Source organism: Arenimonas sp. (assembly GCF_035721105.1).
In the GTDB taxonomy this organism is placed as follows: domain Bacteria; phylum Pseudomonadota; class Gammaproteobacteria; order Xanthomonadales; family Xanthomonadaceae; genus Arenimonas.
Genome location: NZ_DASTNG010000039.1, coordinates 1 through 82531 on the forward strand (window position 1 = coordinate 1; position 82531 = coordinate 82531).

An 82531-nucleotide genomic window follows, 5' to 3' on the forward strand; every position below is an offset into this window, starting at 1 on the left:
GTGCCCACGCCGGCCCCGCCGGCCGCGCGCCCCGCCGCGCCCGTGGTCGCTGCGCCCACCGCCGCAGAACCGAAGCTGATCAGCGCCCCGCCGCCGCGCTACCCGCTCACCGCGATGCGCCGCAAGCTCGAAGGCCAGGTCACGCTGGAGTTCACCGTGCAGGCCGACGGCAGCGTGTCCGGCGCGCGCGTGATCAGCGCCGATCCCCCGGGCGTGTTCGACGAAGCCGCGCTGGTGGCGGTATCGCGCTGGCGCTTCGAGCCGCTGCCGCGCGCGGTGACCACGCGCCGGCAGCTGCAGTTCAAGCCCTGAGTCCTGGCGGCGCCGGCCGCCGCGGGCGCAACGGCGGACTCAGCCGTCGGACTGCGCCGAGCGCTTGAGCTCGAGCTTGGCGATCGTGGCGTTGTGCACCTCGTCCGGCCCGTCGGCCAGCCGCAGCGAGCGCGCCGCCACGTAGAACTGCGCCAACGGGAAATCGTCGCTGACGCCGGCACCGCCGTGGGCCTGGATCGCCCAGTCGACGATCTGCTGCGCCATCTTCGGCGCGACGACCTTGATCATCGCGATCTCGCGGCGGGCGACCTTGTTGCCGACGGTGTCCATCGCCTGCGCGGCCTTCAGCGTCAGCAGTCGCGCCTGCTCGATCAGGCAGCGCGATTCGGCGATGCGCTCGTGCCAGACCGAGTATTCGCCGATCGGCCGGCCGAACGCCACGCGCGTACGCACGCGCCGGCACATCAGTTCCAGCGCGCGCTCGGCCAAGCCGATCAGGCGCATGCAGTGGTGGATGCGGCCCGGCCCCAGCCGGCCTTGGGCGATCTCGAAGCCGCGGCCCTCGCCCAGCAGCAGGTTCGTCGCCGGCACCCGCACGCCCTCGAGCGCGATGTCCATGTGGCCGTGCGGCGCCTCGTCGTAGCCGAACACGGTGAGCGGCCGGATCACGCGGATGCCCGGCGCGTTCGCCGGCACCAGGATCATCGACTGCTGGTGGTGCACGTCGGCCGCGGGGTCGGTCTTGCCCATCACGATGAACAGCTCGCAGCGCGGATCACCGGCGCCGGACGACCACCACTTGTGGCCGTCGATCACGTAGTCGTCGCCGTCGCGGCGGATCGAACACTGGATGTTGGTGGCGTCGGACGAAGCCACGTCCGGCTCGGTCATCAGGAAGGCGGAGCGGATGCGTCCGTCGAGCAGCGGATCGAGCCAGCGCGCCTTCTGCGCCTCGGTGCCGTAGCGCTCCAGCGTTTCCATGTTGCCGGTGTCGGGCGCCGAGCAGTTGAACACCTCAGGCGCCCAGGGCACGCGGCCCATCACCTCGCACAGCGGCGCGTACTCGAGGTTCGACAGCCCTTCGGGCGCGCGCTCGGAGCGGGGCAGGAACAGGTTCCAGAAGCCGGCCTGGCGCGCCAGCGGCTTGAGCTCCTCGATCACCGGGTTCGGCGTCCACGGGTTGCCGGCGGCGCGCGCGCGCTCGGCCTCGGCGCGGTAGCGGGCCTCGTTGGGATAAATGTGGGCGTCGAAGAACTGGCCCAGGTCGCGCAGCATCGCCTGCACGCGCGGGGAATAATTGAAGTCCATGGCCATCCTGGAATGAGGGGATTCGCCTGCCCCGGCAAGGGCTTGCGGCGACTGTGGCCAGCCTAGGCCGCGCCGGACCGGGCTGGCAAGGGCGGCCGCGCTTGACATGCAAATGCGAACTATTATCATCCAAGCCGAACCCGCTTCCGGAGCCCGCCATGAACCTGCCGCCCCTGCCCGCGCCGACCGCCGCGCCCAGCGCCGAGCCCGTGGCCCACGACCTGCCGCTCGCCTTCGACAGCCGCGAACTGCTGCGCGGCGTGCGCGAAGTGCTGATCCGCCACGCCGGCCAGGTCTACCGGCTGCGCCACACCCGCAACGACAAACTCATCCTGGTCAAATAACCCCTGCGGCGACGGGGCTGGCAGAATGGCCCTTGGTCGAAACGAGGGGCCCGCGTGATCGAGATCCAAGGACTGTCTTTCGGCTACCGGAGGACCACGCTCTACCAGGCCTTCGACCTGGACGTCACGCGCCCCGGCGTCTACGGCCTGTTCGGCCGCAACGGCAGCGGCAAGTCCACCCTCCTCAAGCTGCTGTCCGGCCTGCTGTTCCCCGATGGCGGACGCATCACCCTCGGCGGCCGCGAGCCGCGCCGGCGCCAGGCCGAGTTCCTGGCCCAGGTCTACCTGGTGCCGGAAGAATTCCACCTGCCCGACCTGAGCCCCGACGACCTGCTGCGCACGCACGCCGGCTTCTACCCCCGGTTTTCGGCGGCCGCCTTCCGCGACTACCTGGCCGAGTTCGAGCTGCCGCATGACCGTCGCTTCGGCGAGATGAGCCTGGGCCAGAAGAAGAAGGCGGTGATGGCCTTCGCGCTGGCGACCTTCACCCCGGTGCTGCTGCTCGACGAGCCCACCAACGGCATGGACATCGTCGGTCGCGACCAGTTCAAGGCGATCGTCGCGCGCCCCGAGCAGCGCGAACGGATCATCGTCATCAGCACGCACCAGGCCCATGACCTGGAGCGGATCATGGACCACATGCTGTTCATCGACGCCGCCACGCTGGCGCTGTCGGCGACCCGCGAGGAACTGGCGCGCGCCCTGGTCATGGGCGTGGCCGCCGACGACGCGGCGCTGGCCGCCATCCCCGGCCTGATCCACCACGAAGCGCTCGGTGCGCAGCACGCCTATGTGGCGCGCAATACCGGCGACGCCGCCGGCGCGGTGCACCTCGAGCTGCTCTACAAGGCACTGAGCCTGAAGAAGGACGGCGTGCTGGCGGCCCTGAGCGCTTCAAAGCAGGAGGCAAGCCATGTTTGACCTCGCCCGCTTCCTTCGCCTGGCGCGCGCCCAGTGGTCGGAACAGCGCCGGACCTGGCTGTGGTTCCTGGGCGTCACGCTCATCCTGCACTTCGTGCTGCTGCTGATCGACGTCCTGCTGTCCGACGAGATCGGCCGGGACCACAGCTTCACCCACGCCGGGCAGATGGGCATCTACTTCCTGGGCCTGGTCGTGACGGCGCCGGTGTTCGCGGGGCGCTACTTCCTGGCCATGGCGCGGCCGGAGTCCGCCGGCGTGCTGCTGATGCGCCCGGCCTCGCTGTTCGAGAAATGGCTGCTGGCGGCGGTGGTGGTGCTGGTGGCCTACCCGTTGGCCTATTCGCTGCTGTTCAACGTGCTGAACGTGCCCATGGCGCTCTACGCGCAGGCTGCCCACGAAGCGCTTGCCGCCAGCCAGCCCGTGGACTCGCGAAATGCGGAGATACTCGGCGGGATGGACTACCGCGTGTTCCTGCCGTGGCAGGCCTTCGAAGAAGACGGCGCCTTCGCAACGATCTTCCTGATGCTGGCTTCCGCCCAGGGTTTCGCCGTGCTGGGCAGCCTGTACTTCCGGGCGATGCCCTTCATCAAGACGGTGCTGGCGGCTTTCCTGCTGCTGCTGGCAATCATCCTGTCCAACAGCCTGGTCGGTAGCCATGGCCGGCCCTTCCTCGAATTCTGGGGCAGCGAGCCGCTGCAGGATTGGCGCCACGCCTTCCTGGCCCTGGCGTGGTTTGGCGTCCCGGGCCTGCTGTGGCTGGCCAGCTTGTTCGCCCTGCAAGAACGGGAGGTGGCGTGATGAAGCGAACGCTCGCGACCTTCTTCGCCGCGTTGGCGCTGTTCCTCACGGCGCTTTGGGTGCCCGGGGATCCGCGCGACGACACCCTGTTCCTGCCGCTGGACCTGACGGGCGTAGAGATCATCGAGATCCAATCGGTGCGCGAGGTGACCGTCGAGCTGGACGCGCTGCTGGCGCCCGGCGTCAGTTATCCGATCGAGACAGGCAGGGGCATTTCGGCACGCCGCGACGGCGAGCGCCTGGTGCTCGCGTCGACGATCCAGGGGTATGCGCCCGTAACCGTGAACCTGCCGCCGACCGTGCATCGCCTGGTCGTGGAAAATGCCGAGATCCATGCGCGGCAACCCGTGGACAGCATGATGCTGGAGGTCCGCGGGCGCCTGTACTGGATCGGCGATGCGCGGCAGCTGGACGTGGACCATCGGGGCAAGGCGCCGTCGCGCCCCTCCCGAGGCAACGAACGGTTCGCTGCGTACGCCTTCTGCGACACGCAATGCGACGGCTGGATGACCATCGGCCCGGGCCGCATCGGCCGCCTGGTCGCCAGTAGTGCGCGTGGCCATATGCTGCTGGAGCATAGCGACGACATCGATTCGGCGTTCCTGCACCTGGGCGCGGACGCGACGTTCTCGATCGGAAATGCCACGCGCCTGCCCAACCTGGTCCTGGAACCCCTGGATTCCCCGGCCGCCCCTCCGGCCGACAGCGAGACCCCCACGCCATGATCCTGCTCGAAACCGTAGAACACCAGACCGGCCCCGAGCCGCGCTGGTCCATCCTCTGGCTGCACGGCCTCGGCGCCGACGGCCACGACTTCGCGCCGATCGTGCCCGAGCTGCTGCGCGCCGGCTGGCCCGAGCTGCGCTTCGTGTTCCCGCATGCGCCGGTGCGTCCGGTCACGATCAACAACGGCGCCCGCATGCGCGCCTGGTACGACATCCGTAACCTCGAGATCGACCAGCGCGCCGACGAACAGGGCGTGCGCGAGTCGATCGCCCAGGTCGAGGCGCTGATCGCCCGCGAGGTCGAACGCGGCGTGCCGCCCGAGCGCATCCTGCTGGCCGGGTTCTCGCAGGGCGGCGCCATCGCGCTGGCGGCGGGCGTGCGCCGCGAAGCCGCGCTGGGCGGCCTGGTCGCGCTGTCCACCTACCTGCCGATGGCGTCCACCACGGCTGGCGAGGCGACGAAGGCCGGGCTGGGCACGCCGGTTTTCATGGCCCACGGCCAGCTCGACCCGGTGGTGCCCGAGTCGCTGGGCCAGCGCAGCCGCGCCGCGCTCGAGGCGCTGGGCATGGCCATCGACTGGCACGTGTACGCGATGCCGCACAGCGTCTGCGCCGACGAGATCCGCGACCTGGGCGACTGGATGCACCAGCGCTTCCTCGCCGGCTGAACCCGGCGCCGGCCTCGGGCATACTTCCGGCATGAAGCTCCTGCTCGTCGACGACGAACCGCTGGCCCGCCAGCGCCTGGCCGCGCTGCTGCGCGAGCTCGGCGGCCAGGACGTGGTGGGCGAGGCCGGCAACGGCCGCGAAGCGGTCGAGCAGGCCGAGGCCCTGGGCGTCGACTGCGTGCTGCTCGACATCGCCATGCCGGTGATGGACGGCCTCGAGGCCGCGCGCCACCTGGCCGACCTGGCCCAGCCGCCCGCGATCATCTTCTGCACCGCCTTCGACCAGCACGCGCTGGCCGCCTTCGAGGCCGCCGCGGTCGACTACCTGGTCAAGCCGGTGCGCCGCGAACGCCTGGCCGAGGCGCTCGAGCGCGCCCGTCGCCAGCTCGCCGCCCGCGTGCCGACGCCGCGCCTGCCGGGCGACGCCGAGCGCCGCCGGAGCCACCTCAGCGCGCGCCTGCGCGGCAGCCTCCGCCTGATCCCGGTCGAGGACATCCACTACCTGCAGGCCGAGGAAAAGTACGTCGTCGTGCACCACGCCCGCGGCGAGGACCTGATCGAGGAGTCGCTCAAGTCGCTCGAGGCCGAGTTCGCCGACCGCTTCCTGCGCATCCACCGCAACTGCCTGGTCGCCAACGACGAGTTCGCCGAGCTGCGCCGGGCGCCCGACGGGCAGGTGCACGCCATCCTTCGCAATTCCAAGACCCCGCTCGAAGTCAGCCGGCGCTGCCTGCCGCTGCTGCGCGAGCGGCTCAAGCATCTCTGAGGGGAGAGACCCGATGCCGACCATCCGCCTGGCCACCCGCGAAAGCGCGCTGGCGCTGTGGCAGACCCACCACGTCGCCGAGCGCCTGCGCACCGCGCATCCCGGCCTCGAGGTCGAACTGGTGCCGATGACCACCCGCGGCGACCAGGCCATTGACCAGCCGCTGGTGGAGATCGGCGGCAAGGGCCTGTTCCTGAAGGAGCTGGAGGTGGCGATGCTGGAGGGCCGCGCCGACGCCGCCGTGCATTCGCTCAAGGACGTGCCGATGGAACTCGACGGTCCGTTCGAGCTGCCGGCCATCCTCGAGCGCGCCGATCCCTTCGACGCCTTCGTGTCGGGCAAGTACGAGGCCTTCGAGGAGCTGCCGTTCGGCGCCCGCGTCGGCACCTCGTCGCTGCGCCGGCAGGCGCTGCTGCGCGCACACCGACCCGACCTGGTGCTGGTGGACCTGCGCGGCAACGTCAACACGCGCCTGGCCAAGCTCGACGCCGGCGACTACGACGCCATCGTGCTGGCCTGCGCCGGCCTCGAGCGCCTGGGCATGGGTGACCGCATCCGCGAGCGCCTGTCCGCGCCGCGCTTCATCCCGGCGGCCGCGCAGGGCGCCGTGGTGGTGGAGTGCCGCCAGGGCGACGCCGCCATCCGCGACCTCGTGGCCGTGCTCGACCATCCCGAAACCCGCGCCTGCGTCAGCGCCGAACGCGCCATGACCCGCGCGCTGGGCGGCAGCTGCCATGTGCCCATCGCCGCCTTCGCCACCCTCAACAAGGACCGGCTTTCGCTCGAAGGCCTGGTCGGCGACGCCAAGACCGGCAAGACCGTGCGCGGCTATGCCAGCGGCCCGATGTCCGAGCCCGAAAAGCTGGGCACCCAGGTCGCCGACATGCTGGTGTCCCGCGGCGCCGACGCCCTGCTCCCCTGACCTCGTTGCACCCCTGCTTCCTGTAGGAGCGCCTTCAGGCGCGAAGCTTTACGCCGAAAAGCTTCGCGCCGGAAGGCGCTCCTACAGGTTGGCGGCTAGTAGTAGAGGGTGACGATATGCCGCGCTTCGGCGAAGAACAGCCAGCGCTCCACCATCGCGCCCACCAGCGCACTCAGCGCGGCCAGGCCCAGCAGGGCCATCGCCAGGCCCGGGAAGACCAGGGTCATGGCGCAGGCGGCCGTCGGCACCACGGCGAACAGCGCGACCGCGAGCTTGCGCAGGCGACGCGAATGCTTCCGCGCCAGCACGTAACCCATCTCGGTGGTCAGGTAATTCGCTTCGGTATGCGGCCGTTCGAAAACCGTGGCGCTGCGATCCGCCGGCAGTCCCAGGGCGGAGGCCCGCGTCGCGGGCAGGGCGCCACGGTCGATGTCGCGCCAGTAGCGCCGCTTGCCGACCGCCAGCAGGAGGGCCAGCATCAGCAGCGCCAAGACCCGCAAGTCGCCCGGTGACTCCACGCTGGCCATCGCGGCCGTGCACGACAGGCCGCCGGTGAGCAGGGCGAACCCCAGGTAGACCGGCAGGACTGCGCGATGCGTCCAGGCCGGAATCGGGGTCAACGAGGCGTAGATCATCGCGGTGCAGCCCACCGTCGCCAGCGAGCCGACGGCCAGCAGCATCAGCAGCCAGGGTTCGAACGCGGCAGGCAGGTGCAGGCCGGGCACGACGCCGCTCGCCAGCCCCAGCCAGGGCAGGAAGCAGGCGAGCGCCAGGACGCCTTCGCGCGACAGCCAGCTGCTGCGCCACTGGCTGAGCGCGCGCCACGATCGCAGCGGCTTGCCCAGGTGCAAGGTGGAGCTGAGCAGGCCGACCACTACCGGCACCACCGCCGCCACCAGCAGGACCAGGTGCGCCGATGCGCTGTCCGTGCCGCGGTTGGACAGCAGGGTCAGCGCGGTCCAGATCCACAGCCCGTAGCCCAGGCCCGACAGCGTGGTGAAGAAGATGACGGAGAAGGCCGGATGCATGTCAGCGGCTCAGCGCGCGGTCGAGCCAGCGCAGCAGGGGGTTGAGTTTCGAGGTGTCCAGCGCCTCCTCCGGCGCGGCCGCGGCTTCATCCGGCGGGCCGGCGCGGCGCTCGCGCTGCGGCAGGTAGCGGTTCACCGGGGCGTAGCCGAGCTCGGGCATCAGCGCCACGCCGCCGCGCTCGACCACCAGTTTCGACACCGCCGAGTCCGGGTCGCCGAGGTCGCCGAAGTGCCGCGCCTTGGTCGGGCAGGCCTGCACGCAGGCCGGCTGGCGCGAGGCCTCGGGAATGGTTTCGTTGTAGATGCGGTCCACGCACAGCGTGCATTTCTTCATCACGCCCTCGACCGCGCTGTACTCGCGGGCGCCGTAGGGGCAGGCCCAGCTGCAGAGCTTGCAGCCGATGCACTTGTCCTCGTCCACCAGCACGATGCCGTCCTCGGCGCGCTTGTAGCTGGCGCCCGTGGGGCAGACCGTGACGCAGGCCGGCGTGTCGCAGTGCAGGCAGCTGCGCGGGAAGTGCAGGGTGGTGGCGGGCTGCGCGGGCGTGGCGGCGACTTCGTACGAGTGCACGCGGTTGAACCACACGCCGCTCGGGTCCTTGCCGTAGGGCTGCTCGTCGGTCAGTGGACCGGCGATGCCGCCGGCGTTCCACTCCTTGCACGACACCGCGCAGGCGTGGCACCCGACGCAGGTGTCGAGGTCGATGACCAGGCCGAGCTTCTTCTTACCGGGAGGGGCGAGCGTGGTCATCAGAACGGGAAGAACCTCGGGATGAAGTAGATCGACATGCCCCAGAACAGCAGGTTCAGCGGGATGCCCATCTTCATGAAGTCGACGAAGCGGTAGTTGCCGGCGTTGTAGACCATGGTGTTGGTCTGGTAGCCCACCGGCGTGGCGAAGCTGGTGGACGCCGCGAACAGCACCGCGACCAGGAAGGGCGTCGGGCTGACGTCCATCGACACCGCGGTGGAGTAGGCGATGGGCGTGATCAGCACCGCCGCGGCGTTGTTGCTCATCAGCTCGGTCAGCAGGGCAGTAATGAGGTAGACCGCCGCCAGCACCGCCAGCGGTCCGAACCCGCCGACCCAGTTCACCGAGAAGTCGGCGACGCCCTGCGCCAGCCCGGACTTCTGCATGGCGATGCCCAGCGGCAGCACGCCGGCCAGCAGCACGATCACGCGCCAGTCCACGGCCTGGTAGGCCTGGTCGTTGCCGATGCAGCGGGTCGCCACCAGGGCGATGCCGCCCAGGATCGACGACGCCACGATCGGCAGCCAGCCCAGCGCGGCGGCGCCGATGGCGGCGGCCATGATGCCGATCGCCAGCAGCGCCTTGCTCCTGGGCGGATTGGCTTCGCCCCGCTCGTTGAGCACCACCAGGTTCTGGTTGGCGCGGATCGCGGCCAGCTCGGCGTGCGGGCACAGCAACAGCAGCACGTCGCCCACGTTGAGGTTGACGTCCTTGATCTTCTCGCGCAGCACTTCGCCGCGGCGATGCACCGCCAGCACGGTGGCGTTGTAATTCCACTGGAAGTCGAGCTCGCGCAGCGTCTGGCCGATCAGGCGGGCGCCGGGCGCCACCATGGCCTCCACCAGCACCTGGGCGGCGTCGCCGTCTTCGCCGGTGAACTGGCTGTCCTGCAGGGTGAACTCGGGCTCGAGCTCGAGCTTGGCGCTGTCCTTGAGCGCCTTGAGCTTCTCCCAGTCGCCGCGCACCAGCAGCACGTCGCCCTCGCGCAGGAGCTCGGCGCGCGGCGCCCAGTGCTTGTCCTCGCCGCGCAGCAGCTCGAGCACGTACACCGAATGCTTCTCGGCCAGCTGCGAGGTGGCCACGGAGCGTCCGATCAGCGGCGACTCCGGCATCACCCGCAGCTCGGTGATGTACTTGCCCAGCTCGTAGGTTTCGGTGATGCCCGACGGCGGATGGTGCGGCAGCAGCCAGCGGCGGAACACCATCAGGTAGGTGAAGCCCGCGGCCATGGTCACCAGGCCCAGCGGCGCGAAGTCGAACAGGCCGAAGCCTTCGTGGCCCAGGTCCTTGGCCAGCGAGTTCACCAGCAGGTTGGTCGAGGTGCCGATCAGGGTGCACACGCCGCCCATCTGCGCCGCGTACGACAGCGGGATCAGCACCTGCGAGGGCGAGCTGCGGTTGGCCGCGGTCGCCGCCAGCACCAGCGGCAGGAAGACCGCGACCGCCGCCGTGTTGTTGACGAAGGCCGAGATCGGCCCGACCACGAACATGATCAGCAGCATGAACAGCCAGGGCCGCTTCACCCGCCCGAACAGGCGGCCCACCGACAGCAGCGCGCCGGTGTGCGCCAGCCCGGCGCTGAGCACGAACATCGCCGCCACCGTGATCGTCGCCTCGCTGCTGAAGCCCGACAGCGCCTCGGCCGGCGTCACCAGGCCCAGCACCAGCAGGCTGGCCAGCACCAGCATCGCCACCACGTCCACCGGTAGTTTCTCGGTGACGAACAGCGCCACCGCGCCCACCAGCACCAGCAGCGTCAGCAGGGCATCCATTTCCATGCTCAGGAGGTCCTGAAGTCGGCGCCGTAGCGCAGGGGGCGGTCGTCGCCGGGGCCGTCGCCCAGCGACGGGAACTGCGGCAGGCTGGCGTCGTGTGCGGCGGCCTTGTGCAGGCGCACGCGCAGGTCGAACCAGGCCGCCTGGCCGGTGACCGGGTCGGCGTTGGCGTAGCCGCCGCCGGGCAGCTGGTCCGAGATCAGGTGGTTGAGCAGGAAGCCCTTGCGCGCCTCGGGCGCGTCCGGCGCCAGCTTCCAGGCGCCCCGGCGCTTGCCGATGGCGTTCCAGGTCCACACGGTGTCGGGCTGCACGTTGCCGACGATCCGGCACTGCACGGTGATGCGGCCGTGGTGCGAGTCCACGTGCACCCAGTCGTCGTCGGCCAGGTCGTGGCGGGCGGCGGTGCCCGGATGCAGGTACAGGAAGTTGCGGGCGGTGATCTGCCGCAGCCAGGCGTTCTGCGAGCCCCAGGCGTGGTACATGAACGGCGGTCGCTGGGTCACGGCGCTGAGCGGGTACTGCTGTAGATCCAGGCGCGCGCCCTCGAAGGGCTCGTACCAGGTCGGCAGCGGGTCGAAATAGGTGGCCACGCGTTCGCGCTCGGCCTCGGGCGGCTGCACCGGGCCGTGGCCCTGCGCCGCCAGCCGGAACTTCTGCAGCGTCTCGGAATACAGCTGCAGCACCACCGGCTCGGCCTTGGCGATGAAGCCCATCTGCTGCGACCACTGCAGGTAGTCGCGGTTGGCCATCTTGAAGTAGCGGCCCGCGGCCGGCACCGGCGCTTCCCAGAAGCCGCCGTGCTCGCGGTAGCGTTCAAGCTGCCCAGGATTCGGCGGGCCCTTGCCGTGCTGCGTGCCGTCGCCGCGCCAGCCGGCCAGCAGGCCGACGCCGGGCGCGCGTTCGTGGTTGAGGATGTAGTCGGCGTAGTCGGCGTAGCGCGGGCTGCCGTCGTCCTTCACCAGCGCCGGCAGGCCGATGCGCGCGCCGAGGTCCAGCAGCACCGACTGGAAGCCGCGCACGTCGCGGCCTTCGCGCTGCGTCGCCGGGTCGAGCACCGGGTGGCGGATGGCGTCGGCGGCGTGGTCGGCGTCCGAGATCGGGCGGTCGAGCAGCGAGATCGCGTCGAAGCGCTCGAGGTAGGTGGTGTCGGGCAGCACCAGGTCGGCGTAGGCGACCATCTCGCTCGAGTACGCGTCCGAATAGATGATCTTCGGGATGCGGTATTCGCCGTCGGCGCCCTTGTCGGTCAGCCAGTGCATGGTCTCGGCGGTGTTCATGGCCGAGTTCCAGCTCATGTTGGCCATGAACAGGAACAGCACGTCCACCGGCTTCGGGTCGGCGGCCCAGGCATTGCGGATCACCGTGTGCAGCATGCCGTGCACGGCCAGCGGGTAGCGCCAGGAATAGGCGTGGTCGAGCCGGCGCGGCTGGCCGTCGGCGTCCACCAGCAGGTCTTCCGGCCCGTGGATGAAGCCCAGCGGCGGCGCATCGAGCGCGCCGTTGGGCTGGCGCGCCTTGCCGGGCCGGTTCGCCGGCGGGATCGGCCGCGGGAACGGCGGCTGGTAGCGGAAGCTGCCCGGCGTATCGACCGCGCCCAGCAGCAGCTGCAGCAGGTGCAGTGCGCGGCAGGTGTGGAAGCCGTTGCTGTGCGCGCTGATGCCGCGCATGGCGTGGAAGGAGACCGGCCGCCCGACCATGGTTTCATGGCGCACGCCGTGGCTGTCGGTCCAGGGCTGGTCGATCACCACCGGCGCATCGAAGGCGGCCGCGGCCAGCTCCCTGGCGATGCGGCGGATGGTGGCGGCGGGGATGCCGCAGCGCTCGGCCACGGCCTCGGGCGCGTATTGCGGGTCGAGGTAGCGCTCGGCGACGAGCTGGAAGGCGGGCACGGCGCGGCGGCCGTCGGGAAGGGTGACGTCGCCGACGATGGCCGGGGAGATGCCGGTGGCGTCGGCGGGGGCGGGCGCGCCGGGACGCTTCCCCTCTCCCCAACCCCTCTCCCCCGAGGGGAGAGGGGCTTCAGACGCCCTCTCCCCTTGGGGGAGAGGGCTGGGGAGAGGGGAGCCCTTCGCCGTATCCCAACAAAGCGCCCGCCCCTCCGGATCCCGCGCGAACAACCCGTCATCCGCCCCGCCCGGATTGCGAACCACCAGCCAATGCGCATTCGTGTAGCGCACCAGGTAATCCAGGTCGACCTTGTCGGCCTTGAGCAGCTCATGGATCAGCGCAAACGCAAACAGCCCGTCCGTGCCCGGCCGGATCCCGATCCACTCGTCGGCGATGGCGCCGTAGCCGGTGCGCACCGGATTGACCGCCACCACCTTGGCGCCGCGGCCCTTTAGCTTGCCCAGCCCCAGCTTGATCGGGTTGGAGTCGTGGTCCTCGGCCACGCCCCAGAGCATCAGGTACTTCGAATGCTCCCAGTCCGGCTCGCCGAACTCCCAGAAGCTGCCGCCCAGCGTGTACAGCCCGCCCGCGGCCATGTTCACCGAGCAGAAGCCACCGTGCGCGGCGTAGTTGATGGTGCCGTACTGCTGCGCCCACCAGCCGGTCAGTGCCTGCGACTGGTCGCGGCCGGTGAAGAAGGCCAGGCGGTCGGGGTCGCGCTCGCGGGTCTCGCGCAGCCAGCCGGCGGCCAGGGCGAGGGCCTCGTCCCATTCGATCTCGCGGAACTTGCCTTCGCCGCGCTCACCGACCCGCAGCAGCGGCTTGTCCAGCCGCGCCGGCGAGTAGTGCTGCATGATGCCGGCCGAGCCCTTGGCGCAGAGCACGCCGCGGTTCACCGGATGCGCGGGATTGCCTTCGATGTAGCGCACCCGGCCTTGGCGCAGGTGCACGTTGATGCCGCAGCGGCAGGCGCACATGTAGCACGTGGTCTGCTTGACCACGTCGCCCACGGGTTCGTGCAGTTCGAGCACCGGATCAGCCATGGGCGCCATTGTGCCGGTCGCGGCCGTCCGCGGCGAGGGCCGCGGCGGCCGGGTTCAGCCCGGCGGCTGGATCTTGATCGCGGCGCTGTTGAAATCGCGGTAGCGGATCCGCGAGCGGGTGGCCTGCCCGCCCTCGCCGCTGCTGACATCCAGCTGCAGCACCAGCCCGGACTTGGCCGACACCCAAGCCACCGTGGTGGCCTGGCCGTTGCCGCCGCGTGCCGCCGTCGGCGCGCCGGGCATGGCCGACGGCGGCGCGACGTCCTGCACGTAGCGGAACTTGCGCACCGGCTCGCCGTCCAGGCTGTCTTCGCCCAGGTCCTCGACCGCCATGCCTTCCTGCAGCTTGCGCAGGAAGGCTTCGTCCCGGTACTGCGAGGTCATGCTGTCCATGGCCATCGGCAGCTGCATGGTCCGGCCGCCGATCTGCATGTAGCCCTGGTCGCCGATCACGACCGTGGTGGGGCCGTTGGGGATGCTGACGCGGTAGCGGTCCGGGGCCTGGAACTCGAGCCGGGTGACGGACTGGTGGGGTTCGAGCAGTTCGATCTCGGCGCGGAAGCTCTTGAGGGCCAGGAAGGCCTGCCAGGCCTTGAACAGGTCTTCCTTGGCGTCGGCCCGGGCCGGGACGGGCGCCAGGGCGAGCAGCAGGGGCAGGAGCGCGAGTGAAGCCAGGAGTCGGCGGGGCATGGGGGGACTGTCCTTCGCTTGGAGGCAGGATGCGCCGGTGCCATTCTAGGCACACCCGCGAACGACTGGAAATCATCGATGGACCGCTACGAGCGCATCCTGGCCCTGCACCGCAGCCTCAAGACCGCACGCTACCCGGTGCCGATCAAGGGACTGATGGAGGAGCTGGCCTGTTCGCGCGCCACGCTCTACCGCGACATCGCCTTCCTGCGCGACGCCCTGGGCGCGCCGATCGAAAGCGAGGGCGAAGGCAGCATCCGCTACGACCAGAAGGAAGCCGAGCGCTTCGAGCTGCCGGGGCTGTGGCTCAACTCCGACGAGCTGCACGCGCTGCTGGCCGCGCACCAGCTGCTCGACCGCACCGGGCAGGGCGTGCTTTCCAGCGCGCTGGCACCGCTCAAGGGGCGCATCGAATCGCTGCTGGCCCAGCAGGCCGGTGGCCAGCGCTGGCCGGTCGAGCGCGTGCGCGTGATCGCCAGCGGCGTGCGCCGGCGCGACGAGCTGGCGTTCCGGCTGGTGGCCACCGCGGTGCTCGAGCGCCGGCCGCTGGCCTTCGACTACCTGGCGCGCTCGACCAACGAGCGCACCCATCGCAAGGTGTCGCCGCAGCGGCTGACCCACTACAAGGACAACTGGTACCTCGACGCCTGGGACGAAGACCGCGAGGGCCTGCGCAGCTTCTCGGTCGACCGCATCCAGCACGCCAAGCTGCTCGACGGCACCGCCCGCGACCTGCCCGACGCCGAGCTCAACCAGCACCTGGCCTCGAGCTACGGCATCTTCTCGGGTACGCCCAAGGGCATCGCCACCATCGTGTTCTCGGCCAAGGCGGCGCGCTGGGTCGCGGACGAGCACTGGCATTCGAAGCAGGAGGGTCGCTTCCTGCCCGACGGCCGCTACGAGCTGCGCCTGCCCTACAGCAACGCCAAGGAGCTGCTGATGGACGTGCTGCGCTACGGCGCCGACGCCGAGGTGACGGCGCCCGAGTCGCTGCGCCAGCAGGCGCGCACCTTGCTGCAGCTGGCGCTGTCGTCCTATGAGCGTTGAGGTCGTCGCGGGGCGCGCGGCGGCGCCGGGCAAGCGGGTCGCGCTGGTGCTGGGCGCCGGCGGCGCCCGCGGCATCGCCCACGTCGGCGTGATCCAGGCGCTCGAGGCCCGCGGCTATTCGATCGCCGGCATCGCGGGCTCGTCGATGGGCTCGCTGGTGGGCGGCATCTACGCGGCCGGCCGCCTGGACGAATACAGCGAATGGGCGCGCGGCCTGCAGCGCGGCGACGTGCTGCGGCTGCTCGACTTCGCCTTCGGCTACCCGGGCCTGATCCGCGGCGACCGGGTGATCGGCGCGCTGCGCGAGCTGGTCGGCGAGCACCTGATCGAAGCGCTGCCGATTCCCTATGTCGCGGTCGCCACCGACCTGGTACGGCAGCGCGAGGTGTGGCTGACGCGCGGCAAGCTGTTCGACGCCATCCGGGCCTCCATCGCGATCCCGATGGTGTTCACCCCGCACGTGTTCGACGGCCGCGAGCTGGTGGACGGCGGCCTGCTGTCGCCGGTGCCGATCGCCGCCACCCGCGCCATGCATGCCGACCGCGTGATCGCGGTGGACGTGAACGGCCCGGTGAGCTGGGCCAACCCCGGCCTCGAGCCGCGGCACGAGGAGCTCGAGGCCGGCCACGGCGACGAGGACGAGGGCGCCGAGCCCGATCCCGACGGCCCGGCGACGCTGCGCGAGCGCATGGCCTCGATCTGGGAAGGCCTGGCCCGGTCGGGCAACGGCAATGGCAACGGCGACGCCAAGCCCGAGAAGAGCCGCGGCGTCATGGACCTGATGTCGCGCTCGCTCGACACCATGCAGGCACACATGTCGCGGGTGCAGCTGGCCCAGGACCCGCCCGACCTGTTGATCCAGATCTCCCGCGAAACCGCCACCTTCTACGAATTCTGGCGCGCCACCGAACTCGTCGAAAAAGGCCGCGAAGCCGCCGACCGAGCCCTCGACGCCGCCGGCCTCTAACCCACACCCGACACCGCTGGTTCAAATCAAATGAACCAGGTTCATTTGATTTACTGGAACCCGGGCTGGCCTAGCTGGTCGGGGAACTGGGGCACGCGCTGCAGCTGGGTGGGGTCGTAGCCGTAGGCGCTGAACTTCGCGCGAAGCTGCTGGTATTGGGCGTCATCCATCGCCTGGTCGCGGGCGAAGATCCAGGCCATGTTGCGCTTGGGGTGGCCGATGAGCGCCCAGGAGTAGTCCGGCGCCACCTCCAGGATCAGGTAGTCCGCCTTCACCAGCCCGCCGAAGAAGGCGATCTCCCACTGCGCGTTGTTGCTGCCGGGCACCACGGTGGCGACGCCGTTCATGGTCTTCTCGGGTTTGTCGAAGGCATTGCGGTAGGCGTAGACGTTGCCGATGCGGCCGTCGGGGCGCAGGTCGTAGATGTCGGCGGTCGCCACTTTCCCCTTCTCGGCGAAGTAGGGGATGTTGGCGATCACCCACCAGCGGCCCATGTAGCGGTCCAGGTCGACGGTGGCGGTGGTGGTCAGCGGGGGCATGGCGGTTCCTCCGGTACTGGCGCAGGCGGCCAGCAACAGCAGGCCGGGCAGGAGCAGGATCAGGGCGGCGCGGCGCATGGCGGGGCTCCGGTGGGATGTACCTCCACCCTGCGCCCCGCCGCCTGAAGCCCGCGTCAATCCGGCGGGCCGATCGTTGGCGCCTGTCCGTCGCCCGCCGGCGCCGACCGGCGGGCGCGCCCGTTCTCGCCCCATGAGACACCCCTGCGCCAGGCTGCTCCCACGCCCACCGGAGACCGCTCCCATGCCCCGACTGCCGTCCCAGACCCCTCGCCCCGACCCCGTGCCGCCGGTCCTGGCCCGCCTGCTGTGGCAGTGGCTGGTGCTGGGCGTGCTGGCGGTCCTCGTGCTGGCGCTGGTGCGCGGCCCCGGCCAGCTGCCGGCCGCGCTCTCGTTCTGGCTGCTCGCGGCGCCCGTCGCCTCCCTGGTCACGCTCCATCGCCGTTGGCTGGCGACGGCGTGGCGTGCGCGCCTCGTCCGCGCCACGCCACGCCGCCGCCCGCGTTTTGGCGCGATGCCGAAACGCAGCCCGAAGCGCGGGCAAACGCAGTTTTCGCGCCGTCTGGCGCGGCCGGGCACGCCCGCCGCGCGCGGCTGAGCGCCGGCTAGTCGCGCACGCCCAGCCGCTTGCGCTCCAGGCGGCGCAGGAACTCGGCCATGATCCGCCGGTACAGGTCCTCGCCCAGGTAGGCGTCTTCGACCCCGGCGTCGATGCTCGGGTTGTCGTTGACCTCGATCACCACCGTGCGGTCCTTCACCACCTTCAGGTCGACGCCGTAGAGCCCGTTGCCGATGGCATTGCTGGCGCGCGTGGCCAGCCGCACCACCTCCGACGGCGCCTCGCGGATCGGCAAGGTCCTGAAGCCGCCCGAGCGCACCGTGCCCTTGGCCGCGCCGGGCTTGGGCGCGTGGTCGTAGATCTGCCAGTGACCGCGCGACATGAAGTACTGGCAGGCGTACAGCGGCTCGCCGTCCAGCACGCCGATGCGCCAGTCGTACTCGGTGTACACGTACTCCTGCGCCAGCAGCAGCGCCGTCTGCTGGAACAGCTGGTCGGCGACCGTGCGCAGCTGCTCCACCGTTTCCACCCGGTGGATGCCCCGGGAGAACGAGCCATCCGGGATCTTGAGCACGATCGGCAGCCCCAGCAGGTCGGGCAGCGCCGACAGTTTTCGGGCGTCGTCGCGGAACACGATCTCGGTGCGGGGCGTGGGCAGCTTCTTGCTGCGCAACCGGTCATGCAGGTAGATCTTGTTGGTGCAACGCAGGATCGACACCGGGTCGTCCATCACCACCATGTCCTCGCGGTCGGCGCGGTGCGCGAAGCGATAGGTGTGGTTGTCGATGGCCGTGGTTTCACGGATGAACAGCGCGTCGTACTCCGCCAGCCGCGCGAAGTCGCGCTTGCCGATGGGGTCGACCTCGATGTCGAGCTCCTTGCCCGCCTCGATGAACTGCTTGAGCGCCTTCTTGTTCGACGGCGGCATCACCTCGGCCGGGTCCTGCAGCATCGCCAGGTCGTAGCGGTACTTGCGGCGCGCCCGCGGCTTGCGCCACAGCTTGCGGCTGAAGGCGTCGAGCGCGTTGGCGAACGCGTCCTCCTGGTCGTCCGACAGCGTGTGCAGCCCCGCCGGCTTGATCGAAGCGATCTGCCACACCCGCTGGCGCTCGAACTCGATCCGCAGCACGGGGCAGGGGAAGGTTTCGAACACCTGCTGGGCCAGGTCCTCCAGCGGTGCGTAGTTGGTGCGCCCGAAATACACCAGCAGCCCGAAGTCGCTGGCGTCGCGCGAGCCCTCGGGCAGGAACTTGCCCAGCTGCGTGTTCAGGTCCTCGATGTCGATGCCGTACAGCGAACGCCGCCGCAGGTCGTTGATCGTACGCACGCTGGGGATCACCTTGTGCCCGCGCGCCTCGGCCAGCAGCGACACGTAGTAGCCGGTGCCCATGTACTTGTGGCTGCGGCACAGGTTGATCACCTGCGTGCGCTCGCCCTCGGCGCCGACATCGCCGCGCAGGTAGTCGGCGGCGGCCACCACGTTGTCGGAAGGGTAGTAAGAGCCCCAGTCGGAGGGCTTTTCGACGACGATGACGAGGCGGCTCATGGCAGGGGCGTGGCGGGGGGTGGCGCGAGTGTGAGCCTTCCCGCGAACCTTGGATAGACTGCGCCGATGCCGCCCGCCCTTCGCCTCAGACCCGCCCGCGCGACCGACCTGCCGGCCCTGCTGGCGCTGGAAGCCATGTTCCCCGGCGACCGCCTGTCGGCGCGCCAGTTCCGGCACCACCTGGCCAGCCCGCGGGCGCGCTGGCAGGTCGCGGAGGAAGACGGGCGCGTGCTCGGCTACGGCCTGGTGTTGCTGCGCCGCGGCAGCGCCCGGGGTCGGCTCTACTCCCTGGTCGTCGATCCCGCCGCCCGCGGCCGCGGGCTCGGCCGCCGGCTGCTGCAGGCCGCCGAGCGCGACGCCGCCGCCGCCGGCTGCACCGGCCTCACCCTCGAAGTCCGCCAGGACAACGCCGCCGCCAACGCCCTGTACCGGCGTGCCGGCTATGACCCCGTCGCCCGCCTGCCGGACTACTACGAGGACGGCGCCGACGGCTGGCGCTACACCAAGCCGCTAGGGCTTGGGGCCTGACGCGGCCGACCGCCCGCCGGTGGATTGGCGCCGGCAGGACCATGACTTTGTGCCTACGGCGGGTTAACGAGGGGGCGTGGTAGCGTCCGGGGCTTGCACCACATCCGGGGAACCACCCAATGCGCCTGACCACTCTCGCCTGGCTCACCGCCGGCGCGCTCTCCCTTTCGCTGCCGGCCTTGGGCCAGGGCCCGACCATGCAGACCACGCCCGACGATCCCTACCTCTGGCTTGAAGACGTCGAAGGCCAGCAGGCGCTGGACTGGGTCCGCGCCCGCAACGCCGTGTCCGAGAAGCAGCTGGCCGGCGACCCCGGCTTCGAGGCGCTGCGCGCCAGCCTGCTGGAGATCCTGGACTCCGACGCCCGCATTCCGTACGTGGGCAAGATGGGCGAGTACTACTACAACTTCTGGCGCGACAAGAACAATCCGCAGGGCGTGTGGCGCCGCACCACCCTGGCCGAGTACCGCAAGGACGCCCCGAAGTGGGAAGTCCTGCTCGACATCGACGCGCTCGGCAAGGCCGAGGGCGTGAACTGGGTCTGGGGCGGCGCCAGCTGCCTGCGCCCCGAGTACGACCGCTGCCTGGTCTCGCTGTCCCGCGGCGGTGCCGACGCCGACGTGACCCGTGAGTTCGACGTCTCCGACAAGGCCTTCGTCGAGGGCGGCTTCTCGCGCCCCGAGGCCAAGGGCCAGATGGGCTGGATCGACATCGACACGGTCTACGTCGGCACCGACTTCGGCCCCGGCTCGATGACCAGCTCGGGCTACCCGCGCATCGCCAAGGAGTGGAAGCGTGGCACGCCGATGGCCGACGCCAAGGTGGTGTTCGAAGGCCAGGACAGCGACATCTCGGTCGGCGCCTACCGCGACGACACGCCCGGCTTCGAGCGCGACTTCGTCTACCGCGGCCTGACCTTCTACACCAACGAGCTCTACCTGCGCGGCAAGGACGGCGGCCTCACCAAGCTCGACCTGCCCGATGGCGCCCAGAAGAGTGCGTTCCGCGAGTGGCTGTCGGTCGAACTGCGCCAGCCCTGGACCGTCGGCGGCGAGTCGCATCCCGCCGGCGCGCTGCTGGCGATCCGCCTCGACGACTTCCTCAAGGGCGACCGCGACTTCGACGTGCTGTTCGCGCCCACCGACAACACCTCGCTGGCCAGCAGCACCGTCACCAAGGACCACGTGGTCCTGAACGTGCTCGAGGACGTCAAGAACCGCATCTACGTGCTGACTCCGGGCAAGGACGGCTGGACCCGCGAGCCGCTGGCGGGTGCGCCGGCCTTCGGCACCGTGGGCATCAGCGCGGTCGATTCGGAAGCGTCCAACGACTACTTCATGACCGTCACCGACTACCTGACCCCGACCTCGCTGCTGATGGGCACGATCGGCCAGGCGCCGGAAACCCTGAAGCAGCTGCCGGCCTTCTTCGACGCCAGCCAGCATGAGATCAAGCAGCACTTCGCCACCAGCAAGGACGGCACCAAGGTTCCGTACTTCATGGTCTCGCGCAAGGACCTGGTGCTCGACGGCGACAACCCGACCCTGCTCTACGGCTACGGCGGCTTCGAGGTCTCGCTGACCCCGGGCTACTCCGCCAACGTCGGCCGCGCCTGGCTGGCCGATGGCGGCGTGTACGTGGTCGCCAACATCCGCGGCGGCGGCGAGTACGGCCCGCGCTGGCACCAGGCCGCGCTCAAGGCCAACCGCAACAAGGCCTACGAGGACTTCGCCGCGGTCGCCGAGGACCTGATCGCCCGCAAGGTGACCCAGCCCTCGCGCCTGGGCATCCAGGGCGGCAGCAACGGCGGCCTGCTGATGGGCAACATGACCGTGATGTACCCGCAGCTGTTCGGCGCCGTGGTCTGCCAGGTGCCGCTGCTGGACATGCAGCGCTACCACAAGCTGCTGGCCGGTGCGTCCTGGATGGCCGAATACGGCGACCCGGACAAGCCGGAGGAGTGGGCCTTCCTGCGCAAGTACTCGCCGTACCAGAACGTCGGCAAGGACGTCGACTACCCGCCGGTGCTGTTCACCACGTCCACCCGCGACGACCGCGTCCATCCGGGCCACGCCCGCAAGATGATGGCGCGCATGGAAGCGCAGGGCCACGACGTGACTTACTACGAGAACATCGAGGGTGGCCACGGTGGCGCCGCCAACAACGCCCAGTCGGCCTACATGGGCGCGCTGGCCTACACCTTCCTCAAGCAGAAGCTGTTCAAGGACAACTGACATGACGACCCGCCTGCTGCCTTTCGCCGCGAGCCTTCTCGCCGTCGCCCTGGCCGGCTGCTATTCGCCGCCGGCCGAGCCCGACGCTGCCGCCACCGCCGCGACCACGTCCGCCGCCGCGCGCTCCCCCAGCGCCCTGGCCGCGCTGCCGGCCGCGCCCGTCGCCGCCACCAAGCCCTACGAAGTGAAGGCGCCGCACGGTGCCGCCCGCAACGACGAGTACTACTGGCTCCGCGACGACACCCGCGAGAACCCGGAGATGCTGGCCTACCTCAACGCCGAGAACGCCTACACCGACACGGTGCTGCAGCCGCTCGAGGCGCTCGAGGAAACGCTCTACAACGAGCTGGTCGGTCGCGTGAAGCAGGACGACTCTTCGGTGCCTTATTTCGAGGACGGCTACTGGTACTACACGCGCTTCGAGACCGGCAAGGAATACCCGGTGTACGCCCGTCGCAAGGGCAGCATGGACGCCGAGGAGCAGGTGCTGTTCGAGGTCAACGAGCTGGCCGCCGGCAAGTCCTACTACCAGGTCGGCACCTATGAAATCAGCCCGGACGACCGCCTGGTCGCCTACGCCGAGGACACCAACGGCCGCCGCCAGTACACCGTGCGCATCAAGGACCTGGCCACCGGCGAGCTGCTGCCGGACGTCATCACCGGCGTCTCGGCCAACCTGATGTGGGGCGACGACAGCCGCACCCTGTACTACGTCGAGAACGACCCGACCACCCTGCTCACCAAGCGCGTCAAGGCACACGTGCTGGGCCAGGACCCGGCCAAGGCGGCGCTGGTCTACGAGGAAGCCGACGACACCTTCTACATGGGCATCGGCCGCACGCGCTCGGACGACTACCTGTGCATCAGCGTCAGCAGCACCGTGTCCTCCGAGATGCGCTGCACCGAGGCCGATTCGCCGGGTGAGTTCGAGGTGCTGGCCCCGCGCCAGCGTGACTTCGAATACAACGCCGACCACCTCAACGGCCGCTGGGTGATCCACACCAACTGGGACGCCACCAACTTCCGCATCATGACCCTGGCCGATGGCCAGCCCTGGGGCGATCGCGGGCAGTGGCAGGAGCTGGTGCCGCATTCCCCGGACGTGCTGATCTCCGGCGTCACCCTGTTCAAGGACTTCATGGCAATCAGCGAGCGCTCGGGTGGCCTGCAGCGTGTGCGCATCCGCCACGACGACGGCAAGCAGGAGTTCGTGCAGGCCGAGGAAAGCGCCTATTCGATGGGCGTGTCGGTCAATGCCGAGCCCGAGACCGACTGGCTGCGCTACACCTACACCTCGCTGACCACCCCGGCCAGCACCTACGAGGTGAACGTGCGCACCGGCGAGCGCAAGCTGCTCAAGGAGCAGCCCGTGCTGGGCGGCTTCGACAAGGCCAACTACGTCACCGAGCGCCTGTGGGCGACGGCGCGTGACGGTACGCAGGTGCCGGTGTCGGTGCTCTACCGCAAGGGCTTCGAGAAGAACGGCCAGGCCGCGCTGTACCAGTACTCCTACGGCTCCTACGGCAGCAGCTCGGACCCGGGCTTCAACCCGAACGTGCTGAGCCTGGTGGACCGCGGCGCGGTGTACGCGGTGGCGCACATCCGCGGTGGCCAGGAAATGGGCCGCCAGTGGTACGAGGACGGCAAGCTGCTGAACAAGATCAACACCTTCACCGACTTCATCGACGTCACCGATTTCCTGGTCAAGGAAGGCTATGCCGCGCCGGACCGCGTGGCGGCGATGGGCGGCAGCGCCGGCGGCCTGCTGATGGGTGCGGTGGCCAACCTGGCGCCGGACAAGTACAAGGTGATGGTCGCGCACGTGCCGTTCGTGGACGTGGTGACGACCATGCTGGACGAGTCGATCCCGCTGACCACCAACGAGTTCGACGAGTGGGGCAATCCGAAGGACCCGGTGTACTACGACTACATGCTGTCGTACTCGCCCTACGACCAGGTCGAGGCCAAGGACTACCCGGCGATGCTGGTCACCACCGGCCTGTGGGACTCGCAGGTGCAGTACTTCGAGCCCGCCAAGTGGGTCGCCCGCCTGCGCGCGAAGAAGACCGACGGCAACCCGCTGCTGTTCCGCACCAACATGGAAGCCGGCCACGGCGGCAAGTCCGGCCGCTTCCAGCGCTACCGCGAACGTGCCGAGGAATATGCGTTCGTGCTGGACCAGCTTGGCCTTGTCCAGCAATAAGTATTTGAACGCGGATCAGAGCGGAAACCACGGATAAGAGCGGATAAAGCGATTTGAATTGGAGGGGCTTCCCGGTAGCGGGGAGCCCCTTTTCTTTGACGTGGCCCCAGTGGGGAAGAGCGTTTTTGCCACGGATGAACACGGATGAACACGGATATAGCAAAGAAGCTCTCAATCGGTGTTCAAAAAAGGGGTCAGAGTGAATATTCGTTTGAAACAAATATTCACTCTGACCCCTTTTCTAGTCCGTGGCCAAGAGCGCTTCTCCATTCCAATCGCTTTATCCGCTCTTATCCGTGGTTTCCGCTCTGATCCGCGTAACCGCGTTTGCGTTAGCCCTCCCTACCACCCCGCCTGATCCAGCAGAGCCTCGGTAGCGGCATCAGCAGGCTTGGCAACCAGGCCGCCGCGGGGACTGATGTAGACCTGGTACGTCGCGCCATCAAGCATGGGCAGGTAGGCAGCGCTGCCCCAGCGGGCGTCGGCGAGGGGAAGGGTGGCCAGCCAGCGCTGGCGGAATTCCCAGAAGTCCCAGTCGCCGCGCAGGTCGTGGACGCTGCGGGCGGCCGCCAGTTCCTGCTTCGGGTCGCCGTAGCGGCCCGACAGGCGCTCGAAGCGGTAGACCGGCCGCAGGCCGGCCAGCTGGCCGGGCAGGGTCCAGCGGATCACGCGGGCGTCGAGCTGCCATTCGTCGCCCAGCAGTTCGAAGGTCCGGGGCGGCTGGTCGCCCAGGGCCAGCGTGGCCTCGAAGCGCTGGGGCGCCAGCTGGCGCAGGCTGATGCTTGCCGCCGGCACGTCTTCGAACAGCCAGGCGTACTGGCGCAGCAAGCCACCGAGGCCGGCCAGGCCCAGCGCGACCAGCACCAGCACGGTGCCGACGCCGCGCAGCAGCCAGCGCGTGCCGCCGCGCGCCTCGCGGCGCCACGCCAGCAGACCCGCCACCAACAGCACCGCCGCCACCAGCCAAAGCCAGACCGAAATCGACATCGTCCACCCCACGCGCCAGGACCTGCCCCGGACTATACTCGCGCCATGAAGACGCCTCGCCTCGCCCTGCTGCTGTTGAGCCTCGTCCTGGTCGCCGCCTGTGGCACCAAGGGCGACCTGGTCCGGCCCTCGGACGCCACGCCGCCCGCCAAGGCCGACGCGCCCGCGGCATGAACGCGTCCCGCCCGCTGCACTTCTCGAAGATGCATGGCGCCGGCAACGATTTCGTCGTCATCGACCTGCGCGGCGGCCAGCCCGCGCCGCCCGTCGCGCTGGTGCGCACCCTGGGCGACCGCCATCTCGGCATCGGCTTCGACCAGCTGCTGACCATCGAGGACAGCCACGCCCACGACTGCGTCGCCCGCTACCGCATCTGGAACGGCGACGGCTCGGCCGCCGGGCAGTGCGGCAACGGGGCGCGCTGTGTCGCCGCCTGGCTGATGCGCGACGGCGCCGCCACCGGGCCGCGCTTTCGCGTCGACAGCCCCGCCGGCGTCATCGACGTGGAATGCCTGCCCGACGGCGTTTACTCGCTGGGCATGGGCCGGCCGGTGTTCGCGCCGGCGCGGGTGCCGTTCCACGCCCCGGCCGATCTGCCGGTGCACACGCTGCTCGTCGAAGGCCAGCCGCTGCGCTTCGGCGTTGCCTCGATGGGCAACCCGCATGCCGTGCTCGAGGTCGAGGACGTCGACGCGGCGCCGGTGCACCGGCTTGGCCCGGCGCTGCAGGCGCGGCCCGAGTTCCCCGAGGGCGTGAACGTCGGCTTCGCCCAGGTGCTGTCGCGCGATCGCATCCGCCTGCGGGTGTTCGAGCGCGGCGCCGGCGAAACCCTGGCCTGCGGCAGCGGCGCCTGCGCGGCGGTCGCGGTGCTGGTGCGCCAGGGCCGCGTCGATCGCGCGGTGCAGGTGGTGCTGCCGGGCGGCACGCTGGCGATCACCTGGCCGGCCGACGATGCGCCGATCACCCTGGCCGGACCCGCCACCTTCGTGTTCGAGGGCGAATTCGCCGTCGCCACGCCATAATGCCGGCATTGCCCGGAACGACCCGCCGCACGAGAGGCCCCCGATGATCGAAGAGAAGAACGAGCGCCTGAGCGCCCACGAAGTGGCGACCTTCCTGCGCCGGCATCCGAAGTTCCTGGGCCAGTTCCCGGACCTGGCGCTGTCGCTGGTGGTGCCCAAGGACGAAGGTTCGGCCGCGTCGCTGGCCAGCTACCAGCTCGACGTGCTGCGCGACAAGAACCGCGAGCTCACCCGTCGCCTGAACGAGCTCTACGCCAACGCCCAGGAAAACGAGCGCCTGACCGTGCGCACCCACCAGCTGAGCCTGGCGCTGATGCGCGCCGGCTCCGCGGCCGACACGCTCAAGGCGATGGTGGCGGTGCTGGGCGAGGATTTCCAGGGCGAGATCGTGCGCGTGGTGCTGTTCAAGCCGGTCGCCGGCCTGTCGGCCGACTGGCTGCAGGTGGTGGCCGACGCCGACCCGGCGCTGGCGCCGTTCCGCGACTTCATGGCCGGCAACGAACCGATCTGCGGCCGGCTCAACCAGGACAAGCTGGCGCTGCTCTACGGCGACGACCAGGCGCGCGCCGCGTCGGCCGTGCTGCTGCCGCTTCCGGGCGTGGGCATGCTCAGCGTCGGCAGCTCCGATGCGAACCGCTTCTTCCCGGGCATGGGCACGCTGTTCCTGCGCCTGATGTCGGAAGCGCTGGTCACCGCGCTGGGTCGCTACGACGCCGGCTGATGCCGTGAGCGCCGACGCGCCGCTGCAGCCGGGCATCGAGGCCTTCCTGGGCTACCTCGCGGTGGAGCGACGGCTGTCGGCGAATACGCTCGACGCCTACCGCCGCGACCTGGGCGACCTGGCCACGTGGATGGCGGGGCAGGGCCTGACCGACTGGCGCCGGCTGCGCCAGGAGGCGCTTCGCAGCTATGTCGCCGGCGCGCATCGGCGCGGGCTGTCGGGCAAGAGCCTGCAGCGGCGGCTGTCGGCGGTGCGCAGCTTCTACCGGCACCTCAACCGCAGCGAGACCTCCGAACTCAACCCGGCGCTGGGCCTGCGCGCGCCGAAGGCACCGCGCAAGCTGCCGCAGGTGCTCGACGCCGATGAGATGACGCGCCTGGTGGAAGTGCCCGCCGACGGGCCCGACGGCCTGCGCGACCGGGCGATGCTGGAGCTGTTCTATTCCTCGGGCCTGCGCCTGTCGGAACTTTGCGGGCTGCGCTGGAACGCGCTGGACCTGGCCGACGGCCTGGTGACGGTGCTGGGCAAAGGCAGCAAGCGCCGCGTGGTGCCGGTCGGCAGCCATGCCCGCGACGCCCTGCAGGCCTGGCGCGAGGCCTCGGCCCCGGCGCTGGACGCGCCGGTGTTCCCGGGCCGCACCGGCGGGCCGGTGAGTCCGCGCACGGTGCAGCAGCGGCTGCGGCGGCTGGCCCTGCAGCAGGGCCTGTTCAAACGGGTGCATCCGCATCTGCTGCGGCACAGCTTCGCCAGCCACGTGCTCGAGTCCAGCGGCGACCTGCGCGGCGTGCAGGAGCTGCTGGGCCATGCGGACATCGCCACGACCCAGATCTACACCCACCTCGACTTCCAGCACCTGGCCAAGGTCTACGACGCCGCCCACCCCCGCGCCCGCCGCAAGACCTGAACAAGCCGAACCCGGTTCCTTTTCTTCTTCGATGAGACTCCCCTGTAGGAGCGCCTTCAGGCGCGAAGCTTTTTGGCGAAAAGATTCGCGCCTGAAGGCGCTCCTACAAAGTCAGCGGGACAGGGCGGCGGCTTCCAGCGCGGCCAGGTAGGCCGCCCAGCGTACGTCATGCTCGCGGCCCAGCTGGTGCAGCAGGCTCCAGCTGAAGATGCCGGTGTCGTGGCCGTCGTCGAAGCGCAGCAGCACGCCGTAGTTCCCCATCGGCTCGATGGCCTTGACGTTGACGTCGCGCTTGCCGGCCACCAGCACCTTCTGCCCGGGGCCGTGGCCCTGGACCTCGGCGCTGGGCGATTCCACCCGCAGGTACTCGCAGGGCAGGCGGAAGCGGCTGCCGTCGTCGAAGGCGACTTCCAGCGCGTGCGAGGCGCGGTGCAGGACCAGGTCGGTGGCGCGGGGGGTGCTCATGGCGCCATGTTACGGCGCGCGCAGCTGTTCGCGCAGGCCGGACAGGCGCTGGCACCGGGCCCGGGCCTGCCGGCAGCGCAGCAAGCCGTACAGGCCCATGACCGGCATGACCACCAGATTGGCCAGGACGCCGCCGAGCAGGCCGGCGACCTGGTCTTCCGGCCACAGCGACCGCATGCCCAGCCACAGCACGCCGTACACGCCAAGCCAAAGCACCAGTGCGCCCCACATGCCCACCCGCCAGTAGTGCAGGGTGGTCTGGCAGCGGCGCGTTTCCACGTCCAGCAGGGCTTCCACGTCCAGCCCCGCCTCGGTCCATTCGCGGCGCCGCAGCCAGACCATGTAGGCCTGGTAAGGCACCAGCAGCGCGGCCAGGGTGCCGAACAGCCAGGTTTCCATTGGCGTGGCCGTCGGCTGGAACGCGATCCAGCCGATCGCCACCACCACCAGCGCCGCGAACGAGGTCTCGAGCACCAGCGTGCGGCGCAGCCGCCGACCCTGCTGCGCGGCCTCGGCCCGCAGCGCCTCGACGTCGATGGTGGGCACGGCCTGGCCGCGCCAGTCCGAGGCCATGGCGTCCCAGTCTTTCATTGGCGCGCTCATGCGGCCTCTCCCAGCCAGTCGTTGAGTTGGCGGCGCGCGCGGCTGAGCCGCTGCGTCACGGTGTTTTCCTCGAGCTTCAGGGCTTCGCCGATCTCGCGCTGCGAGAAGCCCTCCAGCGCCAGCACCACCACCTGGCGCTGGCCCAGCGGCAGTGCGCGCACCGCCGCCAGCAGGTCCTTGCGGCGCTGGTGCGCCTGGGCGTGCTGGAAGGGGTTGGCGTCGGGGTCGGCGTGTTCGTCGTGCAGTTCATCGCCGCGGGCGCGCTTCTCGCGGGTCAGGTGGTCGATGGCGCGGTTGTGGGCGACCCGGGCCAGGAAGGTGCGCAGCGAGGCGTCGCCGCGCCAGCTGGCCAGCGCGCGCCAGACCGCCAGGCTGATCTCCTGGAGCAGGTCGTCGCGGCGGGCGGGTTCGGATTCGTAGCTGCCGGCGATGCGGGCCAGCATCGGCCCATGTTCCTGCAGCACGGTTTCGATGGCGGGCGTCGCAAGCGGCATCGTCGGCTCCGGGCGGGTCGTGGCCCGCGGGGGGCTGGGGGCAAGGGTAGCGGTGGGCATCTCGGTTTCCATCCGGTCTCGAAACCCTTAGTCCCGCCCCGCCCCGAAAACCTGACAAAGAATGAACAAGCCGAACCGGGTTCCTTTTCTTTTTCCATGAGACTGCCCCGACGAGCCGGGCAGTCTCATGGAAAAAGAAAAGGAACCCGGTTCGGCTTGTTCAGGTGGGTGGGTTAGAGGATGTAGCGGCTGAGATCGGGGTCCTGGACAGCGTCGCCTAGCTGGGCATCGACCATGGCGCGGTCCACCCGCAGCGACAGGCCGCCCTTGTCGGGGGCTTCGAAGCTGAGCTTCTCGAGCAGTTTCTCCAGCACCGTGTGCAGGCGCCGGGCGCCGATGTTCTCCAGCCGGGCATTGACCAGGAAGGCGATCTCCGCGAGCCGGTCGATGGCCTCGTCGTCGAAGGCGATATTGACGCCCTCGGTGGCCATCAGGGCCATGTACTGCCGCACCAGCGCGTTGCGGGGCTCGGTGAGGATGCGCCGGAAGTCGCCCTGGCTCAGCGCGCCCAGCTCGACCCGGATCGGGAAGCGGCCCTGCAGCTCCGGGATCAGGTCCGAAGGCTTGGCCAGGTGGAAGGCGCCCGAGGCGATGAACAGGATGTGGTCGGTGCGCACCACGCCGTACTTGGTGCTCACCGTGCTGCCCTCCACCAGCGGCAGCAGGTCGCGCTGCACGCCCTCGCGGCTGACGTCGCCGCCGCCGATGGCGTCCTTGCGCTTGGCCACCTTGTCGATCTCGTCGATGAAGACGATGCCGTTCTGTTCGCAGGCCTCGATCGCCTGCACCCGGATGTCGTCCTCGTTGACCAGCTTGCCGGCTTCTTCCTCGACCAGCAGCGGCCGCGCCGCCTTCACCGCCAGGCTGCGCTTCTGCGCCTTGCCGCCGCCCAGGTTCTGGAACATGGCGCGCAGCTGCTGGCCCATTTCCTCCATGCCCGGCGGCGTCATGATGTCCATGCCGCCCGGCGCCTGGCTGAGCTCGAGCTCGATCTCGCGATCGTCCAGTTCGCCGGCGCGCAGCTGGCGGCGCAGCTTGTTGCGGGTCTCGTTCTCGCCGTCGGCGCTGACCTCGATGGCGAAGCCGGGGCCTTTTCGCTTGGGCAGCAGCGCGTCGAGGATGCGGTCCTCGGCGCGCTCCTCGGCCTGGGTGCGCACGCGCAGCTTGGCCTGCTCGCGGAACATCTTCACCGCGCCGTCGGCGAGGTCGCGGATGGTCTGCTCGACGTCCTTGCCGACGTAGCCGACCTCGGTGAAGCGCGTCGCTTCCACCTTCACGAAAGGCGCGTTCGCCAGCGCCGCCAGGCGGCGTGCGATCTCGGTCTTGCCGACGCCGGTGGGGCCGATCATCAGGATGTTCTTGGGCATCACCTCGTCGCGCATCGACGGGTCGAGCTGCATCCGGCGCCAGCGGTTGCGCAGGGCGATGGCGACGGCGCGCTTGGCGTCGTTCTGGCCGATGATGTAACGGTCGAGCTCGCCGACGATCTCGCGGGGGGTCAGTTCGGACATCACAGTTCCTCGATCACGAGATTGCGGTTGGTGTAGATGCAGATGTCGCCGGCCACGTTCAGCGAGGCCTCGGCGATGGCGCGGGCGTCCAGGTCGGTGTTCTGCAGCAGGGCGCGCGCGGCGGCGAGGGCGTAAGGGCCGCCGGAGCCGATCGCCACCAGCCCGTCCTCGGGCTCGATGACGTCGCCGTTGCCGCTGATGATCAGCGAGCTGTCCTTGTCGGCCACCGCCAGCAGCGCCTCGAGCTTGCCGAGCCGGCGATCGGTGCGCCATTCCTTGGCCATCTCGACCGCCGCGCGCAGCAGCTGGCCGTTGTGCTGGCCCAGCTTGGCCTCGAACACCTCGAAAAGGGTGAAGGCGTCGGCCGCCGCGCCGGCGAAGCCCGCCAGCACCTTGCCCTCGCCAAGCCGGCGGACCTTGCGGGCGTTGGACTTCATCACCGTGTGGCCGAGGGTGACCTGGCCATCGCCGGCCACCACGACGCGATCGCCGCGGCGGACGGAGAGGATGGTGGTGGCGTGGAAAACATTCGGGTCCATGCGGGCTCCTGGCAGTGAACCCCTTTTCTGGGGCCGGCCCCGCCCCCGATCAAGCGCACCCCTCGGTAGGAGCGCCTTCAGGCGCGAATCTTCTCGCCGAAAAGCTTCGCGCCTGAAGGCGCTCCTACAGGTCCGCCGGCGCACGGCCATCCCGGGCCGGAGCGCAGCAGCCAGGGCCGCCGCAGGCCAGGGCGGCTCAGAGCAGGGCCAGCAGGGCCTCGGTGGGTCGGCCGATGACGGCGCGGGTGGCGGATTCCAGCACCGGGCGCTCGATCAGGCGCGGGTGCGCGGCCAGCAGGGTGGCCCAGGCTTCGGCCGGCCGTTCATCATCCGCCGACAGGCCCAGGGCCGCGGCCTCGTCTTCCTTGAACCGCACCAGCCGGCGCGGATCCCCGCCCAGCTTGGCCAGCAGGGCCTGCACCGCGGCGGGCGAGGGCGGCGTGTCCAGGTAGGCCACCAGGGCGGGCGTGACGCCCCGGGACGCCAGCAGCGCCAGCCCCTCGCGGGACTTGCTGCAGCGCGGGTTGTGCCAATAGCGAAGCGTTTGCATGCCGTGAATGATGGCACGACGCCGACGGTGCGATAATCCCGCCCATGGAAAAGACCCCCGAGAGCGGCACCACCCACTTCGGCTTCCGCGACGTGCCGGTGGCCGAGAAGAAGAAGCTGGTCGGCCAGGTGTTCAGCTCGGTCGCGCAGCAGTACGACCTGATGAACGACCTGATGTCGCTGGGCATCCACCGCCTGTGGAAGCGCTACTTCGTCGGCACCTCGGGCGTGAAGCGCGGCGACCGCGTGCTCGACCTCGCCGGCGGCACCGGCGACATCGCCGCCCTGCTGCACGAGCGCGTCGGCGACACCGGCTCGGTGGTGCTGGGCGACATCAACGCCGCGATGCTGGGCGTCGGCCGCGACCGCCTCACCGACCGCGGCCTGGTGCGCGGCCTGGAGTACGTGCAGCTCAACGCCGAGGCGCTGCCGTTCCCGGACGCCAGCTTCGACCTGGTCACGATCGCCTTCGGCCTGCGCAACGTCACCGAGAAAGCCAACGCGCTCAAGGAAATGCACCGCGTCCTGAAGGTCGGCGGCCGCGCCCTGGTGCTCGAGTTCTCGCAGGTCAAGCCGGAATGGTTCCGCCCGGTCTACGACTTCCATTCCTTCAAGGTGCTGCCGCGCCTGGGCAAGCTGTTCGCCAACGACGCCGACAGCTACCAGTACCTGGCCGAGTCGATCCGCAAGCACCCGCCGCAGGACGAGCTCAAGGCCATGATGGCCGCCGCCGGCTTCGAGCGCACCGACTACCGCAACCTCAGCGCCGGCATCGTCGCCATCCACTCCGGCTACAAACTCTGAACAAGCGGTACCGGGTTCATTTTCTTTCTCGGTGAGACTCAGTCTCACCGAGAAAGAAAATGAACCCGGTACCGCTTGTTCAGGTTAGTCGGCGCGGACGCGCCAGGCTTCGGACAGGGAGATCAGGCCGTCGCGGGCCAGCTGCACGGCGGCTTGGGTGATGGGCACCATGCCTTCCTCGATCGCGGTGCGGTGGATGGTGTCGGCCTCGGCGCCGGGCACGATCAGCGACTGGATGCGCGGCGTGACCACCATGAACTCGTACACCGCGCGCCGCTTGAACACGCCCAGGCCGTCGCAGTGCGAACAGCCCCGGCCGACGTGGAAGACCTCGTCCTCGCCCACGCCCAGGACGCCGCGGATGTGCCAGTCCACCTTCTCCACCTCGCGGCAGTGCGCGCAGGTCAGCCGCACCAGCCGCTGCGACATCACCGCCAGCAGCGAAGCGCGCAGCAGGTAGGCCTCCACGCCCAGGTCCAGCAGGCGCGTCACCGTGGTCGCGGCGGTATTGGTGTGCAGCGTGGACAGCAGCAGGTGGCCGGTGAGCGCGCTTTCCACCGCGATGCCGGCGGTTTCCTCGTCGCGGATCTCGCCGACCATGATCACGTCGGGATCGTGGCGCAGGAAATTGCGCATCGCGCTGGCGAAGGTGAAGCCCGCTGCGCGGTTCACCTGCATCTGCTGGATCTCGTCGATGTAGAACTCGACCGGGTCCTCGATGGTGAGGATGTTGATGCGCTGCTTGCGCAGCTCCAGCAGCATCGCGTAGAGCGTGGTGGACTTGCCGCAGCCGGTCGGCCCCGTGGTGAGGAACATGCCGTGGCTGCGACCCATCACGTCCTCGATGCGCTGGCGGTCGGCCGCGCTCAGGCCCAGCTGCTCCAGGTCCCACAGGCTTTCGTTGGTGTCGAGCAGGCGGATCACCACCGATTCGCCGTACACCGCCGGCAGCACCGAGATGCGCAGGTCGACCTCGCGGCCGTCGTCGAGAGTGAAGGTGGTGCGGCCGTCCTGCGGCTTGCGGTGCTCGGCCAGGTTCATCGCACCGAGCACCTTCACGCGACTGGTCACGGCCGGATGCAGGCTGCGCAGCAGGCGCCGCACCGGCACCATCTCGTCGTCGATGCGGTAGAGCACCTCGGTGCCGTGCTCGCCCGGGCGCAGGTGGATGTCGGAGGCCCGGCGCGCGACCGCTTCGCCGATCAGGCCCTGGACGATGCGCACCACCGGCTTCTCGCGCGAAAGCCGCTCGGCTTCCTGGATCGAGGTCTCGTGGCCGGCCGCCCCCGGGTCGAGGCCCAGCTGGTGGGCGACGTCACGGTCCTCGACCTTGTCGTAATGCTCGGCGATGCCCTCGCGGATCTCGCGCGCCGTCGCCACCAGCGGCAGCACCCGCTGCCGGCACAGGAAGTCGAGCGTGGCCAGCGAATCCGGGCTGCCCGGGTCCTCCATCGCGATCGCCACCATGCCCTCGAACAGCCGCAGCGGCACCGCGCGCAGGCGGCGCACCACCTCCGGGCGGAGCAGGGCGGTGGCGTCCGCGGCCGGCGGCAGGTCGGCCAGCCGCACCAGGGGCAGGCCCAGCCGGCTGGCCAACTGGTAGGCGGCCTCGGTGCAGTCGTCGCCCAGGGCCAGCCAGGCCGCCAGGCCGAGCTGCCCGTTCGGGGCCTGCCAGGAGTGGCCGCCGGCGGCCACGTCCTTCACGTAGGCCGCCAGGGTGGCGGCGTCGGCGATCAGGTGCGGCGCCCGGGGCGCGTGGTTGTTGGGTTCCATGCCAGGCTGCCGGAAAGGATTTCCCAAAGTATCCCCGGATTACCCGACCGGGAACTTGAGGCAAGTCAGGTCCGGCCCCCCGACCGGGCCGGGTCCGGGGCCCGACCCCCGGATCCGGGCGGCCGGCCCCGCCTGCGCTAGAATCCGGGGGTCCTGTCAGTGGAAATGACCATGTCCCGCCTAGGCTTCCTGCTCGCCCTCCTGATCGCATCCGCCCCGGCCTTCGGCCAGGACCGCCGGACCGACGAGCATTCCTACGCCCAGCCCGACAAGGTCCGCATCCGCGACCTGGCGCTGGATCTGTCGATCGACTTCGACAAGCGCCAGCTCGCCGGCACCGCGACCCTGGGCCTGGACTGGATCGAAAAGGACCAGCGCGACCTGGTGCTCGACACCCGCGACCTGGCCATCGCCTCGGTCGAGGCGCGCAACGGCAAGCGCAAGTTCCGCGAAGTGCCCTTCGTCCTGGCCGAGCGCGACGAGCGATTCGGCAGCAAGCTCACCATCACCCTGCAGCGCCAGTACGAGCAGGTGCGCATCCGCTACGCCACCTCGCCCGAAGCCTCGGGCCTGCAGTGGCTGAGCCCGGCGATGACCGCCGGCGGCAAGCTCCCCTTCATGTTCAGCCAGTCCCAGGCCATCCACGCCCGCAGCTGGGTGCCGCTGCAGGACACGCCCTCGGTGCGCTTCACCTACACCGCGCGCATCCGCACCCCGGCCGACGTGATGGCGCTGATGAGCGCCGACAACGACCCGCAGGCCGCGCGCGACGGTGACTACAGCTTCTCGATGCCGCAGCCCATCCCGTCCTACCTGATGGCGATCGCCGCCGGTGACCTGGTGTTCAAGCCGATTTCGGCGCGCGCCGGCGTCTGGGCCGAGCCGCAGACGGTGGACAAGGCGGTGAAGGAGTTCGAAGACACCGAGCAGATGATCCAGGTCACCGAGTCGCTGTACGGTCCCTACCGCTGGGAGCGCTACGACCTGCTGATCCTGCCGCCCTCGTTCCCGTTCGGCGGCATGGAGAACCCGCGCCTGAGCTTCATCACGCCCACGGTCATCGTCGGCGACAAGTCGCTGGTGTCGCTGATCGCGCACGAGCTGGCGCATTCGTGGTCGGGCAACCTGGTCACCAACGCCAGCTGGAAGGACATGTGGCTCAACGAGGGCTTCACCAGCTACGTCGAGAACCGCATCGTCGAGGCGCTGTACGGCAAGCCGCGCGCCGACATGGAGTTCGTGATCAGCCGCAACGGCCTGCGCGAGCAGCTCAAGGACCTGCCGCCCGAGCGCCAGGCGCTGATGCTGCCGCTGCGCGGCGGCAGCGACCCCGAGGACGCGCTGGGCGCGGTGGCCTACGACAAGGGCGCGTGGTTCCTGCAGTTCCTCGAGCAGCGTTACGGCCGCGAGGACTTCGACGCTTTCCTGCGCGCCTGGTTCGACGCGCACGCCTTCCAGAGCGCCGACAGCGACCAGTTCCTGGCCTTCCTCAAGGCCGAGCTGATGGCCAAGCGCCCGGGCGTGGTGTCCGAGGCCGAGGTGATGGAGTGGCTGGTCCAGCCCGGCGTGCCGGCGTTCGCGCCGCAGACCGCCTCGCCGCGCTTCGATGCGGTGGACGCGGCCCGCACCGCCTGGCTCGAGCAGCGCAAGACCGCCCGCGAGCTCGACACCGCGGCCTGGACCACGCAGGAGTGGGTGCACTTCCTCGAGGGCCTGCCGGCCACGGTTGATCCCGAGCGCATGGTCGAGCTTGACCAGGCCTTCCGCTTCACCGGCACCGGCAACGGCGAGATCGCGCAGCGCTGGTACCCGCTGAGCGTGCGCAGCGGCTACTTCGAGGCGCGGCCGGCGATGTCGCTTTTCCTGCGCAAGATCGGCCGCCGCAAGCTGGTGATGCCGACCTACGACGCGCTGGCCAAGTCGGCCGAAGGCCTGGCCTTCGCGACCCAGATCTTCGCGATGGCGCGGCCGGGCTACCACCCGATCACCAGCGCGTCGGTCGAGGCGCTGCTGGCCCGGGCGCGCGCCGAACAAGCCACCGCCGACTGACGTGCCGACCCCGCGGCCCCGCGCCGGCACCCGCAAGCTCGTCATCGCCACCTCGCTCGGCCTCGCGCTGGGCGCGGTGGGGTTCGCCGCCACCGCGCCCGAGCGCGTGCTGGAGGCGGAGTTCGCGCGCCAGCGCTGGCTGGCCAAGGCCGGCGTGACCGAGGTCGAGGTCGCCGGCCATCGCTGGGCGGTGCTCGAGTCCGGCCGCGATAGCCGCAAGCCGCTGCTGGTGTTCGTGCACGGCTTCACCGGCAGCAAGGAAAACTGGCTGCCGCTGATGCGCGAGCTGGCCAAGGACCACCGCATCATCGCGCCCGACCTGCCGGGCTGGGGCGACAGCGAACGCCTGCACGACGCCGACTACGGTCCGGTGGCGCAGGCCGAACGACTGGCGCAGTTCATCCGCGCGCTGCCCGAGCGGCCGGCGCTGGTGGTGGGGCATTCGATGGGCGGGCAGATCGTCGGCCTGATGAGTGCGCGCCATCCCGACCTGGCGGACCGCATCAGCCTGATGTCCTCGGCCGGCGTGCGTTACGAAGAAAACGCCTTCGCCAACGCGGTGCTGGCCGGCGAGAACCCGTTCCAGGTCACCACCCGCGCCGAGCTCAAGCGCTACCTCGGCATCGTCTTCGCCGATCCGCCGTTCGTGCCGTGGCCGGCGAACGAGGCCATGGTGCGGCGCCGCCGCGCCGACGCGGGCTTCGAGCAGCGGGTGCTGGACGGCATCGGCCGCGGGCCGGATGCCTTCGCGCTCGAGGCCGAGCTGGCCAACATCCGGGCCCACACGCTGCTGCTGTGGTGCCGGGACGATCGCGTGATCGACGTCAGCGCGGCCGAGGTGTTCCATCGCGGCCTGTCCAGCAGCCGCACCGTCATCCTGGCCGGCTGCGGCCACATGCCCATGATGGCGCAGCCGCGCCAGGTGGCCGATGCGATCGGCCGGTTCATGGACGGGCCGGGCTGAGACCGATGCGCCGCCGTTTCGCCAGCGGGATCCATCCGGGCTGGCGGGTGCTGCGCTTCGTGCTGGTGGCCTGGCTGGCGGTCACGGCGCTGGTCGTGCTGGGCAGCGCCTTCAGCGCGCGCGCCTTGCCCGATCTCTCGCCCTGGCATCGCTGGACCTTCCCCAGCGAACCCGACGCCGGCCAATTGCGCGACATGGACTGGGCCGCCTACCAGCGCGCCGAGCAGGCGGTGTTCGCCGAGCTGCGCGCGCACCAGGCGGCCGAGCCGCGGCCGGGCCGCTATCGCTACGAGGCGCAAAGCCCCTTGGGCCCGCGCCCCGGCGCCGTGGACTGGAACCGCAGCCAGGTCCTCCTGCCAGACGGCCCGGTGCGCGGCGGGGCGCTGATGCTGCACGGCATGACCGATTCCCCGTACAGCCTGCGCCACCTGGCCGAGGTCTACCGGGCGCGCGGCTTCGTGGTGCTGATCCCGCGCCTGCCGGGCCACGGCACCGCGCCCTCGGGCCTGCGCAGCGCGCAGTGGACCGACTGGCTGGCCACGGTCGAACTGGCGGCTCGCGAGCTGCGGGCCCGCGCCGGCGACGACGTGCCCTTCCACCTGGTGGGTTACTCCAACGGCGCGGCGCTGGGCCTGAAGTACGCGATGGACCGGGCGGAGGAGGGCGACGCGGCCGGGCTGCCGGTGCCCGACCGCCTGGTGATGGTGTCGCCGATGATCGGCATTGGCCGGCTGGCGGCGTTCTCGCGGCTGATGCCGCTGCTGGGCGGCATTCCGTATTTCGAGAAGTCGCGCTGGCTGGACGTGCAGCCCGAGTTCAATCCGTTCAAGTACAACTCCTTCCCGGTCAACGGCGTGCGCCAGTCCTGGCTGCTGGTCGGCGCGGTGCAGACCCAGCTGCTGCAGCTCAAGGCCACCGGGCGCAGTGATCGCCTGCCGCCGATCCTGGCCTTCCAGTCGGTGCTCGACGGCACGGTGAGCACCCACGCAGTGGTGCGCAACCTGTTCGACCTGTTGCCGGCCAACGGCAGCGAGCTGGTGCTGTTCGACATCAACCGGCAGGGCGTGCTGGCGCCGATGCTGCGGCGCTCGGCCGGGGCGATGCTCGACGACCTGCAGCCCGGCGATGCCTTCCAGTACCGGCTGACCGTGGTGGGCAACGTGGATGCCGATACCGCCAACGTGGCCGAGCGCCGGCGCGAGCCCGGCCAGCGCGAGGCGGTGCTGCGGCCCCTGGCCTACCGGTATCCGTCGAACGTGTACTCGCTGTCGCACGTGGCGCTGCCGTTCCCGGTGGACGATCCGCTGTACGGCCTGGAGCCGCGCACGGACGAGGACTACGGCATCCGCCTGGGTACCCTGGCCCTGCACGGCGAGCGCGGCGCGCTGTCGGTCGCCACCGACCAGCTGCTGCGCCTGGGCAGCAACCCCTTCTATGGCTACCTGGCGACCCGCGTCGACGAAACCATCACCGCCGACCTCCCCCCCTGAACAAGCGGTACCGGGTTCATTTTCTTTTTCGCTGAGACGGACGGACGCCGGGCACGGGTGGCTTCGGCGGGACTGACCGTTTCCAATCCGCCGCCTGACCGGGGCGCCGACCGCGCGTAGGATGGCGGCTCCCTCCCGCCTTCGAGCCGCCCATGACTGTTTCCCTTTACGCCGCCTCGGTGCCCGTGTTCCAGCAGATGCTGGGCAGCCTGTCCGACGTGCTCTCCAAGGCCGCGGCGCACGCCGCCGAGCGCAAGATCGACCCGGACGCCTACCTGCAGTCGCGCCTGTACCCGGACATGTTCCCGCTGCTGCGCCAGGTGCAGATCGCCTGCGACTTCGCCAAGTCGGTGTCGGCGCGGCTGGCGCAGGCCGAGGTGCCCGCCTGGGAAGACAACGAAGCCAGCTTCGACGACCTGCAGGCGCGCATCGCCCGCACCCGGGTGTTCATCGCCGGCCTCGACGCCGCCGGCTTCGAGGGCGCCGAGTCGCGCGAGATCGTGCTGCGCCCGGGCACCCCGAAGGAAAAGCGCCTGACCGGCCAGGCCTACGTGCTGGCCTACGGCCTGCCGCAGTTCTTCTTCCACGTCACCACCAGTTACGCCCTGCTGCGCCACGCCGGCATCGAGATCGGCAAGCGCGACTTCATGGGCCACTACTGACCGGACCGGCGGAACCGGGGCCTTCTTCAGCCGGCCGCGCCCACCAGGCGCGCCACGGTGAAGCGGTCGAGCAGCAGGCGGTAGTCATAGACCTCGTCCTGCAGCACGCCGGTCCTCTGTTGTCCCGGATTCACGGGCGCCGCGCGGCAATAGCGGTCGAAGCAGGCCCAGAACGCACCGCTGAACGCGTAGATGTCGACCGACCAGGGCTGCTTGTCGCGCAACCAGTGGCCCATCGGCACCTGCATCTGCGGCGGCGCGTAGACGGGGCGCTCCCGCTGCGCGTGCACATTGCCGGTGAGCACCAGCAAGCGCCCGCGGGGCAGGGCATCGAAGGACGCCCGCACGCGCGCCGCCATGATCCGGTCGCGGGCATTGGCGTCGATCCGCGGGCCGGGCTCGGCGTCGTAGGCGAGCAGGCTGACGTCGCGGCCCTGCGCGCGCAGCAGGCGCACGTGTTCGACCAGGTCCAGCACGTCGTGGCTGCGGCGGCCGTCGTGCTGGTCGCCCTGCACGTTCCAGTAGGGCGTCGCCAGCAGCGCGGCGCGATCCGCGTCGGCGCCCGGGGAATCAAGGTAGCGGCGAAGATCGGCCTGGCCCGAGCCCGGGATCTCCAGGCCCAGCAGCACCGGCCCTTCAGCGGCATAGATCGTGACCAGGTGCGCCACCAGCCGCGGGATCTCGCGGGTGCCGTGCATCTCGCCCAGCAGGATCAATCGCGCATCGCCGGCGGCGGCGACCAAGGTCTTCGCCGCCGCCTCGGGCGGCTCGCCCTCGAAGGTCGCGGGCTGTGCCGCCGCGCAGGTGGCCATGGCCAGCCAGGCGGCCAGCAGGAATCGTTTCATGGGTTGCTCCGTGGAAGCCTTCCCAACCAGTGGCACCGCAATCGGTGCATTTCAACCGCTGCCTGCAGGAGGGCCTTCAGGGTCGAAGCTACCTGGCGAAAGGCTTCGGGCCTGAAGGCCCTCCTACAGGGGGCAAAAAAAAAGCCGCCCCGGAGGGCGGCTTTTCGTTTCGCGATGGCGAACGGTCAGTTCGCGGCTTCGGCGCGCGACGCGTCGCGGGCGGCCTTGAACGCATTGCCCTCGACGTAGTTCGGCCAGGCCTCGCTGCCGGCCAGCTCGCGGCCGACGCCGTACAGCGCCATCAGGTCCTGCACCACGCCGCGCAGGTCCCAGTTCGGATCGAACTCGTCGGCGGGCTTGTGGTACGCCACGTTCTGGTACTGCGCCTGGATCTCGCGGCCGTAGTCCTTGCCTTTCTCGACGTGGTCGATGCCGCCCTTGGCGTACAGCGCGGGCACGCCGAACTTGGCGAAGCTGAAGTGGTCGGAGCGGAAGAAGAAGCCCTTCTCGACGCCGTCCTCTTCGACCAGGGTGCGGCCCTGCGCGGTCGCGATCGGCTCGAGCACCTTGTCGAGCTCGGAATTGCCCAGGCCGATGACCACGAAGTCCTTGGTCGGGCCGACGACGCTCATCGCGTCCAGGTTCACCACCGCCACCGTGTCCTTGAGCGGGATGACCGGGTTGGCCGCGTAGTACTTCGAGCCCAGCAGGCCCGACTCCTCCAGCGTCACCAGCAGGAACACCACCGAACGCGCCGGCTTCGGGTCCTGCACGGTGAAGGCCTCGGCGATCTCCAGCACGCCGGCGACGCCGGTCGCGTTGTCGATGGCGCCGTTGTAGACGTGGTCCTCGGCCTCGGTCGCCGCCGCGGCCTTGTCACCGCCGTGGGTGGCGCCGTGGTCGCCCAGGTGGTCCCAGTGCGCGGTGTAGACGATGGCCTCGTCCGGCCGCTCGCTGCCGGGCAGCTTGGCGAGGATGTTGCGCGAGCGGCTTTCCTTGATCGACGAGTTGAGCGTGGCCGAGAAGGTGGCGTCGCCCAGGTCCACGGCCTTGAAGCCCGGCACGTTGGCGGCGGCACGCATCGCTTCCAGGTCCAGGCCGGCGTCGGCGAACAGCTGGGTGGCGACTTCGCCGGTGATCCAGCCCTGCATCGGCAGGCGCGGCTCCGGGTCGGCGCTGGCGGGCAAGTCGTACTGCGCGCCCGACCAGCTGTTCTTCACCACGTCCCAGCCGTAACCGGCGCCGCTGTCGTCATGGATGATCAGCGCGGCGGCGGCGCCCTGGCGGGCGGCCTCTTCGTACTTGTAGGTCCAGCGGCCGTAGTAGGTCATCTTCTTGCCGCTGAAGAGTTCCTCGCTGCCGACGTGGTAGCCCGGGTCGTTGACCAGCATGACGACCGTCTTGCCCTTGACGTCCAGGCCTTCGTAGTCGTTCCAGCCGGCTTCGGGCGCGTTGACGCCGTAGCCGACGAACACCATCTCGCTGGCGTCGACCTTCACTTCCGGCTGCGCGGTGCGGGTGCCCAGCGCCATCTGCGTGCCGAAGGCGAGCGGGCGGCTTTCGCCGCCGAGCGAAATCGCCGCGGTGGACGTGGCCTCGTCGGCCGTGGTCTCGACCATCGGCACGTCCTGGAACCAGCTGTCGCCGTTGCCCGGCTGCAGGCCCAGGCGCTGGAACTGCGCGACCAGGTAGTCGGCGGTCTTCTGCTCGCCGTCGGTGCCCGGGGCGCGGCCACCGAACTCATCGGAGGACAGCACCTTCACGTGCTGGGCGAAGTCTTCGGCGGAAATCTCGGGGCCGAAGCCGTGCTCAACCGGCGGTGCGGCGGCGGCCGGGGTGGCCTCGGGCGCCGGCGCCGGGCTGCAGGCCGACAGGGCCAGCGCCGCGGCGGCGAAAATCAGGGTGCGTTTCATCATCAGGGGTTCTCCGCTAGGGGAACCCCGATTCTAGCCCCAAGCGGTACCGGGTTCATTTTCTTTCTCAATGAGACTCGCAGCGGGCCAGGCGCCCGAAGCGAGTCTCATTGAGAAAGAAAATGAACCCGGTACCGCTTCTCCCGGTCAGTCGCGGGCGGGCAGGGTGTCGGTGAAGGCGCGGGGGGTCGCGCCGGTCACCGGGCCGATCTTCGCGGTCGGGTGCACGAACAGTTCCACCTCGTGCTCGAACACCAGCGAACCGCCGACTACCGAGTCGGCGCCGATCACGATCCGCGGCACGCGCTTGTCGCCCGAGTTGAACCAGCTGCTGGACGGCTTCTCGACCAGGATGCCGCCATCGATGCGGGCGCCGTCGGACAGCACGATGTCGCCGTTCGTGGTGGTCACGTCGCCGCCGACCCGGGCGCCGGCCAGGGTGATCGCGCCGTTGACGTTCCCGACGTCGCCGCCGACCTCGGCCTGCGCCGCGACCTTGATGCCGCCGTTCACGGCTTCGATGTCGCGCTCGACCCGCGCGCCGCGCGCCAGCTGGATGCCGCCGTTGACCGCCTCGACCGAGCCGGCCGTGGCCTGCTCGCCCAGGCTGATGCCGCCGTTCACGGTTTCCGCGCTGCCCACGCGGGCCTTGTCGTCGATGCTGATGCCGCCGTTCACGGTTTCGGCGCTCTCCACCTCCGCGCCCTCGCGGATGGTGATGCCGCCGTTGACGGTATCGAGCGAGCCGTACTTCTGGCCGGCCTGGGCGGTGATGCCGCCGAACACCTTGTCGACGTTCTGCTGGGCCATCGCCGGACCGGTGGCCAGGGCCAGGGACAGCGAAATCAGGGGGGCGAGGGTGCGAACGCGCATGGTGTGGCTCCTTTGGGATTCCCCGGTGGGATGCGCCGGCCGGGGCGGGGGTTTAAAGGCGATTCCGGCCGGGACGGACCCAGCCTGCGCCACGGGGCTACAATTTCCCCGTGCCTAACGTCCCGGAGTCGCCCGTGCCCGCCGCCCAGAACCGTCCCAAGCCCCTGCTGCTGCTGATCCTCGACGGCTGGGGCCATCGTGACGACCCGGCCGACAATGCCCTGGCCCAGGCCCGGCTGCCGCACTGGCGCCGCCTGCTGGCCGACTGCCCGCACACCCTGGTCCACACCGAAGGCAAGCACGTCGGCCTGCCGGATGGCCAGATGGGCAATTCCGAGGTCGGCCACATGAACATCGGCGCCGGCCGCATCGTCTACCAGGACCTCACCCGGGTCGACGCGGCCATCGAGGACGGCAGCTTCTTCGCCAACCCCGAGCTGGTCGCCGCCTGCCGCGCCGCCAGGGCCGCCGGCGGCGCCCTGCACGTGATGGGCCTGCTGTCGCCCGGCGGCGTGCACAGCCACGAAGACCATCTGTTCGCAATGATCGAACTGGCCCGCCGCGAAGGCGTGGCCGACATCGCCGTGCACGCCTTCCTCGACGGCCGCGACACCCCGCCGCGCTCGGCCGAGCCCAGTCTCGCGCGCCTGCTGGCCGTCTGCGCCGCCGGCGACGGCGACGCCCATGTCGCCACGATCAGCGGCCGCTACTACGCCATGGACCGCGACCAGCGCTGGGACCGCGTCGAGCGCGCCTACCGCGCCATCGCCGAAGCCGATGCCGACGACACCGCGTCGGATGCCATCACCGCCCTGCACGCCGCCTACGGCCGCGGCGAGAACGATGAATTCGTGCTGCCCACCGTGATCAGCGGCGGCCGCGCCATGCGCGACGGCGACGCCGTGGTGTTCATGAACTTCCGCGCCGATCGCGCCCGCCAGCTGGCCAGCGTGTTCGTGTCGCCGCAGTTCAACGGTTTCGCGAAGCCGCGCCCGATCGCGCTGTCGCGCTTCACCTGCCTCACCGAGTACGACGCCACGCTGCCTGCCCCGGTCGCCTACGCCCCCGAGGACCTGCGCAACACCCTGGGCGAAGTGCTGGCCGCCCACGGCCTGAGCCAGCTGCGCATCGCCGAGACCGAGAAGTACGCCCACGTCACCTTCTTCATGAGCGGCGGCCGCGAAGCCCAGGTGCCGGGCGAAGACCGCGTGCTGATCCCGTCGCCCAAGGTCGCCACCTACGACCTGCAGCCGGAAATGAACCTGCCCCAGCTCACCGCCCGCCTCACCGACGACATCCGGGCCAGGCGGCACGACGTGATCATCTGCAACATCGCCAACCCCGACATGGTCGGCCACAGCGGCATCCTGGCGGCCGCCATCCAGGCGGCCGAGGCCGTGGACGATGCGCTGGGCGCCATCCGCGCCGCACTGCGCGAGGTGGGCGGCGAGATGCTGGTCACCGCCGACCACGGCAACCTCGAGATGATGCGCGATCCCGCGACCGGCGAGCCGCACACTTCGCACACCGTCGGCCCGGTGCCGCTGGTCTACGTCGGGCGTCCGGCCACGCTGCGTGCCGGCGGGGCGCTGCGCGACCTCGCGCCTACCTTGCTGCAGCTGCTGGGCATCGACCCGCCGCCGGAAATGACCGGCCGCTCGCTGGTGACGCTGGCTTGATCCGCGCCGGCCTGCTGCTGCTGGCCGCGCTCTGGGTCGCGGCGCCGGCGGCGTTCGCCCAGGGTGCGCCGGAGCGCGCGCGCAAGGAAGCCGAGGCGCAGCAGCGGCTCGAGACCCTGCGCGCCCAGATCAAGAAGATCACCGCCGAACAGCGCGCGGTGGACGCCGAGCGCGGCGAAGCCACCCGCGAACTGCGCGCCGCCGACGCCACCGTGTCCGAAGCCGTCCGCGCCCTGCGCCGCACCGAGGCCGGCATCGCCACCCAGGAACTCGAGCTGCAGCAGCTCGAAGCCCGCCAGGCCACGCTCGAAGTCGGCCTGGCCGACCAGCGCGAGGCGCTCGCCGCGCTCGTGCGCTCGGCCTACGCGCTGGGCCGCCACGAGCAGCTCAAGCTGCTGCTGGCCCAGGACCGCATGAGCGACCTGGCCCGCGTGCTGGCCTACCACCGCTACTTCCAGGCCGACCGCCAGCAGCGCATCACCGGCCTGATGGCCGAGCTGCGCGAACTGGCGGCAGTGGCCCAGCAGATCACCGACCAGCGCCAGATCCTCGAGGCCGCCCGCCAGCAGCAGCAGACCGAACTGGCGGCGCTGGAACTGCAGCGCGGAGAGCGCGCGGGCGTGCTGGCCGCGCTGGAGTCGCAGTTCAAGGACCGCGCCGCGCGCCTGGCCACCCTGGGCCGCGACGAGAAGTCCGTGCTCAAGCTGCTCGAGCAGCTGCGCGACGCCGTCGCCGACATCCCGCGCCAGGTCGACGACAACCGCCCCTTCGCCAGCCGCCGCGGCCAGCTCGGCCGCCCGCTGGCGGGCAACGTGCTGGCGGCCTTCGGCGGCAAGCTGCCCGACGGCCGCGCCAGCGACGGCCTGCTGATCGCCGGCACCGCCGGCGCCGAGGTCCGCGCCGCGGCGCCGGGCCGCGTGGCGTACTCGGACTGGCTCAAGGGCTACGGCCTGCTGGTCATCCTGGACCACGGCGACGGCTGGATGAGCCTGTATGCCTTCAACGACGCCCTGCTCAAGGACGTCGGCGACTGGGTCCGCGGCGGTGAACCCCTGGCCACCGTCGGCAGCTCCGGCGGCCAGGGCCGCCCCGGCCTCTATTTCGAACTCCGCCGCAACGGCCAGCCCCAGGACCCCAAACCCTGGCTCCGCCCCTGACCCGCCCTTGATCCGTCCCTGATCCATCCCTGATCCATCCCTGTAGGAGCGCCTTCAGGCGCGAAGCTCTTCGCGAAGGGCTTCGCGCCTGAAGGCGCTCCTACAGGGAATCGGCGCATAATCGGCCCATGCGCACCCTCGTCCTGCTGATGGCTCTCCTGGCCCCCGCGGCCGCCCTGGCCGAAGAGGCCACGCCCGCCGTGGCGCCCGAAGCGATGCCGCTCGAGGAGATCCAGCGCTACGTCGCCGTCTACCGCGCCATCAAGGAAGCCTACGTCGAGCCCCTCGACGACCAGACCCTGATGAAGGCCGCCCTGCGCGGCCTGCTGGCCGACCTCGACCCGCACAGCGCCTACCTCGAGAAGGAAGACGCCGACGACCTGACGGAGCAGACCGAAGGCGCCTACTCCGGCGTCGGCGTCGAGATCGAGCAGCGCCCCGACCGCAGCCTGCTGGTGGTCGCCCCGATCGACGGCACCCCGGCCCAGCGCGCCGGCCTGCGCGCCGGCGACGTCATCATCGCCATCGACGGCCAGGCCCTGGCCGCCGAGGGCGCCGATGTCGCCAGCCGCGAGCTGCGCGGTCCCGCCGGCAGCCAGGTCACCGTGACCTTCCTGCGCATGGGCGAGACCGCACCGCGCGACCTGGTCATGACCCGCGAAACCATCCGCGTCACCAGCGTCAGCAGCCGCCTGCTTGAGCCCGGCTACGGCTACCTGCGCATCGCCAACTTCCAGTCCGACACCGGTCCCCAGGTGCTGCGCCAGCTGCGCGCGCTCAACGCCCAGTCCGAGGGCGGCCGGCTGACGGGCCTGGTGCTCGACCTGCGCAGCAACCCGGGCGGCCTGCTCAACGCCGCGGTCGAGGCCGCCGACGCCTTCCTCGACGACGGCCTGATCGTGCGGACCAAGGGCCGGCTCACGTATTCCAACGCCAGCTTCCACGCCAAACCCGGCGACCTGCTCCAGGGCGCGCCGATGGTCGTGCTGGTAGACGCCGGCACCGCCAGCGCCGCCGAAGTGCTGGCCGGCGCCCTGCGCGACCACCGTCGCGCGCTGCTGATGGGCAGCCGCACCTTCGGCAAGGGCTCGGTGCAGACCGTGGTGCCGCTGGAGAACGGCGATTCGATCAAGCTCACCACCGCGCGCTATTTCACGCCCAGCGGCCGCTCGATCCAGGCCCGCGGCATTCGTCCGGACGAGAAGCTCCGCGGCGAGACCAGCCGCGACCTGCGCGAGCAGGACCTGCCGGGCCACCTGCGCGGCGACCAGGAGGTCGGCGACGGCTATGCCCTGGGCGAGGTGATCGAGGGCGACGAGGCCATCGCCAAGGCGCTGGCGCGACTCAAGCTGCCGATGCGCTGGAGCGCGGCCCGGGACAGCGGCCTGCGCTGATCAGGCGCGCGGCAGGCACACCATCAGCAGCGACAGCGGCCGGCCGGTGTCGGGGTGGCTGGGTTCGCGCAGCGTTTCCACCGTGTAGCCCGCGTCCGCCAGCGCCGCGTGCCATGACGCCAGCGTGCGGAAGTACCAAGGCATCGCCTCGGGAAAGACCTGCGCCCCGAAACCTTCGAAGGTCTCGAGCCGCCAGCTGTCGCGATACGGTTCGTCGCCGCAGGCGCCCCAGGGGTGCACGGTCTGGATCACCAGCCGGCCGCCGGGCGCGAGCAGGCCGCGCACGGCGCGCAGCAGCGGCGCCAGGTCTTCGTCCAGCAGCGCGAAGTTGCAGGCCACCGCATCGAAGCGGCCCAGTGATGTCGCCGCATCCGCCAGGTCTTCGTAGGCCATGGCCTCGAAGCGGCCGCCGCCGGCGGCGCGCGCCGCCTCCACCAGCGGCCGCGACACGTCGATGCCCACGGCCTCGATGCCGCACGCCGTGAGCTTGCGGCACAGCCAGCCTTCGCCGCAGCCGACATCGAGCACGCGCGCCGGTGCGGCCGCCATCAGCGCCGTCACCACCGCGTCGTCGGTGGCCAGCTGCCTGCTCTCGATCAGCCCGTCGCGGACCGCGCGGGTCCAGGCCTCGGCGTTCTGGAACCAGCTGCGGACCAGGCGCTCGCGCGGCACCTCAGTCGGCCTGGCGGGATTGCGCGGCGGCGTTGTCGCGCAGGGCGGCGTCCTTGCCGATCGAGTAGCCCATGAACACCACGGCGGCCAGCACCGCGAACCCCAGGCCGACCCAGCCGATCGGGCGCTGGCCGGGCAGGCGGATCATCGGCGCCGAGACCGCCACCAGCATCAGGATCAGGAACGCGGGGTGGACGAAGATCGCGAGCAGCAGGAAAACGGCGCCGGCGGTTCCGCCGGCCATCAGGTGGCGGCGCGGGGCGGTGGGAGCGGAGTTGGACATGTTGTTCCTCAGGAGTGACCGGGCTGGAACTTGCCTTCCACCTCGGACGTGGGCGCGGCGAACTCGTGGTCGAAGGCGCGGCGGATGCCGGCCAGGGTGTCGGCCGGGGCGACGCCGTACTGCTGCTGCATGGCGTTGGCGATGTGGCGGGCGACGTCGGCCAGCAGGATGCCCCAGCCGGCGGATTCATCGCGGCCGCTTTCGTGCCAGCGACCGACGTTGAGCGAGCAGTGCAGGCCGCGCTCGGCAGCCCAGGCGCTGAGCAGTTGGACGGATTTCTCGTCGCGCTGGGCGGCGGGCGGAATGACCAAAGGATTCATCGGGGGGTGGCTCCGGAAAAGGGGATGGCAAGGGTACTACCGCGGCGGCGGTCGCGTTATCCGGCCGCCCCGGCCGGGCGCAGCTCGCGCCGCAGCCGCACGTCGACCAGCAGGAAGCCGAACGGCAGCACCGAGCACAGCAGCGCCAGCAGCCAGGCCCAGACCGACCAGCGCTGCAGGTGGCTGACCGCCAGCGACATCAGCACGTAGGCCAGCCACAGGACGCCGTGCGCCATGCCCACGGGCCAGACGAAATCGTGCCCGAACTGGTACTTGGCCGGCATGGCGATGAACAGCAGCGTGATCAGCGACAGGCCCTCGATCAGGCTGAGCAGGCGGAAAGGCTTGAGCATGGGGCGTGGATCCGGAAAGCGGGTTGTCGCGCACCCTACCAAAGCGGCGGCCCGCCGCGTAGCCCGGGGCATGCCGGGCGCCAGCGGTCATCAACCGCGGGCCAACAGTCGCGGCTCACGGCGGCTATCGCAGGGTCGATGGCCGGGGCTCAGGAGGCCCGCGGCTTCCGATAGCGCAGGACGAGCCATGTACCCGCCACCAGGACCGTCGGGCAAACCCAGCCAAAGCGGGCGGCGATCCCGAGGGACTCGTTCGCCGCCCAAGCCCAGGCAAGGTTCAGCGCCCAGCCGAGGGCGATGGCGGCGGCCGCGGCAAGCTTGCGCGACCGCCGGAGGCGCCTATCAAGCTGAAGGAAGAGGATGACCGGCAGGAGGATCGCGGCGAGCAAGAGAGCGATGGCCATGGGGTACTCCGCGGGTGGGATTGTGTTGGCAGCATCGCACCTAAGGCTTCGGCTTGGATGAGTGGCCAAGCCAAAGGACCTACGCCTTTGACGACAGTGCCGCGAGCTTCTCGGTTGCGAATGCCCTGGTCAGCATGAAGGCCGGGAGGGCACAAAAGACAAAAGCGATCTCGAGGTAGCGAGGCAATTCGAAATACCCGGATGAGAAAAGGAACCAATAGACGAAGGCCATTGTGCCAATGCTGGCGCCGAAGGCAATGATCGTCGTCGGCGTGTCGATGGCGCAAGGCTTCTTGCAGCCGAGGCAGAAGACGTCGGCTTGGCCCCGCGTGTCGAGGAACACGAAGTCAGCCCATGAGAACTGGACGGGATGCTTGCAGTAGGGGCACGGAAGCGATCGCATTGGGTGCAGGAAGGCCTTGGATATGCCGCGCCGTCGGCGTCGGCAGGGACGAGCTTCGATAGGCAGGGCCGGCCGACTATGGCTGGCAGAGAGTGAACGGATCGGAGACGTAGGTCTGGTCTTGCAGGTCCTCCACCACGATGCGGTAGGTCGCCGCCGTGTCCATCCTGGACGTGCCGTAGATCTTCGCGACCACCCGGGTTCCATCGTTTGGGCCAATGGCGACCTCGTTCTGGGGCAGGGGGCCGTGGCCGCCGGCGCCGTGCTCCCAAAGGATCTCCATGCCGGAGGGAGACGCCATCGCCACCGAATAGGAAAGCCAGCTGAGCTTGTATGGACGACCGGGTACCGTACTCAAGTACGTCCGGAAGGTTCCGCTCCCTCGATTGGCGATGAACAGTTCGAGGCTGAGGGTGTCGGGTAGCGACGCGCAGGGCTGCGCCGAGTGAGTGGGCGAAATCTCGACGTCGCCAGCATCGCTGGGTGATGCCGGCAGCGACGAGCAGCCAGACAACAGGGCGGTGCCGACCAATATGAGGCCAGCGCTTCTCAGGGGTTCCATTCCGTCCACTCCAAAAGTTGCGTCATCCGATCAGTGGCCAATTGCCCGGGGTTGATCTGCGCCGAAGGCAGGCGATTGAATGATTGGCGCGGCGGCTGCGCGATGAGCGACGGGCTAGTCCATTTGGCGCGATCGCCGGTACACAACAATGACGCGAAGCACCTATGTCACGGCGAGTATCCTGGGTGCAGTGCCAGGCTGCAATCGGATGAAGCCGATACTGGCGGCAACTGGTTTCATCTGCCATGGCTGCATCGGGCGAGATGCAGCCTGACCTGAGACGGATCGTCTACCAACGGCCGCTGGATTCAAACCGTTTAGCCATGGCGATCGTTTCCCTTATTTCGCCGGATAGGGTCGATTCATCCTGGTCGTCAATGGAGAACCGGATGTCGTCAACCAGCCACCTTCCCGAGTGCAGTTTCATAGTGAGTGCATACCTTCCAGACAAGCCCGGATAGTTTGTGCGCTTCCCCCAGCCGCAGAACACGAAGACCAAGTAGTCGTCCTTGTACGCTTTGCTGCCTGTCACTTCGCACGCGGTTGGTGAGTCCCACGCGTTAAGAAATGTCGAGTTCCTTGGTTCGTGTGGATCCGGACCCATCTCCACCATCCCGGAACGCCTTGCCGACTGAACCCGAGTCCTGGCGTCGTCCAGCATTTCTCGCAGCCCAGGCGCTAGCCATGACTCCTGGGCGGAACGATTGGCGCCAATGTCGGTTCGGGGCGTCAGGAGGAAATCGAACAGTGCCTGGGCATTACGCTCAGCCTCGAGGCTCCGGGCAGTGGGCTCAGCGATACAAAGCACGGGGACGATAGCGCTGAATGCTACGGCCATTGATAGGCGCATCACGGGCATTCGTGCCTAACGCCCGGGTTAAGCCGCGTTTCGAAGCGAAGTCGGCTTGAATGAATAGTCAGGCGGCTGCCCCATGGGTCGGCGGACTCATGACTCGGCGCTCCCACTTGCGCACAAGGATGATGCGCGCCGTCTCCGTCGCGGCAAGCAGCAAGAATGTGATCCAAGGGTCCATGTTGAGGCGTCCGAGAGCGATGAATAGCGGGAAAAGCGTGGGTAGTGCGAACAACACACGCAGCGGAAATAGTACGTAATTCAGCCAAACCAACGCGGTGCGGCGAAGCAGCAATGAAAAGCCACAAGCAAGGATTGCGAGATAGACCGCCAACAGCGCCGCGGCTTGCAGCCAAGGGAGGGGCAATCCAAATGAGCTGATGCCCTGCCAGATGGAGCTAAAGCCCGCGCCAAGAAGAGTGCCGGCTACGACCCAAGCCACATGAGCCAGGTCCAAGGCTCCAATGGCCGTAACTGCTCGGTCGAGGTTTCGCACGATTTCTCCAAAGTCGCCTAAGGCCTTGAGTCAAGCCGCGCCGAAGGCGTTGACTTGACTGATGGGTTAGGCGGCGCTCTCAGGGCTGACATGCAACCTCTATCGAGTCCACCTTGTTGCCGTTGACCGGAATTCTGAGCCAGCAGTCCATGTCGTGGCCATAGTACTCATAGAAGCGATCAGTCTCACGTACTGCCTCGAGCGGCTCTCCGTACAGGGATCGCATCCTGTCCAGGCTATCACCGGGGCATAAGTGCTTTGGGGTGCAGGCACTAGCGCTATCTGTGAAGAGACCAGAAACAACGCCCTCACTAAATGAGACAGTCATATTCTGATACTTGTAGTGCAGGTCCAGATAGCCTGAGGCGTGGACCTTGCTGCTCGGTTCTCCAAGCTTCTTCATGACCTGGAGCGGAGATTCTCCGACAGCAATCCCGCCTAGGGATATCTCACTCGCAGGAATGTCTCCCGGTGCGGACAAGGCTGATGACAACATGAGCCAAATTAGTTGAAAGTGTGGCATGTCGCCCTACACCAGAGTTAAGTCGCGCCGAAGGCGTCGGCTTGAATGAATTGTTAGCGGTCAACGCGAATCCCGCAATCTGTTCTGGGAAGCTCGATCATGGTGGTCGGCGGTGTTGTCCCGGAACAATTTGCAGAAATTGCTTTAACGGCCCGTCTCATGTGTGGAGCAAACTGCTCAAGCTCGGCACATGTATTCGGCGTACCTACCTTTGATATGTAGATGTCGTATCCGTCTTCCCGGGCGTGAAGCCCCATATAGCTGGCTCCCGCATGTACTACGACATCAGAGCCCTCACGGCCCTCGGCATCCTTGATCATCAAGCCATTTTCCCGCAGCGCATCTACAGCACAGTCCATTCCCATTGCGGTCGGACTGTCAATCGATACCTGGGTGTTGGAGATTGAGTCGCAACTGGCGCAGCCGGTCGCAAACAGAAACGCCAGAAGGGATTTCGTAACTCTCATTGACGGCTGGCACCTGCGTCAAGCCGGGTCGCGGAGCGACGTCGGATTGAATGATTGGCTAGGCTCTGCTGTTGGGCCAGAACGTGCGCTTGATTACCACCACGCCAAATGGCAGCCAAACCACGAACACCGACAGGCTGAGAATTGCATGACCTGAAACGGACAGTAATATGTAAGTGCCGAGGAGGATCGACCAAATCGCAATCAGCGTCTGGTTATCCCGAGTCGGGGTAAGCCTGCGCCCCGTTGTCATCCATCTCATGAAGGGGGTAGCGAGCATCCTGGGAGCGAACCAGGCCGCGAGTAGCAAAAAAACACCCAATAGAATACCCAGGCAGGCTAATGCCATCGCAATTGGTTTTAGCACTTCCATAGCGCGCCCCTTGTCGGTCTAACGCCTTGATTTAAGCCGCACCGAAGGCGTCGGCTTGAATGATTGGTTAGCCACCAGTTGCCGATCGGACGACCAGCTCATACGCAACAAACTCTGGCAGATCTCCTCCAGCCACGCCCCTGCAAAGCATTGTGAACGGATGCTCATCGCCAGGAAGGAGCCAGGCGTCCAAATTGAGTGAGCAACTATTCATCTTGACGCCTCCCGCAAGAACGGTGAGTTCAATTGTTGGCGCGTACCAAGTTCCGGTGCCACGATTGACCAGGGTCCCGCGAACGAGGAAGTCCGGAGATTCGATAATCCGAGCATGGTCCTTTATCATCAAGTCGGGTGGATAATTCTTGTAGCTACTTTCCATCATCGCTGGGCTGGGTTTGCTCGACGGCCAGGGAATGTAATGGAGGACTGCGAATCCTAGGCCTAGGCCAGTAACAAAGAGGAGGCCAGTGACTAGTGAAACAAGGCCGCTTCGCAGCAAAGGATTCATGATGGTTAACGCCCTAGTTAAGCCGCGCCGAAGGCGTCGCCTTGAATGATTAGTTAGGCCCGATGGTAAGGCGAAGCGAGAGCCTCTGCCACGTTTGCGGACAAGTCCGGCCGTTGGGCAATACATTCTCGAACATAGCCGCCCATCCCTTCGTCCGGGTCTAGCCAGGACAACCGAGCGAGCGTGACGAGCTGAGCAGCGGTCGGCTCCCCTTTGAGCCACCACTGAAAGGCACCTTGTCTATCATGCTCCGACGCGTTCTCCATTCCCGGTTCATACGTCTCGACCATCTGCCGAATGGACTCAAAAGGCAGCATTTCCCATTCGGTCCATTCCGCCGGAAAAGTCATCAGCTCGATGTAGGTGTCTCGATCCACCGATTAGGGCCTAACACCTTGGTTCAGCCGCGCCGAAGGCGTCGGCTTGAATGGCTGGTTAGGCCTGCCGCCGACCTGCAACATGCAATAGACCGGAACCGTCATGCCAATGAGGAAGAACGAAAGCATCCAGATCGCTTTTGCGGATATGGAGGCATGTGGATCGGTGGCCACCAGACAGGTTGCAGACAGGGTGCTGACACCGATCATGGCAATCGCGATAAACCACCACCATGCAGAAAAGAACCGGCCGACGCTTACCAAGGAGTCGCCGGAACTTGGGTCGCGCGCTCCACTCAACGCATGGACCGCCGTGTAGATGCCATCCCCTATGCCCCTGGCATCGAACCAAGCGGCATACACGGCTAGCACGGCTGGGACGACGAACAGTCCAAAGTTGACAAGTGCTATCCAGCCGCGTGCATTCATGCGTTGTGGCCTAACACCTTGAGTTAAGCCGCGTGCCGGAGGCACGTCGGCTTGAATGATGGGTTAGGCGGCTCAGCCCCAAACTGCCACACTGCCGCCGCCTTGACCTACGGCAACTGTGCCCTGTGGGCCCTCGACTTGCCAAGCCTCATATCCAGCTGACGTTGAGACTACGTGCAACTCCCGGTTTCCGAAGCCAAGTATCAAATCTGCAGTTCCCGGGGCCACTTCGACGGACGCCAGTCTGCACCCGATCAGGTGCTCGGACAGCTCAGACATGGCATTGACGGGATCTCTGTGTCCAAAGACTTGTCCTTCGTCTTCTCTGGTCCGCGTCAAGGCCCCATCTACCAGGAGGCGCCACAGGCCTTCAATCTGAACTGAGTAGCCGCCAGATAGCTTGACCACGCAGGGAAGTGCTTCCCAGCGATCAACTGACTCCACTGAGCGATTGAGAAGCTGATCGGTCCAAGAACTCTCCATGAGCCGCCTAACACCTATTAGACCCCTCGCAAGGGGCGGTTTTCCGTATGGTTGTTCGCTTGCGTGGCCTGGGTCAAGCGGAATCCTACGTCCGATCAGTGGTTTGTCCGATGGGTGTGTCTCTGTTGGTGCGGCAGTATCCGGCGTTATGGAGCGGAAACGACGGATAGCAGGTTATCGGAGCGGCGGCGCGGGTGTTGATGGCGCGGCTCCGGCGGCTGGCGAGGGTGGCAGGGTCGCGGCCAGTGGGCGCGCTCCGCGGCTGTTGGACGAAGTTCGGCGCTGTATCCGGGTTCGCCATTACAGCCTTCGTACCGAGAAGGCTTACGTCGACTGGATCAAGCGGTTCATCCTGGCCAACCATCGCCGCCATCCGCGCGAGCTGGGTGGGCGGGAGGTCGAGGCCTTCCTCTCGATGCTGGCGCTCCGCGGTGGGGTTTCGCCCAGTACCCAGAACCAGGCGCTGGCGGCGCTGCTGTTCCTGTATCGGGAGGTGTTGGGCAGCGACCTTCCCTGGATGGAGAAGGTGGTGCGTGCCAAGCGTCCGGTCAGGGTGCCAACGGTGCTTTCGGTGGATGAGGTGCGTTCGCTGTTGGCGGCGATGGAGGGCCGGGCCTGGCTGATGGCCAGCCTGGTCTACGGCAGCGGCATGCGGCTGATGGAGTGTTTGCGGCTGCGGGTCAAGGACGTAGATTTTGGCTGCGGCGAGCTGACCATTCGCGAAGGCAAGGGTGCGCGTGATCGCCGCACGGTGCTGCCGGCCTCGCTGGTGCAGCCGCTGCAGCGCGAGATCGGGCGGGTGCAGGCGCTGCACGCAGCCGACCTGCGCGAAGGCTTCGGTCGGGTATGGCTGCCGCACGCGCTGGCACGCAAGTACCCGAACGCCGCCTCCGAACCGGGCTGGCAGTACCTTTTCCCGTCCGAGCGCCGGTCGCGGGATCCACGCGATGGCGTCGAGCGCCGGCATCATCTTGACGACCAGGTGCTCTCGCGCGGCATGAAGCAGGCGGCACGCCGTATCGGTCTCGCCAAGCCGGTCAGCGCGCATACCTTGCGACACAGTTTTGCCACGCACCTGCTGGAGGCCGGCTACGACATCCGCACCATCCAGGAGTTGCTGGGGCACAAGGATGTCGCCACCACCCAGATCTACACCCACGTCCTCAATCGCGGCGGCAGCGGCGTGCTCAGTCCGTTGGATCGATCGCGGTGACGCCGACGGGCGTCAGGTGCGCCAGAATAGGGCGGCGTAGAGCAGGCCGGCCCCCATCAGCGCGGCAGAAATCCCGATCAGCGGCAGGGCGCGGAGCGCCACGGGCACGGTGCGGCTCGCGAAGCGCTGGTGCCAACGCCAAGGAACCAGGGCCAGCACCCCCGTCGTGAGCACCAGCAGCCAGCCGGCCCTGGCGAACACCGGGGGCCAGGGCAGGCTTGGCGCCCGCGCCAACAGCGCCACGCCGACCAGCAGGCGCAGGGCCAGCTCAAGGCCGTGCAGGAACGGCGTGGAGGCATGCGCCAGCAAGAAGGTCCGGACCCTGGCTGGCAAGATCAGCGCAAGGGTGCCCAGCGCCAGCAGGTAGGTCGCGGCCAGCACGATCACGCCCAGGGCCGCGACTTCGATCATCCCGCCGTGATCCCGGTTGGCCCGGGCAGGCAGCCTGCGGATGCGAACGCCCTCAATCGATTGCCGGACACGCAGCGCTCCATCAGCGCCTCGCTCCCGCCGCCGGCACCACCGGCCCCGCGATCGCGGCGGCCAAACAAGGCAGTTTCATACGGAACGCTCCTGGGGGAAACTCGCGCCTCAGCGCGGCTTGGCCGGCATCGGGAAGGGGGTGACCACTTTCTCGCCGGTGCCGGCGTCGCGGATGCTGAGCTGGCCCTTGCGGTCCACTTCCTCCACCCGCACCACGCTCTGCATCGGCAGGTGCAGCACGCGGGTGTGGGCGAATTCGTCGCGCAGGCGCTCCTCGGTGGGGTCCACCACGAGGCCTTCGTTGACGTCGAACACCAGGTCGGCGACCTCGGTGAAGCCCCACAGCGAACTGGCGGCCACGCGGCGCGCGTACAGCTCGTAGATCTTGCCGGCGTTGAGGAAGGTGATCTTGTAGAGGATGCGGGTCGTCATGGGCCGGATTCTATGCCAAGCCGGTGATGCCGGGATCAGCCGCCGCGTGAGCGCCGGGCCAGCATCGGCTTGAGCACCAGCGCATACAGGAAGCCGACCACGAAGCCCGCCAGGTGCGCCCACCACGCCACGGCGCCGAAGCTGGGGCCGACGAAGGTGAAGACCAGCTGCAGTGCCGCCCACAGGCCGATCAGCAGCGCCGCCGGCACCTTGATGAATTCCAGCCACACGCCCAGCGGCACCACCACGCCCAGGCGGGCGCTGGGGAACAGGGCCAGGTAGGCACCGATCACCGCCGACACGCCGCCGCTGGCGCCGATGATCGCGCGCGCCGGCGTGCCCATCAGCAGGGCCGCTGCCAGGTTCGCGAGCGCGCCGCCGGCCAGGAACAACAGCAGGAAACGCCAGGGCCCCAGGCTGCGCTCGGCCGGGAAGCCGAAGGTGAACAGGAACAGCAGGTTGCCCACCAGGTGCACCGGCCCGAGGTGGATGAACAGCGCGCTGATCAGGGTCAGCAGGCGCTCGTCGCGCAGCGCGGCGCCCCATTCGGTGACGCTGCCCGACAGCGTGCCCCAGCGCAGCAGCGTGTTGCGCCACGCGGCGTCGTCGGGCAGCAGGGCGATCCAGATGAAGGCCGCCACCATCAGCGCGGCCAGCAGCGGGGTGGCCCAGCGCCACTGCGGCTTGCGTCGTTTCGGGAGGTGTACGAAGACCATGGTGTCCTAGGGTCGCGCCAGCAGCAGGCGCTGGCCGTTCACCGAGAGTACCAAGCCATCGCGACGGATTTCCTCCAGCACGATGCCGGCGGCGGGGCTGGCGCCTTCGCCCAGGCGTTGGCCATCGAGGATGACGAAGCGCTGCGCGGGCACGTCGGCGTACACGTGCATGCTGAGTTTCAGCGGTGGCAGGCTGGCGCGGGTGCCGGCGTCGAGGCTGGCCAGGGTCGGCAGCGATTCTTCGCGGGGCGCGGGCGGCGCGGGCGAGGGCACCGACGTGGACACCGCAGTCGAGGGCGCCAACGTCGGCATCGCGGCATCGGCCCGGGGCGGCGTCGCGCCGCCCGTGCCGGGGGCGGTCATCGTGAACGGGGTCGTGGGCTTCGGCGATTCCGCGGCCGGGCCGGGCGGCATCGCGGCGATGGCTGCGGTCTCGGCATTCGTGGCGCGCGCGGACGCAGGCGCGTCCGGCGCGACAGTCGCCGGCGAGCCGCCGGGCGGCGGACGCGAACCGGGCGCGACGTCGGGCAAGGCGCCGGAAACCGCGCCAGCCGAGGCGTCCGGCTCCGCCGTCCCGCCGGACGAGGCCATCGCGTCGCGTGATGCGGCGTCCCGTCCATCCACTGACGCGCCCGCGGCATCGACGCTGCCATCGTCCGCCGCGCCCAGCCGCGACCACTCGCGCCAGCCGAACACCAGCGCCAGCACCACGAACCCCACGCCCAGCCCCCACGCCCAGCCCGGCGCCTTCGGGCGCGCCGACGGGCGCGTCGCGACCTGCTCGACGAACAGCCCGGGCGCCCGCCCGCGCTGCCGCTCGGCCTCCGACTTGCGCAGGGCTTCGAGGATCAGCGACATCAGTCCAGCGCCCGCCGCAGCCGCGGCCCGTCGCCATCGCCCGACCCCAGCGCCAGCAGGGTCTCGGGCCCGACCACGCCATCCGCGGCCAGGCCGTGCGCGGTCTGCAGCCGGCGCACCGCGGCCACGCTGGCGGCATCGAACACCGCGGGACCAGCATCGGCATCCGCCAGGCCGGCGCGGTCGCGCAGGCGGTCGTGGATCCAGTCCACCGCCGGGCCGCTGTCGCCGGGGCCGGGCGGTGGCGACAGGAAGCCGGGGCCGCGCCACACCGACACGTAGTCGCCGCGCCAATGCCGCTCCAGCGCCAGGCGATCGGTGTCGAACCGGCCGCCGCCCAGCCACAGCCGCACGCGCAGGCCGTCGGCACCCAGCAGCAGCGCCCAGGCCTCGCCGTCGGGACCGTCCAGGCGCAGCAGCGCGGGCCGGCCCAGGGCGGCCAGTTTGTCCAGGCTGGCGCGGCCGCGCAGGCAGTAGATCCCGGGCGCGATCACCGGCGGGCAGCGGCTGGCGTCGGCCACCGCGGCTTCCTGCGCGCGCACGGTCCACAGGCCCAGCAGCTGGCGCCAGGCGGGCTGGGCGCCGTCGCCGGCCAGCGCGATGCGTTGGCCCAGCGCGTCCCCGGGCAGGTAGGGCACCACGTCCTCGACCACCGCCACGGCCGGTGCGGCCGCCGGCGCGGCGATCGGCGCCGGCGCCGGACGCTCGGGCCAGAGCCAGAAGGCCAGCGCCGCCAGCACGATCGCCGCGCCCACCACGTGCGCCGCGTCCGGTCGCGGCAGCCGGGACAGCCGCGGCGCCAGGGCCTCGCGCGCGGCGCGGTCGACCCAGCGTTCGCCGATCTGCGCTTCATCGTGCGCGTAGCCGGCCAGCAGCGCCCGCTCGGCGATGATGTTCGCCAGCCGCGGCACGCCGCCCGAATGCTGGTGGATGCGCTTCACCGCCAGCTTGGTGAACGGAAAGCGCTGGCCGCCCGCCACCGCGAATCGGTGGCGCAGGTAGTGGTCGATCTCGCCGGCGTCCAGCGGCGTCAGGTGGAAGCGGGCGGTGATGCGCTGGGCCAGCTGGCGCAGGTCCTCGCGCGCCAGCAGTTCGCGCAGCTCGGGCTGGCCCAGCAGTACGATCTGCAGCAGTTTCTGGGTGTCGGTTTCGAGGTTGGTCAGCAGGCGCACCTGCTCGAGCGCCTCGACGCTCAGGTTCTGCGCTTCGTCGATGATCAGCACCACGCGCAGGCCGTCGGCGTAGGCCTGCAGCAGGTAGGCGTTGAGCGCATCCACCAGCGCCTTGAGGCTGCCGCGGCGGCCGTCGAGCGGGATGCGCAGTTCCTCGCAGATGGTTTCCAGCAGTTCGACCGGGCTCAGGCGCGGGTTCAGCACCAGCGCGACGCGGGTGTTCTCGGGCAGCTGCTCCAGCAGCAGGCGGCAGAGCGTCGTCTTGCCGGTGCCGACTTCGCCGGTCAGCTGCACGAAGCCGCCGCCGCCGCCCTGGCCGATGCCGAACAGCAGGTGCGCCAGCGCGTCCCGGTGGCGCTCGCTCAGGTACACGAAGCGCGGATCCGGGGTGATCGAGAACGGCGGCTCGGCCAGGCCGTAGTGCTCGAGGTACATGGCGCCTCGCCGGGGGAAGGAACGCCTAGCCTGCCACAACCCTCCCCGTGTAGGAGCGCCTTCAGGCGCGAAGCTTTTCGGCGAGAAGCTTCGCGCCTGAAGGCGCTCCTACAGGGGGGCTATTCGTCGAGGGTGAGGAGGGAGGCGTTGCCGCCGGCCGCGGTGGTGTTCACCGTCAGGGTGCGCTCGGAGGCGAAGCGCAGCAGGTAGTGCGGGCCGCCGGCCTTGGGGCCGGTGCCGCTCAGGCCTTCGCCGCCGAAGGGCTGCACGCCGACCACCGCGCCGATCTGGTTGCGGTTCACGTAGCAGTTGCCCACCTTCACCGTGCGCGAGATCTTCTCGATGGTCGAGTCGATGCGCGAGTGGATGCCCAGGGTCAGGCCGTAGCCGGTGGCGTTGATCGCCGCCAGCACCGCGTCCAGTTCGCTCGCTTCGTAGCGGATCACGTGCAGCACCGGGCCGAACACTTCGCGGGTGAGCTGCGACAGCGACTTGAGTTCGTAGGCCCGCGGCGCGAAGAAGCTGCCGTGCGCGGTGGCCTCGGGCAGCGCGACCGCCTTGATCAACTTCGCCTCGCGGTCCATGCGCTCGGCGTGGTCGGCCAGGATCTTGCGGGCGTCCTCGTCGATCACCGGGCCCACGTCGGTGCTCAGCAGCGCCGGGTCGCCGACCACCAGTTCGTCCATGGCGCCCGACAGCATGTGGATGACCTTGTCGGCGATGTCGGCCTGCACGAACAGCACGCGCGCCGCCGAGCAGCGCTGGCCGGCGGAGTCGAAGGCCGAGGCCATCGCGTCCTTCACCAGCTGCTCGGGCAGGGCCGAGGAGTCGGCGATCAGCGCGTTCTGGCCGCCGGTCTCGGCGATCAAGGCGGCGATCGAGGCGTTGCGCGCCGCCAGCGCGCGGTTGATCGCCCAGGCGGTCTCGGTCGAACCGGTGAAGCAGACGCCCGCCACGCGCGCGTCCCGGGTCAGGGCGGCGCCGACGGTGGCGCCGTCGCCCGGCACGAACTGCAGCACGTCCTTGGGCACGCCGGCCTCGTGCATCAGCTGGGTCGCGACGAAGGCGGTGAGCGTGGTCTGCTCGGCCGGCTTGGCGATCACGCTGTTGCCTGCGGCCAGCGCCGCGGCGACCTGGCCGACGTAGATCGCCAGCGGGAAGTTCCAGGGGCTGATGCAGACGAACACGCCGCGGCCGTGCAGCCACAGCTCGTTGGATTCACCGGTCGGACCCGGCAGCGTTTCCGGCGCGCCGAACAGCTTGCGCGCCTGCAGCGCGTAGTAGCGCAGGAAGTCCACCGCCTCGCGCACTTCCGCCACCGAGGCCGACATCGACTTGCCGGCTTCCTTGACGCACAGCGCCAGGAACTCGGGCATGCGCTGCTCCATCAGGTCGGCGGCGTGCTCGAGGATGGTGGCGCGGCTGGCGGCCGGCAGGCGGTCCCAGCCGTCCTGGGCGGCGACGGCATTGGCCAGGGCCTTTTCGACCGTGGCGGCATCGGCGCCGGTCCACTGGCCGATCTTCTCGCGGCGGTCGGCCGGGTTGGTCACCGCGTTGGCGGCGCCCGCGGCGCTGGCGCCCGGCACCAGCGGCGTCGCCGACCAGGGCTTCACCGCGGCGTTGATCTGGCTGGCCAGCGCGGCCAGGGTGTCGTCGTTGGCGAGATTGGCGCCCATGGAATTGTTCCTGTCTTCGCCCTGCGAGCGGTAGAGATCGATCGGCGCGGGAATGCGCGGGTGCGGCTTGCTGGCGAGCGCGTCCACCTGGGCCACCGGGTCGGCGACCAGGTCCTCGGGCGGCAGCGACTCGTCGGCGATGCGGTTGACGAAGCTGGAGTTGGCGCCGTTCTCGAGCAGGCGCCGCACCAGGTAGGGCAGCAGGTCCTCGTGCGAGCCCACCGGCGCGTACACGCGGCAGGGCACGCCCAGCTTGTCCGCCGGGATCACCTCGGCATACAGGTCGTCCCCCATCCCATGCAGCTTCTGGAACTCAAACCGCACCGCGCCCTGAGCCCCTCTCCCCTCGGGGGAGAGGGGTTGGGGAGAGGGCACGCTATTAGCGTAATGATGGATAGCCGCAATCGTCTGCGCGTTATGCGTCGCAAACATCGGATAAATCGCATCCGACGCCGCCAGCATCCGCCGCGCGCACGCCAGGTAACTCACGTCGGTATTCGCCTTGCGCGTGAACACCGGATACCCGGCATAGCCTTCCGCCTGTGCCTTCTTGACCTCGCTGTCCCAGTACGCGCCCTTGACCAGGCGCATCGGCATGCGGCGGCCGGTCCGGCGGGCCAGGTCGGCCAGGTAGTCGATCACGAACGGCGCGCGCTTCTGGTAGGCCTGCACGGCCAAGCCGTAGCCCTCCCAGCCGTCCAGCGAGGCGTCGGCGAAGGCGCCGCCGATCACGTCCAGGCTCAGCTCCAGCCGCTCGGACTCCTCGGCGTCGATGGTGAAGCCGATGCCGTGGGCCTTGGCCAGCCGGGCCAGCTCCAGCACCCGGGGCGTCAGTTCGGCCTGCACGCGGGCGCGCTTGGCCAGCTCGTAGCGCGGGTGCAGGGCCGAGAGCTTCACCGAAATGGACGGCGCCGCGAACACGTCGGGGTAGGGGCCGCCGGCGCCGATGGCGCCGATGGCGTCGCGGTAGGCCTTGAAATAGCGGTCGGCATCGGCCTGCGTGAACGCGGCCTCGCCCAACATATCGAACGAATACAGGTACTTGGCCTGTTCACCCTTGCGGCTGCGCTCCAGCGCCTCGGCAATCGTGCGGCCCATGACGAACTGGTGGCCCATGATCCGCATCGCCTGGCGCACGGCCAGGCGGATGGCCGGCTCGCCGGCCCGGCCCACCAGGCGGCGGAAGGCGCCGATGGCGTTACGGCGGGTCTCGTCGGCCAGGTTGACCATGCGGCCGGTCAGCATCAGGCCCCAGGTCGAGGCATTCACCAGCACCGAGCTGGACTGGCCCACGTGGCGGTCCCAGTCGGCGTCGCCCAGCTTGTCGCGGATCAGCTTGTCGGCGGTGGCGCGGTCGGGTATGCGCAGCAGGGCCTCGGCCACGCACATCAGCAGCACGCCCTCCTCGCTGGACAGGTCGTACTGGCGCATGAAGGCCTCGACCATGCCCGGATCGGCGGCCCGCACGCGGGTGCGCTGCACCAGGGCCACGGCCGTGGCCTGCACCCGGGCCTGTTCGGCGGCCGGCAGCCGGGCCTCGTCGAGCAGCCCGGCCAGGTGGCCGGCCTCGTCCCGGTGGAAGGCGGCGGTGATCCGGGCGCGCAGTTCCGACGGCGTGCCGGGCAGTTCAGGGCTCAGGATCGGGGTCACGGGGGTCCGGGGTGGGGCAGCGCGGGTCTGCGCGAGAACGCGGATTCTAGTGCCCCGGCGGGGGGTGCGGAAGCGGGCAGCCTTCACGAAGCTGGCGGCCCCGGGGCCGAATTGGCTTGCCGGGCCTGCGCGCGGGCCGGTAAAATTCGCGAGTTTTCCCGAGGCTGGTCGCAGGCAACCCGCGTGATCGAGCTCGTCGCAGCGCTGCCGTCAGGTCCCGGAGCCCGTTTGGTGCTCCGCCCGAGGCGCGCGCTGAGTGCGGGCCAGTTCGCCGGGCTGTTCGTGGCCTTGTCCCTGGCCACGTTCCTGGTGGCGGGCTATGCCTTCGTCCAGGGCAACGTGTTCGCCCCGGCGTTCGCGCTGCTGGACGCGGCCTTCATCGCGGCGGTGTTGCGATGGGTGTGGCGCCAGGGCGATCGGTTCGAGGAAATCGCGCTCGACGAGCGCACCCTCGAGGTCCGTCGCTCGGCGCAGGCCGCGCCGGCCTTCCAGGCGCATCCGTACTGGGTGCGGCTGTCGGTCGATGGCGACACCGGCCGGGAACGGGTTTTGCTGGGCTCGCAGGGCCGGCAGGTGGAGGTCGGGGCTTTCCTCTCGCACGAGGAGCGCCGCGATCTCGCCAGGCAGTTGGAAGATTTACTGGCGTCGGCCTCGGGCCGCCGCCGGAACGAAAATCATACGTTGGGGTAAGTTCGGATGAATGCAGCGATGAAAGCAGCGCGCGCCACCCGGTCCGGGGTCACCCGGATCCTCGTCGGCCTCGCGGCCGGCCTGGCCAGCTCCGTGGCCTGGGCCAGCCTCGAGCCCGCCAGGTGGCAGCTCAACATGACCCCGGGCGTGACCCGTACGGCCGAGAACGCCTACGAGATGCACATGCTGATGCTGTACATCTGCATCGGCATCGGCCTGATCGTGTTCGGCGCGATGGGCTACGCGATGTTCAAGTTCCGCAAGTCCAAGGGTGCGGTGCCCGACACCGGCTTCACCCACTCGACCAAGCTCGAGCTGATCTGGACCATCGTCCCGGTCGTGATCCTGGTGTTCATGGCCGTGCCCGCCACCGTCAAGGTGATGGAGCAGTACGAGACCAAGGGCCACGAGATGACCGTCAAGGTCACCGGCTACCAGTGGATGTGGCGCTACGAGATCGTCGGCGAGGACGTGAACTTCATCTCGCGCCTCGACCGCGAGTCCGACCGCATCCGCCAGAGCGGCGAGCGTCCGACCGCCGAGACCGCGCCGCACTACCTGCGCGAGGTCGACCGCGTGCTGGTGCTGCCGACCGACACCAAGATCCGCTTCGTGGTCACCGCCGACGACGTCATCCACGCCTGGTGGGTGCCGGCCCTGGGCTGGAAGCAGGACGCGATCCCGGGAATCATCAACGAGGCCTGGACCAACATCCGCGAGCCGGGCACCTATCGCGGCGTCTGCGCGGAGCTGTGCGGCAAGGACCACGGCTTCATGCCGATCGTGGTCAAGGCCGTCCCGCGCCCCGAGTACGAGGCCTGGCTGGCCGCCCAGAAGGCCGGCGACCTCGCCGAAGCCGCCCGCATCGCCGCCACCGCCCCCGCTGACGCGGGCGGCGAGGGCTGAGCAGAACCCGAGAGAGGCAAAAGACCATGGCACACACTGACGCTGCCCACGCCGACCACCACGGCGAGCACAAGCAGAGCTTCTTCCAGCGCTGGTTCTACTCCACCAACCACAAGGACATCGGTACCCTGTACCTGGTGTTCTCGCTGGTGATGTTCTTCATCGGCGGTTCGATGGCGCTCGTCATCCGCGCCGAACTCTTCCAGCCCGGCCTGCAGCTGGTCGAGCCGGAGTTCTTCAACCAGATGACCACCATGCACGCGCTGGTGATGATCTTCGGTGCCGTCATGCCCGCTTTCGTGGGCCTGGCCAACTGGATGATCCCGCTGATGATCGGCGCGCCCGACATGGCCCTGCCGCGCATGAACAACTGGTCCTTCTGGATCATGCCGTTCGCCTTCACCCTGCTGCTGATGCCGCTGTTCCTGTACTTCCTGGGCATCGGCGGCGGCGCCCCGGCCGGCGGCTGGACCCTGTACCCGCCGCTGTCGCTGCAGGGCGGCTCCAGCACGGCGTTCACCATCTTCGCCATCCACCTGATGGGCATCAGCTCGATCATGGGTGCGATCAACATCATCGCCACCATCCTCAACATGCGCGCCCCGGGCGTGGACCTGCTGAAGATGCCGGTGTTCGTGTGGACCTGGCTGATCACCGCCTTCCTGCTGATCGCCGTGATGCCGGTCCTGGCCGGCGCGGTCACGATGCTGCTGACCGACAAGTTCTTCGACACCAGCTTCTTCAACGCCGCCGGCGGCGGTGACCCGGTGATGTACCAGCACATCTTCTGGTTCTTCGGCCACCCCGAGGTCTACATCATGATCCTGCCGGCCTTCGGCATCGTGTCGGAGATCATCCCGACCTTCGCCCGCAAGCCGCTGTTCGGTTACCAGGCCATGGTGTACGCCACCGCGTCCATCGCCTTCCTGTCGTTCATCGTCTGGGCCCACCACATGTTCACCGTGGGCATGCCGCTCGGCGGCGAGCTGTACTTCATGTACGCCACGATGCTGATCGCCATCCCGACCGGCGTGAAGGTGTTCAACTGGGCCACCACCATGTGGCGCGGCTCGATGACCTTCGAGACGCCGATGCTGTTCGCGCTCGGCTTCGTCATCATGTTCACCATCGGCGGCTTCTCGGGCCTGATGCTGGCCATCGTCCCGGCCGACTTCCAGTACCACGACACCTACTTCGTGGTGGCCCACTTCCACTACGTGCTGGTGACCGGCGCCGTGTTCGGCATCATGGCCGGCGTGTACTACTGGCTGCCGAAGTGGACCGGCCACATGTACAACGAGACCCTGGGCAAGTGGCACTTCTGGCTGTCCACGTTCTTCGTGAACCTGCTGTTCTTCCCGCAGCACTTCCTGGGCCTGGCCGGCATGCAGCGCCGCGTCCCGGACTACAACGTGGCCTTCGCCGACTTCAACCAGTGGTCGAGCATCGGTGGCTTCGGCTTCGGCCTGAGCCAGCTGCTGTTCGCCTACATCGTCTGGAAGGCCGCCCGCGGTGGCGTCAAGGCCGAGGCGCGTTCGTGGGAAGGCGCCAAGGGCCTGGAGTGGACGGTCGCCTCGCCGGCGCCGCACCACACCTTCACCGTGCCGCCGGTCATCAAGGACGGCGACCTGGCCCACGGCGACATCACCCACTGACGTCGCCTGCCTGAGATCCCGACCGCCATGACCCAGCCCACCGAGAAGTCCGCCCAGGAAAAGCGCCGCCGCGGCGTGCGCCTGACCGCGTGGGCGATCGGCCTGGTCGCGGTCGGGATCTACGCCGCCTTCCTGCTGTCGGTGATGCTGCCATGAGCGAACACGAGACCGCGTCCCGACCCTCGATCCAGTCCAGCCTGCGCACCATCGCGCTGGTCTCGGCGCTGTCCTTCGTCGGCGCGTTCTCGATGGTGCCGCTGTACCAGATCGCCTGCGAGAAGGTCTTCGGCATCAAGCTCGAGCAGGGTCCGGCCGGCGAACAGCACGTGGCCGGCCTGGCGGTGGACGAGTCGCGCACGATCACGGTCGAGTTCGACGGCACGGTCAACTCCAAGCTGCCCTGGGCCTTCAAGCCGCAGGTGCTGAGCATGCAGGTGCACCCGGGCCGCTCGTACGAGGCCAACTACATCGCCCGCAACACCTCCGACCACGCCATCGTCGGCAACGCCGCGCCGTCGGTGGCGCCGTCCACCGCGTCCACGTATTTCAACAAGACCGAGTGCTTCTGCTTCACCGAGCAGATGCTCCAGGCCGGCGAGGAGCGCCTGATGCCGGTGCGCTTCGTGGTCGACCCCGACCTGCCGGCGCACGTCAGCACCATCACCTTGTCCTACACTTTCTTCAGCAACGAGCCGGCCACGGCGCGCCTGGCGGCGGAGGGCGGCAGCGCGCCGTCCACCGCCCGCAGCGCGCCCTGATCGAACGCCTTACAGGAATACCGGGGAATCCCATGGCACAGACCCACGACGATCCGAACATCTACTACGTTCCGCACCACAGCCCGTGGCCCTTCGTCGGCTCGATCACGCTGTTCACCACCATGATCGGCGTCGCCAACTGGCTCAACGGCCAGGCCTGGGGCGAGCCGGTGTTCTTCATCGGCCTGGTGTCCACGCTGGCGGTGCTGTTCGGCTGGTTCGGCAACGTCATCAGCGAGTCGCTGGCGGGCAAGTACAACGAGAAGGTCGACGCCTCGTTCCGCATGGGCATGATGTGGTTCATCTTCTCGGAAGTGATGTTCTTCGCGGCCTTCTTCGGCGCCCTGTTCTACGCCCGCCAGTTCGCGCTGCCGTGGCTGTCGGGCGAGGGTGACGGCGCGCTGACCAACCAGTTCCTGTGGGAAGGCTTCGTCGCCGGCTGGCCGTCCTCGGGCCCGGCCGAGCTGGGTGGCAGCTTCCAGACCATCCCGGCCTGGGGCCTGCCGCTGATCAACACCCTGATCCTGCTCGCGTCCGGCGTCACCATCACCATCGCGCACCACGCGCTCAAGGCCGGCCAGCGCACGTCGCTGCTGGTGTGGCTGGGCGCCACCGTGCTGCTGGGTTCGCTGTTCCTGTTCTACCAGGCCGAGGAATACATCCACGCCTACCACGAGCTGAACCTGACGATGGGCTCGGGCATCTACGGCTCGACCTTCTTCATGCTCACCGGCTTCCACGGCATGCACGTGTTCCTGGGCACGCTGATGCTGGCGATCATGTGGCTGCGCTGCCTCAAGGGCCACTTCAGCAAGGACCACCACTTCGCCTTCGAGGCCGTGGCCTGGTACTGGCACTTCGTGGACGTGGTCTGGCTGGGCCTGTTCCTCTTCGTCTACGTCCTCTGACGGCTCGATGTAGGAACGCCTTCAGGCGCGAAGCCCTTCGCCAAAAGCTTCGCGCCTGAAGGCGCTCCTACAGAAAAGGTCGGACGGACAGAAAACACACGACGGGCCGGCCATCGCCGGCCCTTCTTTTTCCGCCTCAGCCGCCGATGCCGTGCGGCTTGATGAAGCCGGACAGGATGCCGGCCACCACCAGCAGGATCAGCGTCACCGACAGGCCGATGCGCCAGCTGAGCGACTTCACCGTGCGGTCGGTCTTGCCCTTGTCGACCATCATGTAATACAGGCCTGCGCCCAGGTTCCAGAGGATCACGATCAGGAAAGCGATGATGAGGAGTTTCTGCACGACGACCGCCCGGTGTCTTGGAAAGTCCGCATTATCCGCCCGCGGGGCCGACAAGACGTGAACCGGCGCCTGGTCCTGAGCGTTCTTGGCGTATGCCTTGCCATCGGCTTCGTGCAGTTGGGCCGCTGGCAGCTGTCCCGCGAGGCCGGCAAGCGCGAGCAGCTGGCCGCCGCCGACGCCGCGCTGGCGGCGCCGCCGCAGGACCTGGCGGCGCGACTGGCCGGTCCGGCCACGGCCATCGACAAGGTCGCCGGCACCGCCCGCTTCACGGCAACGCCGCGCCTGTGGCTCGATAATCAGCGCCGTGGCCAACAGGTGGGCATGCGGCTTTACTGCGCGGCCCTGCCGGTGGGCGCCGACACCCCGCTGCTGGTCGACCTGGGCTGGTTGCCGGTGGCGCCGGACCGTCGGCTGCCGGCGGTGGACTGCCCAATAGGCGAACACGCACTGGCGGGCCTGCTGGTGGCGCCGCCCTCGGTCGGGCTGCGGCTGGGCCCGGGCCTGGTCGAGCAGGACGGCGCCTGGCTGGCGACCCGGCTCGATCCGGCCGAGGTCAGCGCCGCCTGGTCGTCCGCGCCGGCACTGGCGGACCGGGTGCTGCGGCTGGATCCTGCGGTACCGCTTGGCCACGAACGCGACCTGGTGCTGCTGGGCAACACCCTGCCGCCCGAGAAACACCGCGGCTACGCCCTCCAGTGGTTCGGGCTGGCCGCGGCCACCCTCGTCATCCTGATCCTCCTCAACCTGCGCCGACGCCCATGACCGTTTCCCACCAAACCCGATCGCGGATCTCGCTGCTGCTGGTCGCCGCCATGTTCCTGGGCAGCTTCGGCGTCGCCGCCGCGCTGTTCTTCAGCGGCTGGAAGCCTGGCGTGACCCGCAACATCGGCGAGATGCTGTCGCCGTACCCGGACCTGCGCGACCTGTCCCTGGTCCGCGCCGACGGCCAGGCCTGGGATTGGCAGCCGGCCGAGCGCCACTGGCACATCGTGGTGGCGCCGCCCGCCGACTGCGGCGAGCCCTGCGCGCAGATGATCAATGCCCTGCACCGGGTCTGGTACTCGGAGGGCCGTCACGCCGACAAGCTCAAGGTGCTGTGGTTCGGCGACCTGCCCGCCGATGAGCCGGAGTTCAGCGGGCTGGTGGCCATGCAGCCCAGCGCCGACCTGCAGGCGCGCCTTCCCGACCAGGCCCGCGCCGACGCGCTGCCGGTCTACCTGGCCGACCCCAATGGCTATCTCGTCCTTCGCTACGCCCCGGGCTTCAACCCGTCGGGCCTGCGCAAGGATCTCGGACGTGTGTTGAAGTAGGACCCCCATGAACAGCCCCCATCGCCACTACCATCGCCTCGCCTGGGCCGCCGTGCTGCTGGCCCTGTGCGTCATCGTGTTCGGCGGCTTCGTCCGCCTGTCCAACGCCGGCCTGAGCTGCCCCGACTGGCCGACCTGCTACGGCAAGGCCACCTGGCCGACGCAGGACCACGAGATCGCCAGCGCCAACGAAAGCTTCGAGCGCATGGTCGAGGTCAGCAAGGCCTGGCGCGAGCAGTTCCATCGCCATATCGCTGCCTTGCTGGGCATCCTGGTCTTCGCGCTGGCCCTGCTGGCGGCCCGCCGGCACCGGCTGGGCATCGCCAGCGTGCTGGCGGCCGCGTCCCTGGTGGCCTTGTCGATCCCGATCTACACCGGCATCGAGGGCCAGTTCGCCTCGAACCACGTGCTGTCGGTGGCGCTGTTCATCGTCGCCGAGCTGATCCTGCTGGCGCACGCGCTGCGCGGCTCGAACACCGACGCCGCGCGCTTCTCCAGCCTGCTGCTGGGCGTCATCATTTTCCAGGCCGTGCTGGGCATGTGGACCGTGATCTGGCTGGTGAAGCCGGTGATCGTGATGGCGCACCTGCTCGGTGGCCTGCTGACGATGTCGATGCTGACCTGGCTGGCCTTCAAGACCACGCCCGGCAGCGCGCTGGTGCTGGCGGAAGCGCCGCGCCTGCGCCGCCTGCTGTGGATCGGCCTGGGCCTGCTGGTCGTGCAGATCGCGCTCGGTGGCTGGACCAGCGCCAACTACGCGGCGCTCGCCTGCGGCACCGATTTCCCGACCTGCCTGGGCCAGTGGTGGCCGCAGCAGGACTACGCCGAGGCCTTCGTGCTCTGGCGCGGCATCGGCGTGGACTATGAAGGCGGCGTGCTGGACGGCGCCGCGCGCGTGGCCATCCAGATGAGCCATCGCATGATGGCGCTGCTGGTCGTCGGCCACCTGCTGGTGGTCGGCCTCCGGATGGTGCGCACGCCGGGCCTGGTGTTCTGGGGCGCGGTGCTGCTGGTGCTGCTGTCGGCGCAGGTCGCGCTGGGCATCAGCAACGTGATGCTGGGCCTGCCGCTGTGGGTCGCCACCGCGCACAACGCCGGCGCCGCCCTGCTGCTGTTCACCGTGGTGGGCCTGCTGGCCAGGCTGCGGGCGCCGGAGTGAGCACGCCTTTCGCCGCCTACTGGGAGCTGACCAAGCCGCGCGTGGTGGCCCTGATCGTGTTCACCGCGATCATCGGCATGTTCCTGGCGATCGAGCCGGGCGAGGCCTGGCCCTGGGCGCGGATCGTGCTCGGCGCGATCGGCATCTGGCTGGCGGCGGCCTCGGCGGCGGCCATCAACCACCTGCTCGACCAGCGCATCGACGTGCTGATGGCGCGCACCCAGCATCGCCCGCTCGCCACGGGCTCGCTGCGGCCGATGCAGGTGCTGGCCTTTGCCATCGTGCTGGGCGCGCTGTCGATGGGCCTGCTGGCCTGGTGGGTGAATGCCTTCACGGCGGTCCTGACCTTCGCCTCGCTGATTGGTTACGCCATCGTCTACACCGGCTGGCTCAAGCGCGCCACGCCGCAGAACATCGTCATCGGTGGCCTCGCCGGGGCGGCGCCGCCGCTGCTGGGCTGGGCGGCCGTCAAGGGCTGGCCCGCGGGCACGACCTTCCTGGGCCTGGCCGGCGCGCCGCTGCACTACGACCACGCGCTGCTGCTGGTCCTGATCATCTACGTCTGGACCCCGCCGCATTTCTGGGCGCTGGCGATCTTCCGCCGCGACGACTACGCCAAGGCCCTGATCCCGATGCTGCCGGTGGTGTACGGCGTCACCTACACGCGCTGGCAGATCCTGTTCTACACGGTGCTGCTGCTGGTGGTGACGGTGCTGCCCTGGGCCACGAAGATGGCCGGCGTGTTCTACCTGGGCGGTGCGCTGGTGCTGGGCGGCGTGTTCCTGTTCTACGCCATCCGCCTGCTCAACCCGCCGGGCGAGCTCTACGCGATGAAGGTCTTCAACTACTCCATCGTCTACCTGATGGCCCTCTTCGCCTTCCTCCTCGCCGACCACTGGCTCCTGCCCCCGGCCCTCGCCACCCCCGCCCTCGAGTTCGTGCCCGCGGCGGGGTGAGGGTGCTGGAAGCCTTGGACACGGATCAAATCTGATGAACACGGATAAGAGCCGATAAAGCCAAGAAGAACATGGAAAAAAAAGGGGTCAGAGTGCATATCCGTTTAAAACAGATATGCACTCTGACCCCTTTTTAATCGGATTGTCGCGGGATGGGCGGACTGACCAAAGCCAAATTCCAGCTTCGCTCTATCCGCTCTTATCCGTGTTCATCAGATCTTATCCGCGTTAAGACGCTCTTTCTCCCACCAAGCCCAAGGCGCGCGCCCTCCGACGCGCGCCCCAAGACTCAATCGGCATTGATGAGGTGCTGCTGCCAGAAGAGGACAGTAGCGGCACCAAAGTAGTCGGCGTTCGACTTCTTGCGGAAGCCATGGCCCTCGTCCTTGTAGAGCAGGTACCAGACATCGCCGCCGTTGCCGCGGACGGCCTTCACGATCTGCTCGGCTTCGGTCCACGGCACCCGCGGGTCGTTCAGGCCCTGGGCCACGAACAGCGGACGGGTGATCTTGTGGGCGTTGTTGAGCGGCGCGATGCGGTCGTGGAAGGCCTTCATCTCCGGGATCCGCTCGTCGCCGTACTCGGCCCGGCGCAGGTCCCGGCGATAGCTCTCGGTGTTCGTGAGGAAGGTGCCGAAGTCGGAGATGCCGACCACGTCGACGCCGGCGCGGATGCGCTCGTTGTAGTGGGTCATGCTGGCCAGGACCATGTAGCCGCCGTAGCTGCCGCCGGAAACGCCGACGCGATTGGCGTCGAGCTCGGGCTGTTGGGCGATCCAGTCGAGCAGGGCGCCGATGTCCTTGACCGAGTCCTCGCGCAGCATGCCGTTGTCGAGCTGCAGGTAGTCCTTGCCGTAGCCGGCCGAGCCGCGCACGTTCGGCACCAGCACCGCCACCTTCAGCTCCTGGAGCATGAACTGGATGGTCGGGTTGAAGCTCGGCACCGACTGCGACTCCGGGCCGCCGTGGATGTTGATCACCACCGGGAACGGACCGTCGCCGGCCGGGCGGTAGTAGAAGGCGGGGATGGTGCGCGGCTGGCCGTCGACCGTGTCGAAGGTTTCGTAGCGCACCAGGGTCGGGGCGCGGAAGCGCGCCACGTCCAGGCCGCCGACTTCGCTGGCCGTCCACTGCACCAGGCGCTGGTCGGCCAGTTCGATCACGTGCACGTCGCTGGGCGAGGTGGCCGTGTTGAGCGTCACCGCCAGGCGCTGGCCGTCGGGCGAGAACCCGAAGCTGCCGATCACGCCGACCGGCAGCGCCGGGAGCGCCACGGGCGCGTGGCCGGGCAGGGTGATGACGTGCAGCTTGCCGATGCCGTCCTCGTTGGTGGAGAAGGCCAGGTGCTGGCCGTCCGGGCTGATGTCGAAGTCCTCGACGTCCCAGGGGATGTCGCCGCTGAGCAGCTCGGTGCGGCCGCTGTCGGGGTCGTGGAAGCGCAGGGTGCGGAACGGGCGCTCTTCGTCGGAGATGAAGTACACGCCCTTGCCGTCCGGCGCGTACTGGAAGCCACCGAACGCCGCGCGCCCGCCGTCGACCGGGAACATCTCGAGCTGGCCGGTGGCCAGGTCCAGTTCGCCCGGATAGGACTCGTTGATCGAGACGTAGCGCGTCACCAGCAGCTTGCCGCCGTCCGGCGAGAAGCCGGTGGCGCTCCACAGGCCGCCTTCGCTGAGCACCATGCGCGCTTCGCCGGTGGCCATGTCGCGGATCCAGAGGTCGTAGTCGGTGCCGTTGCGCGCGGTGCTGGACCAGGCCAGCTGCTTGCCGTCGTCCGACCACAGCGGGCTGGAGTTCTGGCTGCGCTTGCCGTCGGTGAGCAGGGTCACCGCGCGGGTGTCGAGGTCGAACCAGTGCAGCTGCCAGAACTCGGAGCCGCCGATGTCCTTGCCGAACACGAAGCCGTTGGCGCCGGGCGCCGGGCTGACCGCATTGATCGGCTCCGGGTAGAAGGTGAGCTGCTCGCGCGCGCCCATCGGCATGCGCACGCGGTGGGCCTGGCTGGTTTCGCCGAAGCGCGTGCTGATCACCAGGCTGCCGTCGGGCAGCCAGCCGCTGAAGCTGGCGCCGCGCGTGTTCTGGTAGCGGTTCAGGCGCTCGACCAGCTCGGCCGGCACCGCCGGCACGTTCTCGCTGACGCGGTTGCCGACTTCTTCGCGCACCACCGCCGGCGGCGTCGCGGCGAACGCCGGCGCGACCAGCGCCAGCGACAGGATCCAAGGTGAAAGACGCATCGCAAAAGCCCCCCCGGGCAGGAATGAACCCCGAGGATATCCCAGCCATCCCCCCTGTAGGAGCGCCTTCAGGCGCGAATCTCTTCGCCGAAAAGCTTCGCGCCTGAAGGCGCTCCTACAGGGGGTCAGCGGGCGGCGTGAAGGTCGCGGAGCTCGGCCTTCTCGGCCTCGGACAGACCGGACATGCCCACCTCGTTGATGCGCGCCTGCAGCTCGCCCTGGCGCTGCTGGCGGGTCTGCTTGTCCAGCTGGGCCAGCGCGTCCAGGAACTCCTGGCGCAGGGTGGCCAGCTCGCCGGGGAAGGACTGCATGGCCAGTTTCTGCAGCGCGGCGCCTTCTTCACGCTCGCTGAAATGTTCGAGCACGGCGCCGGTGGTGATGCCCGGCCGTGCCCGCGCCAGGTCAATCAGCTCCATCAGCAGCGGGATGCCGGGCTGGCGCAGCACGCCGAAGCGCCAGGGCGGCTCGATCGCCTCGGCCAGCGCGGGCTGCTGCACCAGCAGCGCGATGGCGGCGCGCACCAGGCTGATCTTGGGCGCCGGCGCACCGCCGCGGCCGCGCATCGACGGCGTCGCCTGCGGCGTGGGCGCCGCGGCCGCGCGCTGGCCGACGCCGGTGAGCTCGGTCAGGCGCTGCTGCATCAGGTCGCGGAAGGCGCCGTCCGGGATGCCGGCCAGCAGCGGCTTGGCGCGCTCGGCCAGGCGCGCCTTGCCCTCCATGCCGGCCAGGTTCACGTCCTTGGACAGCTCGGCGTAGAAGAAGCTCGACAGCGGCGTGGCCTGGGCCAGCCGCGCCTCGAAGCCGCTGGCGCCTTCCTTGCGCACGATCGAATCCGGGTCCTCGCCGTCGGGCAGGAACAGGAAGAAGGCCTGGCGCCCGTCGCGCATGCGCGGCAGCACCGACTCCAGCGCCTTCCACGCGGCGCCGCGCCCGGCGCGGTCGCCGTCGAAGCAGAAGTAGACGTCGGCGGCGTTGCGGAACAGCAGCTCGGCGTGGTCGGGCGTGGTCGCGGTGCCCAGGGTGGCGACGGCGGTGTTCACGCCGTACTGGAACAGCGCCACCACGTCCATGTAGCCCTCGACCACCACCAGCTGCGGGATCTTCGAATGCGCCTGCCGCACCTGCCACAGGCCGTAGAGTTCGCGGCCCTTGTGGAAGAGCGCGGTCTCGGGCGAGTTGAGGTATTTCGGGCCGTCTTCCTTGTCCAGCACGCGGCCGCCGAAGGCGATGACGCGGCCACGGCGGTCGTGGATGGGGAACATCACGCGGTCGCGGAACTTGTCGTAGACCCGGCCGCTGTCGCTGCGCGAGAGCATGCCGGTCTTGTCGAGCAGGGCCAGCCGGCGCTCGTCGGTGCCCAAGGCATCCTTGAGGCCATTGAAGCCGTCGGGCGCGTAGCCGATGCCGAAGCGGGCCTGGTTCTCGGCGTCGACGCCGCGCCTGGCCAGGTAGTCGCGCGCCTTGGCGCTGCCGGCCAGCTGCTGCACGAAGAACTTCGCCGCCGCCTCCAGCGCCAGGTACAGGTCGCGCGACTCGCCGGCCTGGTGCGCCTGGCGGGTGTCGCGCGGCACCTCGATGCCGGCGCGCTTGGCCAGTTCCTCCACCGCGTCGAGGAACTCGAGGCGGTCGTAGTTCATCAGGAAGCTGATCGCGGTGCCGTGCGCGCCGCAGCCGAAGCAGTGGTAGAACTGCTTGGTCGGCGACACCGTGAACGAGGGCGAGCGCTCGTCGTGGAAGGGGCAGCGCGCCGAATATTCGCGGCCCTGGCGCTTGAGCGGCACCCGCGAGCCCACGACCTCGACGATGTCGGTGCGGGCCAGCAGGTCGTCGATGAATGCGTCGGGCAGGCGGGCCATGGCGGGGCTCAGGCCTTGCGCGCGAGGCAGGCGTAGATGAAGCCGGTGTCGCGGTGGCGCCACTGCAGCCACGCGATCCGCAGGCGCTCGACCAGGCCGGGCTGCTCGCTGTGGTTGTAGATCTCCCAGCCGCGCCGCTGCAGCACCGGCGCGAAGCCGGCGCGGGCGATGGCGACCTGCAGGCGGGCCAGCGGCAGCGGCGCCTCGTCCGGATCTTCCTCGGCGGTGGCGTGGCTGCGGCGGGCGGCCAGCGAAGCCTGGTTCCAGCGCGTGATCGCCGCCGGTTCGGCCATGCCGTCCTCGATCGCCGGCTCGGCCAGCAGCACCCAGCCGCCGGGGCGCAGGCTGCGGTGGATCGCGGCCAGCACGCGCTCCAGGTCGGCTTCGTCCAGGTGGTGCAGCACGCCGACCGCGGTGACCAGGTCGGCGTGGTCGGGGCGGGCGGCCAGGTAGGTCGCCAGGTCGCCGTGCTCGAAGCGGACGTGCGCCAGCCCGTGCGCGGCCGCCATGCGCTGCGCCGAGGCGAGCATGCCGGCGCTGTGGTCGACCCCGGTGACGCGCGCGGCCAGCGGCGCCGCGCGGCGGATCATGTGGCCGGTGCCGCAGCCCAGGTCCAGCATCTGTTCGAAGGGGGCGTGCGCCGCCAGCCGCCGCAGCAGCGGCGCGAACAGGCGCGCCGTCGCCGCCTCGCGCGGGGCCAGCACGACGGCGTCGTACTCGTCCGCGATGGCGTCGTGGAAGCGGATGTCCTTGCTGAAATCCATGCGCCCAGAATACCCGCCGACCGCCCCCGTAGGAGGGCCTTCAGGCCCGAAGCTCTTCGCGAATGGCTTCGGGCCTGAAGGCCCTCCTACGGGGGCGGCGGGCGGGCCTCAGCCCGCGAGGGCTTTCTTGACCAGCTGCGACACCAGGCCCATGTCGGCCTGGCCGGCCAGCTTGGGCTTGAGCACGCCCATCAGCTTGCCGATATCGGCCGGGCCGGCGGCGCCGGTCTCGGCCTTGGCGGCGTCGATGGCGGCCTGGATCGCGGCCTCGTCCATCTTCGCGGGCAGGTAGGCCTCGAGCACGCCCAGCTCGTAGCGCTCGATCGCGGACAGGTCCTCGCGGCCGGCGGCGTCGTACTGGCTGATCGAGTCCTTGCGCTGCTTGACCATCTTTTCCAGCACGGCCAGCACCAGCGCGTCGGTCATCTCGACCCGCTCGTCGACTTCCTTCTGCTTGATGGCGGCGTTGATCAGGCGGATGACGCCCAGGCGATCCTTCTCGCCCGACTTCATCGCGGCCTTCATGTCTTCAACCAGCTGGGCTTTCATGCTCATGGTTTTCTCCGGGGATCAGAAACACAAAAAGCCGGCAACGCTTGCGCGCGCCGGCTTCTTGGAGGGCACAGCGGCTCAGTACAGGCGCTGGCGCTTGGTGACGTCGCGCGAGCTGCGACGCAGCTGGCGCTTCACCGCGGCGGCGGCCTTGCGCTTGCGCTCCTGGGTCGGCTTCTCGTAGAACTCGCGCTTGCGGGTCTCGGCGAGGACGCCGGCCTTCTCGCAGGTGCGCTTGAAGCGACGCAGCGCAAACTCAAACGGCTCGTTTTCGCGGACTTTGACAGACGGCATGTGGAATTCCTGGATACGTGGATTTCGCCCGGCACGGCCGGCGAGCCGCGTATGATACGCGGGCCCCGGGGCTGCAGGCAAGCCTGAATCCCGAGGAATCCTTGAATCCCGCGGTTTACCCCCAAGAAACAGGCACATGCGCGTCCTCGGCATCGAAACCAGCTGCGATGAAACCGGCGTGGCGGTGTACGACACTGACCGCGGCCTGCTCGCGCACGCCCTCTACAGCCAGATCGCCCTGCACGCCGAATACGGCGGGGTGGTGCCCGAACTGGCCAGCCGCGACCACGTCCGCAAGCTGCTGCCCCTGGTCCGCCAGACCCTGGCCGAGGCCGGTCTGGGCACCGCCGACCTGGACGGGGTGGCCTACACGGCCGGCCCGGGCCTGGTGGGCGCCCTGATGGTGGGCGCCGCGGCCGGTCGGGCCCTGGCCTGGGCCCTGGACCTGCCGGCCGTGGGCGTGCACCACATGGAAGGCCACCTGCTGGCCCCGCTGCTGGAAGACCCCACCCTGAAGCCGCCTTTCGTGGCCCTGCTGGTCTCGGGCGGCCACACCCAGCTGGTGGAAGTGGCCGCGATCGGCCAGTACCGCCTGCTGGGCGAAACCCTGGACGACGCTGCCGGCGAGGCCTTCGACAAGACCGCCAAGCTCATGGGCCTGCCGTACCCGGGCGGCCCGGAGCTGGCCCGCCTGGCCGAATCCGGCCGGCCCGGCCGGTTCACCTTTTCCCGGCCGATGACCGACCGGCCCGGCCTGGACTTCAGCTTCTCCGGCCTCAAGACCCAGGTGCTGCTGGCCTGGCAGGCCTCGGACCGCAAGCCGGAAACCCGCGCCGACATCGCCCGCGGCTTCGAGGACGCGGTGGTCGAGACCCTGGCCATCAAGTGCAAGCGCGCGCTGGACCAGACCGGCATCCGCACCCTGGTGGTGGCCGGCGGCGTGGGCGCGAACCTCCGCCTGCGCGAACGCCTCCATGCCCTGGTAGGAGCGCCTTCAGGCGCGAATCTTTTGCCTTTGCCTTCGGCAAAGAAGGGATTCGCGCCTGAAGGCGCTCCTACCGGGGAGGGGCGGGTCTGTTTCCCGCGGCCGGCGTTCTGCACCGACAACGGCGCCATGATCGCCTTCGCCGGTGCCCTGCGCCTGCAGGCCGGCCAGCGCGAGACCCCGGCCGTCACCGTGACGCCACGCTGGGACATGGCAAGCTTGCCACCCCTGTAACCCGCACCCTGTAGGAGGGCCTTCAGGCCCGAAGCGCTTCGCCAAAAGCTTCGGGCCTGAAGGCCCTCCTACAGGAACGCGCCGGATTGGAAGGATCTAGGAATGGACAAGGTTTTCATCGAAGCGCTCGAGATCGAGTGCGTGATCGGCATCTACGACTGGGAGCGCAAGATCCGCCAGCCGGTGGTGCTCGACATCGAGATGGCGTTCGACAACACCGTGCCGGCCGCCACCGACAACATCGAGCACACGCTCGACTACAAGGCCGTCAGCAAGCGCCTGATCCAGTACGTGTCCGAGTCCGATTTCGGCCTGGTGGAGACGCTGGCCGAGCGCTGCGCCGCGATCATCACCGGCGAGTTCGGCGTGCAGCACGTGCGCCTGAAGCTGAGCAAGCCCGGCGCCGTGCGCGGCTCGAAGGCGGTGGGCGTCATCATCGAGCGCACGCGCGCCTGATGGGCACGGCCTGGCTGAGCCTGGGCAGCAACCAGGACGCCGAGGCGAACCTGCTGGCCGCGGCCGACGCGCTGCGCGAACGCTTTGGCGCGGTGCGCTTCTCGCCGGTCTACCGCACGCCGGCGGTCGGCTTCGAAGGCCCGGATTTCCTCAACGCCGCCGCGGTGATCGACAGCGACCTCGACCCGTACGCGCTCAACGACTGGCTGCACGCGCTGGAAGACCGCCAGGGCCGTCGCCGCGACGTGCCGCGCTTCTCCAGCCGCACGCTCGACATCGACATCGTGTTCTACGACGACCTGGTGCTGAAGGGCCCCGGCAACCTCGAGCTGCCGCGCCCGGAGCTGAAACACGCCTTCGTGCTCAAGCCGCTGGCCGACCTGTCGCCGGACTACCGCGTGCCCGGCGGCGACGCCACGCTGGCGGCGCTGTGGGCCGTGCACCCGGAGGCCGCGTCGCCGCCGGCCGTGGACGCGCTCGCCCTGGGGTGACTTCCGGCCTTGCGTGAAGGCGCCGCCAGTCCATAATCACCGCCATCCCAGCCCACAAATGAACCAGGTTCATTTGTTGGCGTCCCCACCGGAGGCCACCGCCATGTTCGACCGCATCTCCCGCAGCTGGACCCTGGTCAAGGCCAGCGCCGCCGTCCTGCGTTCGGACAAGGAACTGCTGCTGTTCCCGGTCATCTCCGCCTTCGCCACCCTGCTGGTCGCGGCCTCGTTCGCGGTGCCGGTGATCGGCCTGCGTCTGTTCGAAGGCGGCGAGATCGGGCCGCTGGGCGCGGTGGTGGGTTTCCTGTTCTACCTCTGCCAGTACTTCGTCATCTTCTTCTTCAACACCGCCCTGGTCGGCGCCGCGATGATCCGGCTCGAAGGCGGCGACCCCACCGTGGCCGACGGCCTGCGCATCGCCCGCTCGAAGATCGGCGTGATCCTGGGCTATGCCGCCATCGCCGCCACCGTCGGCCTGCTGCTCAAGGCCGCCAGCGAGCGCGCCGGCGTGTTCGGCCGCATCCTGATCGGCTTGCTGGGCATGGCCTGGACCGTGGGCACCTTCCTGGTGGTGCCGATCCTGGTCACCCGCGACGTCGGCCCGATCGACGCGGTCAAGGAATCGATGACCCTGCTCAAGCGCACCTGGGGCGAGAACGTCGCCGGCAACGTTGGCATCGGCCTGGCCTTCGGCATCCTGACCACCCTGGTGGTGATCGCCTCGATCGCGCTGGTCGTCGGCGCCGCGGCCCTCGGCGGCGGCAAGCTGGCCCTGGTCGCCATCATCCTCGCGGTGATCGCCATCGCCGGCGTCGCCGTTATCCAGGCCGCCCTGTCGGGCGTGTATTCGGCCGCGGTGTACCGCTACGCCGTCGACGGCCAGGCCCCGCAGGGCTTCGCCGGCGAGCAGCTGCAGGCGGCGTTCCAGCCCAAGTAAGCGCGAAGCGCGGGGTCGCGGCGTCGATTCCGGCGCCGTGACTCCCGCGATTCAGTCCAGCAGGACTGGATGGAACCTGAGCAGAATCACGTTCTCGCGAACCAGCGCGTAAAAATAGGGCGGACCAGCCTTGCAGGTAACCATTCTCAGCTGGTCACCCGGGCGCTGGCGCGCTGCCATTTCGATCCATTCCTCGCTTTGTTCCGGGTTTGGATGGTTGTCCCATTTCTTCACAAGGCCAAGAACCTCGCCCTGGCTCAAGGGAATCGAGACCTGGCAGTCCGACAGCCCCAGTCCTTGGGCGACGGAAGGCGGCTCCATCCTCGCAATATTTGGCGAGGAGTCGCATCCTGAAAATATCAGTGCGACTGCAACGAGTAGCACGACGCCGCCAGGCGACGTCAATCGGCCGGAGCGACGGGTATGGCCTGTTGCCGGTTCAAGCAGACTTGCCACTCCCCTCTCCCCCTGGCGTGATGACGCTGGACACCTTCCCAGTCCTCATCAGGTTCATAGCGTAAAACGCCAACCAAAACGCACCGATCGAGAGTGCGAAAATGAACAGATTGGCGCCGCCCACTGCGGAAGCGAGTTGAGGGTCGAATCTTAGGTAACTGTCTTCGGTGAACGTTAGCCAATTCGGGTAAGGCGGAAATGCAACAACAAGCGAGCCGCACGCGGCGGCAGCCCACTTAACGCGTGGAAATAACCTGGTCGAGATAAGTGCAATAAAAATGCACGAAATGGAAGCGATGAGATTGATCTTTGTCGATACAAATGCGCTCAAGATTCCCGGCAACAGTAAAACCAACAGCGCAAGAGTGAGGGCCAACAGCCCCATGAGCCTAACCAGTAGCGCTTCTCCATTACTCGGCATTCTTGACTGCATCTGCATTCGCTCTCTTGAATTCATCATTAATTCCGATCTGTGAGAAAGGCCCCAGCGCTTGAAGCCAGCCGTCTCCCTCCCCGTACGTGATGATCTTGCCGTCCACAGCGCCGCGAAGGACGTAGCCGGGAAATAGCGGATGGCCAGGCATTGTGACGTTAACAACCCATGTGTTGCCGTTCTCATCGTAAAACGAGTAGCTCTTGATTGGGCTTCCACCAGCGCCCTTCGCAATCGGGCCGCGCCATCCTGACGCTGGGCTTGCATCGTTAGGCGTGCCTCTCAGCGTTGCGGGGCGATCGCGGCCAGGGCTTGGGTCGCGCACAATCACCAGCTGTACGGATGCATCTGACTTTCCTTGCGTGGAATCCTCATACCGATACTCATGTGATTTTATCCACGATAAGCCGATTTCCTTCGGCCAACCGTCGGGCTTCTCGAAGGAGAAGCTGGGAAGGTCGTGACCTTTTCGCATATTTGGTACGCATGAGACGCGCATGTCTGCTGTCGTACAAGCCTGGCCGTCCGGGTCGACAAAGCGGTAAGGATTGTTGTTGGCGTATCGATATCTATGGAACTGCCCTATTGGGTTGCCAAAGGCAGCGACCGGATCCACGCTGGTGAAAACCCCCGCCGCCGGATCGTAATAGCGCTGCTGCATGTAAACCAACCCGGACGCCGGATCCTCCTGGTGCCCGGTATACCCGACGGCATCCTTGACCGCGCCATCCACCGCGCCGCCGTAGCTCAGGAACCGCTCGCGCGACAGTACCGCGCCTGTGGCGTCGGTCTCCAGTACCGGGCTGCCCAGCCCGTCGCTGTGCAGGTAGGTCACCAACGGCGGGATGCCGCTCCAGTGCTGGAAGCGCTTGGCCACCAGCGTGCCGCCCAAGTAGATGTAGTCGGTGCTGCCCACCGCCCGGTTGTCGGCTTCGCCCTGCAGGCGGCCGTCGAGGGTGTACAGGCTGACCCGCACCGTGCCGTCGGCGCGCCACTGGGCGGTGCGGCGGCCGTG

General features: G+C 69.1%; 86 protein-coding genes. 41 read left to right on the plus strand and 45 right to left on the minus strand.

The genetic code is table 11. From position 1 onward, the window contains the following. A partial coding sequence (locus VFQ84_RS04895; protein ID WP_325129793.1) for an energy transducer TonB occupies positions 1-312 on the plus strand: 312 nt, incomplete at its 5' end. A gap of 39 nt (positions 313-351) precedes the next feature. Here the strand turns inward: VFQ84_RS04895 and VFQ84_RS04900 are convergent. Further along, the gene (locus VFQ84_RS04900) at positions 352-1581 is read right to left on the minus strand and encodes an acyl-CoA dehydrogenase family protein (protein ID WP_325129795.1); all 1230 of its coding nucleotides are present in this window, start codon (positions 1579-1581) and stop codon (positions 352-354) included. Positions 1582-1739: 158 nt separating this feature from the next. Here VFQ84_RS04900 and hemP point away from each other — a divergent pair, with 158 nt between their 5' ends. Genes hemP through hemC form a run of 7 tightly spaced genes read left to right on the plus strand, consistent with a single transcriptional unit; the run spans position 1740 to position 6726 of the window. Then, positions 1740-1925 carry a hemin uptake protein HemP gene (gene hemP, locus VFQ84_RS04905; protein ID WP_325129797.1) on the plus strand — a complete coding sequence of 62 codons (186 nt, stop codon included), beginning with the start codon at positions 1740-1742 and terminating at the stop codon, positions 1923-1925. 54 nt (positions 1926-1979) lie between these two features. Further along, positions 1980-2846: an ABC transporter ATP-binding protein gene (locus VFQ84_RS04910; protein ID WP_325129799.1), complete on the plus strand. Its 867-nt coding sequence runs from the start codon at positions 1980-1982 to the stop codon at positions 2844-2846. Further along, the gene (locus VFQ84_RS04915; RefSeq protein ID WP_325129801.1) at positions 2839-3645 is read left to right on the plus strand and encodes a hypothetical protein; all 807 of its coding nucleotides are present in this window, start codon (positions 2839-2841) and stop codon (positions 3643-3645) included. Before VFQ84_RS04910 ends, VFQ84_RS04915 begins: the two co-directional genes overlap by 8 nt. Beyond that, the gene (locus VFQ84_RS04920) at positions 3645-4370 is read left to right on the plus strand and encodes a hypothetical protein (protein ID WP_325129803.1); all 726 of its coding nucleotides are present in this window, start codon (positions 3645-3647) and stop codon (positions 4368-4370) included. Before VFQ84_RS04915 ends, VFQ84_RS04920 begins: the two co-directional genes overlap by 1 nt. Next, positions 4370-5038: an alpha/beta hydrolase gene (locus VFQ84_RS04925; RefSeq protein ID WP_325129963.1), complete on the plus strand. Its 669-nt coding sequence runs from the start codon at positions 4370-4372 to the stop codon at positions 5036-5038. Before VFQ84_RS04920 ends, VFQ84_RS04925 begins: the two co-directional genes overlap by 1 nt. A gap of 31 nt (positions 5039-5069) precedes the next feature. After that, complete coding sequence (locus VFQ84_RS04930) at positions 5070-5804, plus strand: LytTR family DNA-binding domain-containing protein (RefSeq protein WP_325129805.1); 735 nt, start codon at positions 5070-5072, stop codon at positions 5802-5804. 13 nt (positions 5805-5817) lie between these two features. Beyond that, positions 5818-6726, plus strand: a complete 909-nt coding sequence (hemC, locus tag VFQ84_RS04935; RefSeq protein ID WP_325129807.1) for a hydroxymethylbilane synthase — start codon at positions 5818-5820, stop codon at positions 6724-6726. Between the two features lie 95 nt (positions 6727-6821). On the opposite strand, the gene VFQ84_RS04940 is transcribed toward hemC, so the two are convergent. The 5 genes from VFQ84_RS04940 to VFQ84_RS04960 are packed head-to-tail and all read right to left on the minus strand — an operon-like array spanning position 6822 to position 13900. Then, positions 6822-7754, minus strand: a complete 933-nt coding sequence (locus VFQ84_RS04940; protein WP_325129809.1) for a dimethyl sulfoxide reductase anchor subunit family protein — start codon at positions 7752-7754, stop codon at positions 6822-6824. A gap of 1 nt (position 7755) precedes the next feature. Next, a complete protein-coding gene (locus VFQ84_RS04945) occupies positions 7756-8505 on the minus strand; it encodes a 4Fe-4S dicluster domain-containing protein (RefSeq protein ID WP_325129811.1) in 750 nt (249 codons plus the stop codon). After that, positions 8505-10283, minus strand: a complete 1779-nt coding sequence (locus VFQ84_RS04950) for an SLC13 family permease (protein ID WP_325129814.1) — start codon at positions 10281-10283, stop codon at positions 8505-8507. The genes VFQ84_RS04945 and VFQ84_RS04950 overlap by 1 nt, the downstream gene beginning before the upstream one ends. Before the next feature lie 2 nt (positions 10284-10285). After that, positions 10286-13210: a molybdopterin oxidoreductase family protein gene (locus tag VFQ84_RS04955; RefSeq protein ID WP_325129816.1), complete on the minus strand. Its 2925-nt coding sequence runs from the start codon at positions 13208-13210 to the stop codon at positions 10286-10288. A gap of 54 nt (positions 13211-13264) precedes the next feature. Further along, positions 13265-13900, minus strand: a complete 636-nt coding sequence (locus VFQ84_RS04960) for a hypothetical protein (protein ID WP_325129818.1) — start codon at positions 13898-13900, stop codon at positions 13265-13267. A gap of 78 nt (positions 13901-13978) precedes the next feature. Between VFQ84_RS04960 and VFQ84_RS04965 the strand changes: the two genes are divergently transcribed. Together VFQ84_RS04965 and VFQ84_RS04970 are read left to right on the plus strand one after the other, a co-directional pair. After that, entirely contained in the window at positions 13979-14947 is a 969-nt protein-coding gene (locus VFQ84_RS04965) for a YafY family protein (protein ID WP_325129819.1), read from the plus strand. Then, on the plus strand, positions 14937-15914 hold the full coding sequence (locus tag VFQ84_RS04970) for a patatin-like phospholipase family protein (RefSeq protein WP_325129824.1): 978 nt from the start codon (positions 14937-14939) through the stop codon (positions 15912-15914). The genes VFQ84_RS04965 and VFQ84_RS04970 overlap by 11 nt, the downstream gene beginning before the upstream one ends. Positions 15915-15964: 50 nt before the next feature. Here VFQ84_RS04970 and VFQ84_RS04975 read toward each other — a convergent pair whose 3' ends face one another. Continuing rightward, entirely contained in the window at positions 15965-16531 is a 567-nt protein-coding gene (locus VFQ84_RS04975) for a lipocalin family protein (protein ID WP_325129827.1), read from the minus strand. A gap of 184 nt (positions 16532-16715) precedes the next feature. Here VFQ84_RS04975 and VFQ84_RS04980 point away from each other — a divergent pair, with 184 nt between their 5' ends. Next, complete coding sequence (locus VFQ84_RS04980; RefSeq protein WP_325129829.1) at positions 16716-17069, plus strand: hypothetical protein; 354 nt, start codon at positions 16716-16718, stop codon at positions 17067-17069. Between the two features lie 7 nt (positions 17070-17076). On the opposite strand, the gene VFQ84_RS04985 is transcribed toward VFQ84_RS04980, so the two are convergent. After that, positions 17077-18576 (minus strand): RimK family protein, encoded by a 1500-nt coding sequence (locus tag VFQ84_RS04985; RefSeq protein ID WP_325129831.1) that lies wholly within the window; start codon positions 18574-18576, stop codon positions 17077-17079. Positions 18577-18642: 66 nt separating this feature from the next. Between VFQ84_RS04985 and rimI the strand changes: the two genes are divergently transcribed. From rimI to VFQ84_RS05000, 3 genes are all read left to right on the plus strand, one after another. Further along, complete coding sequence (rimI, locus tag VFQ84_RS04990; protein ID WP_325129833.1) at positions 18643-19104, plus strand: ribosomal protein S18-alanine N-acetyltransferase; 462 nt, start codon at positions 18643-18645, stop codon at positions 19102-19104. 119 nt (positions 19105-19223) lie between these two features. Then, a complete protein-coding gene (locus VFQ84_RS04995; protein WP_414637001.1) occupies positions 19224-21338 on the plus strand; it encodes a prolyl oligopeptidase family serine peptidase in 2115 nt (704 codons plus the stop codon). 1 nt (position 21339) lies between these two features. Then, complete coding sequence (locus tag VFQ84_RS05000; RefSeq protein WP_325129835.1) at positions 21340-23541, plus strand: S9 family peptidase; 2202 nt, start codon at positions 21340-21342, stop codon at positions 23539-23541. Positions 23542-23883: 342 nt separating this feature from the next. Here VFQ84_RS05000 and VFQ84_RS05005 read toward each other — a convergent pair whose 3' ends face one another. After that, complete coding sequence (locus VFQ84_RS05005; RefSeq protein WP_325129837.1) at positions 23884-24528, minus strand: hypothetical protein; 645 nt, start codon at positions 24526-24528, stop codon at positions 23884-23886. 45 nt (positions 24529-24573) lie between these two features. Here VFQ84_RS05005 and lptM point away from each other — a divergent pair, with 45 nt between their 5' ends. The 4 genes from lptM to xerC are packed head-to-tail and all read left to right on the plus strand — an operon-like array spanning position 24574 to position 27175. Further along, complete coding sequence (gene lptM, locus VFQ84_RS05010) at positions 24574-24702, plus strand: LPS translocon maturation chaperone LptM (RefSeq protein WP_325129839.1); 129 nt, start codon at positions 24574-24576, stop codon at positions 24700-24702. Next, a complete protein-coding gene (gene dapF / locus VFQ84_RS05015) occupies positions 24699-25550 on the plus strand; it encodes a diaminopimelate epimerase (protein WP_325129841.1) in 852 nt (283 codons plus the stop codon). Before lptM ends, dapF begins: the two co-directional genes overlap by 4 nt. 43 nt (positions 25551-25593) lie before the next feature. After that, complete coding sequence (locus VFQ84_RS05020) at positions 25594-26271, plus strand: DUF484 family protein (protein WP_325129843.1); 678 nt, start codon at positions 25594-25596, stop codon at positions 26269-26271. 4 nt (positions 26272-26275) lie between these two features. After that, on the plus strand, positions 26276-27175 hold the full coding sequence (xerC, locus tag VFQ84_RS05025) for a tyrosine recombinase XerC (RefSeq protein WP_325129845.1): 900 nt from the start codon (positions 26276-26278) through the stop codon (positions 27173-27175). A gap of 111 nt (positions 27176-27286) precedes the next feature. Here xerC and VFQ84_RS05030 read toward each other — a convergent pair whose 3' ends face one another. From VFQ84_RS05030 to VFQ84_RS05055, 6 genes are all read right to left on the minus strand, one after another. Next, on the minus strand, positions 27287-27640 hold the full coding sequence (locus tag VFQ84_RS05030) for a DUF971 domain-containing protein (RefSeq protein ID WP_325129847.1): 354 nt from the start codon (positions 27638-27640) through the stop codon (positions 27287-27289). Positions 27641-27649: 9 nt separating this feature from the next. After that, complete coding sequence (locus VFQ84_RS05035; RefSeq protein WP_325129849.1) at positions 27650-28231, minus strand: hypothetical protein; 582 nt, start codon at positions 28229-28231, stop codon at positions 27650-27652. Between the two features lie 8 nt (positions 28232-28239). Beyond that, the gene (locus VFQ84_RS05040; protein WP_325129851.1) at positions 28240-28737 is read right to left on the minus strand and encodes a sigma-70 family RNA polymerase sigma factor; all 498 of its coding nucleotides are present in this window, start codon (positions 28735-28737) and stop codon (positions 28240-28242) included. Between the two features lie 233 nt (positions 28738-28970). After that, entirely contained in the window at positions 28971-30308 is a 1338-nt protein-coding gene (gene hslU / locus VFQ84_RS05045) for an ATP-dependent protease ATPase subunit HslU (RefSeq protein WP_325129853.1), read from the minus strand. Beyond that, positions 30308-30847, minus strand: coding sequence for an ATP-dependent protease subunit HslV (hslV, locus tag VFQ84_RS05050; RefSeq protein ID WP_325129856.1), 540 nt, complete (start codon positions 30845-30847; stop codon positions 30308-30310). The genes hslU and hslV overlap by 1 nt, the downstream gene beginning before the upstream one ends. 196 nt (positions 30848-31043) lie before the next feature. Continuing rightward, on the minus strand, positions 31044-31397 hold the full coding sequence (locus VFQ84_RS05055; RefSeq protein WP_325129858.1) for an arsenate reductase family protein: 354 nt from the start codon (positions 31395-31397) through the stop codon (positions 31044-31046). Positions 31398-31441: 44 nt separating this feature from the next. Here VFQ84_RS05055 and ubiE point away from each other — a divergent pair, with 44 nt between their 5' ends. Further along, on the plus strand, positions 31442-32200 hold the full coding sequence (gene ubiE / locus VFQ84_RS05060) for a bifunctional demethylmenaquinone methyltransferase/2-methoxy-6-polyprenyl-1,4-benzoquinol methylase UbiE (protein WP_325129860.1): 759 nt from the start codon (positions 31442-31444) through the stop codon (positions 32198-32200). An 84-nt stretch (positions 32201-32284) separates the two neighbouring features. Here ubiE and VFQ84_RS05065 read toward each other — a convergent pair whose 3' ends face one another. Continuing rightward, positions 32285-33973, minus strand: a complete 1689-nt coding sequence (locus VFQ84_RS05065) for a GspE/PulE family protein (protein WP_325129862.1) — start codon at positions 33971-33973, stop codon at positions 32285-32287. A gap of 171 nt (positions 33974-34144) precedes the next feature. Here VFQ84_RS05065 and VFQ84_RS05070 point away from each other — a divergent pair, with 171 nt between their 5' ends. The 4 genes from VFQ84_RS05070 to VFQ84_RS05085 all read left to right on the plus strand — a co-directional run bounded on the left by VFQ84_RS05070 (position 34145) and on the right by VFQ84_RS05085 (position 39138). Beyond that, positions 34145-36022: a M1 family metallopeptidase gene (locus VFQ84_RS05070; protein WP_325129864.1), complete on the plus strand. Its 1878-nt coding sequence runs from the start codon at positions 34145-34147 to the stop codon at positions 36020-36022. 1 nt (position 36023) lies between these two features. Beyond that, positions 36024-36986: an alpha/beta fold hydrolase gene (locus tag VFQ84_RS05075; protein ID WP_325129866.1), complete on the plus strand. Its 963-nt coding sequence runs from the start codon at positions 36024-36026 to the stop codon at positions 36984-36986. Positions 36987-36991: 5 nt separating this feature from the next. Continuing rightward, positions 36992-38476 (plus strand): alpha/beta hydrolase, encoded by a 1485-nt coding sequence (locus VFQ84_RS05080; protein WP_325129868.1) that lies wholly within the window; start codon positions 36992-36994, stop codon positions 38474-38476. 152 nt (positions 38477-38628) lie between these two features. Then, positions 38629-39138 carry a DUF1993 domain-containing protein gene (locus VFQ84_RS05085; RefSeq protein ID WP_325129870.1) on the plus strand — a complete coding sequence of 170 codons (510 nt, stop codon included), beginning with the start codon at positions 38629-38631 and terminating at the stop codon, positions 39136-39138. 26 nt (positions 39139-39164) lie between these two features. Here VFQ84_RS05085 and VFQ84_RS05090 read toward each other — a convergent pair whose 3' ends face one another. The 3 genes from VFQ84_RS05090 to VFQ84_RS05100 form a co-directional block, all read right to left on the minus strand. Further along, on the minus strand, positions 39165-39983 hold the full coding sequence (locus VFQ84_RS05090; RefSeq protein ID WP_325129872.1) for a calcium-binding protein: 819 nt from the start codon (positions 39981-39983) through the stop codon (positions 39165-39167). Between the two features lie 185 nt (positions 39984-40168). After that, positions 40169-41899: a M28 family metallopeptidase gene (locus tag VFQ84_RS05095; RefSeq protein ID WP_325129874.1), complete on the minus strand. Its 1731-nt coding sequence runs from the start codon at positions 41897-41899 to the stop codon at positions 40169-40171. Positions 41900-42043: 144 nt separating this feature from the next. After that, the gene (locus tag VFQ84_RS05100) at positions 42044-42769 is read right to left on the minus strand and encodes a hypothetical protein (RefSeq protein ID WP_325129876.1); all 726 of its coding nucleotides are present in this window, start codon (positions 42767-42769) and stop codon (positions 42044-42046) included. 134 nt (positions 42770-42903) lie between these two features. Here VFQ84_RS05100 and gpmI point away from each other — a divergent pair, with 134 nt between their 5' ends. The 3 genes from gpmI (at position 42904) to VFQ84_RS05115 (ending at position 46999) form a co-directional block, all read left to right on the plus strand. Next, positions 42904-44448 carry a 2,3-bisphosphoglycerate-independent phosphoglycerate mutase gene (gpmI, locus tag VFQ84_RS05105; protein ID WP_325129878.1) on the plus strand — a complete coding sequence of 515 codons (1545 nt, stop codon included), beginning with the start codon at positions 42904-42906 and terminating at the stop codon, positions 44446-44448. Then, positions 44445-45605 (plus strand): murein hydrolase activator EnvC family protein, encoded by a 1161-nt coding sequence (locus VFQ84_RS05110; protein ID WP_325129880.1) that lies wholly within the window; start codon positions 44445-44447, stop codon positions 45603-45605. Before gpmI ends, VFQ84_RS05110 begins: the two co-directional genes overlap by 4 nt. 128 nt (positions 45606-45733) lie before the next feature. Continuing rightward, a complete protein-coding gene (locus VFQ84_RS05115; protein WP_325129882.1) occupies positions 45734-46999 on the plus strand; it encodes a S41 family peptidase in 1266 nt (421 codons plus the stop codon). On the opposite strand, the gene VFQ84_RS05120 is transcribed toward VFQ84_RS05115, so the two are convergent. The 11 genes from VFQ84_RS05120 to VFQ84_RS13925 all read right to left on the minus strand — a co-directional run bounded on the left by VFQ84_RS05120 (position 47000) and on the right by VFQ84_RS13925 (position 54505). Beyond that, on the minus strand, positions 47000-47671 hold the full coding sequence (locus tag VFQ84_RS05120) for a class I SAM-dependent methyltransferase (RefSeq protein ID WP_325129884.1): 672 nt from the start codon (positions 47669-47671) through the stop codon (positions 47000-47002). It abuts the gene before it with no gap. 1 nt (position 47672) lies between these two features. Next, complete coding sequence (locus VFQ84_RS05125) at positions 47673-47954, minus strand: hypothetical protein (RefSeq protein WP_325129887.1); 282 nt, start codon at positions 47952-47954, stop codon at positions 47673-47675. 8 nt (positions 47955-47962) lie between these two features. Beyond that, positions 47963-48274: a DUF5076 domain-containing protein gene (locus tag VFQ84_RS05130; RefSeq protein WP_325129889.1), complete on the minus strand. Its 312-nt coding sequence runs from the start codon at positions 48272-48274 to the stop codon at positions 47963-47965. 56 nt (positions 48275-48330) lie between these two features. Next, positions 48331-48627, minus strand: coding sequence for a DUF3817 domain-containing protein (locus tag VFQ84_RS05135; protein WP_325129891.1), 297 nt, complete (start codon positions 48625-48627; stop codon positions 48331-48333). A 149-nt stretch (positions 48628-48776) separates the two neighbouring features. After that, a complete protein-coding gene (locus tag VFQ84_RS05140; protein WP_325129893.1) occupies positions 48777-49031 on the minus strand; it encodes a hypothetical protein in 255 nt (84 codons plus the stop codon). 79 nt (positions 49032-49110) lie between these two features. Further along, entirely contained in the window at positions 49111-49374 is a 264-nt protein-coding gene (locus tag VFQ84_RS05145; protein WP_325129896.1) for a hypothetical protein, read from the minus strand. 136 nt (positions 49375-49510) lie between these two features. After that, positions 49511-49996, minus strand: coding sequence for a hypothetical protein (locus VFQ84_RS05150; protein WP_325129898.1), 486 nt, complete (start codon positions 49994-49996; stop codon positions 49511-49513). Between the two features lie 917 nt (positions 49997-50913). Further along, complete coding sequence (locus tag VFQ84_RS05155; RefSeq protein ID WP_325129900.1) at positions 50914-51345, minus strand: hypothetical protein; 432 nt, start codon at positions 51343-51345, stop codon at positions 50914-50916. Between the two features lie 1924 nt (positions 51346-53269). Continuing rightward, positions 53270-53593 (minus strand): hypothetical protein, encoded by a 324-nt coding sequence (locus tag VFQ84_RS05160; RefSeq protein ID WP_325129902.1) that lies wholly within the window; start codon positions 53591-53593, stop codon positions 53270-53272. Positions 53594-53596: 3 nt separating this feature from the next. Further along, a complete protein-coding gene (locus VFQ84_RS05165) occupies positions 53597-54022 on the minus strand; it encodes a hypothetical protein (protein WP_325129904.1) in 426 nt (141 codons plus the stop codon). A gap of 72 nt (positions 54023-54094) precedes the next feature. Next, complete coding sequence (locus VFQ84_RS13925; RefSeq protein ID WP_414637002.1) at positions 54095-54505, minus strand: DUF6188 family protein; 411 nt, start codon at positions 54503-54505, stop codon at positions 54095-54097. Between the two features lie 262 nt (positions 54506-54767). Between VFQ84_RS13925 and VFQ84_RS05170 the strand changes: the two genes are divergently transcribed. After that, positions 54768-55718 (plus strand): integron integrase, encoded by a 951-nt coding sequence (locus tag VFQ84_RS05170; protein WP_325129967.1) that lies wholly within the window; start codon positions 54768-54770, stop codon positions 55716-55718. A 12-nt stretch (positions 55719-55730) separates the two neighbouring features. On the opposite strand, the gene VFQ84_RS05175 is transcribed toward VFQ84_RS05170, so the two are convergent. The 6 genes from VFQ84_RS05175 to putA all read right to left on the minus strand — a co-directional run bounded on the left by VFQ84_RS05175 (position 55731) and on the right by putA (position 63140). Then, entirely contained in the window at positions 55731-56129 is a 399-nt protein-coding gene (locus VFQ84_RS05175) for a hypothetical protein (protein ID WP_325129906.1), read from the minus strand. A gap of 180 nt (positions 56130-56309) precedes the next feature. Beyond that, positions 56310-56633 carry a DUF1820 family protein gene (locus tag VFQ84_RS05180; RefSeq protein WP_325129908.1) on the minus strand — a complete coding sequence of 108 codons (324 nt, stop codon included), beginning with the start codon at positions 56631-56633 and terminating at the stop codon, positions 56310-56312. Between the two features lie 35 nt (positions 56634-56668). Then, positions 56669-57349, minus strand: a complete 681-nt coding sequence (locus VFQ84_RS05185; RefSeq protein ID WP_325129910.1) for a rhomboid family intramembrane serine protease — start codon at positions 57347-57349, stop codon at positions 56669-56671. Positions 57350-57355: 6 nt separating this feature from the next. Beyond that, positions 57356-58207, minus strand: coding sequence for a general secretion pathway protein GspB (locus VFQ84_RS05190; protein ID WP_325129912.1), 852 nt, complete (start codon positions 58205-58207; stop codon positions 57356-57358). Further along, positions 58207-59814 (minus strand): ExeA family protein, encoded by a 1608-nt coding sequence (locus VFQ84_RS05195; protein ID WP_325129913.1) that lies wholly within the window; start codon positions 59812-59814, stop codon positions 58207-58209. The genes VFQ84_RS05190 and VFQ84_RS05195 overlap by 1 nt, the downstream gene beginning before the upstream one ends. A 119-nt stretch (positions 59815-59933) precedes the next feature. After that, on the minus strand, positions 59934-63140 hold the full coding sequence (putA, locus tag VFQ84_RS05200) for a bifunctional proline dehydrogenase/L-glutamate gamma-semialdehyde dehydrogenase PutA (protein WP_325129915.1): 3207 nt from the start codon (positions 63138-63140) through the stop codon (positions 59934-59936). A gap of 183 nt (positions 63141-63323) precedes the next feature. On the opposite strand from putA, the gene VFQ84_RS05205 reads away from it, so the two are divergent. Genes VFQ84_RS05205 through VFQ84_RS05230 form a run of 6 tightly spaced genes read left to right on the plus strand, consistent with a single transcriptional unit; the run spans position 63324 to position 68057 of the window. Continuing rightward, positions 63324-63830 (plus strand): DUF2244 domain-containing protein, encoded by a 507-nt coding sequence (locus VFQ84_RS05205; RefSeq protein ID WP_325129917.1) that lies wholly within the window; start codon positions 63324-63326, stop codon positions 63828-63830. A gap of 18 nt (positions 63831-63848) precedes the next feature. Next, on the plus strand, positions 63849-64736 hold the full coding sequence (gene coxB / locus VFQ84_RS05210; RefSeq protein ID WP_325129919.1) for a cytochrome c oxidase subunit II: 888 nt from the start codon (positions 63849-63851) through the stop codon (positions 64734-64736). Positions 64737-64762: 26 nt separating this feature from the next. Continuing rightward, positions 64763-66391, plus strand: coding sequence for a cytochrome c oxidase subunit I (gene ctaD, locus VFQ84_RS05215; protein ID WP_325129921.1), 1629 nt, complete (start codon positions 64763-64765; stop codon positions 66389-66391). 27 nt (positions 66392-66418) lie between these two features. Beyond that, positions 66419-66547, plus strand: a complete 129-nt coding sequence (locus VFQ84_RS05220; protein WP_325129923.1) for a hypothetical protein — start codon at positions 66419-66421, stop codon at positions 66545-66547. Further along, entirely contained in the window at positions 66544-67149 is a 606-nt protein-coding gene (locus tag VFQ84_RS05225) for a cytochrome c oxidase assembly protein (RefSeq protein ID WP_325129926.1), read from the plus strand. The genes VFQ84_RS05220 and VFQ84_RS05225 overlap by 4 nt, the downstream gene beginning before the upstream one ends. A 32-nt stretch (positions 67150-67181) precedes the next feature. Beyond that, complete coding sequence (locus VFQ84_RS05230) at positions 67182-68057, plus strand: cytochrome c oxidase subunit 3 (protein WP_325129928.1); 876 nt, start codon at positions 67182-67184, stop codon at positions 68055-68057. Between the two features lie 136 nt (positions 68058-68193). On the opposite strand, the gene VFQ84_RS05235 is transcribed toward VFQ84_RS05230, so the two are convergent. Further along, positions 68194-68400 (minus strand): twin transmembrane helix small protein, encoded by a 207-nt coding sequence (locus VFQ84_RS05235; protein WP_325129930.1) that lies wholly within the window; start codon positions 68398-68400, stop codon positions 68194-68196. Positions 68401-68457: 57 nt separating this feature from the next. On the opposite strand from VFQ84_RS05235, the gene VFQ84_RS05240 reads away from it, so the two are divergent. Genes VFQ84_RS05240 through cyoE form a run of 4 tightly spaced genes read left to right on the plus strand, consistent with a single transcriptional unit; the run spans position 68458 to position 71825 of the window. Then, positions 68458-69162, plus strand: a complete 705-nt coding sequence (locus VFQ84_RS05240; RefSeq protein ID WP_325129932.1) for an SURF1 family protein — start codon at positions 68458-68460, stop codon at positions 69160-69162. After that, positions 69159-69710: a hypothetical protein gene (locus VFQ84_RS05245; RefSeq protein WP_325129934.1), complete on the plus strand. Its 552-nt coding sequence runs from the start codon at positions 69159-69161 to the stop codon at positions 69708-69710. Before VFQ84_RS05240 ends, VFQ84_RS05245 begins: the two co-directional genes overlap by 4 nt. A 7-nt stretch (positions 69711-69717) precedes the next feature. Continuing rightward, complete coding sequence (locus VFQ84_RS05250) at positions 69718-70869, plus strand: COX15/CtaA family protein (RefSeq protein WP_325129936.1); 1152 nt, start codon at positions 69718-69720, stop codon at positions 70867-70869. Next, on the plus strand, positions 70866-71825 hold the full coding sequence (gene cyoE / locus VFQ84_RS05255) for a heme o synthase (RefSeq protein ID WP_325129938.1): 960 nt from the start codon (positions 70866-70868) through the stop codon (positions 71823-71825). The genes VFQ84_RS05250 and cyoE overlap by 4 nt, the downstream gene beginning before the upstream one ends. A 289-nt stretch (positions 71826-72114) precedes the next feature. On the opposite strand, the gene VFQ84_RS05260 is transcribed toward cyoE, so the two are convergent. The 5 genes from VFQ84_RS05260 to rpsU form a co-directional block, all read right to left on the minus strand. Beyond that, positions 72115-74058: a S9 family peptidase gene (locus tag VFQ84_RS05260; protein ID WP_325129941.1), complete on the minus strand. Its 1944-nt coding sequence runs from the start codon at positions 74056-74058 to the stop codon at positions 72115-72117. A gap of 125 nt (positions 74059-74183) precedes the next feature. Then, a complete protein-coding gene (gene dnaG, locus VFQ84_RS05265) occupies positions 74184-75914 on the minus strand; it encodes a DNA primase (RefSeq protein WP_325129943.1) in 1731 nt (576 codons plus the stop codon). 8 nt (positions 75915-75922) lie between these two features. After that, entirely contained in the window at positions 75923-76678 is a 756-nt protein-coding gene (locus VFQ84_RS05270; protein WP_325129945.1) for a class I SAM-dependent methyltransferase, read from the minus strand. Positions 76679-76786: 108 nt separating this feature from the next. After that, entirely contained in the window at positions 76787-77233 is a 447-nt protein-coding gene (locus VFQ84_RS05275) for a GatB/YqeY domain-containing protein (protein ID WP_325129947.1), read from the minus strand. A 75-nt stretch (positions 77234-77308) separates the two neighbouring features. After that, positions 77309-77524 carry a 30S ribosomal protein S21 gene (gene rpsU / locus VFQ84_RS05280; protein ID WP_002808376.1) on the minus strand — a complete coding sequence of 72 codons (216 nt, stop codon included), beginning with the start codon at positions 77522-77524 and terminating at the stop codon, positions 77309-77311. Between the two features lie 136 nt (positions 77525-77660). On the opposite strand from rpsU, the gene tsaD reads away from it, so the two are divergent. The 4 genes from tsaD to VFQ84_RS05300 all read left to right on the plus strand — a co-directional run bounded on the left by tsaD (position 77661) and on the right by VFQ84_RS05300 (position 80627). Continuing rightward, positions 77661-78743, plus strand: a complete 1083-nt coding sequence (tsaD, locus tag VFQ84_RS05285; RefSeq protein ID WP_325129950.1) for a tRNA (adenosine(37)-N6)-threonylcarbamoyltransferase complex transferase subunit TsaD — start codon at positions 77661-77663, stop codon at positions 78741-78743. Positions 78744-78845: 102 nt separating this feature from the next. Then, the gene (gene folB / locus VFQ84_RS05290; RefSeq protein WP_290890211.1) at positions 78846-79199 is read left to right on the plus strand and encodes a dihydroneopterin aldolase; all 354 of its coding nucleotides are present in this window, start codon (positions 78846-78848) and stop codon (positions 79197-79199) included. Next, on the plus strand, positions 79199-79690 hold the full coding sequence (gene folK / locus VFQ84_RS05295) for a 2-amino-4-hydroxy-6-hydroxymethyldihydropteridine diphosphokinase (RefSeq protein WP_325129954.1): 492 nt from the start codon (positions 79199-79201) through the stop codon (positions 79688-79690). Before folB ends, folK begins: the two co-directional genes overlap by 1 nt. 103 nt (positions 79691-79793) lie before the next feature. Further along, complete coding sequence (locus tag VFQ84_RS05300; protein ID WP_325129956.1) at positions 79794-80627, plus strand: DUF6159 family protein; 834 nt, start codon at positions 79794-79796, stop codon at positions 80625-80627. A gap of 51 nt (positions 80628-80678) precedes the next feature. On the opposite strand, the gene VFQ84_RS05305 is transcribed toward VFQ84_RS05300, so the two are convergent. The 3 genes from VFQ84_RS05305 to VFQ84_RS05315 form a co-directional block, all read right to left on the minus strand. After that, positions 80679-80948: a hypothetical protein gene (locus tag VFQ84_RS05305; protein WP_325129958.1), complete on the minus strand. Its 270-nt coding sequence runs from the start codon at positions 80946-80948 to the stop codon at positions 80679-80681. A gap of 118 nt (positions 80949-81066) precedes the next feature. Then, a complete protein-coding gene (locus VFQ84_RS05310) occupies positions 81067-81522 on the minus strand; it encodes a hypothetical protein (protein ID WP_325129960.1) in 456 nt (151 codons plus the stop codon). Then, positions 81494-82531, minus strand: a 1038-nt coding sequence (locus tag VFQ84_RS05315; protein WP_325129962.1) for an RHS repeat-associated core domain-containing protein, incomplete at its 5' end; no start/stop codon positions are given. The genes VFQ84_RS05315 and VFQ84_RS05310, both read right to left, overlap by 29 nt.

Coding starts and splice junctions, on each gene's coding strand:
- VFQ84_RS05180 (WP_325129908.1), bottom strand. CDS start 56,633: ATGACGACCCGCATCCTCTACAAGATCACCTTCCTCAACGCCGGCAAG.
- VFQ84_RS05005 (WP_325129837.1), bottom strand. CDS start 24,528: ATGTCGATTTCGGTCTGGCTTTGGCTGGTGGCGGCGGTGCTGTTGGTG.
- VFQ84_RS13925 (WP_414637002.1), bottom strand. CDS start 54,505: ATGGAGAGTTCTTGGACCGATCAGCTTCTCAATCGCTCAGTGGAGTCA.
- hemC (WP_325129807.1), top strand. CDS start 5,818: ATGCCGACCATCCGCCTGGCCACCCGCGAAAGCGCGCTGGCGCTGTGG.
- VFQ84_RS04980 (WP_325129829.1), top strand. CDS start 16,716: ATGCCCCGACTGCCGTCCCAGACCCCTCGCCCCGACCCCGTGCCGCCG.
- rpsU (WP_002808376.1), bottom strand. CDS start 77,524: ATGCCGTCTGTCAAAGTCCGCGAAAACGAGCCGTTTGAGTTTGCGCTG.
- VFQ84_RS05220 (WP_325129923.1), top strand. CDS start 66,419: ATGACCCAGCCCACCGAGAAGTCCGCCCAGGAAAAGCGCCGCCGCGGC.
- hemP (WP_325129797.1), top strand. CDS start 1,740: ATGAACCTGCCGCCCCTGCCCGCGCCGACCGCCGCGCCCAGCGCCGAG.
- VFQ84_RS05140 (WP_325129893.1), bottom strand. CDS start 49,031: ATGGCCATCGCTCTCTTGCTCGCCGCGATCCTCCTGCCGGTCATCCTC.
- VFQ84_RS05275 (WP_325129947.1), bottom strand. CDS start 77,233: ATGAGCATGAAAGCCCAGCTGGTTGAAGACATGAAGGCCGCGATGAAG.
- VFQ84_RS04995 (WP_414637001.1), top strand. CDS start 19,224: ATGCGCCTGACCACTCTCGCCTGGCTCACCGCCGGCGCGCTCTCCCTT.
- VFQ84_RS05065 (WP_325129862.1), bottom strand. CDS start 33,973: ATGGAACCCAACAACCACGCGCCCCGGGCGCCGCACCTGATCGCCGAC.
- VFQ84_RS04945 (WP_325129811.1), bottom strand. CDS start 8,505: ATGACCACGCTCGCCCCTCCCGGTAAGAAGAAGCTCGGCCTGGTCATC.
- VFQ84_RS05070 (WP_325129864.1), top strand. CDS start 34,145: ATGTCCCGCCTAGGCTTCCTGCTCGCCCTCCTGATCGCATCCGCCCCG.
- VFQ84_RS05020 (WP_325129843.1), top strand. CDS start 25,594: ATGATCGAAGAGAAGAACGAGCGCCTGAGCGCCCACGAAGTGGCGACC.
- VFQ84_RS04940 (WP_325129809.1), bottom strand. CDS start 7,754: ATGCATCCGGCCTTCTCCGTCATCTTCTTCACCACGCTGTCGGGCCTG.
- VFQ84_RS05055 (WP_325129858.1), bottom strand. CDS start 31,397: ATGCAAACGCTTCGCTATTGGCACAACCCGCGCTGCAGCAAGTCCCGC.
- VFQ84_RS05040 (WP_325129851.1), bottom strand. CDS start 28,737: ATGCCGCTTGCGACGCCCGCCATCGAAACCGTGCTGCAGGAACATGGG.
- VFQ84_RS05300 (WP_325129956.1), top strand. CDS start 79,794: ATGTTCGACCGCATCTCCCGCAGCTGGACCCTGGTCAAGGCCAGCGCC.
- hslU (WP_325129853.1), bottom strand. CDS start 30,308: ATGTCCGAACTGACCCCCCGCGAGATCGTCGGCGAGCTCGACCGTTAC.
- VFQ84_RS04985 (WP_325129831.1), bottom strand. CDS start 18,576: ATGAGCCGCCTCGTCATCGTCGTCGAAAAGCCCTCCGACTGGGGCTCT.
- VFQ84_RS04970 (WP_325129824.1), top strand. CDS start 14,937: ATGAGCGTTGAGGTCGTCGCGGGGCGCGCGGCGGCGCCGGGCAAGCGG.
- VFQ84_RS04930 (WP_325129805.1), top strand. CDS start 5,070: ATGAAGCTCCTGCTCGTCGACGACGAACCGCTGGCCCGCCAGCGCCTG.
- VFQ84_RS05230 (WP_325129928.1), top strand. CDS start 67,182: ATGGCACAGACCCACGACGATCCGAACATCTACTACGTTCCGCACCAC.
- VFQ84_RS04965 (WP_325129819.1), top strand. CDS start 13,979: ATGGACCGCTACGAGCGCATCCTGGCCCTGCACCGCAGCCTCAAGACC.
- VFQ84_RS05250 (WP_325129936.1), top strand. CDS start 69,718: ATGAACAGCCCCCATCGCCACTACCATCGCCTCGCCTGGGCCGCCGTG.
- VFQ84_RS04950 (WP_325129814.1), bottom strand. CDS start 10,283: ATGGAAATGGATGCCCTGCTGACGCTGCTGGTGCTGGTGGGCGCGGTG.
- VFQ84_RS05185 (WP_325129910.1), bottom strand. CDS start 57,349: ATGGTCTTCGTACACCTCCCGAAACGACGCAAGCCGCAGTGGCGCTGG.
- VFQ84_RS04915 (WP_325129801.1), top strand. CDS start 2,839: ATGTTTGACCTCGCCCGCTTCCTTCGCCTGGCGCGCGCCCAGTGGTCG.
- folK (WP_325129954.1), top strand. CDS start 79,199: ATGGGCACGGCCTGGCTGAGCCTGGGCAGCAACCAGGACGCCGAGGCG.
- VFQ84_RS05150 (WP_325129898.1), bottom strand. CDS start 49,996: ATGGAACCCCTGAGAAGCGCTGGCCTCATATTGGTCGGCACCGCCCTG.
- VFQ84_RS05035 (WP_325129849.1), bottom strand. CDS start 28,231: ATGAAAGACTGGGACGCCATGGCCTCGGACTGGCGCGGCCAGGCCGTG.
- folB (WP_290890211.1), top strand. CDS start 78,846: ATGGACAAGGTTTTCATCGAAGCGCTCGAGATCGAGTGCGTGATCGGC.
- VFQ84_RS05175 (WP_325129906.1), bottom strand. CDS start 56,129: ATGATCGAAGTCGCGGCCCTGGGCGTGATCGTGCTGGCCGCGACCTAC.
- VFQ84_RS05165 (WP_325129904.1), bottom strand. CDS start 54,022: ATGAATGCACGCGGCTGGATAGCACTTGTCAACTTTGGACTGTTCGTC.
- VFQ84_RS04920 (WP_325129803.1), top strand. CDS start 3,645: ATGAAGCGAACGCTCGCGACCTTCTTCGCCGCGTTGGCGCTGTTCCTC.
- VFQ84_RS04955 (WP_325129816.1), bottom strand. CDS start 13,210: ATGGCTGATCCGGTGCTCGAACTGCACGAACCCGTGGGCGACGTGGTC.
- rimI (WP_325129833.1), top strand. CDS start 18,643: ATGCCGCCCGCCCTTCGCCTCAGACCCGCCCGCGCGACCGACCTGCCG.
- VFQ84_RS04975 (WP_325129827.1), bottom strand. CDS start 16,531: ATGCGCCGCGCCGCCCTGATCCTGCTCCTGCCCGGCCTGCTGTTGCTG.
- VFQ84_RS05135 (WP_325129891.1), bottom strand. CDS start 48,627: ATGCTCAAGCCTTTCCGCCTGCTCAGCCTGATCGAGGGCCTGTCGCTG.
- VFQ84_RS05115 (WP_325129882.1), top strand. CDS start 45,734: ATGCGCACCCTCGTCCTGCTGATGGCTCTCCTGGCCCCCGCGGCCGCC.
- VFQ84_RS05260 (WP_325129941.1), bottom strand. CDS start 74,058: ATGCGTCTTTCACCTTGGATCCTGTCGCTGGCGCTGGTCGCGCCGGCG.
- VFQ84_RS05305 (WP_325129958.1), bottom strand. CDS start 80,948: ATGGAGCCGCCTTCCGTCGCCCAAGGACTGGGGCTGTCGGACTGCCAG.
- VFQ84_RS05095 (WP_325129874.1), bottom strand. CDS start 41,899: ATGATGAAACGCACCCTGATTTTCGCCGCCGCGGCGCTGGCCCTGTCG.
- VFQ84_RS05310 (WP_325129960.1), bottom strand. CDS start 81,522: ATGCAGATGCAGTCAAGAATGCCGAGTAATGGAGAAGCGCTACTGGTT.
- VFQ84_RS05190 (WP_325129912.1), bottom strand. CDS start 58,207: ATGTCGCTGATCCTCGAAGCCCTGCGCAAGTCGGAGGCCGAGCGGCAG.
- VFQ84_RS05225 (WP_325129926.1), top strand. CDS start 66,544: ATGAGCGAACACGAGACCGCGTCCCGACCCTCGATCCAGTCCAGCCTG.
- dapF (WP_325129841.1), top strand. CDS start 24,699: ATGAACGCGTCCCGCCCGCTGCACTTCTCGAAGATGCATGGCGCCGGC.
- VFQ84_RS05125 (WP_325129887.1), bottom strand. CDS start 47,954: ATGTCCAACTCCGCTCCCACCGCCCCGCGCCGCCACCTGATGGCCGGC.
- VFQ84_RS05245 (WP_325129934.1), top strand. CDS start 69,159: ATGACCGTTTCCCACCAAACCCGATCGCGGATCTCGCTGCTGCTGGTC.
- tsaD (WP_325129950.1), top strand. CDS start 77,661: ATGCGCGTCCTCGGCATCGAAACCAGCTGCGATGAAACCGGCGTGGCG.
- VFQ84_RS05195 (WP_325129913.1), bottom strand. CDS start 59,814: ATGTACCTCGAGCACTACGGCCTGGCCGAGCCGCCGTTCTCGATCACC.
- ctaD (WP_325129921.1), top strand. CDS start 64,763: ATGGCACACACTGACGCTGCCCACGCCGACCACCACGGCGAGCACAAG.
- VFQ84_RS05000 (WP_325129835.1), top strand. CDS start 21,340: ATGACGACCCGCCTGCTGCCTTTCGCCGCGAGCCTTCTCGCCGTCGCC.
- VFQ84_RS05085 (WP_325129870.1), top strand. CDS start 38,629: ATGACTGTTTCCCTTTACGCCGCCTCGGTGCCCGTGTTCCAGCAGATG.
- VFQ84_RS05090 (WP_325129872.1), bottom strand. CDS start 39,983: ATGAAACGATTCCTGCTGGCCGCCTGGCTGGCCATGGCCACCTGCGCG.
- lptM (WP_325129839.1), top strand. CDS start 24,574: ATGAAGACGCCTCGCCTCGCCCTGCTGCTGTTGAGCCTCGTCCTGGTC.
- VFQ84_RS05100 (WP_325129876.1), bottom strand. CDS start 42,769: ATGCGCGTTCGCACCCTCGCCCCCCTGATTTCGCTGTCCCTGGCCCTG.
- dnaG (WP_325129943.1), bottom strand. CDS start 75,914: ATGGCCCGCCTGCCCGACGCATTCATCGACGACCTGCTGGCCCGCACC.
- hslV (WP_325129856.1), bottom strand. CDS start 30,847: ATGGACCCGAATGTTTTCCACGCCACCACCATCCTCTCCGTCCGCCGC.
- VFQ84_RS04960 (WP_325129818.1), bottom strand. CDS start 13,900: ATGCCCCGCCGACTCCTGGCTTCACTCGCGCTCCTGCCCCTGCTGCTC.
- VFQ84_RS05270 (WP_325129945.1), bottom strand. CDS start 76,678: ATGGATTTCAGCAAGGACATCCGCTTCCACGACGCCATCGCGGACGAG.
- coxB (WP_325129919.1), top strand. CDS start 63,849: ATGAAAGCAGCGCGCGCCACCCGGTCCGGGGTCACCCGGATCCTCGTC.
- VFQ84_RS05030 (WP_325129847.1), bottom strand. CDS start 27,640: ATGAGCACCCCCCGCGCCACCGACCTGGTCCTGCACCGCGCCTCGCAC.
- ubiE (WP_325129860.1), top strand. CDS start 31,442: ATGGAAAAGACCCCCGAGAGCGGCACCACCCACTTCGGCTTCCGCGAC.
- VFQ84_RS05130 (WP_325129889.1), bottom strand. CDS start 48,274: ATGAATCCTTTGGTCATTCCGCCCGCCGCCCAGCGCGACGAGAAATCC.
- VFQ84_RS05080 (WP_325129868.1), top strand. CDS start 36,992: ATGCGCCGCCGTTTCGCCAGCGGGATCCATCCGGGCTGGCGGGTGCTG.
- VFQ84_RS04900 (WP_325129795.1), bottom strand. CDS start 1,581: ATGGACTTCAATTATTCCCCGCGCGTGCAGGCGATGCTGCGCGACCTG.